Origin of the sequence: Mangrovibacter yixingensis (genome assembly GCF_020523985.1) — a bacterium.
In the GTDB taxonomy this organism is placed as follows: domain Bacteria; phylum Pseudomonadota; class Gammaproteobacteria; order Enterobacterales; family Enterobacteriaceae; genus Mangrovibacter; species Mangrovibacter yixingensis.
In genome coordinates this window covers 57,672-173,014 of sequence record NZ_JAIVKM010000008.1, presented here as the reverse complement: position 1 = coordinate 173,014, position 115,343 = coordinate 57,672, and the positions used below count along the sequence as shown (strand labels likewise).

109 protein-coding genes, 1 tRNA gene and 3 pseudogenes (1 of these 113 only partly in view) are annotated in these 115,343 nt (G+C 50.8%); 68 read left to right on the top strand and 45 right to left on the bottom strand.

The features are described 5' to 3' along the window. The 3 genes from phnO to LC084_RS20290 all read right to left on the bottom strand — a co-directional run. Positions 1–244 carry the 5' portion of an aminoalkylphosphonate N-acetyltransferase gene (gene phnO / locus LC084_RS20300; RefSeq protein WP_226573416.1) on the bottom strand. Its footprint begins 188 nt before the window's first position, so the window shows 244 of its 432 coding nt (coding positions 1–244); its start codon is at positions 242–244; its stop codon lies beyond the left edge, outside the window. A gap of 124 nt (positions 245–368) precedes the next feature. Then, positions 369–1,913 carry a methyl-accepting chemotaxis protein gene (locus LC084_RS20295; protein WP_226573414.1) on the bottom strand — a complete coding sequence of 515 codons (1,545 nt, stop codon included), beginning with the start codon at positions 1,911–1,913 and terminating at the stop codon, positions 369–371. Positions 1,914–2,300: 387 nt separating this feature from the next. Continuing rightward, entirely contained in the window at positions 2,301–2,636 is a 336-nt protein-coding gene (locus LC084_RS20290; protein ID WP_226573412.1) for a zinc ribbon domain-containing protein YjdM, read from the bottom strand. A gap of 788 nt (positions 2,637–3,424) precedes the next feature. Between LC084_RS20290 and LC084_RS20285 the strand changes: the two genes are divergently transcribed. The 4 genes from LC084_RS20285 (at position 3,425) to LC084_RS20270 (ending at position 10,713) form a co-directional block, all read left to right on the top strand. Continuing rightward, complete coding sequence (locus tag LC084_RS20285) at positions 3,425–5,767, top strand: dynamin family protein (protein ID WP_226573410.1); 2,343 nt, start codon at positions 3,425–3,427, stop codon at positions 5,765–5,767. A 2-nt stretch (positions 5,768–5,769) separates the two neighbouring features. Then, complete coding sequence (locus tag LC084_RS20280) at positions 5,770–6,651, top strand: YjcZ-like family protein (protein ID WP_226573407.1); 882 nt, start codon at positions 5,770–5,772, stop codon at positions 6,649–6,651. A 454-nt stretch (positions 6,652–7,105) separates the two neighbouring features. Continuing rightward, positions 7,106–9,310 carry a TonB-dependent receptor gene (locus LC084_RS20275; protein ID WP_404808822.1) on the top strand — a complete coding sequence of 735 codons (2,205 nt, stop codon included), beginning with the start codon at positions 7,106–7,108 and terminating at the stop codon, positions 9,308–9,310. A 560-nt stretch (positions 9,311–9,870) separates the two neighbouring features. Next, positions 9,871–10,713, top strand: a complete 843-nt coding sequence (locus tag LC084_RS20270) for a hypothetical protein (protein ID WP_226573403.1) — start codon at positions 9,871–9,873, stop codon at positions 10,711–10,713. Between the two features lie 147 nt (positions 10,714–10,860). Here the strand turns inward: LC084_RS20270 and LC084_RS20265 are convergent, their stop codons facing one another. Continuing rightward, positions 10,861–11,895, bottom strand: coding sequence for a hemin-degrading factor (locus tag LC084_RS20265; protein ID WP_226573401.1), 1,035 nt, complete (start codon positions 11,893–11,895; stop codon positions 10,861–10,863). 219 nt (positions 11,896–12,114) lie between these two features. On the opposite strand from LC084_RS20265, the gene LC084_RS20260 reads away from it, so the two are divergent. Together LC084_RS20260 and LC084_RS20255 are read left to right on the top strand one after the other, a co-directional pair. Continuing rightward, entirely contained in the window at positions 12,115–12,426 is a 312-nt protein-coding gene (locus LC084_RS20260) for a SelT/SelW/SelH family protein (protein WP_226573399.1), read from the top strand. Positions 12,427–12,606: 180 nt separating this feature from the next. Continuing rightward, on the top strand, positions 12,607–13,338 hold the full coding sequence (locus tag LC084_RS20255) for a 4'-phosphopantetheinyl transferase family protein (protein ID WP_226573398.1): 732 nt from the start codon (positions 12,607–12,609) through the stop codon (positions 13,336–13,338). Positions 13,339–13,472: 134 nt separating this feature from the next. Here the strand turns inward: LC084_RS20255 and LC084_RS20250 are convergent, their stop codons facing one another. Then, complete coding sequence (locus LC084_RS20250) at positions 13,473–14,810, bottom strand: NCS2 family permease (RefSeq protein WP_226573396.1); 1,338 nt, start codon at positions 14,808–14,810, stop codon at positions 13,473–13,475. Between the two features lie 165 nt (positions 14,811–14,975). On the opposite strand from LC084_RS20250, the gene yieH reads away from it, so the two are divergent. The 4 genes from yieH (at position 14,976) to LC084_RS20230 (ending at position 18,928) form a co-directional block, all read left to right on the top strand. Next, on the top strand, positions 14,976–15,641 hold the full coding sequence (gene yieH, locus LC084_RS20245; RefSeq protein WP_226573393.1) for a 6-phosphogluconate phosphatase: 666 nt from the start codon (positions 14,976–14,978) through the stop codon (positions 15,639–15,641). A gap of 347 nt (positions 15,642–15,988) precedes the next feature. Continuing rightward, positions 15,989–16,531, top strand: coding sequence for an OmpH family outer membrane protein (locus LC084_RS20240; protein WP_226573390.1), 543 nt, complete (start codon positions 15,989–15,991; stop codon positions 16,529–16,531). Between the two features lie 72 nt (positions 16,532–16,603). Beyond that, positions 16,604–17,179, top strand: coding sequence for a hypothetical protein (locus LC084_RS20235; protein ID WP_226573387.1), 576 nt, complete (start codon positions 16,604–16,606; stop codon positions 17,177–17,179). 153 nt (positions 17,180–17,332) lie between these two features. Next, the gene (locus tag LC084_RS20230) at positions 17,333–18,928 is read left to right on the top strand and encodes an ABC transporter substrate-binding protein (protein ID WP_226573383.1); all 1,596 of its coding nucleotides are present in this window, start codon (positions 17,333–17,335) and stop codon (positions 18,926–18,928) included. Positions 18,929–19,037: 109 nt separating this feature from the next. On the opposite strand, the gene yghU is transcribed toward LC084_RS20230, so the two are convergent. Continuing rightward, entirely contained in the window at positions 19,038–19,889 is an 852-nt protein-coding gene (gene yghU / locus LC084_RS20225) for a glutathione-dependent disulfide-bond oxidoreductase (RefSeq protein WP_226573380.1), read from the bottom strand. A gap of 92 nt (positions 19,890–19,981) precedes the next feature. Between yghU and LC084_RS20220 the strand changes: the two genes are divergently transcribed. Further along, positions 19,982–20,137, top strand: coding sequence for a hypothetical protein (locus LC084_RS20220; RefSeq protein WP_226573377.1), 156 nt, complete (start codon positions 19,982–19,984; stop codon positions 20,135–20,137). Between the two features lie 63 nt (positions 20,138–20,200). Here LC084_RS20220 and LC084_RS20215 read toward each other — a convergent pair whose 3' ends face one another. Continuing rightward, entirely contained in the window at positions 20,201–20,977 is a 777-nt protein-coding gene (locus LC084_RS20215) for an EAL domain-containing protein (RefSeq protein ID WP_226573374.1), read from the bottom strand. A 1,279-nt stretch (positions 20,978–22,256) separates the two neighbouring features. On the opposite strand from LC084_RS20215, the gene LC084_RS20210 reads away from it, so the two are divergent. Beyond that, on the top strand, positions 22,257–23,105 hold the full coding sequence (locus LC084_RS20210; RefSeq protein WP_226573371.1) for a GGDEF domain-containing protein: 849 nt from the start codon (positions 22,257–22,259) through the stop codon (positions 23,103–23,105). A 112-nt stretch (positions 23,106–23,217) separates the two neighbouring features. Here LC084_RS20210 and LC084_RS20205 read toward each other — a convergent pair whose 3' ends face one another. Further along, entirely contained in the window at positions 23,218–23,694 is a 477-nt protein-coding gene (locus tag LC084_RS20205) for a GNAT family N-acetyltransferase (protein ID WP_226573369.1), read from the bottom strand. Between the two features lie 101 nt (positions 23,695–23,795). Between LC084_RS20205 and LC084_RS20200 the strand changes: the two genes are divergently transcribed. Further along, positions 23,796–24,713 carry a LysR family transcriptional regulator gene (locus LC084_RS20200; RefSeq protein ID WP_226573468.1) on the top strand — a complete coding sequence of 306 codons (918 nt, stop codon included), beginning with the start codon at positions 23,796–23,798 and terminating at the stop codon, positions 24,711–24,713. A gap of 39 nt (positions 24,714–24,752) precedes the next feature. On the opposite strand, the gene LC084_RS20195 is transcribed toward LC084_RS20200, so the two are convergent. Next, complete coding sequence (locus tag LC084_RS20195; RefSeq protein ID WP_036103375.1) at positions 24,753–24,962, bottom strand: YdgH/BhsA/McbA-like domain containing protein; 210 nt, start codon at positions 24,960–24,962, stop codon at positions 24,753–24,755. 326 nt (positions 24,963–25,288) lie between these two features. On the opposite strand from LC084_RS20195, the gene phnF reads away from it, so the two are divergent. The 19 genes from phnF (at position 25,289) to LC084_RS20100 (ending at position 43,576) form a co-directional block, all read left to right on the top strand. Further along, positions 25,289–26,005, top strand: coding sequence for a phosphonate metabolism transcriptional regulator PhnF (phnF, locus tag LC084_RS20190; protein ID WP_226573366.1), 717 nt, complete (start codon positions 25,289–25,291; stop codon positions 26,003–26,005). Then, positions 26,006–26,455: a phosphonate C-P lyase system protein PhnG gene (gene phnG, locus LC084_RS20185; RefSeq protein ID WP_036103369.1), complete on the top strand. Its 450-nt coding sequence runs from the start codon at positions 26,006–26,008 to the stop codon at positions 26,453–26,455. It begins immediately after the preceding gene. After that, entirely contained in the window at positions 26,452–27,030 is a 579-nt protein-coding gene (gene phnH, locus LC084_RS20180; protein WP_226573363.1) for a phosphonate C-P lyase system protein PhnH, read from the top strand. Before phnG ends, phnH begins: the two co-directional genes overlap by 4 nt. Then, entirely contained in the window at positions 27,030–28,103 is a 1,074-nt protein-coding gene (locus LC084_RS20175; protein ID WP_226573360.1) for a carbon-phosphorus lyase complex subunit PhnI, read from the top strand. The genes phnH and LC084_RS20175 overlap by 1 nt, the downstream gene beginning before the upstream one ends. Then, positions 28,096–28,944: an alpha-D-ribose 1-methylphosphonate 5-phosphate C-P-lyase PhnJ gene (locus LC084_RS20170; protein WP_226573356.1), complete on the top strand. Its 849-nt coding sequence runs from the start codon at positions 28,096–28,098 to the stop codon at positions 28,942–28,944. The genes LC084_RS20175 and LC084_RS20170 overlap by 8 nt, the downstream gene beginning before the upstream one ends. Then, complete coding sequence (gene phnK / locus LC084_RS20165) at positions 28,937–29,698, top strand: phosphonate C-P lyase system protein PhnK (RefSeq protein ID WP_226573466.1); 762 nt, start codon at positions 28,937–28,939, stop codon at positions 29,696–29,698. The genes LC084_RS20170 and phnK overlap by 8 nt, the downstream gene beginning before the upstream one ends. Positions 29,699–29,704: 6 nt before the next feature. Further along, positions 29,705–30,406, top strand: coding sequence for a phosphonate C-P lyase system protein PhnL (gene phnL / locus LC084_RS20160; protein WP_226573353.1), 702 nt, complete (start codon positions 29,705–29,707; stop codon positions 30,404–30,406). Further along, the gene (phnM, locus tag LC084_RS20155; protein ID WP_226573351.1) at positions 30,403–31,539 is read left to right on the top strand and encodes an alpha-D-ribose 1-methylphosphonate 5-triphosphate diphosphatase; all 1,137 of its coding nucleotides are present in this window, start codon (positions 30,403–30,405) and stop codon (positions 31,537–31,539) included. Before phnL ends, phnM begins: the two co-directional genes overlap by 4 nt. After that, the gene (gene phnN, locus LC084_RS20150; protein ID WP_226573348.1) at positions 31,539–32,093 is read left to right on the top strand and encodes a ribose 1,5-bisphosphokinase; all 555 of its coding nucleotides are present in this window, start codon (positions 31,539–31,541) and stop codon (positions 32,091–32,093) included. The genes phnM and phnN overlap by 1 nt, the downstream gene beginning before the upstream one ends. Then, a complete protein-coding gene (phnP, locus tag LC084_RS20145) occupies positions 32,075–32,833 on the top strand; it encodes a phosphonate metabolism protein PhnP (RefSeq protein WP_226573345.1) in 759 nt (252 codons plus the stop codon). The genes phnN and phnP overlap by 19 nt, the downstream gene beginning before the upstream one ends. A 103-nt stretch (positions 32,834–32,936) precedes the next feature. Next, entirely contained in the window at positions 32,937–33,779 is an 843-nt protein-coding gene (gene phnC, locus LC084_RS20140; RefSeq protein ID WP_404808820.1) for a phosphonate ABC transporter ATP-binding protein, read from the top strand. Between the two features lie 57 nt (positions 33,780–33,836). Continuing rightward, positions 33,837–34,766, top strand: coding sequence for a phosphonate ABC transporter substrate-binding protein (gene phnD, locus LC084_RS20135; protein ID WP_226573340.1), 930 nt, complete (start codon positions 33,837–33,839; stop codon positions 34,764–34,766). A 60-nt stretch (positions 34,767–34,826) separates the two neighbouring features. Continuing rightward, entirely contained in the window at positions 34,827–35,696 is an 870-nt protein-coding gene (gene phnE / locus LC084_RS20130) for a phosphonate ABC transporter, permease protein PhnE (protein ID WP_226573337.1), read from the top strand. After that, positions 35,693–36,574 (top strand): phosphonate ABC transporter, permease protein PhnE, encoded by an 882-nt coding sequence (gene phnE / locus LC084_RS20125; protein ID WP_226573335.1) that lies wholly within the window; start codon positions 35,693–35,695, stop codon positions 36,572–36,574. Before phnE (LC084_RS20130) ends, phnE (LC084_RS20125) begins: the two co-directional genes overlap by 4 nt. Before the next feature lie 220 nt (positions 36,575–36,794). Further along, positions 36,795–37,220 (top strand): hypothetical protein, encoded by a 426-nt coding sequence (locus LC084_RS20120; protein WP_226573331.1) that lies wholly within the window; start codon positions 36,795–36,797, stop codon positions 37,218–37,220. Positions 37,221–37,286: 66 nt separating this feature from the next. Further along, positions 37,287–37,676: a copper-binding protein gene (locus LC084_RS20115; protein ID WP_226573327.1), complete on the top strand. Its 390-nt coding sequence runs from the start codon at positions 37,287–37,289 to the stop codon at positions 37,674–37,676. 13 nt (positions 37,677–37,689) lie between these two features. Beyond that, the gene (locus tag LC084_RS20110) at positions 37,690–38,937 is read left to right on the top strand and encodes a TolC family protein (protein WP_226573324.1); all 1,248 of its coding nucleotides are present in this window, start codon (positions 37,690–37,692) and stop codon (positions 38,935–38,937) included. Continuing rightward, a complete protein-coding gene (locus LC084_RS20105; RefSeq protein WP_226573322.1) occupies positions 38,934–40,463 on the top strand; it encodes an efflux RND transporter periplasmic adaptor subunit in 1,530 nt (509 codons plus the stop codon). Before LC084_RS20110 ends, LC084_RS20105 begins: the two co-directional genes overlap by 4 nt. Continuing rightward, on the top strand, positions 40,460–43,576 hold the full coding sequence (locus LC084_RS20100) for an efflux RND transporter permease subunit (RefSeq protein ID WP_226573319.1): 3,117 nt from the start codon (positions 40,460–40,462) through the stop codon (positions 43,574–43,576). Before LC084_RS20105 ends, LC084_RS20100 begins: the two co-directional genes overlap by 4 nt. Positions 43,577–43,769: 193 nt before the next feature. On the opposite strand, the gene LC084_RS20095 is transcribed toward LC084_RS20100, so the two are convergent. From LC084_RS20095 to LC084_RS20070, 6 genes are all read right to left on the bottom strand, one after another. Beyond that, positions 43,770–44,498: a proteasome-type protease gene (locus LC084_RS20095; RefSeq protein ID WP_226573316.1), complete on the bottom strand. Its 729-nt coding sequence runs from the start codon at positions 44,496–44,498 to the stop codon at positions 43,770–43,772. A gap of 18 nt (positions 44,499–44,516) precedes the next feature. Then, a complete protein-coding gene (locus LC084_RS20090) occupies positions 44,517–45,338 on the bottom strand; it encodes a transglutaminase family protein (protein WP_226573313.1) in 822 nt (273 codons plus the stop codon). Further along, positions 45,335–46,264, bottom strand: a complete 930-nt coding sequence (locus tag LC084_RS20085) for an alpha-E domain-containing protein (protein ID WP_226573311.1) — start codon at positions 46,262–46,264, stop codon at positions 45,335–45,337. The genes LC084_RS20090 and LC084_RS20085 overlap by 4 nt, the downstream gene beginning before the upstream one ends. Next, on the bottom strand, positions 46,258–47,697 hold the full coding sequence (locus tag LC084_RS20080; RefSeq protein WP_226573307.1) for a circularly permuted type 2 ATP-grasp protein: 1,440 nt from the start codon (positions 47,695–47,697) through the stop codon (positions 46,258–46,260). The genes LC084_RS20085 and LC084_RS20080 overlap by 7 nt, the downstream gene beginning before the upstream one ends. 188 nt (positions 47,698–47,885) lie before the next feature. Next, positions 47,886–48,800: a LysR family transcriptional regulator gene (locus tag LC084_RS20075; protein WP_226573464.1), complete on the bottom strand. Its 915-nt coding sequence runs from the start codon at positions 48,798–48,800 to the stop codon at positions 47,886–47,888. Then, positions 48,790–49,155, bottom strand: coding sequence for a hypothetical protein (locus LC084_RS20070; protein WP_226573305.1), 366 nt, complete (start codon positions 49,153–49,155; stop codon positions 48,790–48,792). The genes LC084_RS20075 and LC084_RS20070 overlap by 11 nt, the downstream gene beginning before the upstream one ends. A gap of 98 nt (positions 49,156–49,253) precedes the next feature. Here LC084_RS20070 and LC084_RS20065 point away from each other — a divergent pair, with 98 nt between their 5' ends. The 18 genes from LC084_RS20065 to LC084_RS19980 all read left to right on the top strand — a co-directional run bounded on the left by LC084_RS20065 (position 49,254) and on the right by LC084_RS19980 (position 70,255). Then, the gene (locus LC084_RS20065; protein ID WP_226573303.1) at positions 49,254–49,934 is read left to right on the top strand and encodes a nucleoside recognition domain-containing protein; all 681 of its coding nucleotides are present in this window, start codon (positions 49,254–49,256) and stop codon (positions 49,932–49,934) included. Beyond that, positions 49,927–50,394, top strand: a complete 468-nt coding sequence (locus LC084_RS20060; RefSeq protein WP_226573301.1) for a YjiG family protein — start codon at positions 49,927–49,929, stop codon at positions 50,392–50,394. Before LC084_RS20065 ends, LC084_RS20060 begins: the two co-directional genes overlap by 8 nt. A gap of 68 nt (positions 50,395–50,462) precedes the next feature. Next, positions 50,463–51,566 (top strand): M20 peptidase aminoacylase family protein, encoded by a 1,104-nt coding sequence (locus LC084_RS20055; protein WP_226573299.1) that lies wholly within the window; start codon positions 50,463–50,465, stop codon positions 51,564–51,566. A gap of 156 nt (positions 51,567–51,722) precedes the next feature. Next, positions 51,723–53,180, top strand: coding sequence for an NAD-dependent succinate-semialdehyde dehydrogenase (locus tag LC084_RS20050; protein WP_226573298.1), 1,458 nt, complete (start codon positions 51,723–51,725; stop codon positions 53,178–53,180). Positions 53,181–53,537: 357 nt separating this feature from the next. Beyond that, positions 53,538–55,010: an aldehyde dehydrogenase family protein gene (locus tag LC084_RS20045; protein WP_226573462.1), complete on the top strand. Its 1,473-nt coding sequence runs from the start codon at positions 53,538–53,540 to the stop codon at positions 55,008–55,010. A 28-nt stretch (positions 55,011–55,038) separates the two neighbouring features. Further along, positions 55,039–55,707 carry a haloacid dehalogenase type II gene (locus LC084_RS20040; RefSeq protein ID WP_226573295.1) on the top strand — a complete coding sequence of 223 codons (669 nt, stop codon included), beginning with the start codon at positions 55,039–55,041 and terminating at the stop codon, positions 55,705–55,707. An 11-nt stretch (positions 55,708–55,718) separates the two neighbouring features. Further along, positions 55,719–56,996, top strand: a complete 1,278-nt coding sequence (locus LC084_RS20035; RefSeq protein ID WP_226573292.1) for an NAD(P)/FAD-dependent oxidoreductase — start codon at positions 55,719–55,721, stop codon at positions 56,994–56,996. Positions 56,997–57,027: 31 nt separating this feature from the next. Continuing rightward, on the top strand, positions 57,028–58,632 hold the full coding sequence (locus tag LC084_RS20030; protein ID WP_226573289.1) for an ABC transporter substrate-binding protein: 1,605 nt from the start codon (positions 57,028–57,030) through the stop codon (positions 58,630–58,632). A 21-nt stretch (positions 58,633–58,653) separates the two neighbouring features. After that, entirely contained in the window at positions 58,654–59,604 is a 951-nt protein-coding gene (locus LC084_RS20025; protein ID WP_226573286.1) for an ABC transporter permease, read from the top strand. Further along, positions 59,604–60,455 (top strand): ABC transporter permease, encoded by an 852-nt coding sequence (locus tag LC084_RS20020; RefSeq protein ID WP_226573460.1) that lies wholly within the window; start codon positions 59,604–59,606, stop codon positions 60,453–60,455. Before LC084_RS20025 ends, LC084_RS20020 begins: the two co-directional genes overlap by 1 nt. After that, a complete protein-coding gene (locus tag LC084_RS20015) occupies positions 60,452–62,116 on the top strand; it encodes an ABC transporter ATP-binding protein (protein ID WP_226573283.1) in 1,665 nt (554 codons plus the stop codon). Before LC084_RS20020 ends, LC084_RS20015 begins: the two co-directional genes overlap by 4 nt. Before the next feature lie 21 nt (positions 62,117–62,137). Then, entirely contained in the window at positions 62,138–63,469 is a 1,332-nt protein-coding gene (locus LC084_RS20010) for an NAD(P)/FAD-dependent oxidoreductase (protein WP_226573281.1), read from the top strand. A 35-nt stretch (positions 63,470–63,504) separates the two neighbouring features. After that, positions 63,505–64,353, top strand: coding sequence for a GNAT family N-acetyltransferase (locus LC084_RS20005; RefSeq protein WP_226573278.1), 849 nt, complete (start codon positions 63,505–63,507; stop codon positions 64,351–64,353). A gap of 1 nt (position 64,354) precedes the next feature. Then, entirely contained in the window at positions 64,355–65,281 is a 927-nt protein-coding gene (locus LC084_RS20000) for a 2-hydroxyacid dehydrogenase (protein ID WP_226573275.1), read from the top strand. Between the two features lie 2 nt (positions 65,282–65,283). Further along, a complete protein-coding gene (locus LC084_RS19995) occupies positions 65,284–66,408 on the top strand; it encodes a M20 aminoacylase family protein (RefSeq protein ID WP_404808803.1) in 1,125 nt (374 codons plus the stop codon). A gap of 127 nt (positions 66,409–66,535) precedes the next feature. Continuing rightward, positions 66,536–67,858 (top strand): 4-aminobutyrate--2-oxoglutarate transaminase, encoded by a 1,323-nt coding sequence (gene gabT / locus LC084_RS19990; protein ID WP_226573273.1) that lies wholly within the window; start codon positions 66,536–66,538, stop codon positions 67,856–67,858. Between the two features lie 194 nt (positions 67,859–68,052). Then, the gene (locus LC084_RS19985) at positions 68,053–68,559 is read left to right on the top strand and encodes an Lrp/AsnC family transcriptional regulator (RefSeq protein WP_036103266.1); all 507 of its coding nucleotides are present in this window, start codon (positions 68,053–68,055) and stop codon (positions 68,557–68,559) included. A 244-nt stretch (positions 68,560–68,803) separates the two neighbouring features. Continuing rightward, positions 68,804–70,255 carry an MFS transporter gene (locus LC084_RS19980; protein WP_404808800.1) on the top strand — a complete coding sequence of 484 codons (1,452 nt, stop codon included), beginning with the start codon at positions 68,804–68,806 and terminating at the stop codon, positions 70,253–70,255. 32 nt (positions 70,256–70,287) lie between these two features. On the opposite strand, the gene LC084_RS19975 is transcribed toward LC084_RS19980, so the two are convergent. Further along, complete coding sequence (locus LC084_RS19975) at positions 70,288–71,259, bottom strand: nickel/cobalt transporter (protein WP_226573271.1); 972 nt, start codon at positions 71,257–71,259, stop codon at positions 70,288–70,290. A 119-nt stretch (positions 71,260–71,378) separates the two neighbouring features. Next, entirely contained in the window at positions 71,379–73,049 is a 1,671-nt protein-coding gene (locus LC084_RS19970; protein ID WP_226573455.1) for an FAD-dependent oxidoreductase, read from the bottom strand. Between the two features lie 238 nt (positions 73,050–73,287). Here LC084_RS19970 and LC084_RS19965 point away from each other — a divergent pair, with 238 nt between their 5' ends. The 3 genes from LC084_RS19965 to LC084_RS19955 are packed head-to-tail and all read left to right on the top strand — an operon-like array spanning position 73,288 to position 74,448. Beyond that, the gene (locus LC084_RS19965) at positions 73,288–73,584 is read left to right on the top strand and encodes an ArsR/SmtB family transcription factor (RefSeq protein WP_226573454.1); all 297 of its coding nucleotides are present in this window, start codon (positions 73,288–73,290) and stop codon (positions 73,582–73,584) included. 10 nt (positions 73,585–73,594) lie between these two features. Next, a complete protein-coding gene (locus LC084_RS19960; protein ID WP_226573270.1) occupies positions 73,595–74,026 on the top strand; it encodes a YeeE/YedE family protein in 432 nt (143 codons plus the stop codon). 5 nt (positions 74,027–74,031) lie between these two features. Beyond that, positions 74,032–74,448 carry a DUF6691 family protein gene (locus LC084_RS19955; protein WP_226573452.1) on the top strand — a complete coding sequence of 139 codons (417 nt, stop codon included), beginning with the start codon at positions 74,032–74,034 and terminating at the stop codon, positions 74,446–74,448. Positions 74,449–74,468: 20 nt separating this feature from the next. Here LC084_RS19955 and LC084_RS19950 read toward each other — a convergent pair whose 3' ends face one another. Further along, positions 74,469–74,861 carry a potassium channel family protein gene (locus tag LC084_RS19950; protein ID WP_226573268.1) on the bottom strand — a complete coding sequence of 131 codons (393 nt, stop codon included), beginning with the start codon at positions 74,859–74,861 and terminating at the stop codon, positions 74,469–74,471. Positions 74,862–75,397: 536 nt separating this feature from the next. Between LC084_RS19950 and LC084_RS19945 the strand changes: the two genes are divergently transcribed. After that, on the top strand, positions 75,398–76,060 hold the full coding sequence (locus LC084_RS19945; RefSeq protein WP_226573266.1) for a helix-turn-helix transcriptional regulator: 663 nt from the start codon (positions 75,398–75,400) through the stop codon (positions 76,058–76,060). A 75-nt stretch (positions 76,061–76,135) separates the two neighbouring features. Next, complete coding sequence (locus LC084_RS19940) at positions 76,136–77,071, top strand: LysR family transcriptional regulator (protein WP_226573264.1); 936 nt, start codon at positions 76,136–76,138, stop codon at positions 77,069–77,071. A 293-nt stretch (positions 77,072–77,364) separates the two neighbouring features. Here LC084_RS19940 and LC084_RS19935 read toward each other — a convergent pair. The 8 genes and pseudogenes from LC084_RS19935 to LC084_RS19900 all read right to left on the bottom strand — a co-directional run bounded on the left by LC084_RS19935 (position 77,365) and on the right by LC084_RS19900 (position 83,576). Next, positions 77,365–77,694 (bottom strand): annotated as a pseudogene (locus LC084_RS19935) (hypothetical protein). Further along, positions 77,687–78,919: an L-sorbose 1-phosphate reductase gene (gene sorE, locus LC084_RS19930; RefSeq protein ID WP_226573450.1), complete on the bottom strand. Its 1,233-nt coding sequence runs from the start codon at positions 78,917–78,919 to the stop codon at positions 77,687–77,689. Before sorE ends, LC084_RS19935 begins: the two are co-directional and overlap by 8 nt. Before the next feature lie 178 nt (positions 78,920–79,097). Further along, entirely contained in the window at positions 79,098–79,922 is an 825-nt protein-coding gene (locus tag LC084_RS19925) for a PTS system mannose/fructose/sorbose family transporter subunit IID (protein WP_226573262.1), read from the bottom strand. 11 nt (positions 79,923–79,933) lie between these two features. Further along, positions 79,934–80,731 (bottom strand): PTS mannose/fructose/sorbose transporter subunit IIC, encoded by a 798-nt coding sequence (locus LC084_RS19920; RefSeq protein WP_226573259.1) that lies wholly within the window; start codon positions 80,729–80,731, stop codon positions 79,934–79,936. A gap of 105 nt (positions 80,732–80,836) precedes the next feature. Further along, the gene (locus LC084_RS19915) at positions 80,837–81,331 is read right to left on the bottom strand and encodes a mannose/fructose/sorbose PTS transporter subunit IIB (RefSeq protein WP_226573257.1); all 495 of its coding nucleotides are present in this window, start codon (positions 81,329–81,331) and stop codon (positions 80,837–80,839) included. After that, on the bottom strand, positions 81,331–81,738 hold the full coding sequence (locus tag LC084_RS19910) for a mannose/fructose/sorbose PTS transporter subunit IIA (protein WP_226573255.1): 408 nt from the start codon (positions 81,736–81,738) through the stop codon (positions 81,331–81,333). The genes LC084_RS19915 and LC084_RS19910 overlap by 1 nt, the downstream gene beginning before the upstream one ends. A gap of 9 nt (positions 81,739–81,747) precedes the next feature. Beyond that, positions 81,748–82,551 carry an SDR family oxidoreductase gene (locus LC084_RS19905; RefSeq protein WP_226573253.1) on the bottom strand — a complete coding sequence of 268 codons (804 nt, stop codon included), beginning with the start codon at positions 82,549–82,551 and terminating at the stop codon, positions 81,748–81,750. Between the two features lie 71 nt (positions 82,552–82,622). Further along, on the bottom strand, positions 82,623–83,576 hold the full coding sequence (locus LC084_RS19900) for a sugar-binding transcriptional regulator (RefSeq protein WP_226573252.1): 954 nt from the start codon (positions 83,574–83,576) through the stop codon (positions 82,623–82,625). A 333-nt stretch (positions 83,577–83,909) separates the two neighbouring features. Between LC084_RS19900 and LC084_RS19895 the strand changes: the two are divergent. The 3 genes and pseudogenes from LC084_RS19895 to LC084_RS19885 form a co-directional block, all read left to right on the top strand. After that, positions 83,910–84,209 (top strand): annotated as a pseudogene (locus LC084_RS19895) (23S rRNA pseudouridine(2604) synthase RluF); the annotation flags it as partial. A gap of 375 nt (positions 84,210–84,584) precedes the next feature. After that, the gene (locus LC084_RS19890; protein WP_226573250.1) at positions 84,585–85,067 is read left to right on the top strand and encodes a hypothetical protein; all 483 of its coding nucleotides are present in this window, start codon (positions 84,585–84,587) and stop codon (positions 85,065–85,067) included. Positions 85,068–85,278: 211 nt separating this feature from the next. Further along, on the top strand, positions 85,279–86,043 hold the full coding sequence (locus LC084_RS19885; RefSeq protein WP_226573248.1) for a DeoR/GlpR family DNA-binding transcription regulator: 765 nt from the start codon (positions 85,279–85,281) through the stop codon (positions 86,041–86,043). Between the two features lie 50 nt (positions 86,044–86,093). Here LC084_RS19885 and LC084_RS19880 read toward each other — a convergent pair whose 3' ends face one another. The 9 genes from LC084_RS19880 to aspA form a co-directional block, all read right to left on the bottom strand. Then, positions 86,094–86,894 (bottom strand): Cof-type HAD-IIB family hydrolase, encoded by an 801-nt coding sequence (locus LC084_RS19880; protein ID WP_226573244.1) that lies wholly within the window; start codon positions 86,892–86,894, stop codon positions 86,094–86,096. 309 nt (positions 86,895–87,203) lie between these two features. Beyond that, on the bottom strand, positions 87,204–88,340 hold the full coding sequence (locus LC084_RS19875) for an MFS transporter (RefSeq protein WP_226573241.1): 1,137 nt from the start codon (positions 88,338–88,340) through the stop codon (positions 87,204–87,206). A 23-nt stretch (positions 88,341–88,363) separates the two neighbouring features. Then, positions 88,364–89,155 (bottom strand): histidinol-phosphatase, encoded by a 792-nt coding sequence (gene hisN, locus LC084_RS19870; protein WP_226573238.1) that lies wholly within the window; start codon positions 89,153–89,155, stop codon positions 88,364–88,366. Positions 89,156–89,658: 503 nt separating this feature from the next. Next, positions 89,659–89,734, bottom strand: a tRNA-Phe gene (locus LC084_RS19865). A gap of 115 nt (positions 89,735–89,849) precedes the next feature. Beyond that, positions 89,850–90,425, bottom strand: coding sequence for a transcriptional regulator (locus LC084_RS19860; protein ID WP_449826309.1), 576 nt, complete (start codon positions 90,423–90,425; stop codon positions 89,850–89,852). A gap of 14 nt (positions 90,426–90,439) precedes the next feature. Continuing rightward, on the bottom strand, positions 90,440–92,197 hold the full coding sequence (locus tag LC084_RS19855; protein WP_226573232.1) for a protein-disulfide reductase DsbD: 1,758 nt from the start codon (positions 92,195–92,197) through the stop codon (positions 90,440–90,442). Further along, positions 92,173–92,496 (bottom strand): divalent cation tolerance protein CutA, encoded by a 324-nt coding sequence (gene cutA, locus LC084_RS19850; protein ID WP_226573230.1) that lies wholly within the window; start codon positions 92,494–92,496, stop codon positions 92,173–92,175. Before cutA ends, LC084_RS19855 begins: the two co-directional genes overlap by 25 nt. Before the next feature lie 94 nt (positions 92,497–92,590). Next, positions 92,591–93,892, bottom strand: a complete 1,302-nt coding sequence (locus LC084_RS19845; protein WP_226573227.1) for an anaerobic C4-dicarboxylate transporter — start codon at positions 93,890–93,892, stop codon at positions 92,591–92,593. A gap of 112 nt (positions 93,893–94,004) precedes the next feature. Beyond that, on the bottom strand, positions 94,005–95,441 hold the full coding sequence (gene aspA, locus LC084_RS19840; RefSeq protein WP_226573224.1) for an aspartate ammonia-lyase: 1,437 nt from the start codon (positions 95,439–95,441) through the stop codon (positions 94,005–94,007). A gap of 345 nt (positions 95,442–95,786) precedes the next feature. On the opposite strand from aspA, the gene LC084_RS19835 reads away from it, so the two are divergent. From LC084_RS19835 to LC084_RS19815, 5 genes are all read left to right on the top strand, one after another. Beyond that, entirely contained in the window at positions 95,787–96,260 is a 474-nt protein-coding gene (locus tag LC084_RS19835) for an FxsA family protein (protein ID WP_226573221.1), read from the top strand. A 134-nt stretch (positions 96,261–96,394) separates the two neighbouring features. Continuing rightward, the gene (locus LC084_RS19830) at positions 96,395–96,688 is read left to right on the top strand and encodes a co-chaperone GroES (RefSeq protein WP_226573220.1); all 294 of its coding nucleotides are present in this window, start codon (positions 96,395–96,397) and stop codon (positions 96,686–96,688) included. Positions 96,689–96,734: 46 nt separating this feature from the next. After that, positions 96,735–98,381 carry a chaperonin GroEL gene (gene groL, locus LC084_RS19825; protein ID WP_226573217.1) on the top strand — a complete coding sequence of 549 codons (1,647 nt, stop codon included), beginning with the start codon at positions 96,735–96,737 and terminating at the stop codon, positions 98,379–98,381. A 127-nt stretch (positions 98,382–98,508) separates the two neighbouring features. Continuing rightward, a complete protein-coding gene (locus LC084_RS19820) occupies positions 98,509–98,862 on the top strand; it encodes a DUF4156 domain-containing protein (protein ID WP_226573215.1) in 354 nt (117 codons plus the stop codon). A 530-nt stretch (positions 98,863–99,392) separates the two neighbouring features. Continuing rightward, positions 99,393–101,033, top strand: coding sequence for a methyl-accepting chemotaxis protein (locus LC084_RS19815; protein WP_226573213.1), 1,641 nt, complete (start codon positions 99,393–99,395; stop codon positions 101,031–101,033). Between the two features lie 132 nt (positions 101,034–101,165). Here the strand turns inward: LC084_RS19815 and epmB are convergent, their stop codons facing one another. After that, positions 101,166–102,194 carry an EF-P beta-lysylation protein EpmB gene (gene epmB / locus LC084_RS19810; RefSeq protein ID WP_226573211.1) on the bottom strand — a complete coding sequence of 343 codons (1,029 nt, stop codon included), beginning with the start codon at positions 102,192–102,194 and terminating at the stop codon, positions 101,166–101,168. Positions 102,195–102,235: 41 nt separating this feature from the next. On the opposite strand from epmB, the gene efp reads away from it, so the two are divergent. The 3 genes from efp to ecnB all read left to right on the top strand — a co-directional run bounded on the left by efp (position 102,236) and on the right by ecnB (position 103,255). Next, positions 102,236–102,802 (top strand): elongation factor P, encoded by a 567-nt coding sequence (efp, locus tag LC084_RS19805; protein WP_226573209.1) that lies wholly within the window; start codon positions 102,236–102,238, stop codon positions 102,800–102,802. Between the two features lie 76 nt (positions 102,803–102,878). Beyond that, positions 102,879–103,007, top strand: a complete 129-nt coding sequence (locus LC084_RS19800; protein WP_226573208.1) for an entericidin A/B family lipoprotein — start codon at positions 102,879–102,881, stop codon at positions 103,005–103,007. 101 nt (positions 103,008–103,108) lie between these two features. Next, positions 103,109–103,255: a lipoprotein toxin entericidin B gene (gene ecnB / locus LC084_RS19795; protein ID WP_226573206.1), complete on the top strand. Its 147-nt coding sequence runs from the start codon at positions 103,109–103,111 to the stop codon at positions 103,253–103,255. Positions 103,256–103,318: 63 nt separating this feature from the next. Here ecnB and LC084_RS19790 read toward each other — a convergent pair whose 3' ends face one another. Beyond that, entirely contained in the window at positions 103,319–103,906 is a 588-nt protein-coding gene (locus tag LC084_RS19790; RefSeq protein WP_226573203.1) for a helix-turn-helix transcriptional regulator, read from the bottom strand. Between the two features lie 315 nt (positions 103,907–104,221). On the opposite strand from LC084_RS19790, the gene sugE reads away from it, so the two are divergent. Beyond that, complete coding sequence (gene sugE, locus LC084_RS19785) at positions 104,222–104,539, top strand: quaternary ammonium compound efflux SMR transporter SugE (RefSeq protein WP_226573201.1); 318 nt, start codon at positions 104,222–104,224, stop codon at positions 104,537–104,539. On the opposite strand, the gene blc is transcribed toward sugE, so the two are convergent. The 5 genes from blc to frdA form a co-directional block, all read right to left on the bottom strand. Next, a complete protein-coding gene (blc, locus tag LC084_RS19780; RefSeq protein WP_226573198.1) occupies positions 104,525–105,067 on the bottom strand; it encodes an outer membrane lipoprotein Blc in 543 nt (180 codons plus the stop codon). The genes sugE and blc overlap by 15 nt on opposite strands. A gap of 112 nt (positions 105,068–105,179) precedes the next feature. Beyond that, a complete protein-coding gene (gene frdD, locus LC084_RS19775; protein ID WP_226573195.1) occupies positions 105,180–105,539 on the bottom strand; it encodes a fumarate reductase subunit FrdD in 360 nt (119 codons plus the stop codon). Positions 105,540–105,548: 9 nt separating this feature from the next. Then, the gene (gene frdC / locus LC084_RS19770; RefSeq protein ID WP_226573192.1) at positions 105,549–105,944 is read right to left on the bottom strand and encodes a fumarate reductase subunit FrdC; all 396 of its coding nucleotides are present in this window, start codon (positions 105,942–105,944) and stop codon (positions 105,549–105,551) included. Positions 105,945–105,954: 10 nt separating this feature from the next. Then, complete coding sequence (locus tag LC084_RS19765) at positions 105,955–106,689, bottom strand: succinate dehydrogenase/fumarate reductase iron-sulfur subunit (protein ID WP_226573189.1); 735 nt, start codon at positions 106,687–106,689, stop codon at positions 105,955–105,957. Then, entirely contained in the window at positions 106,682–108,472 is a 1,791-nt protein-coding gene (gene frdA, locus LC084_RS19760; protein ID WP_226573187.1) for a fumarate reductase (quinol) flavoprotein subunit, read from the bottom strand. The genes LC084_RS19765 and frdA overlap by 8 nt, the downstream gene beginning before the upstream one ends. Positions 108,473–108,793: 321 nt before the next feature. Here frdA and epmA point away from each other — a divergent pair, with 321 nt between their 5' ends. After that, entirely contained in the window at positions 108,794–109,771 is a 978-nt protein-coding gene (gene epmA / locus LC084_RS19755) for an elongation factor P--(R)-beta-lysine ligase (RefSeq protein ID WP_226573183.1), read from the top strand. A gap of 62 nt (positions 109,772–109,833) precedes the next feature. Here the strand turns inward: epmA and mscM are convergent. The 3 genes and pseudogenes from mscM to rsgA all read right to left on the bottom strand — a co-directional run bounded on the left by mscM (position 109,834) and on the right by rsgA (position 115,280). Continuing rightward, positions 109,834–113,172 (bottom strand): annotated as a pseudogene (gene mscM / locus LC084_RS19750) (miniconductance mechanosensitive channel MscM). 20 nt (positions 113,173–113,192) lie between these two features. Then, positions 113,193–114,122 carry an archaetidylserine decarboxylase gene (gene asd, locus LC084_RS19745; RefSeq protein ID WP_226573180.1) on the bottom strand — a complete coding sequence of 310 codons (930 nt, stop codon included), beginning with the start codon at positions 114,120–114,122 and terminating at the stop codon, positions 113,193–113,195. 102 nt (positions 114,123–114,224) lie between these two features. Next, positions 114,225–115,280: a small ribosomal subunit biogenesis GTPase RsgA gene (gene rsgA / locus LC084_RS19740; RefSeq protein WP_226573177.1), complete on the bottom strand. Its 1,056-nt coding sequence runs from the start codon at positions 115,278–115,280 to the stop codon at positions 114,225–114,227. Positions 115,281–115,343: the final 63 nt, after the last annotated feature.

The following is a 115,343-nucleotide window of genomic DNA, read 5'->3' as shown; positions in this document are numbered from 1 at the left end:
CCAGTTCCTGAACCTCGCCAATCCAGCGAACATGGTGCAGGTGAAATTGCATCTGCAGGCTAATCATACCCACCGGGTGGTTATCCAGCAGTGCAAGCTGGTAAAAAAGCTGGGGATCGTCAAGGTTACGTGCCAGCCCACTGAGAAAGGCATCCCGGTCAAACGTGGTTTGTTTCAGTTCACAAATTAGCTTGTATAACGCATCGGCATCGTTAAGCCGGGCAGGGCGTAGCTCAATCGACATGGCGGCTCCCGGAACAGCAGTGGTTTGAGAGATATGCTAATCAACATAGTGGGATTTTCACCATCCCTCAAGTGCCCACTGAATAGTGAATCAACTGGTTTGCCAGCAATGGCTGGCAAACCGGTTAACGAAACACGTTTACGGCATCTTCCAGGCGGGAAGCCTGGTGTTGCATAGAGGCTGAAGCCTGAGCACCCTGATCAACCAGTGTGGCGTTCTGGTGGGTAATATGATCAAGTTGATCAACGGCTTTGGTGATCTCAGAAAGGCTGTGTGCTTGATCCGCGGTTGCATCGCTGATTTGGGCGATAAGCTGAGTCACATTTTTCACCTGGTCCACGATATCGTGCATCGTCTCACCGGCTTTTTGTACTTCTTCTGCCCCGGATTCTACCCGCGAAGAGCTGGATTCAATTAAGTTGCGAATATCGCTGGCTGCTTTGGCACTGCGTTGTGCCAGGCTGCGTACCTCGCCTGCTACCACAGCAAAACCTTTACCCTGCTCACCTGCACGGGCGGCTTCTACAGCGGCGTTCAGTGCCAGGATGTTGGTTTGAAACGCAATGCTGTCAATCAGGGATGTAATGCTGCCGATTTGCTTGGTGCTCTCGGCAATCTGATTCATGGTGGCGATTACCGTTTCCATTACCTGGCCGCCGTGGGTAGCCGCATTGCTTGCCTCCCCGGAAAGCTTATTCGCCTGGGCGGCGGTGTTGGTGTTATCCCGCACGGTATCGGACAACTGTGTCATGGTCGCCAGAGTTTGTTGCACGTTAACTGCGGTTTGCCGGGTACGCTCATTAAGGTCTTCATTCCCCTGGGCCAGCGCATCACTGCCCGTGCGCACACTGCACACCTGGCCGCTAACATCATTGATGAGCCAGCGGAACATCAAACCCAACTGGCTGATGGATCGCAAAGTAATACCGACCTCATCGGAACGTTGCATATGGTCAACATTATGGCTGTTGCCAGTCGCCACCATCAGCGCCTGTTTATGCAGTTTTTCCGCAGGCGTAGCAACCTGGCGTTCCTGCATGAAGCCCACCAAAATAAACAGAACCGTGTTTAGCCCCAGCATAATCAGGTATTCATGCAAGGAGATATTTACAAAGCCCATTATTGCCGAAGAGAGCAGTAGGGTTACCAGCAGTGGCAGGCGAATACGCCAGCGCAATGATAATGTTTTCGTTAATGAAAAGAGTGAAGAGGCGCCTTTCTTGACCACCAGGCCATTGCGTAATGTGAGGTTAGTTGTGCGCCCTTCATTCATAGCCCGGTAGAGCGTTTCCGCCTCACGAACCTCTTCGCGAGTGGGCTTGGTTCGAATAGACATATACCCCATAGCCTGGCCGTTACGCACAATCGGCACGGCGTTCGCCCGCACCCAATAGTAATCCCCATTTTTCCGTCGGTTTTTCACCAGCCCGGTCCAGGGCTCGCCGCGTTTTAATGTCGCCCACATATCGGCAAATGCCTGGCGTGGCATGTCCGGGTGGCGCACCAGGTTATGTGGCTGCCCAATAAGCTCCTCACTGGTGAAGCCACTGGCTTCTATGAAACTGTCATTTGCATAAGTGATATAACTCTGAAGGTCCGTGGTAGACATCAGTGTCGCGTCGTCCGTCAACTCATATTCAGTGTCTGTCACAAAAGGCTGTTGGCGCATTTTGGTTATACCTGGCGTTATTGCGGGATTAACAGAATATCTCGGCATTTCTTAATATATCTTTAGCAATAAAAAGTGATGATGATCTGAAAAAAATGCCGTGGGGAAGTTTATGGGGAAAGTTTTATTATGGCTTAATATTAATTTTACTTAATGTTTTTTAGTGTGTTGATTTATTTTGGTTTTAATTTTTTGCTTTATATTGAATTTGTACTAAGTGCATAATAGTTTAGTATATTGCAGGGTTATTATCGCAAGATAAAAACAAGAATTATATTGTTTTTCGCTCAATTAAATGGTGAGTGAAAAATAAATGAGTGCAGGTGATGTTCCTATTTTATTTCAGGAACAAAAAAGACACCCCCCATTAACGGGAGGTGAAACGAATCAGTTCTTTTTAACAAATTCAGATTTTAGTTTCATTGGACCAAAGCCATCGATTTTGCAGTCGATATTATGGTCGCCTTCCACCAGGCGGATATTCTTTACTTTGGTCCCGATTTTCAAAGTAGAGGAGCTTCCTTTAACTTTGAGATCCTTAATCACAGTGACACTGTCGCCATCACTGAGCGTGTTCCCGTTGGCGTCTTTCACCACCAGGGCATCGTCTTGTTGTGAGGGTTCGTTGTCACGCCATTCGTGAGCACACTCCGGGCAGACATACATCAGATTATCCTGGTATGTATATTCAGACTGGCATTTTGGGCAGTGAGGCAGTTGCATGGCGTATCCTTAAAGCTCTACAGGTAAAGATATTTTCTGCTTGATCCCGAATGAAAACAGGCAGTGCATTAACGTGCCCGCCTGGCAATTTCATTAGGCATAAACCCGGTGATCTGCAGAGAATTATCATTAAATGGTTAAAAGTTGGGTGATTATAACTTATTTCTCATGATAATTGTGTGGTTTTTTGCACGTTTACTTTGGTGTTTTTATTATAAAGTAATTATTAAACAATGAGTTAAATGTTTATTCTGCTGTTTTTTCTATCAGGAAAGAATATTTTGAACTTATGCGTAATTTCTCTGTTTTATGGCCAGGTATTTTAGCCTGTGTTAGATTGAATGGGATTGATTCGCAGTATTAATGGCTACTTAACGGAAATTTATGAGAATAGATGAAAGTTAATGCGTATGATTTTTCGTTTTCACTATCAATAATTTGCTTTAAATATGCGAACAACATATCGTGAAAACTAATAGGATAGTGTTATTCTGCACGGGCGTCTTAGGCAGAAAGCTTTCTTATTGGCTGCCTCCGCAACGTTACACTCACTGGTGTGGGAACACCCTTTATGCTGATTGTTACCCTGGGTTTATTTACCAGGGGAGGGTTGTTGCCAGTGTTGTTTCATGCTTATTGATTGAACAGAAAAGAAGTCTTCTTGTTTCATTGCCTGCGGGTGATGGTTTGTCTTTATATTAAAAATAAATAGAAGTTGGCTATTTCATAACTAAAAAATAAAAGACGTGCTTATGACGTCCAATGATTTGCATTAAGGAACGGTTTCTATGCACACACAGACAATATTTGAATTAAGTCAGGAGGCGGAAAGGCTGTTGCAACTGGCTATTTCGCAGCTTGATTCGATTCAACAGTTCTCTACCTCCAGCCCACCCGTTAAAGCGACAGGCAGCACAGTTGAGGCAAACGCCAACCATTTCAGCCTGAATGGTATCCAGCGGCAGCATGAAATCTTACAAAGTGAGTTGCGTAAGCTCACGCATCAGGAAATGGTTCTGGCTATTGTCGGTACGATGAAAGCCGGTAAATCCACGACGATTAATGCCATTATTGGTACTGAAGTGTTGCCTAACCGCAACCGACCAATGACAGCACTGCCTACACTGATTCGCCATACCCCAGGGCAGAAAGAGCCCCGGCTGTATTTTCCTCATGTGTTGCCCATTGAGGCACTGATGGAAAATTTGCACGCCGTCCTGGTGCACTGTGACCGGGAGTTACTGGCGGAACGCCTGGAAATAGACAACGATATGGAAGCCCTGATTCAACGCATAATTGAAAAGCAGGGATTCGAACGGCACTATCTGGGTGCCCAACCCATTTTTTATTGCCTGAAAAGCCTGAATGACCTGGTACGGTTATCTCAGGTCCTCAATGTTGATTTCCCTTTTGCCGCTTATACTGCGATTGAACATATTCCTGTGATTGAAGTGGAATTTGTTCACCTGGCTGAACAGGAAGTCCCTTACGGTCAGTTGACGTTGTTGGATACGCCTGGGCCCAATGAAGCCGGTCAGCCTTATTTGCAGCAAATGTTAAAAGAACAATTAAGCCGTGCCTCGGCTGTTATGGTTGTGCTTGATTACACCCAGCTTAAATCTGTATCTGATGATGAAATGCGCCGGGTGGTGGCTCAGGTGGGGGATAACGTACCGCTGTATGCCCTGGTGAATAAATTTGACCAGAAAGATCGTAATAGCGATGACGAGCAGCAAATTCGTGCGTTGATAGCCGGTTCTTTAATGCGGGGAGTGATTACACCAGAGCACATCTTCCCTGTTTCTTCCATGTGGGGCTACCTGGCTTACCGGGCAAAACATGAAATTGAGCAACATGGTTGTTTGCCGTGCCCCGACCAGCATCGTTGGGTACAGGATTTTGCCGATGCCGCATTGGGGCGTCGCTGGCAGGCCAGTGATCTCGCGGATATTCCCCATATACAACAGGCTGCACAGTTACTTTGGGAAGATGCGATGCTGCAGAGCCCAATTAGTACCATTCTTGATGCCGCACAAGGTAAAGCTGCGCTTTTTGCGCTGCATTCGGCGGTGCAAAAATTGCACAGCTATTCTCGGTTAGCCAGTGAGTTTCTGAGCCTGCGTTCGCAAGGGCTGAATATGGATAACAACAGCCTTCAGTCTCATATACAGAGCCTTGAACTGGATATCTCGACCCTGTATTCATGCCAGGCAGAGGTTGCCCAGCGTGTTCAGGTGGAAATGGAGGCTGCGATTGGGCAAATAGGCAATCATCTTGACCAGTGCAGGTTGCGGGTTCAGAGCACTTTGAAAACCTACTTTGAGAAAGGGGTTGTTCCGGCAATGGTGACGCAAAAAGTGTGCTCACTGTTGTACCATGAACCGGATTTTCCCCCAGGTGAGCGCCTGTTGGTTTCTGGCAATGAAAACCTGGCAAGGCTCAGCCTGTTCAAAATAAGCCATTCTTGCGAAGTGATTATGACCTGGGCGCAAGGCCATATGGCGACGACGCTGGCAGAGATAGCAGAAGGCCTTAAACAGGCATTGACGGCCATTTTTTTGCAAACACTCAAGCCCATTGAACAACGCCTGAGTGCCAGGCTTGATGACTGTGTCAAGGACCCACTGCCTTTACCTGATTTTCAACACATGCTGCTGGATGCCAGTGTTGCTTCCTGCTTTGCCGATGCGTTAACAGAACAACGTGCAGTTAACTCACCAATGCAGAGCGGGGTCCGTTCCGCTATGCTGCGTTGGTTTAATGGCGCGACGGAGCAACTGGAAGGAAATACGGATTACTCGCGCCAGTTTGCGATTAACCTTAATGAACTCCAGACAAAACTCTTCCAGCATATTTCCCAGTCTTGTGAACACATGCGGGGGGCGGTGTATGCACAATTGGATGTATCAGTCACCCAATGCCTCACCACGTTTTTTGCAGAAGTGACCAGCTCCCTTGAAGCCATTCAGCGTAACCTGAATCACTGCATGCTGGCTCGCCAACAAAGCAATGAACAACAACAAGGGTTACGTAAACGCGTGCAGCACTGCCTCGAAACGGCGTCATTTATTGGTGAAGATACGCGTTTATTACAGGAAGATATTCAGACTCTGCTTAAAGCGGAACAATAATAATGACGTATTCATCAATTGCAGGCCTTGGAGAAAGACTGGAATGTATTAATGGCAAGTTTGTTGTTGACCTTGCCAGTGACCTGAATCTGCGACGAGAACGTTATCGCCACCCGCAGAGTAAGCAGTTCTGGGCACATTTACAGTCAGTATTTCGCCAGAAACTCCCTGCCGGGCAAGTTTTGCATGGCAGCGAAGCCGCGATGGACCATGGTGATGCTAACCTTGCCTGGCTCCAGTGGTTTATTAGCAAAATGGCACTGAGCCAGTTCGCTCTGTCATCGTTAGCTGCGCGGGTACAGGTGTTACGTGCCAGTTGCCCTCCAGACAATGAACGTGAAACACATCTGGTGCAACTTCAATCCCTGATAAGCCAGCGTCAGCAGCGCCTGGCTGTGCAACTGAAAAAGTCAGACAACCTGAGCCAGGCTCAGGTTCATTGTGAACAAGTATTTACACGTTGGCGAACCGGGCATTATCAGCGTTTTTCTCCTGCATCGCGTTGTTATATTGCGCTGGAAGAGTTGCGTTGGGGAATGTTTGGTGATGTTTACCGCGCCCATGAAGCAATACATTCTCGCCAGTTGGTCGACGTCGTTCGGGAACGAGCCATTGCGCAGCTTGCCAGCGATATTGGTGCCTCTGCACAAACCCGGCACTTTTATCATCAGTGGCTTACGTTTCCGCCAGCTACCGGCATGGTGGACCTGAAAGCTTTATTGAGCTGGCTGGGAGACTGGAGCCACGGCGAGTATCAACCTGTCACCTGGTCTGTCACGCAAAGCTGGCAAAACATTGCGCTGGGTATGCCGCGTATTTGCTCTGCATCCCGGCTTGCCGGCAGCATGGTAGATGAAGTCTTTCACCAGGCAGAGGACGATTAACAGCACTGCTGGGTAACGGGGGCGGCGTTGTGTTTCCCCTGTTGCTGCCAGTAAGTGCCATGCCACAGGCCGCTTATTGAGCGTTGCCTTTCCCCCGAGCCCTCGGTTGCCCGGCGATATGAATGGATGCTTATCTTTTTTATCCCGGTATTCACTAACCACAAGGGTTTTGCACACTTTGTATCATTGTTGGCAGCCAACTATACGCTTTTGAGGTGGGTTGCTTTACCCGGTGTTGTTTCTGGAAAAAAGATTTCTTCATTTCTTCTTTACCACTAACACACTGATTCTGCTCTATTGTATGAATTTTCGAATAATTAGCCTGAAAAGAATTACTTGATTTTGATAAGCTAAAAATGATAATCGGTCTCAAAATTATAAATCTTATCATTTAATAATAGAGAGAAAAGCCGTGTCAAACCGCCAGTCAACATGTGTAGGCAAGGGGCCTCGCATATTGGCGTTGCTAATCAGTAGCGCTATTTTCCCGGCACTTGCCGCGGGCACAGCAACGGACAGCCAGTCAACAAACACCTCAAAACAAGATTCAACGCATTCTCAGAAAGTAGACACCATTACGGTGACGGCTACTCCTGACAATACCTTCCAGCCAGGTGGCGATGAGCTGGTGCCTGCTTATCTGGACGGGCAAGTTGCCAATGGCGGCCGTCTGGGTATGTTAGGCGAGCAAAGCGCCATGGATGTGCCTTTTAATGTGGTGGGGTACACCTCTAAATTAGTCCAGGATCAGCAAGCACATACTATTGCCGATGTGGTGGCCAACGATGCGGGCGTTCAGTCCAGCCAGGGCTACGGCAACTTCGCCGAAACTTACCGTATTCGCGGTTTTACCCTTGATGGCGACGATATGACAATGGGTGGGTTGCCGGGTGTTGTCCCTCGCCAGGTGGTTGATACCCAGATGCTGGAGCGTATTGAAATTTTCAAAGGCGCGAATGCACTGTTAAATGGTGCGGCAGGCTCGGGTGTTGGCGGTATGATCAACCTGGAACCTAAACGTGCGCAAGATACACCAATCACCCGTGTTGGTGTGGATTACACCTCAGATTCCCAGTTAGGCGGAACCCTGGATGTGGGCCGCCGGTTTGGTGATAACAACCAGTTCGGCGCTCGTGTTAACCTGGTGCACCGTGAAGGCGAAGGTGCAGTAGATAACGATAAACGCCGTACCACTCTGGCTTCACTGGGGCTGGATTACAAAGGCGACCGTCTGCGCTCTTCACTGGATTTTGGCTACCAGAAGAAAACCTTTCATGGCAGCCGTAATGGCGTGAATATCAGTGGTGTCGATTTCATTCCTGCAGTACCTGGGCACACCACAAATTACAGCCAGAAATGGGGCTACAGCGATATCGAAAATGAATTCGGTATGGTGAAATCAGAATATGATTTGCTCGATGAAGGCCACCTGACAGCCTATGCTGCGCTGGGCGGGCAACATGCGCATGAAACCGGGACATACACAACACCTGCACTGACTGATACCCAGGGTGATGCCACGGTTTCACGTATGGATACCAATAACATTATCAATACATTCAGTGGGATGGCAGGGCTGCGCAGTAAGTTCGATACCGGTTTTGTGTCGCACAATGTTAACGTGGGTTATGCGGCATCTACCAGCCAGACTCGTGCCGCTTACAGAATGGCGCTGTCACCCACCGGCACAACCAATATCTATGACCCGCAATCGGTCTCCATACCGGATAATGACTATTCCGGTGGGAATTATTCCGATCCCTCACCAACGATTCGTAGCCGTACTCAGGGCTGGTTGTTAAGCGATACCCTGGGCGTGCTGGACGATAAACTTCTGTTTACTCTGGGTGCCCGCTACCAGAAAGTGGTGCTGGTAAACTATGACTATAACTCTGGTTCAGAAAGCTCTCACTTCGAAGATAACCGCTGGATGCCGACTTATGGTGTTGTTTATAAGCCATGGAAGCCAGTTTCACTCTATGCTAACCACACTGAAGCTCTGCAACCCGGTGACACCATTGGTTCAGGCGCGCTGAATTTCGGGCAAAGCCTGGGCATTATTCACTCCAAACAAAATGAAGTGGGTGTGAAAATGGATTTCGGCCGTGTGGGCGGTTCACTCTCATTATTTGAAATCAAAAAACCTTCAGCAATTAACGATTATGTCGGTTCAAGTTACTACACTCGCCTGGATGGTGAGCAACGTAACCGTGGCATTGAGCTGAATGTGTTTGGCGAACCTATGCTTGGCCTGCGTTTGAATGCCAGCACCACCTGGATAGATCCGGAACTGTCTAAAACAGAAAATGGTACCAACGATGGTAATGACGCCATTGGTGTGCCGCGTTTTGTTGGTGTGCTGGGTGCAGAATATGACATTCCCCAGGTGGAAGGCCTGACTGCAACCGCTCGTGTCAATCACACAGGCTCTCAGTACGCCGATGCAGCGAACACCAAAAAACTGGATAGCTATACCACGCTGGATTTAGGTGTGCGTTACCGGATGCGTATTAACGAAGATAAGAATGAAATGGTCTGGCGTGTGGGTGTAGAAAACGTCACCAATGAGAAATACTGGTCTTCTGTAGAAAGCTACGGTTATTACATCTTCCAGGGCGATCCGCGGACTCTGAAAGTGTCAATGACCTACGATTTCTAAGATTGACTGAATGTTTCATAACACACCGGTTGCCTGAAAAGGTAGCCGGTTTTTATTTTCCAGGGGAGAACAGGGGATAAAACTACAATTCTGACATTTACTGGCAATATCATTTCAATATAAATGCATGTTGCACCTTTATTAAATAGAAACTCAATACTGTATATAACTTTAATTCTGTCAGCGGAACTATTCTTTAAAAATTGAAAATAATAACCATTATTATTTATTCTGCTTTCTGTTACTGCGATATTAGCTATTCAGAACTACTATATTTGGTAGTTTTTTGCATTTTTTTCCGGAAGCTGAGCATGTTTTTTATGGCTCTGGCTTACCTGACCATAGAATTGTCAGGAAAGAAATGGAATACATCTTTTATTTATTCATATGATAGTAAAAGGTTTTTATGGTAAACGTGTTTTCGTTTCACTCATTTTACTGAATCGAATAAGTCTCACTTAATGCTAAACAGGCTTTTTAGTATTGCTTGAATATCGTGTAAACCTCTGCGCTTTTGTGCCGATAACAGACGCGTATATGTCTATTCTCAGGGTAAAAGGATGAATACTCTTTTCGCAAAGTCATTATCCGGAAGCGTGATTACTGGGACGTCTTTGTCTGACAATTCCAGCCATGCTACTCCCGGACATTCTGTAAAAACGAAAGTTTCTGAGCGCGCACAAGATGGCAGTACCGATTCTGATAAAGCACACCAGCACCAGAGCAGTATGGCTGTTTCGCTGAATTATTCTGTTGAATCCGGCGAAGTCGTTTCCCCTGAACAACTGGATGGCCTGGTGTCTTTGTCGCAACGATTGGCGAAAAGCCCAAACCCAGGTAACCCACTATTTACTGACCCGTCAACCGCAAATGATGCTGTTCATTTCACTGGATTTTATTATTCAGCAGCAGAAGGCGTAACAGCGGATCAACTGGCTGAAAAACTGCACACAGCCCTGAGTGGTGTATCCGGTAGTGGCACTCAATTGACAGATGCAATGGACCTTGCGATGACACAGGCCAAGCTCAACAAGCTGGTGGACGAGAATATTGCACCGAACTGGCAAGCGCCTGCACGGCAAACCGTACAACAGTTTATTCAGTCCCGGGTGGCTGAACAAGATAGCGAATGGCGGGCTTTGGCAGAAGAAGATATTGCGCTGGCAGTTTCACGAGGAGATGGTTCTAACCAATTACAGGCGGAATCAGACCTGGCAGTATTGAACGCAGGTAACAGCCATCACCAACAGTTACGAGCTGGCTTCCTCGCGCTTACCCGCGATACCACCAACAGTGACCTTTGGTTCAGCAGCTTTACGGCAGCAATCAATGGCAAAGGTGCGCTGGAATATGAAGAGCAAATGCATGTTCGTGCTCTGAATGCACAATGGCAGTCGCTTTAGCCGCTACTGCCGTTACCGCCTGTACGTGCTGGTGATAGCGCACATTGATACGCTTATTTCACGGTTGTATTGCCTGCACGGTAAAATATTTCATGCAGCTACGCCTTCCCTGAGTGCCGGATTTTATCCGGCCTGGTTTTTCCTTGATTACGCGGCCACACCGGTGTTCATCACCGAATCGATTTGTTCGCGCCAGGTGTTTTGTTCTGGCGTTCCCTCTGTGCGCTGACCATAGAGTTGTGCAATCTGTGTCCCATCGGCAGCAAACAGTTCCAGACTCGTCACGAACCCTTCGCGTGTGGGTTTGCGTGTGACCCAACTTTCGGCAATTTCGCTGCTGTGTAATTGCCATGAAAATGCCCGGCTCTCCACATATATCCACTCATCCTTAGCGGTTACTTTATCCACTGCACCCGTGAAGATTTGTACACAACCACGGCTCGCAACAAAAATCATTATTTCGTTTTGCGCTTTTTCGGCCTGGGTGAGAATGTGCAGTACGGCATCATTATCGACCTGGCAGGCCAGGTCTGTTCCCACGGAGCGGAATGCCTGTTGGCGGGAAACTCCATGTTTTTTCAGCAGGCCAAAGAATTGGTGAACATCGGTCATCGCGCGCCATTCACTCTCCAGATCTTGCTCATTAATATCATTATCATTGGTGGGTAAAAGAGATAATGGTGTATGCAGATCCAGCTCGCGGTGTTTGCGCACACTGCATTGGCTAATCAGTTCACGCCAGGCGGTGAGATTTGTATGGTCAGTGGTGAAAACGCTGAGTACGGCATCGCCCTGGTTATCAAAAATTTGAATACTGTGGCGTAACCCCTGTGGTGTTTGTTCATCGACAGCAAAGGCGCAATGCCACTGCGCAGGGAACAGGCGTAAATCGAGTTCGCGTGGGTTCAGTACAATGCCATGTTGGCCCAGGCGCAAGTTGTCATAACACCCAATTTGCTTGTGGATGGCATAACGGTTGCGGGTAATATTCTTTATTTCACCCACTTGAGACAAACCGTGGAGTAAAGCGGTGAAATCCGGGCGCAACTGAACGGTATCCTGCCCAAGTCTGCACATCAGCAATTCGGCTTCACTGATTGCCATTTGTGCCGCCAGTTCACAAGTATGTTTGTGCGGATGTGTGGCTTTGAGTGACAAGTAATGTTGATAACGACCATTCATAAAACCATTCTCCTTAATAACCCCGAAGCAGAATAAAAGGTGACAACGGGCAGGGGGACAACACAGGAGGCCAGACACAGTATTAACGTTACAATAGTGTTAGCAATATGAAATAAAACTAATATAAACACGCGATGTAAGCAATGCATTGTCTGATAATGAGAATTGTTCTATGTTTGGCGTGTATATTTAGTATGAATTCGCAGAGGAAAAGTGACTATGGAATCAAAACCTCAGGTGATTATTGAGTACTGCACTCAATGTAATTGGTTGCTTCGTTCCTCGTGGATGGCGCAGGAGTTACTTTTTACCTTTGCGGATGATCTGGCGAGTGTGACACTTAAGCCCGCAACAGGCGGGACATTTGTCATTTGGGTAAATGAACACGTTATTTGGGAACGTAAACGTGATGGCGGGTTTCCCGATGCGCCAACACTCAAGCAGCGAGTTCGGGATGTTTGTTTCCCGGAGCGCAGTCTTGGTCATAGTGACTTACCCCGTCATTCCACCCCAGAACCCAGGGACGGTTGAGCATTTTCTACTGGGGTGATATGTACAATGTAAAGTTCAGTGATTGTTATGATGTGTTGAGCTTTTTACTTCTTAAATGCGTAAAATTCGGTTCCAACGTATTGCATGGCGCCTGGTATTTATCCGGTGTGGCTTGCTGTGAATACACCTTTTAACTGCCCATTAATCAAGGAGTGAACGATGGCTACGCACTTTGCACGGGGGATATTGTCTTACCCACATAATTTATCGCCGCGCCTTTCTGCCCAGGTGCTGAAGTACTCGCAACAACTCCCACCTCATAAACGTAATCGCTTTCTGGCTTCTCGCAGTTTGCTGGCCGAATTGATGTTTATGTTATACGGCATTGCTGTATTGCCTGAGATCACTGTAGAGCAGGGGCGACCGCGTTTCGTCGGTGAGGAATTACCCGACTTCTCAGTTGCTTATGCTGGAAATTGCGCAGGTGTTGTTGTTGCAACCGAAGGGAAGTGTGGTCTGGATATGGAGCTTCAACGGACCATCATGAATTCGCCCACCGAGCGTGAAGGTTTGACCAGTAATGAAATCATCTGGATCAATAATCAGACCGACCCGAAAGAGGCCTGGGTACAAATTTTGGCAGTGCGCCAGAGTTTGGGTAAATTGATTGGTCAGCCCAATGATATTACTCATGAATTGCAATTACTACCTGGGGTTGGGCGGTTACGTTTTGCCCCTATGGCGCTGGTTGAAGCCATTTGTGATGCAGAAGATTTACTGGTCTGGTCTGTTGCAGGCGCGCCAGCGGCAGAACGCCTGAAATTGTGGGAGTTCAATACGGTTTCAGGCTGGCGAGTGCTGAAAGATTTACAGGAAAGGGCACATGGCCCGGATACACGGCTAATGCGTTTCACCAGCATGTCATCGGATAAGGCATTAATCATTAAATAACCGTTGATGGTGGTGCTGGTGTTGCTCGCCAGATTGTGGCTACTACCTTGCCTGGCAAATCGCAGGGTAAAAATAAAAAAACGGCTGCCTGGGGGAACCCTGCTTGCAGCCGTTTTTTAATCAACTACCGGGTATTAATGCGCATCAATAAATACAATTTTCAGCACAAACAACAACGCAACGACTACCACGCATGGGCTCAAGTCCCGCAGGCGGCCGGTGCCGATTTTCATCACGCAATATGAAATGAAACCCAGCGCGATCCCTTCGGTAATCGAGAAACTGAACGGCATCATTACAGCGGTAATAAACGCCGGTACGGCTTCAGTCAAATCGTTCCAGTCAACACGTGTCAGGCTGGCGGTCATCAGAACACCCACATAAATCAGTGCACCGGCAGCCGCATAATCGGGCACCATACCGGCCAGTGGGGACAGGAAAATGACCAGCAGGAACAGAACACCCACCACAACCGCAGTCAGCCCGGTACGCCCACCAACAGAGACCCCGGAAGAAGATTCAATATAGGCAGTGACTGACGATGTGCCAATAAATGCGCCTGTTACAGAAGAAACACTGTCAACAAACAGTGCCTGCTTCATGCGAGGAAACTTCCCTTGCTTGTCGGCGAGCCCAGCTTTATCGGTTACACCAATCAGTGTTCCGGAAGAGTCAAAGAGGTTAACCAACATAAAAGAGAAAATAACGCCAGCCAGGCCAATATTGAAGGAACCCGCCAGGTCAACATGGCCGAAAACAGTGTGGATATCGGGTGGTGCAGAGACAATACCGGTGTAGTGAACATCGCCCATCATCCAGCCCAGCAAGGACGTAACAACAATGGAAATCAACACTGCAGCGTGAATATTACGTGATGCGAGAATCGCAATAATAAAGAACCCGATAATGCCAAACAGCACCGAGTGAGAAGTCAAATTACCAATGGCGACCAGCGTATCTTTATTCGCTACAATAACGCCTGCATTTTTTAGCCCCATCATCGCAATGAACAGACCAATACCACTGGTAATCCCTACACGCAGGCTAACCGGAATATTGGATATCATCCAGTAGCGAATTCGGAAAATAGTCAGTAGTAACAGACCGATGGCGCCCCAGAAAATAGCGCCCATTCCAACCTGCCACGGCAGGCCCATGGCCCCTACAACCACAAAGGCAAAGAAGGCATTCAGCCCCATAGCGGGTGCCAGTGCCACTGGCAAATTAGCAAATACCCCCATCAGGATACTGCCAAATGCTGCAATCAGGCAGGTGGTGACAAATACAGCGCTGGTATCCATCCCTGCAACCCCAAGAATTTGTGGGTTAACAAAAACGATATACACCATGGTTAAAAATGTGGTGAAACCGGCGATCACTTCCGTGCGTACGCTCGTTCCGTGGGCACGTAACTTGAAGACGCGCTCCAGCAATCCCTGACTTTCTGCCGGGGTAGTGTGTTGTTGATTCATGATCAATTTCCGGTAAAGGAAGAAAAAAACGTCGCTATCCTATACCAAAATGCATAAATATAGAGGCAATAGCCGGATTTTTTTCATTGATTAGCGCATACGGGATCGATTGCATTGCGCAAACCACGTAGAGTAAACATTCAACTTACGAATTCAGGAAAACCGATGTCAGCCATTGAAGCCATCTTTTTCGACTGCGACGGGACGCTGGTCGATAGCGAGGTGATTTGTTCCAAAGCGTATGTGCATATGTTCCACGAGTTTGGTATTACCCTGAGCCTGGATACCATGTATCGGCGCTTTAAAGGCATTAAACTCTACGAAATCATCGATACAATCAATCATGAGCACGGTGTTCAACTGGATAAAACCGAACTGGAGCCCGTTTATCGTGCTGAAGTGGCACGCTTGTTTGAGAGCGAACTGGTAGAGATCCCAGGCGCACATGCACTGGTTGAATCTGTGACGGTTCCTATGTGCATTGTCTCAAATGGGCCAGTATCTAAAATGCAGCAGTCGTTGGGCAAAACGGGCATGCTGCATTTTTTCCATGAGCGCCTGTTCAGTGGTTATGATATTCAACGCTGGAAGCCGGACCCGGCATTAATGTTCCATGCTGCCGAAGTCATGCAAGTTAAGCCGGAAAATTGCATTTTAGTTGATGACTCTATGGCAGGGGCCCAGGCAGGTGTCGCAGCGGGAATGCATGTGTTTTATCTCTGTGCCGACGAACATAATCAGCCTATAAGCCACCCACGCGTCACTGTTTTTCATGACCTGGCGCAATTACCTGCATTGTGGCGGGCCCAAGGGTGGGCACTTACGCGCTAACCTACCTGTTCCCGTTTTTCTGGCTTTTTAGCCAGTTTTGCCATGTGTTGTAACAAGAAATGGCAATAAAAACGGGATGGTTTTTGTGCTGTTTATCTTCGCTTTTTTAGGTTAAAAATAGCAATAATTAGAATAATATTCTTATTATATTTAATTTATATTAATTAAGTCTCGTTGTTGTCATTTTAATTGATATTAATCACTACTGAATGTTTGACCCATATCCTCTTGCTACCACAAAAAATTCGCGTAGCAGTTTCAGATTTCATCCTCTTTTGCCGTTTTATCTTGTACCCAGGGGTTAGTTGTTCTATTTGCCTGGTAAATACAACATAAAGGAGTATGAGATGAATACAGGTCGTTTTTTCCGGTTAACAAAAAAAGCGATTGCATTCGTTCTGGCGGCGGGACTTGTCGCAGGCTGTAATGAGAAAACAACAGGAGTTGAACCCGTGAAATTTGTCGATATGGAAAAGTTGTTAGTGGATTCTGGGCTGGCGGAGCAGGAAGCTGCACATTTGCGTCTGGTTAATGAGCGCTTGCAGCAGGGGGCTGAACTGGCCGGGAAACAATATAGCACCATGGATGAAGAAAAAGTGAATTTAGCCCGCCAGGCGGATGGGCAGATTTTGCAATTTCAGTGGCAGGCAGAACAACAAAATGCGCGTAAAGCTGTGCTGGCGGCAGTCACAGAAGCAGCAATGTCCTGGCAGGATGAACACGGTGCCGTAGCCATTCTGCCGCGCCAGGCGGCATTGACTGTTGCTAAAGATGCAGACATCACAGACGAGATCCTGGTTAAACTGAAAAACCATAATGTAAAGTTTAATTCACTGCCAGAAGTGGCTATTAAGTCTGAAGAACAAAACACCCCAGTTACCAGCCATTAATTTTCTTATGGGTATTACGGCAGTAATACCCGCATTTCCCCATTCGCTGGTGGTGTAAAGGGACTCTCCAGTATGATGATTTGTGTCATTTCCGATGACAGATATTTTTCTGTTGGCGTTACTGCTGCTATGGATAAGCTCTGCACAGTACATCACTACAACCCAGAGAAAATATTAAAAATATCTGTCAATGAACTTGATAAATATTTTTATATTGTCATGAATATTCGTAATCGCATGTTGTACCGAAATGTAAGCTTGAAACTCATGCGTTGTAAAGCAGAGAAAATAATATTACTTCCTCACTGGAACCGCCTGGAGCCTAAATTCCGTCGGTTATTTACACCATCGAAAGTGACGCCTGCTGAATTGAGAGGGTTGCTAATGAGTGAAACACTGTGCCGTCAGAGTACAGAAAAAATCGCACTCAAAGCATCATATTTCGATATTTATCAATCCATTATGGAAGGCGATGGCTACGAATTTCTGGCCGAAATTAATGATATTACCTATAAACGTATTTTTTATATGAAAAAAATAATCCTGCAGCAATTAGGGCTCGATAAAGTTAACCCTGGTAATATATTTCTGGCTGAATCGGTATTCCTTGGGCTACAAGGCCGTAATCAAATTGAGTTCACTTTATGAAGCACTTACCAGCCAGTGCATACAGGGAATGTAAAATATGTAGAAAATTTACTCATAATGCCTGAAAAAGTCATAACCTGAGTTCTTTTCATTATTTGCGAAATCAGTTGGCCTGTGCTGTCATTACGTTTTAAAAAATGGCAGGCTTACGATATGTTGACAAGGAAATTTCTTACTGGGTTGTTATTTTCTACCCTGTTTCCCGCCAGTGCGGCACTGGCAGCGGAAAGCACACTGGTTTATTGCTCCGTTGCTTCCCCCGAATCTTTTAACCCGCAATTAGCCAGTTCTGGCCCGACATTTGTTGCCAGCTCGCAGACACTGTATAACCGCCTGGTGACATTCGACCCGAAAGATAACTCGCCAGTCCCTTCGCTGGCAACATCATGGACTATCAGCCCCGATGGCAAAACCTACACTTTTACTTTGCGCAAGGGTGTGAAATTCAACAGCAATAAATACTTTACACCCACGCGGGATTTTAACGCCGATGATGTGATTTTCTCGGTCATGCGCCAGAAAGACCCGAAAAACCCTTACCACAATGTTTCTCATGGTAGTTACGAATACTTTAATGATTTGGAGCTGTCATCGCTTATTAAAGAAGTTAACAAACTGGATGACTACCATGTTCAGTTTGTGCTGACTAAACCCGATGCCGCATTCCTTGCCGACTGGGGTATGGATTTTGCGTCGATTTTATCTGCAGAATATGCCGATGCCATGCTGAAAAAAGGCACGCCGGAATATGTCGATACCTGGCCGATTGGTACCGGGCCATACGCGTTACAACAATATAAAGTCGATTCCCTGATTCGTTATATTGCCAACCCCAATTATTGGGATGGCGCAGTGCCAACCAAACACCTTATTTTCTCTATCACTCCCGATGTGCAAACCCGTTTAGCAAAACTGGAGAAAAACGAGTGCCAGATTATCCCGGCACCAAGCCCGGTACAGTTTGACACCATCAAAAAAGATAAAGACCTTACCCTGCACGCAATTGATGGGTTGAGTGTGGGTTATCTGGCCTTTAATACCGAGAAAAAGCCTTTCGATAATGTACTGGTGCGCCAGGCGCTTAACTATGCAGTGGATAAAAAAGCGATTGTTGACGCTGTATTTATGGGCTCCGGCACGGTGGCAAAATCACCTATTCCCCCAACGATGATGGGCTATAAAAAAGATTTACCGGATTATGATTACAACCCGGAAAAAGCCAAAGCTCTGCTGAAACAGGCGGGATATGCGAATGGCTTTGAAACCAACTTGTGGTCCATGCCGGTTCAGCGCCCATATAACCCTAACTCACGGCGCATTGCTGAAATGATCCAGAGCGACTGGGCAAAAGTAGGCGTGAAAGCCAAAATTGTGACCTGGGAATGGGGCGAATACTTATCCGGCCTGCGTAAAGGGGAGCATGCAACGGCACTGTACGGGTGGATGTCAGATAATGGTGACCCGGATAACTTTGCTGACACACTGCTCAGTTGCGGCAGCATTAAAAGTGGCTCCAACGCAGCTCACTGGTGTAATAAAGACTACGATGCACTGGTAACCAAAGCGAAAGAAACCAGCGACCCGGCAACCCGCGCGAAACTGTACCAACAGGCGCAGACCATTTTCTATGAACAGGCTCCATGGCTGACATTAGCAAATGGGAAAACCTTCTATGCTACCCGCAGTAATGTAACCGGGTACAGCGTCAGCCTGATGGGAAGTGATTTCTCGAAAGCGAAACTGAACTGAGAAAATAAATCAGGGTTTGCTGTTAACTTTGCTGTTAACTTTGCTGTTAACGATGTTGTCACCCCCCTGGAAACAGGGCGGTGACAACTGAAACGTTTATTCTTAATACTTACAACGTCAGCCCATCAAAATCGGCTGCGCTATGGCGTTCAGGCAGGAATGTACCCGGTTCACCATTGGATTTATTCACAATGCGGCCGCGTTTTACTGCCGGGCGTGCATCAATGGCTTTTGCCCAGCGCACCACGTGGGTGTAACTGGCAACATCCAGGAAAGTAGCCGCGTCATACAGGCGGCCCAGCACCAGCCCACCGTACCATGGCCAGATTGCCATATCGGCAATAGAGTAGTCAGCACCCGCGATAAACTCACGTGTCGCCAGCAATTTATCCAGCACATCCAGTTGCCGCTTGGTTTCCATGGCATAGCGGTTCACCGCATATTCGAGTTTGACTGGTGCGTATGCATAGAAATGACCAAACCCACCCCCAGCAAAAGGGGCAGAACCCTGGAGCCAGAACAACCAGTTTAGTGTTTCCGTCCGGGTTGCCAGGTCTTTCGCCAGAAAGTGGCCAAATTTTTCTGCAAGATAGAGCAAAATTGCGCCTGATTCGAACACGCGCACTGAAGGGTCTTCACTGCGGTCCAGCAATGCTGGGATTTTGGAATTAGGGTTCAGGGCGACAAAACCACTGGAAAACTGGTCACCTTCGCCAATACGAATTAAATGTGCATCATACTCTGCATCAGCCACACCGGCGGCCAGTAACTCTTCCAACATGATTGTCACTTTCTGCCCGTTCGGCGTACCCAGCGAATAAAGCTGAATAGGGTTTTTCCCACAAGGAAGCGTTGCTTCGTGAGTGGCACCCGACACCGGCCGGTTAATGGCTGACCATGTGCCGCTGTCTTTCGCCGGTGGTGCCCAGACTTTTGGCGGTTGCCATGTATTTACTGTCATAGGTGATATCCCATTGTTGAATGAAAATCTACAGGGAGTGTAGCAGGTCTGTTTTGCCCGGTTGAACACTATTAGTCATGAAATCATTCACAATGAGAAGTAAGCCAGAGAAAAGAAATCCCGTTACCTGTTCAACAGATAACGGGATAAAAGAGAAGGATAACAAGGATTATCCTTGGGTGAATGTCGTCTTCACTTTGCTGTTGTGGCTGGCGGACCTGGCTGGCCGTTGCCCACGTAATCCGTGAAAATTACACAATTACGATTCCTGCATTACCATACTGGGTAAACAGGTTGAATAACATATTGAATTAATTATAAATAAAATTTTCCCTGGTGCTGAAGTGAGTCAAAAAATCAAAAAATTGCTGTTTTGGCAAGGCTCTTGAAATAAGAAAACCTTGAATGTAATCACACTTAAAATCTATTAAAGTTTTAAAATCTTCAATATTTTCAACACCTTCTGCAGTTACCTGCATGCCCATATCGTGGCTTAATTTAATCAGATGTTTAAGAATGCTGTATTTGCAGCTATTGCGGGAAACGTTTTGCACCAACTGTTTATCCACTTTTATCTTATCGAACGGGTAGTTAAGTAATTGCACAAAGTTGGCCAGACCATCACCAAAATCATCCATACTGACAGTGATACCGATATTTTTAAAATAATCGAGGTGATGTTTGCCATATTTCAAATGTTCAATTGTCAGATTTTCAGTGATTTCCACTTCAATCCTCGCTGCTGGAATGGCATGCGATTTTAATGTGTTAATAAAATCATTAAAAAAACCATCAGTTTTAAATAATGATGGTGAAATATTGATTGATGCTTTTATATCAGGATGTTGTTTAAGCATTTCACATGTTTCTTTCAGAACAAAGAGTGACAGCTCGTAAATCGAACCATCTTTTTCTGACTGAGGAATAAACAACTCCGGCGAGATATAACCATGTGTCTGGTGATTCCAGCGCACCAGCGATTCCAGTGAATGTATCTCACTGTTTTTCACACAGTAAATCGGTTGGTAATGTACAGATAAATGCTCCTGTTTTTCCAACGCGACTTTTAACTCGTTAGTTATGTCCATGCTTTCTCATTGTTATTAATGCAGCATTATGTGTGGGTACCGCATTACTGAACAGCAGCAAACAAAGCAACAAAAAACAAATGTAAGCTGCCCAAAACGGCACCAACTTTGGTTTCAGGTACACATTTCAGTCTTCAGCCCTTTGTTCAGGGCTAACCCGAAGGTCAGAAAAGTATGATAGTGCTAACACTACTTTGACGGAGTTGGCTGGGTGCCGAAGACATTGATGCTTGAAAATTCTTATGTCATAACGCCAACACACAAGTGACATTCAGGACGGAAATGATCACCTGTTTTATGGAACGATTTTTCCATTAGTAATACTTAATGGATTGTTAAGGGATTATAAATGTCATAATCTTATTTTAAAATCGTTTAAACCGATCATTCATTATTATTTGATAGTTAACAGCTATTGTATATTTTGTAATGATCGCTAAAATCAATTGCGCATCAGGATAACTAATTGAAAAATATTATATAAATTAGTAAGTTCCGTGCTGTTTTTTCTTGGTGGGTGATGATTTTGTTACGGGTAAATTTGCTTTATCTTATTGAAAATGCATTAAAGTTTTTCTTATTAAACAGAGGAATTTAAGATAAACCTTACAAGGCGCGAAAATCAGCAGTTGTCAACCACCATAATTAGTATGATCACACAAAAAGGTGGTGATAATAGCAGCGGAAAATACGGCAAGGTGAATTGCCCTGCTTAGCTGCAAAAGGTAGTGCTAACTGTTCACTGGGTTAAGCGGTAGCGTCTCCTTACTGGCGGTGCTAATCTTATGCCAAACAAACAGCATACAATCTGCTTTACAACGCTTTTTATTTGTTGCCTGGCCCCGGGCAAAGTTTGCCACTTAATTTCAGCTATACACTTGCTTTGAGGATTACTCGTGTGAAACAGGCTTAACCTTTATGCCTGCCGGGCTGGCCCTTGAATCTGAATGTTTAACACCAGGAACTTCATGTGACTGCTTTTGATGCGGTAACTTTAGCCAGTATTTTTAACAATATTATATGCAGCCTGATTGGTTGCTTCTTTCTTTTCCAGGTGAGCCGAAACCAGTCGGGACATAAAAAAAAGGCCGCGACATACTTTTTCCTGTGCTTCTTTTTTCTGGGTAGTGCATTCACGCTGATGATGATCCGTGTCTGGTTACCCATAGTTTTCTCGATTATTTTGGCTAATGGGCTTTACGTTACAACAGCTTATATGATGCTGTTTGGGTTCTTAAGTTGGTTTCGTATTCCTGTGCGAAGAAAACATCTGCTAATAATGTCCTGTAATATTATTCTATTTATTACAGTATTATTATTTTTCTATCTTCATACCCAGTCTTTTATTACCCGGGTTTATCTTGGCGGAATAAATAATGCCACATTGTTTTTCCTGTGCTTTGTGGTGTGTTGGCATCATCGGGCCCAGTGTGGCAAGGGGGAGAAACTGGCTGGCGCAGGGGCGCTGGTGTGTGTGCTGGCATCCTTAATTCCTTCCCTGCTAATGTCTGTGCGCCCTGAGCCTGCCTTATTTCAGGTATCCATGACCATTACCCAAAACCTGGGGTGTTATTTTGTACTGGGTGCACTGTTGTCACTGTTTTTATTTGACCAGATAGAGTGGCACTACCGGCGCTCTGTTCGTGATGAATTAACCGGGTTATACAACCGCCGCTATTTTAATGAACAACTGGACAGATTACTGGTGCGGGGAAGTGGCAAAGGTTGCCTCGCGCTGTTTGATATCGACCATTTTAAGAAAGTGAATGATACATTCGGGCATGATGCTGGTGATTTGGCAGTACAACGTGTGGCCCGTGAGATACAAGAGTCTCTGCCGTCTGGTGCCCTGGTAGCTCGTTATGGTGGTGAAGAGTTTGTTTGCTTCCTGCCCGAAAGCGATGAGCCTCTGGCGCGCCATTTCCTTGAGCACATTCGCCAAAAAGTAAGCGATCTTGCCGTTGAAACACCGCGTGGCAGCGTATCTGTTACCACCAGTATTGGCCTGTGCCAGGTATTGCCAGGCACGCCGGTTGCCCAGGCATTCAAATGTGCCGATGATGCGCTCTACCAGGCGAAACGAGCCGGGCGTAATACGCTGGTAAGCTCGGTAACCGTTTCCGGGTAACCCCCTATGGCTGGCTCAGAAACGGTGAACTTAACTGCCGTGGTGGTAACCCTTTAACAGACTCTGGTGTTAACCTGTTCTGGTGCTGTTAAAGGGGGCTGGATGAACAGTATTATTCAGCAAAGCTTATAAGCGCGTCACCAGACAAGCGGTAGCGTACCCATTCATCTTGTGGCTGTGCGCCAATACTCAGGTAAAAATCGATAGCAGGCTGGTTCCAGTCCAGCACGCTCCACTCAAGGCGCCCGCATTGCCGGGTCACTGCATATTGCGCGATGGTTTTCAGCAATGCTTTTCCGGCACCCATACCACGAAAATCAGGTGAGACATACAGGTCTTCCATATAAATACCATTACGGCCGAGCCAGGTTGAATAACTGGTAAAAAACACCGCGTAACCCGCTATTTTCCCCGCAACTTCGCAGATTAACGCTTCGATTTTGCTGTCCGTGCCAAACAGCGATGCTCTGATTTCTTCGGGTGTCGTCACGACTTCTTCAGGGGCTTTTTCGTAAACCGCCAGTTCATAAATCATGTCGTAGATAGCGTTTGCGTCTTTCGGGGTTGCCTGGCGAATCGTTATGCTCATTGGTTTTCCTGTTTTGTTGGCATCATGCCGTCGTTGAGATTGCTGGCTGCAAGCATAATCAGTATTGTTGGAAGAATTAAGTGCAATGAAATCACCTGTTGTTGAATATTATGCATCCGGCCTTAAGACGTATTGACCTGAACCTGTTACCTGTATTCGATGCTGTTTACCGCCATCGCTCTGTGCGTATGGCTGCCGAAGAGTTGATCATGAGCACTTCTGCACTGAGCCATGCGTTATCGCGTTTGCGTACTGCGTTAAATGACCCGCTCTTTTTCCGCGAAGGCCACCGTATGTGCCCGAGTGTGTACGCAACCCAGCTCGCCCCCTCGATTGCCTCTGCCTTAACCTTTTTAAACCAGCAACTCATCCCTCAACCTGATTTTTCCCCTGCAGTTGCAACAGACTGCCTGCAAATTGCCATTACAGACTTCACGGCTTTTCGCGTTTTCCCTGCACTGATGCATAAAGTGCAGCCTCTTGCGCCAGGGATCCGTTTCGAACTGCGCTATTTGCCCCACAGCCCGGCATTGACGGAACTGCTGGCGGGCGAGGTGGATTTGGCTCTGGGGTTTAATGCGTTGAATGAAACAGAACACCCGGACCTGGACGAGATAACCTGGCAAAGAGATGAGTATGTGGTAATCAGCAATGTAAACAGAGCGCGTTTAACGCTGGAAGATTACCTTGCTGCCAGCCATGTCGTGGTAACGCCCTGGAATGAAACACAAGGCGTGCTGGATATTGAGCTGGAACGAATGGGCCACACACGGCAGGTGGCGATTAAAACACCGTCTATGCTAAGTGCCCCTTTTATTATTGAACACTCTGATATGCTGATGGCCATTCCCCGCAGCGCCGCCGAACGCCTGGCCCGCTCCGCCAACCTGAAAATTTTTGCTCTGCCTTTTGATGCCCCGCCATTTGACGTGAAGATTTATTCGCATAAGCGCAGTGGCCAGCGCGGGGTAACGCACTGGCTTAAACAACAACTGCAGGCGATTGCGGGTAAGAAGTGAAGTGGGTGAGTGCTTCAACAGTACACCACTGCAACCCACTTATTTGGTCAGTTCAGCGGTCATATGCACGCCGTTATGCACGTTGGCTTCTGTGATGTGGTAAGACGCGCCAGCCTGTTTTGCCTGAGCCGCGATTTGTGCTTCAGCGCCATCCAGAGTAGAGGCAGTAGCAGTCACACTCTGTGCGAAAGCACCGAAAGACATAACAGAAAGAGCAGCAACTGCAACGAAAGTTTTGATGGATTTCATGGTCGTATTCCTTAAATGATTTTGTTCGGTAGGGGCTGTATTGCCCTGATGTGAACAATGGTATGCCTGCCTTGTGGTGATTAAAATCAAAACAATTTGCGGATCTCTTTCAAAAAATATGAACCATATATTTGCGGTACAGAACCGCAGTAACAAGCCACATCTCCTGGCGTAACCCCCCCCCCCCGGCTGTTCCAAATTCACCCGCCCGCCATGAATTGTTCACACCGCTGTCATCTTCAGGCTTCAGGGTATTCCTGTCGTCAGAACCAGGTGGGCAGTTTGTTTCACCTGATGAATCACTCATACCCAATGAGGTGTTGCTTATGCTGGAGTTATCCAGACATCCGACCACGGTCTACCAGGCCATAGCGGCACAACTGGAGCAGGAACTTAACCACCAGTACCGTACTGGTGATTACCTGCCATCTGAGCAGCAACTGGCGGCACGTTTTTCGGTACACCGCCATACCCTGCGCCGGGCTGTGGATGAACTGGTCAATAAAGGGCTGGTTCAGCGCCGCCAGGGCGTGGGCATTCTGGTACTGAAACGCCCTTACGATTACCCCCTTCATGCTCAGTCCCGCTTTACCCAGAACTTACTTGAGCAGGGCAGTGACCCCACCAGTGAACGCTTACTGGCGGTGTTGCGCCCGGCAAGCTTTGACGTGTCGGCTGCGCTGGGTATTGAAGAAGGCGTCCAGGTGATTCACCTGCGCACCTTGCGGCGTGTGAACGATGTCCCGCTGTGTGTGATTAACCACTACCTGCGCGACCTGAGTTGGTGGCCGGTACTGCAGCAATTTACTCAGGGCTCTTTACACCGCTTTTTGCATGAGCGCCTGGGGCAGTCACTGGTGCGCCACCAAACCCGTATTGGAACCCGCCGTGCTCAGGCCAAAGAGTGCAAACTCCTGCAACTCCCGCTACAGGCACCGCTGCTTTACGTACGCACCCTGAACAAAAACACGGCGGGCGACAACGTGGAGTACTCCATCAGCCTGACCCGTGGCGACATGATTGAACTGACTCTGGAGCACTGAATGGAGAAGCAAACCGAACGCCAGCACTGGATGTCGGTGCTGGCGCACAGCCAGGACGATGAACTGGCGCGCTACTGGAAACCCCTGAATTTATCCCCTGAATGGACCGCGCTGCGGGAACCTGAGTGCGGCATGGCTCGTGTCCAGGCCCGAGCAGGTGATACCGGGCAGCGATTTGTGGTGGGCGATGTCACCATCACCCGCGCCGCCATACGCCTTGCCGAAGGCCTGTGCGGGTTCAGCTATGTCATGGGCCGCCGTAAAGCCCATGCAGAACGCTGTGCGGTACTGGATGCATTACTGCAACACCCGGCATTTTACAAACTGATTCTGGAACAGGTCATCACCCCGCTGGCCGCGAACCGGGCAGAGCGCCAGCAACAGCGTGCCCGGGAAATCGCAGGCAGCAAAGTCGACTTTTTCACCCTGGTTCGCGGAGAGAACCCATGACATTAATGGCAAGTTTCAACCGGCCTGTGGCCGATGCGCAATATGCATTTCGCCGTTTACTGAAAGCAATGAGTGAGCCAGGCGTGATTGTCACCCTGCCCCTGGAACAGGGCTGGAGTGGGCTTTCCCCGGCGGCAACAGCCGTGCTGTTAACGCTGGTTGACGGCGATACGCCCGTCTGGATTGACCCGGCATTGCATAACGACACCGTGGCAGAAAACCTGCGTTTTCATACCGGAGCACCGCAAACAGCAGACCCGGCCAGTGCATTATTTGCCCTGGTGGATGCCCGGCAAGACCCGGCTTTGCACCGTTTTTCACCCGGCCAGGCAGATGCCCCCGAAACCAGCACAACAGTGATTCTGGAAGTGCCGGGCTTAAATGGTGGCCTGAATATGCGCCTGTGGGGGCCCGGTATTAGCGAAATGCGCGCCATTGCACCGCAACTTCCCCAGGCAGCAACAGACTTCCTGCGCCACCACGCGGATACCTTCCCGGAAGGTTGCGACCTGATCCTCACTTGCGGCAACCAACTACTGGCCCTGCCGCGCACCACCCATGTGGAGGTGTGCTGATGTATGTGGCAGTGAAAGGTGGCGAAAAGGCCATTGAGCACGCACACCGCCTGCAGGCGGCATTACGGCGTGGTAAGCCGGAAGTGGCAGAACTGCACTGTGAGCAAATCAACCAACAACTGGGCCTGGCGGTAGACCGGGTGATGACGGAAGGCGGGTTGTACGACCCGGAACTGGCGGCACTGGCAATCAAACAGGCCAGTGGCGACCTGGTCGAAGCCATTTTCTTACTGCGCGCTTACCGCACCACGTTGCCTCGCCTGGCCGACAGCCAGCCGCTCAGCATGCAGTCTATGCGCTGTGAACGGCGCATTTCAGCTATTTACAAGGATATTCCCGGCGGCCAGGTGCTGGGGCCAACCTATGACTACACCCACCGGCTGCTTGATTTTATGTTACTGGCCGATGGCGAAGTTCCGGATGTACCTCCCGGCGACCAGCCTTTACCGGAAGCTGTCCCCACAGTATTCAGCCTGCTTGAGCAGGAGCAGCTCGCAGTACCGGAACCGGAAAACGAGACACCGGCGCAGGATATTACCCGCGAACCCCCGGAATACCCGGCTTCCCGCAGTGCACGGTTGCAACAACTGGCACGTGGCGATGAAGGTTTCTTGCTGGCACTCGGTTATTCCACCCAGCGCGGTTACGGGCGCAACCACCCCTTTGTTGGTGAGATCCGCAGTGGTTATGTGGATGTGGAAATTGTGCCGGAAGAACTGGGGTTTGCTGTCAGTATCGGCGAAATGGTGCTGACAGCCTGCGAAATGGTCAATGGCTTTACCGACCAGGTGGAACCCCCTGCGTTTACCCGTGGGTTTGGCCTGGTTTTCGGCCGCGGAGAACGCAAAGCCATGGCGATGGCGCTTATGGACCGTGCGCTACAGGCTCCCGAATGGCAGGAAACCATTGATGGCCCGGCACAGGACGAAGAGTTTGTGCTGGCCCATGCAGATAACGTGGAAGCCGCAGGGTTTGTCTCGCACCTGAAATTACCCCATTACGTTGATTTCCAGGCAGAGCTTGCCCTGTTACACCAGGTTCGCGCCACCCGGGAGGCAAAGAAAAATGCATGATTTAACCGGCTATAACCCTGGCTACCTGGATGAACAAACCAAGCGCACCATCCGCCGTGCCATCCTCAAAGCGGTGGCTATCCCCGGCTACCAGGTGCCTTTTGCTGGGCGGGAAATGCCGATGCCCTATGGCTGGGGAACCGGTGGTATCCAGATAACCGCCAGTATTATTGGCGATGCCGATACCCTGAAAGTGATTGACCAGGGGGCCGATGACACCACCAATGCGGTTTCTATTCGGCACTTTTTCCAGAAAGTGAGTGGGGCGGGCATTACTGAACGTACTGTTGATGCCAGTCTGATTCAGACACGCCACCGCATTCCGGAAACCCCGCTGCGTGAAGACCAGATCCTGGTCTACCAGGTACCCGTTCCGGAACCCCTGCGTTTTATTGAGCCCAGAGAAACGGAAACCCGGCAGATGCATGCACTGGAAGAATACGGTGTGATGCAGGTGAAACTGTACGAAGACATTGCCCGCTACGGGCATATCGCCACTGCCTATGCCTACCCGGTTAAGGTTAACCAGCGCTACCTGATGGACCCGTCGCCCATTCCCAAATTCGATAACCCCAAAATGCACATGATGCCCGCGTTGCAACTGTTTGGCGCAGGCCGGGAAAAGCGCATTTACGCACTGCCACCTTATTGCCAGGTGGAAAGCCTTGATTTTGACGACCACCCCTTTGATGTCCAGCACTGGGACCAACCCTGTGCGTTGTGTGGTTCGCGTGACAGTTACCTTGATGAAGTGGTGATGGACGACAGCGGCACCCGTTTATTTGTTTGCTCCGATACCGACTATTGCCGCCAGCAGCAGGAAAAACAACATGATGCCTGAAGAACAGCCACTGCTTAGTGTCAGCAATCTGACCCACCTGTATGCCCCCGGAAAGGGGTTTGAACATGTCTCGTTCGACCTCTTTCCCGGCGAAGTTCTGGGAATTGTTGGGGAATCCGGCTCCGGCAAAACCACCTTACTGAAATCGCTCTCGGCCCGCCTGGTGCCGCAACAGGGCGTAATTCATTACCGCGAGCAGGATTTGTATCAGCTCAGCGAAGCCACGCGCCGGCGCTTATTACGCACCGAGTGGGGCGTGGTGCACCAGCACCCGCTTGACGGGCTGCGCCCGCGTATTTCCGCAGGCGGCAATATCGGCGAACGCCTGATGGCCGCAGGCGCACGCCACTATGGTGATATTCGCGCAGAAGCCAGCCACTGGTTGCAGGATGTGGAAATTGCCCCGTCCCGGCTCGATGACCTGCCCGTGACGTTCTCCGGCGGCATGCAACAACGCCTGCAAATTGCCTGCAACCTGGTTACCCGCCCGGCCCTGGTGTTTATGGATGAGCCAACCGGCGGGCTGGATGTTTCGGTACAGGCCCGGTTGCTGGATCTGCTGCGTAACCTGGTGCGGGACCTCAACCTGGCGGTGGTGATTGTCACCCATGATTTGGGTGTGGCGCGTTTGCTGGCCCACCGACTGTTAGTGATGAAGCAAGGCCAGGTGGTGGAAAGCGGCCTGACCGACCGGGTACTGGACGACCCCCATCACCCGTATACCCAACTGCTGGTCTCCTCCATTCTCGGGTAACTCAACATGACAATGCTAAATGTAGAAGGGCTGTGCAAAACCTTTGTGCTGCACAACCAGCAAGGGGCGCGGTTGCCGGTCCTTAACCAGGTGTCACTACAAGTAAACGCCGGGGAGTGTGTGGTCTTACACGGCCACTCAGGCAGCGGTAAATCCACGCTACTGCGCACGCTTTACGGCAACTATTTGCCGGATTCGGGCAGCATCAACGTTAGCCACAAGGGCGAACAGGTTGATTTGGTGACAGCCAGCGCCCGGCAAATTTTGGCGTTGCGGCGCGATACGCTGGGCTGGGTGAGCCAGTTTTTGCGCGTGATCCCGCGCATCAGTGCGCTGGAAGTGGTGATGCAGCCTTTGCTGGAGCGGGGCGAAGCGCGCGATGTGTGCGAAGACAAAGCCCGTGAATTACTCGCCCGCCTCAACGTACCGCAACGTTTATGGTCACTGGCACCTGCCACGTTTTCCGGCGGCGAGCAGCAGCGGGTGAATATCGCCCGCGGGTTTATCGCCCAGTCGCCAGTATTGCTGCTGGATGAACCCACCGCGTCGCTGGATAACAAAAATTGCACAGCAGTGGTGGCACTGATTGAAGAAGCCCGCAACCGTGGTGCGGCAATTGTCGGCATTTTTCATGACCGCGAAGTCAGAGAACGGGTGGCAAACCGCCTGCATATCATGAACCCCCAGGTGGCGGAGACAGAAGCATGATTATCAACAATGTACGTATGGTGCTGGATCAGGAAGTGGTTTCCGGCTCACTGGAAGTGCGTGATGGGGTGATTAGCAGTTACAGTGAAACCGCCAGCCAACTGCCACAGGCGCTGGATGGTGAGCAGGACTGGTTACTGCCGGGGCTGGTTGAGCTGCATACCGACAACCTGGATAAATTTTTCACCCCGCGCCCAGGTGTGGACTGGCCAGCCCATTCTGCCATGAGTAGCCACGATGCGCTGATGGTCGCCAGTGGTATTACTACGGTACTGGATGCCATTGGTGTGGGTGATGTGCGTGACGGCGGCCACCGCCTGGATAACCTGGAAAAAATGATAGGCGCGATTCAGGAAAGCCGCGGCCGGAATGCCAACCGGGCCGATCACCTTTTGCATTTGCGCTGCGAGCTACCTTACCACGCCACGCTGCCGTTGTTTGAACAATTGATGAACACCGATATCCTGCGTGTGGTATCACTGATGGACCATTCACCAGGCCAGCGCCAGTATGCTTCGCTGGAGAAATTCCGTGAATATTACCAGGGCAAATACCAACTGACAGATAGCGAAATGGCAGCGTTTGAAAGCGAGCAGGTTGCTCTGGCGGCCCGCTGGTCACGCCCCAACCGTGAAGCGATCGCTGCATTATGCCGTGAGCGCGGCCTGGCACTGGCCAGCCACGATGATGCCACGGCGGCGCATGTGGATGAATCCTGTGAAATGGGCAGCGTAATAGCAGAGTTCCCTACCACATATGAGGCTGCACAGCATTCACGGGACAAAGGCCTGCGCATCCTGATGGGCGCGCCGAACATTGTGCGCGGTGGTTCGCACTCAGGGAATGTGGCAGCGCACTGCCTGGCAACCAGTGGCCTGCTGGATATTCTGTCATCGGATTACTACCCGGCAAGCCTGCTGGATGCTGCGTTTCGCCTGGCGAAAGATGAGCGTAACGCACTGAAACTCCCGGCAACTATCGCCATGGTGACGGCAAACCCGGCGCGGGCGATTGGCCTTGCCGACCGTGGGCGTATTGCCGAAGGATTGCGGGCAGACCTGGTCCTGGCGCATACCCACCACGGGCATGCACAGGTGCGCCATGTCTGGTCGCAAGGGAGACAGGTTTACTGATGGCGCGGTTAATCTGGCTGACAGGGCCTTCGGGTTCAGGGAAAGACAGCCTGCTGGATGCCTTGCGGGCGCAAGCGCCTGCCGGGCTGGTTATCGCCCACCGGTACATTACCCGCCCGGCCTCTGCGGGCGGGGAAAACCATGTGGCACTGACTACCACAGAGTTCCATCGCCGCATACAGGCAGGGTTGTTTGCATTGCACTGGCAGGCCCATGGCTGTGAGTATGGGCTGGGTGTGGAAATTGACTTGTGGTTACAGCGGGGGCTGAATGTTCTGGTAAACGGCTCCCGCCAGCATTTGCCTGCTGCCCGGAAACGTTATGGCGATAAGCTGTTTCCCGTGGTGCTGCAAGTCTCTTCAGATGTGTTAGCCCGGCGGCTACGCCTGCGGGGGCGAGAAGACGAAGCGGCTATCGCTCTGCGTTTGCAACGCAACGTTTGCGTTCCTGAACCCGATGCCATCTGCCTGAAAAACGATGGCGCGCTGGAGGAAACCCTGGCGGCGTTTAACCAGTTGCTGGAGGGCAACGCATTATGCAACTCACCTTTTTAGGCACCGGTGGCGCGCAACAAGTGCCGGTCTTTGGTTGTGGCTGCCTTGCCTGCCAGCGTGCCCGGCACGATAACCGCTATGCCCGTGGCCCGTGCAGCGCCTTGCTCCAGGCCGGTGAAGAAAAGATACTCATTGATGCCGGGCAGTGCCACCTTGAGCAGCGCTTTGCGCCAGGCGAACTGAGCCGGATAGTGCTCACCCACTACCATATGGACCATGTCCAGGGGCTATTCCCGTTGCGTTGGGGCATGGGGGAACCGATCCCGGTGTTTGGCCCGCCAGACTCACAAGGTTGTGATGATTTATTCAAACACCCCGGAATCCTGGATTTTCAGGCACCTTTCACGCCTTTTGAGCCTGTTCAGTGGCCGGGCATGACCGTCACGCCAGTACCTTTACAGCACTCAAAAATCACCTTTGGCTATGTTTTCAGGAAAAACGGTGACCCCGGTAATACCCTGGCCTGGCTGTGCGACACCTGCGGGCTACCACCTGAAACGCTGGCATTTTTGCAAAACGCACCGCTGGGTCACCTGGTGCTGGATTGCAGCCACCCGCCTGGCGGCACCCCGCCGCGTAACCATAACGACATCACTCAGGCGTTGGCGATTCACCATGCGCTACAACCGCAGCACACCTGGCTTAGCCATATCAGCCACGGGCTGGATAACTGGTTGCAGGAAAACCGCCTGCCAGCATCTGTTTCCCCCGCATGGGATGGCATGACACTGGCCCTGTAACCGCTAACTGCGGGTTGTTCACCGTTTAATCATTTTACTGTCATTAAACGTTCATCTGCGCTCGCCTTAATAGGGGCACCTTAACCGACAGATGGCAATGACAATGAACATGGCGCAGGCACTCTTAAAATCCACCTTAGCAGCCCCACAACCCCAGCTTCAGACGGTTGCACAGCATACGGTGTTGAGCGTGCAGGATTTGTGTAAATCCTGGAATGGTCAGCACAATGTTCTGGATGGCATCAGTTTTGATCTCCATGCCGGTGAGCTGGTGGGCGTGATTGGCCGCTCGGGGGCAGGGAAATCCACACTGTTACATGTGCTCAATGGCACGCATACCGCCACATCCGGGCATATCCTGAGCCAGGAAGACGACGATGACGAGCGGGATATTACTGAACTGCATGGCCGGGCGTTACGCCAGTGGCGCAGTGAGTGCGGCATGATCTTCCAGGACTTTTGCCTGGTACCGCGCCTGGATGTGTTAACCAACGTGCTGTTGGGCCGCCTGAGCCAGACCAGCACATTAAAATCCCTGTTTAAAATTTTCCCGGACAGCGACCGTGCACGGGCTATTGAATTACTGGAGTGGATGGGCCTGCTGCCCCATGCTCTGCAGCGTGCCGAAAACCTGTCCGGTGGCCAGATGCAGCGCGTGGCAATCTGCCGCGCCTTAATGCAAAACCCACGAATTTTGCTGGCAGATGAACCCGTTGCCTCTCTCGACCCGAAAAATACCCAGCGCATTATGGATGCCCTGAAACAGGTGAGCCAGCGCGGGATCAGTGTGATGGTCAACCTGCATTCAGTGGAACTGGTGCAAAGCTATTGCTCACGCGTGATTGGCATTGCCAGCGGGCGAGTGGTGTATGACGGGCACCCGGCAAGTTTAACGGAAGACATCCTGCAACAACTCTATGGCGATGAAATCAGCCAACTCCACTAACGCACTCTTACCAACAAGACTCACAGGCAAATGATAATGAAAAGGCAGAAAAACCTTATGAAACACTCCTTTCGTTCACTGGCACTGATGGCTGGCGTATTCATGGCCGGGAACGCAATGGCGGCGGATGCGCCAAAAGAACTGAATCTGGGGATTTTGGGTGGGCAAAATGCCACACAGCAAATTGGCGATAACCAGTGTGTCAAAACGTTCTTTGATAAAGAACTGCATGTAGATACCAAACTGCGTAATTCGTCTGACTACTCTGGTGTTATTCAAGGGTTACTGGGCGGCAAAGTAGATATGGTGCTGAGTATGTCACCCTCGTCTTACGCATCGGTATATATCAACAACCCAAAAGCGGTGGATATTGTGGGGATTCTGGTGGATGACAAAGATCAGTCACGGGGTTACCACTCTGTCGTGATCGTTAAAGCCGACAGCCCGTATAAAAAACTGGCAGATCTGAAAGGGAAAGCGTTTGGTTTTGCCGATCCGGATTCCACTTCGGGCTACCTGATCCCGAACCATGCCTTCAAACAGCAGTTTGGCGGCAATACCGATAACAAATACAACAACTTTTTCTCCAGCGTAACCTTCTCTGGCGGCCATGAGCAGGACATCCTGGGTGTACTGAACGGCCAGTTTGCCGGTGCCGTTACCTGGACCTCACTGGTGGGCGACTATAACACCGGTTATACCTCTGGTGCCTTTGGCCGCCTGATTCGTATGGATCACCCAGATCTGATGAAGCAGATCCGCATTATCTGGAAATCGCCGTTGATCCCTAATGGCCCGATCCTGGTAAGCAACAGCCTGCCTGCCGATTTCAAAGAAAAGGTCATTGAAACCATTAAGAAACTGGATAAAGAAGACCATGCCTGCTTCGCTAAAGCAGTGGGTGGCGAACAGCATGTTGGCCCGGCAAGCGTTGCCGATTACCAGCAAATCATTGATATGAAACGTGAGCTGGTCACAGCCCGTTAAGTTATTCGGTACAGACGCCCGGTAATTTCACCGGGCGTTGTTTTACCGCAGGTAGCGCACATGACGTCGAACACCGAGTTTGAACAGTATTACCAGCAAGTTAAGCGCCAGCAAAAGCGCGATACCTTGCTTTGGTCCCTGGTTTTACTGGGGTTGTACCTGGCCGCGGGCAATGTGGCGGAATTCAGCCTCACTACACTGTGGCAGTCTTTACCACACTTCTTTGATTACCTGTTTGAAACCCTGCCAATACTGCACTGGAACCAGTTGTTTGCCGACGGGCACACGAAAGGCTCGTTACTGTACTGGGGCTACCGGTTACATATTCAGCTACCGCTGATTTGGGAAACGCTGCAACTGGCACTGGCGTCTACCCTGGTCGCCGTTGCACTGGCGGTGGTGCTGGCTTTTATGGCGGCAGGCAATACCTGGACACACCCGGCATTGCGTTATGGCGTGCGTTCACTGGTGGCATTTTTGCGCACTATGCCAGAACTGGCCTGGGCGGTGATGTTTGTGATGGCATTCGGCATTGGGGCGATTCCCGGCTTTTTGGCACTGGCGCTGCATACCGTGGGCAGCCTGACCAAACTGTTCTATGAAGCCATAGAAAACAGCTCATCGCGCCCGGTGCGCGGCCTTGCTGCCTGTGGTGCCAGCCGCTTGCAACGTATGCGCTTCGCACTGTGGCCACAGGTGAAGCCACTGTTTTTATCTTACAGCTTTATGCGTATGGAAATTAACTTCCGCTCTTCCACCATTCTGGGGTTGGTTGGCGCGGGCGGCATCGGCCAGGAGCTGATGACCAACATCAAGCTCGACCGTTACGACCAGGTGAGCATTACGCTGCTGCTGATTATCCTGGTGGTGTCGTTACTGGATTTGTGCTCAGGCCGGTTGCGCCGCTGGGTGCTGGAGGGAAAAGCATGAGTGTGTGGCAAACGGAACCGAATATCGCCCAATGCCGGCGTTCTCACCCGGAATTATTTCGGGCACAACGGCGCTATTTGCGCGGTGTCGCTCTTCTGGCGTTGGCAGTTGTGGCTTATTACGTCTGGTTTTTCCTGCAGTTTGGCATTACTGCGGAACAGTTCACTCGTGGTATGGGGCAACTGGGGCGTTACTTTGCCCGCATGTTTGTCTGGCATGATTTTGCCTCCTGGCCCTTTGGGTATTACCTGGGGCAAATTGGTATCACGCTGGCGATTGTGTTTGCCGGAACCCTGACGGCAACATTCATTGCACTGCCTCTGTCTTTCCTTGCTGCCCGTAACGTAATGCAGGGCCGGGTCAATGGCGTTGTTGCTCTGCTGATGCGCCGCCTGTTTGATGTGCTGCGCGGTGTGGACATGGCGATTTGGGGGCTGATTTTTGTGCGGGCCGTGGGGCTGGGGCCACTGGCGGGTGTACTGGCAATCGTGATGCAGGACACGGGCTTGTTAGGGCGTTTATACGCAGAAGGCCATGAGGCGGTGGAACGTTCGCCGGGTCGGGGCCTGAGTGCTGTCGGTGCCGGGAATGTGCAAAAGCACCGTTTCGGTATTTTCACACAATCTTTCCCGGCGTTTTTGGCGCTGAGCCTGTACCAGATAGAATCCAACACGCGTTCAGCGGCGGTTCTGGGGTTTGTCGGGGCCGGTGGGGTGGGCCTGGTGTATGCCGAAAATATGCGCCTGTGGAACTGGGATGTGGTGATGTTTATCACCCTGATTCTGGTTGCCGTGGTGATGGCGATGGATGTGGCATCTACCTGGTTACGCCAGCGTTATATCACCGGCAAAACGGTGCCCCTGTTTGAAACCCGGTAATGAGTTTCACGCCTTGTAATGTTTTAAAACCGGGCAATTTTTGCCACAACGTTTCCGTGCCTGTGCCGCTGTCCCGGTGCAGGCACAAGCGTGGAACCCGGTTGTTAGCACTGTGTTGATTTTGTTCGCTTTTCGTTAAATCAACAAGTTGCGCACAGATTGCGCTTTGAGCCATGAAAAAAGTGTGTGTAGAATACCCCACTCACTTAAGGAATTACTCATGCCTCAACGTTTGTTCCTCTTTCTGGCGCGCTACCTGAAACACGGGGTTATCACCCCGGTGCTGTTTCTGGCTGCCTGCTGGCTGGTGGGCAATTCACCGTTGGCTCAGGCGAGCGAATCCACCCCTGGCACGCACCTCTCTGCACCTGTTACCACGCATTACAGCCATGTCAGCCACAATATGGCCATGCTGCACACGATGGCGATGCGTACCGCGGTAGACCGTATTCTGTGTGAGAAAAATTGCCACCCGGATTATGGCAAGCTGCAGCACCACAAGCTGCAACCTGAACCTGTTGCCATGGAATCCGGGCTGTTACTGGTAGAACGCTGGGAGCGTGACTGCGTTCAACCTGTGTCCTGGCATGTCCCGCCCAGCACTGGCCCTCCTGCCGAAATTCGTTTTTGCCGTTTCAGAGAATAGATCTACCCGTTTTTCACCTGTTTGGTGGCCTTTTGGCCGTTTGTGAAAATTTGGGAGACTTCTCTAATGAAACTGTTATCTGTCCGTTCTGCTGCCCTGCGCGGCACTCTGTTAGTTACCGCTTTATCTGCTGCAACACTGTTATTAACCGCACCCACTTCCGCTTTGGCTGAATCCATGCACGATATGCAAGGCATGCAGGATATGCCAGGTATGAACGCGCCTGCTGCACAGCCTGCGGATGTCATTACCACCACCGGAGTTGTGAAAAATTGGGGGGCGGAAAAAGTCTCGATTGCTCACCAGGCTATTCCACAACTTAACTGGCCCCCTATGACCATGCAGTTTTCCTTGCAGGGTTACCAGGGGCAGGCTTTTGCCCCCGGCCAGCACATCACCTTTGCGTTTAAACAGGTGACAACGGGTTATCAACTGGTTTCCGCCAGCAAGAAATAACACCGGAGTCACAATGAAAAGACCATTGAAAATGGCGGCCTGCGGGCTGCCTGTCCTGCTGTGGCTGTCTGCCGCGCAGGCAACCACTCTGGAAGCATCGTTGCAGGCGGCTCAGGCCTGGTCGGCGGGCCTGTCGGCCAATGCTCACCAGGTGAATGCCCTGGAAAATATGGCTGTTTCGGCAGGCCAGTTACCTGACCCTAAATTGTTGGTAGGGGTAGACAACGTGCCGGTGCAGGGCAATAACAGCCACCGTCTTACCCGTGAAGGTATGACGATGGAGAAAATAGGCATTAGCCAAACCTGGGTGAGCGGCACCAAACGCCAGCGCAAAGTGGACACCCTGCAGGCACAGGCGCGTGAAGTTGAAGCAGGTAAAGACGTGATACTCGCACAGTTACAACGCGATACCGCCCAGGCCTGGCTCACACTGGCGATTGCCCGGAAAACCCTGACTGCCATTGATGCGCAACTGGCAGAAACTCAACGCCAGGTGGCGGTACAAAAAGCCTCGGTTGCCAGCGGCAGCGCCCAACCAGACAGTACCGTGGATATTAGCCTGGCGGTGAATGACATGCTGAATTTGCAGGACAATGCCCGCCGGGATATTCAGGTTGCACAGGCGCGTCTGATGCAACTGACTGGCGAGGAAATAACGCAAACCAGTGGCCCTTTCCCGCGCATAGAACGTTTGCCCGCTTCGGCCGCAGTGTTGCTGGAAGGTGTGCAACAGCACCCGGAAATTATCCAGGCGGCACGGGCGGCCGATGTGGCGAAAGCGCGTTCACAGCAATCTGCAGTAGCCGGGCAGCCGGATGTCGGTGTGCAGGTCTATTACGGTCACCGTGGCGATGGCATGGATGACCTGGCAGGTATTCAACTGTCGGTGGATTTGCCGCTGTTTCAGGGCAAGCGGCAAGATAAAGACTATTCAGCGGATCTCTCCCGTGCCATGGAGGCAAAAGACCAGTTGACGTTACTGGTGCGTGAACATAAGGCGCAACTCAATGCGCTGATTGCGCAGTACCAGTCTGCACAGGCGATTTACCAACGCCAGCGCGACACGGTATTGCCATTATTGCAGGCCAAATACCGGCTGACAGAAGCGCAGTATCGTGCCGGAAACAGCACACTGACCGCATTGCTGGCCGCAAGGCGCGCACAACTTAACGGCAACGTCGCCCTCAGTAATAACCAACAAGCCATGGCAACAGCCTGGGCCGCCATCCGCTACCTCACCGTGCAGGACTCACCACAATGAAACCGCAATTACGTCGTATTAGCCTGATGGCGCTTTGTGCCGTTGTTTTAATCTCTGCCGGCTGGTTTGCCGGTAAACACAGTAGCGGGGACACTGCTAACACAAGCGATCAAGCCGCAGCACCTGGTGCTGGCGGTGAGCGTAAAGTGTTGTACTGGTATGACCCAATGACGCCGGGTACCCGGTTTGATAAACCCGGTAAATCGCCCTTTATGGATATGGACCTGGTGCCACGCTACGCCGATGAAGAAGGGCAACCGGACGGCGTGCAGGTCAGTGCCCGGCAGCAACAGAACCTTGGTGTGCGTACTGCCGACGTCACAAAGCGGGTTATGGAAGCCCGCCTGGATGGCTATGGCACGGTGGCTGTGAACGAACGCACCCGGGTAACGGTGCCTGCACTTGCCAGCGGCCTGGTGGAAAAACTGTATGTGAATGCACCACAGCAATTTGTGCACAAAGGTGAAGCCCTGGCACAGTTGTGGATCCCGCAATGGGCAGCGGCTCAGCAGGAGTACCTGGCTGTCAGAGCATTGGGCGACGCAGCATTAAACCACGCGGCGCGTGAACGTCTTGCTCTGCTATTTATGCCAGAAGAGATAATTCGCCAGGTGGAACGTACCCATAAGCCACAAACCAGGGTAACCGTGCGCGCTTCCCAGGCCGGTTATATTAACCAGTTAGATGTGCGTGAAGGCGCGCAAGTGTCAGCTACCCAGGCATTGTTTGATGTCGCGGCACTTAACACCGTCTGGGCTGTGCTGGATTACCCGCAAAACCAGGCAGCACTGGTTCATACCGGTAGCGAGGTCACCGCCACCACTCAAGCCTGGCCGGGCAAAGTTTTTCAGGGCAAGGTCACCGAAGTATTACCAAACCTGGATGCCGATACCCGCACCCTGAAAGCGCGGGTCACACTTGATAACCCCGACCAGCAACTGCGCCCCGGCATGTACCTGCATATGGCGCTAACCCCAGCTACACAACCGGCTCCTGTACTGGCGATTCCGGAAGAAGCGCTGATTACCACTGGCAGCCAAAACCGGGTCTTGCTGGCTGAAAAAGACGGCTATTTCTCACCGCAGGCTGTCACGCTCGGTGAGCATGCTCAGGGCTTTGTCGAAGTGAAATCAGGGCTTAAGGAAGGCCAGCGTATTGTGGTTTCCGGGCAATTCCTGATTGATTCAGAAGCGAGCCTGCGTAGCGCGTTACCGGAAATGGCCGACAACACACCGGGCAATACAGCCACAGAAACCTCTACACACACAAAGGCAAATGCACCAGCGGCTGTTTCCGCGAATGGTGTGGTAGTCGCGCTGGTTGATGGCGCTGTCACCATTTCTCACGAAGCGATTCCTGCCCTGAAATGGCCACCTATGACCATGGATTTTGCGGCAACCCCGCAACAACAGCAGGGGCTGAAAATTGGCGACCATGTGATGTTCTCATTCACCATGACCGAAGATGGCGCACGCCTTGAATCCATCATGAACATGCCCACCGACGGGCATAAGGCTCAACGATGATTGCAGCAATAATTCGCTGGTCTTTACGTAACCGCCTGTTGGTTTTGCTGGCGGCGGTAATGATGGCGGCATGGGGCGTTTGGGCAGTAAAAAATGCCCCGCTTGATGCACTGCCTGATTTGTCAGACACCCAGGTGATTGTGCGGGTCAGTTACCCCGGCAAAGCGCCACAAATTGTTGAAGACCAGGTCACTTACCCACTGACCACCACCATGTTATCCGTACCCGGTGCTAAAACCGTGCGGGGGTATTCCATGTTTGGCGATGCCTACGTGTATATCCTGTTTGATGATGGCACAGACCCGTACTGGGCGCGTTCCCGTGTGCTGGAGTATTTAAGCCAGGTGCAGTCGAGCCTGCCGCCGGAAGCCCGTGCTTCGCTGGGGCCGGATGCAACGGGTGTGGGTTGGGTATATGAATACGTACTGGCCGACAAAACTGGCAAACACAGCCTGGGGGATTTACGCGCCATTCAGGACTGGATCCTGAAATATGAACTGAAAACAGTCCCCAATGTTTCGGAAGTGGCCAGTGTGGGTGGCATGGTGAAGCAGTACCAAATTGTACTGAACCCAGACCGCATGCGGGCACTGAATGTTACCCATCAGCAAGTTGCCGATGCGGTGAAAAGTGCCAACCAGGAAGGGAGTGGTGCGGTGGTTGAAATGGGTGAGGCCGAATATATGGTGCGCACCTCCGGCTACCTGAAAAACCTGCAAGACTTTGCGAATGTCGTGATTACCAGCCGCAACGGTGTGCCAGTCATGCTGTCTGATGTGGCAACGATTCGACGCGGGCCGGAATTACGGCGCAGTGTGGCAGAGCTTAATGGCGAAGGCGAGGTAACCGGCGGCATTATCATTATGCGCTCGGGTAAAAACGCCCTTGCTACCATCGATGCTGTGAAAACCCGGCTCGCTGAAGTCAAACGCAGTTTGCCAGCGGGGGTTGAAATCATCCCGGTTTATGACCGTTCGTTACTGATTAAGCACTCCGTTGAAACCCTGACCCACAAACTGATTGAAGAGTTTATTGTGGTGGCGCTGGTCTGCGCGCTGTTCCTGTTTCACTTCCGTTCGGCGCTGGTGGCAATGATTAGTTTGCCACTGGGTATCCTGGGGGCGTTTATCGTCATGCATTACCAGGGTGTCAGCGCCAATATTATGTCACTGGGCGGGATAGCCATTGCCATTGGTGCCATGGTGGATGCGGCTATCGTCATGATAGAGAACATGCACAAAGGGCTGGAACGATGGCGACATGAGCATCCGGGGCAAACACCACAAGGTAATGACTACTGGCATGTTGCCGGGCAGAGCGCGGCAGAAGTTGGCCCGGCACTGTTTTGCAGCCTGCTGATTATTACGTTGTCTTTTATTCCGGTGTTCACGCTGGAAGCCCAGGAAGGGAAAATGTTTTCGCCGCTGGCCTTCACCAAAACCTGGTCTATGGCGGTGGCTGCCGGGTTGGGGATCACCCTGGTTCCGGTACTGATGGGCTATTTTATTCGCGGAAAAATCCCTGATGAGCAGGCCAACCCGGTTAACCGTATGTTGATTCGGGGTTATGAACCACTGCTGGCCTGGGTACTGGCGCGGCCAAAAACCACGCTGGCACTGGCGGGGGTATTGTTGGTAGCGACACTGTGGCCGTTATCACGCCTGGGCAGTGAATTTATGCCCGCGCTGGACGAAGGCGATTTGCTGTATATGCCCTCTACGCTGCCGGGTATTTCGGCTCAGGAAGCCGGGCGTCTGCTGCAACTGACGGACCGGATGATTAAAACCGTGCCTGAAGTGGAGACGGTATTCGGTAAAGTGGGGCGGGCAGATACCGCAACCGACCCGGCACCGTTAACCATGCTGGAAACCACTATTCACTTTAAACCCAAAGATCAGTGGCGCCCTGGCATGACCATGAAAAAGCTGATTAATGAGTTGGATAAGACGGTGCAGGTTCCGGGTATTGCGAACGTGTGGGTACCGCCAATCCGCAACCGGCTGGATATGCTCTCTACCGGGATTAAGAGCCCGGTCGGCATCAAGGTGAATGGCGATAACCTGGCGCAACTGGAACAGGTCGCGGAACAGATTGAGCGTGTGGTGAAAACTGTACCCGGCGTCACATCGGCACTGGCAGAACGCCTGGATGGCGGGCGTTATATCAATATTGATATCGACCGTGCCGCCGCTGCCCGCTATGGCGTTTCCGTGCGGGAGTTACAGTCTGTGGTATCGAGCCTGGTGGGCGGGGAAAATATTGGGCAAACCCTGGAAGGGCGTGAGCGTTACCCTATCAGCATTCGCTACCCACGGGAGATGCGTGATTCGGTACAGAAAATACGGGATTTGCCGGTGGTCACTGCATCAGGCGCACAAGTTGCGCTGTCTCAACTGGCCTCAGTGTCAGTGAGTGAAGGCCCGGCCATGCTGAAAAGTGAAAACGCTCGCTTATCTGACTGGGTGTATGTGGATATTCGTGGCCGGGATTTGCGCTCAGCTGTGTTGGCGATGCAGCAGGCGGTTAACCAGCAAGTTCAGTTGCCGCAAGGTGTGTCGTTAACCTGGTCCGGGCAGTTTGAGTATATGTCCCGTGCAGCGGCAAAACTGAAAGTGGTATTGCCAGTGACTCTGGTGATTATTTTTGTCCTGCTGTACCTGACTTTCCAGCAAGTTAAAGATGCACTGTTAATTATGGGCACACTGCCATTTTCCCTGATTGGCGGGGTATGGCTGCTCTATTTACTGGGGTACAACTTGTCGGTGGCTACAGCGGTGGGCTTTATAGCACTGGCTGGGGTGGCGGCAGAGTTCGGGGTGATTATGGTGCTCTACCTGAACCATGCCATACAGCACCAGCGCAAAGAAGGGCTGCTGACACGCCACCAGTTGCTGGCGGGGATCCACGAAGGGGCGGTATTGCGTGTAAGGCCCAAAGTGATGACTGTCGCCACGATAATGGCAGGCTTACTGCCCATTATGTGGGGTGGCGGTACAGGCTCTGAAGTGATGCAGCGCATTGCCGCGCCTATGATTGGCGGCATGATCACCGCACCGTTATTGTCGATGTTGGTGATCCCGGCGGTGTATTTGCTCTCACACCGTAAAGGTTGAGGTTTCAGCGTGCCAGGGAAGGCGCGGCAGATTGATGAAAAAGAAGGAAAAAACGTGGTTTTTCCTTCTTTTTAGTTAGCGGGCAAAAATCAACGAGTTGATTTTCCCGGTTTTTTATTGGGTCACATCCTCTGGCACTGTGCAGGCATGAGGTTTGTCATCAGCCTCGCGCGCCTTTGAAGGCGCGGCTTACTTAAAGCGAAAATGGAGGTAACTGGCGGAAGGTGTTTTGCAACCCTTCCGACCAGGCTTTACGTATGGTGGAAAACCAGGGGTCATCTTCGGTAATACGCCGTTGCCCACTGGCATCAAAACTATTGGCGCGGTAAAGCATGACATCCAGCGGCATGCCCACCGAAAGATTACTGCGCAGTGTGGAATCTATCGACACCAGCGCACAGCACATTGCCTGTTCCAGCGGCGTATCCTGGCGCAACACCCGGTCAATAATCGGCTTGCCATACTTGCTTTCGCCAATTTGGAAATAAGGCGTGTCCTGGGTCGCTTCAATAAAGTTGCCTTCCGGGTAAATATGAAACAGGCGGTGGGGTTCGCCATGGATTTGCCCGCCTAATAGCAGGTTACAGCCAAAATTAACGGTGCTGCCATTTTGCTGTGCACGGCTGTCGCGCTGGACCACTTCCTGCAATGTTTGCCCAACTAATGTGGCGGCATCATACATGGAGTGCGCCTGCATCAGGTTGGGCTCCTGCTCTGCCTGAATCCGCGCAGACAACAGGTTGATAACGCTCTGTGTGGTTGCCAGGTTACCGGCAGACTGCAACACCAGCACCCGGTCAGCATTCCGGCTGAATACATGTAATTTTTTAAACGTTGCAATATGGTCTACTCCCGCATTGGTGCGGGAGTCAGAAGCGAATACCAGCCCGTCAGACAGGCACATGGCCACACAGTAGGTCATGGAACACTCTCGTACTATTTATTGCTGTTGTTGCGCCTGCTGGGAAAACTGGCGCACTTCAGCCTCAGAAAACATAACCTCTGCGCCACCGCCCAGACGGCTGCCGCGCACCGGGCAGGCATCCAGGTAGTCCAGACCGACAGCCAGCTTCAGGTGTTGCGCCAGGCTGCGGGTATTATTGGTGATATCAAAGGCCAACCATCGGTTATCCAGCCACACTTCCACCCAGGCATGCATCGCCACGTGGTGGGTATCCTTACTGTACACATAACCGCTGACATAGCGTGCCGGGATTTGCAGGCTACGGCAACAGGCAAGAAACACATGGCTGTGATCCTGACACACACCCATCCCTCTGTCGAAGGCTTCTGCCGCACTGTCCTGTACCTGCGTCGCCCCCGGTGAATAGGGCATTCTCTCCCGCAGCGCTGCCATCAGCGAGGTCAAACTCTCCACTGGCGCATCGGGCTGAAAATAGTGGCTGGCAAAGGTGCGAATAGCATCATTCGCCTGAGTCAGCGGCGTACTGCGCAGGAAAACCAGTGGGGAAACCTGCGCGGGTTCGTCATCGGTTTCATTGCTTTCTTCGTTATCGGCAATATCGACTATCCCCTGAGCATGAATCACTATTTCTTTGTGGGGATTATCCAACGTGAGTACATGCAGCACATTGCCCCAGGTATCGGTAGTGGCCACGCTGGCACATTCAGGGAAGGTGAGCGTCCAGGCGCGAATATGCTGGTGGCCGGAGTCTTGCGGTGTCAGGCGCAAATACTGGGTACTGAATTTCACTTCTTCATCGTAGCTGTAACGGGTCAGGTGATTAATGGTGAGCTTCATACCGTCTCCAGATAAGTTTTGTGAATACTGTCTGCAAGGGCGTTGATTCGCGTTAACAGGCCGGTCAGGTAACTTTGCATATCTGCTTTGACTAAATCCTCCAGCGTGCTGAACCGTAAATCGACATTTAACTGGTGTGCTATGCGCAGGGGTTGTTGAGAGTGCTGGTTAGCCACCAGTTCAAGCTGGCCGACAATATCTTCAATGCAGGCGCGTAATGAGCGCGGTACGTCGTTGCGCAAAATTAGCAACTCCGCCACGGTTTCACGGGTAACAGGCTGGCGATACAAGCTGTTATAAGCTTCCCTGGCACTCACGGCGCGTAACAGGGTATCGAGCCGGTAATATTCGCGAACGGAATCCGGGTCGTTACTGATTTGCTGGTCTTTAACTAACAGAAGCTGTGTGGTTGCCTGAGCGCGTTCGATAAGTGTACCAATGCGAATAAAACACAGAGCATCGTTACGCAGCAACGTACCAAAAATCGCACCACGAAACAGGTGAGCACGGTCTTTTACCCAGTCAAAAAAGGCATCGGCACCAATGTTCACCACACCTTGCTTGCGCAATTTTTTCAACTGAATGCGCGTGGTGTTAATACATTCCCACACTTCTGCCGACAGGCTGCCTCTTACCGCGTGAGCATTGTTCCATGCCAGTTCAACACAACTGCAAATACTGCTGGGGTTGTTACTGTCCATCGCAAAGAAATTCAGCAAGTTATCCATCGAAAAACGGGCATAACGCGCCTGAAACAAGTCGTGGGTCCACGACAGGTTCAGGGGTAACGCCAAATCCCGTTGTTGCTGGCTGTGGCGCGGCATCATGGAGAGTTTGTAAGTAACATCCAGTATCCGGGCGAAACTTTCTGCTCGTTCCAGATAGCGGGCCATCCAGAACAATTCACTGGCTGTGCGGCTTAGCATGATTCATCGTCCTCCATTACCCAGGTGTCTTTGGTTCCCCCGCCCTGAGACGAGTTCACCACCAGTGAACCTTCCGTTAGTGCTACGCGGGTTAACCCACCCGGCACCAGGCGGGTTTCCTGCCCGGACAGCACAAAGGGGCGCAAGTCGATATGGCGTGGGGCCAGCCCGTCATCCACAAACGTGGGGCAGGTGGACAACGCAAGGGTTTCCTGGCCGATATAATTCGCCGGGTTTGCCTGCAGGCGCTCACGGAAGGCTTCCACTTCACTGCGTGTCGCCCTGGGGCCAACTAACATGCCGTAGCCGCCAGCACCATGCACCTCTTTCACCACCATCTGGTCGAGGTTGTTGAGCACGAATTTCAGGTCTTCGGGTTTGCGGCATTGCCAGGTGGGAATATTGTTGAGAATGGGTTGTTCGCCGAGGTAAAAGCGGATCATTTCCGGCACATAAGGGTAGATGGATTTATCATCCGCCACACCAGTGCCAATGGCATTGGCCAGCACCACGCCGCCTGCCCGGTACACCGAAAGCAGGCCGGGCACACCGAGCATGGAATCTGCGCGGAAGGCCAGCGGGTCAAGCCAGGCATCATCAATACGGCGGTAAATCACATCAACCCTGCGCGGCCCTTCCGTGGTGCGCATATACACTGCGCCAGATTTAATAAACAGGTCGGCACTTTCAACCAGCTCCACCCCCATTTGCTGGGCCAGAAAACTGTGTTCAAAGTAGGCGCTGTTAAACCGCCCAGGCGTCATCACCACCACGCAGGGGTCATCTACCGGTGAGCTTTCGCGCAGTGTTTGTAACAAGTAGCCAGGGTAACGTTCCACCGGGGCGATATGCTGGTTGGCAAACATCTCCGGGTATAACCGCATCATCATTTTGCGGTTTTCCAGCATGTAAGACACACCAGAAGGTGTGCGCAGGTTATCTTCCAGGACGTAATAATTACCGTCACTGTTGCGAACCATGTCCACGCCCGTAATGTGGGCGTAAATGTGGTTATGCAGGTCAATACCAATCATACAGGGCTGGAACTGTTCATTGGCCAGCACTTGTTCAGCGGGGATTAACCCGGCTTTAAGAATGGTTTGGTCGTGGTAAATATCATGGAGAAAAGCATTGAGCGCTTTAACGCGCTGGCGAATGCCCTGGTCGAGCTTTTTCCATTCATCGGCGGGAATAATGCGCGGTACGCTGTCAAAAGGGATTAACCGTTCCGTTCCTTCATCTTCACCATAGACATTAAAGGTAATGCCGATACGGTGAAACAGCAGTTCTGCCTGCTCTTTTTTCTGGCGAATGGCAGTTTGGTCCGTATTTTGAAACCATTGCCACCAGCCATCATAGTGTTGGCGTTGTTTTCCTTCTGCCGTCAACATTTCATCGTAATACACGCCATCCGGTACGGTTATTTTTATCATTACGCGCTCCAGTTATTACGTAATCAGGAATAACTGAAAGGGAACACGCACAAACCGTGCCATAGTAATTATCTGTTTGATTATTATAATTTTATCGGTGGTGTTGCCCTCTGTGCAGTGATTTTAGTTAAGACGGCTATCTCGGCTTTTGCTTTATTATGGTGCAAAAAAATAACAATTCTGGCAGTTCAGGCGGGAAGTGTGCTTTCTGCGTCGTTAAATGCATTGAGTAATAAACGCCACATATGATGCGCGGCCGGGGTGAAGCGGCGGTCAGAGTTGCGCAACAAATGGCACTGGGCACTACTGGCGATGGGGTGATCTACCGGGATGGCAACCAGTTTTCCTTGCTCAATCAGCGAACTGGCGGCGAAGCGGCTCATAAATGAAATGCCTAAACCGGCCTGGCTCATCCCTTTGGCGGTAGAGAACAAGTTGCAGCGATAAGCGGGGGAAAATACCAGCCCTTTGCTTTGGAACATCGCGTTCATATGGCGCTGCAGGCCAAAGCTTTCAGTCAGTGCGATTAACCGCTGCTCCGCCAGTTGTTCAATGGTTACCCGTTCCAGCTGAGCCAGCTCATGGCCTGGCGACATCACGGCACAAATTGGCCCCCAGCGGAAACTGTGGCGCTTCAGCTCCGGGCTGCCAATAGGCCCAAACGCGACCGCCATATCCGCTTCACCCATCACAATATCGTTAAGCATTTCCTGCATGCTGGCTACACTGATTTCCACAAACACTTGCGGCCAGGACTCGGCAAACTGGGTCATCACCTCGTGAATAAACACATTGATAAGCCCGCCACCAATACGCACAGAAACAGAGCCACCGCGCATATGGCGCAAATCCCGTAAGTGGCTTTCCAGCTTTTCCCGGCGCTGGCGGCTTTCAAAGTAGTCTTCTGCCAACAGTTTCCCGGCTTCGGTGAGAATAACTGTGCGGCCACGGCGTTCCAGAAGCGGGAGTTGCAGACGGCGTTCGAGCTGACTAATTTGCCGGCTGATAACAGAAGGATTCACGCCAAGAATATCCGCAGCACGGCGGATTCCACCCTGAATACCAACTTCATACAGATAACTCACCTGCTTTTCATGGAACATATCCGGGCCTTTCATGATTGACTGTTGCTCTCAGGGCAACAATATCATCCATTAACTGGCATTCATATTCCTGTCTGGCTTCGTAATAATCGAATTTATGGTCTTGTGATGTTTTTTTGTTCAAACGGTAGATGCCATGAAACAGTAAAACAGAATTGCACCAAACCAGGGCAGTTATCCGGAATTCGGTTATTCTGTTCAGCGGCGCTTGCCGGAAAATAATAAATTTACGCGCTACAACACCAGGGAACTCTTTATAAAAAAAGAGTGGAGATCCTGCATGCAAAATAAACACTATTGCATGGGGTTCTGTATAAAAAATAAAAACAATAGTTAAAAAACACCAAACAGGCACACATCCTGCTTATATCAGGGTAATGTCAAATAAAAAGCCTGCAAACACAACTTACACAACATCCAATACGTTCCGGAGCTTTGAGAAGAGAAATTAATATGAGCGAAAATAAAACCCTGGAAAATCCATCAGGAGAAGCACACAGCGAATGGAAAGTCGGCCCCGGTGCCTGGCTGTCGCTGATTATTGTACTGCTGGTTTTCTCCGGCTTTTTTTATAAAGTGGAAGGGATGAACTGGCTGGGGGCTTTTGATTTTACTACCCTGGGTGGTAAGTTCGGCACCATGAAATCGGAAGCGAATACCTTTCTTGGTAGCGGTGGCATAAGTGCCAAAGCGGGCTTCCTGTTTGCGTTGTCACTGGTGCCAACAGTTATGCTGGCGCTGGGGTTGCTGGAGATTTTCACTCACTATGGCGCCATTCGTGCCGCGCATAAATTACTGACGCCTTTACTCAAACCTCTGCTGGGTTTACCTGGCTATACTGGCCTGGCATTAATTACTGATTTACAAAGTACCGATGCCGGTGCGGCATTAAGTAAGGAACTCTACGATAGCGAAAAAATTACCCGTAAAGATGTGGTGATTATGGGCGCATGGCAATATTCCGGAGCCGGGTTGATTAATAACTATTTTTCTATTGGTTCAGCCATGTTTGCCTCATTAACCACACCCATAATTATTCCGCTGTTATTAATGTTCGTAATGAAATTCGTTGGCGCGGCGGTAGTGCGTCTGGCTTTGAATACCGTTTATAAGAAGGACTTCGCCAATGAGTAATCCAGTAAAAGTTTCCAATAACCCATTTGATATTTTCGTTATTGGCGCACGCAAAGGCTTCAATATTGCCATTAACAACCTGATGCCAAATGTGCTGATGGCCTATGTGATTGCTGAAATGCTCAACTTACTGGGTGTGATGCAGATGATAGGTCACGTGTGTGCACCACTGATGGGGCTGTTTGGGCTGCCTGGCGAGGCGATTACCGTCCTGCTAACCGCCTGGTTATCCTCTTCGGCAGGAACCGGGGTGGCTGTCAGCCTGTTAACCAAAGGCACACTGGACGCCGGGCAAATCACCATTCTTGCCCCCGCTATCTTCCTGATGGGTTCTCAGCTTCAGTATATGGGGCGCCTGTTGGGTGTTGCTGACGTGCCGAAAAAATACTGGCCGTTGTTGATGGTGGTGAGTATTGCCAACGCATTGATAGCCATGCTGTTTATGCGCGCATTTTCCTGATTCTGTGTTGTTAAGGGTTGCCAGGAGAAACCGCAACCCGCACCTGCAATAATCAAAAGGAGTAAGACGTGTCCCGTACAATTGAACACTTCAGGGTATTGCATGAAATTCCTGAACTGGGTTTTGAAGAGCACCAAACTTCCGCGTACATTGCGGAAAAGCTGGAAGCGGCTGGCTACCAGGTTACCCGCCATGTAAATGGCACTACGGGGATTGTCGCGGAACTGGACAGCGGCGAGCCAGGGCCGGTACTGGCATTGCGCGCAGATATGGACGCACTGGGCCATATTATTGATGGCCAGCATGTTGCCCGCCATACCTGTGGGCATGATGGCCACTCATCGGTAGTGCTCACCACAGCCCAGGAAGTGATTCAGCAAGGTCTGGTCAAAAAGGGCCGGTTAAAATTTTTGTTTCAGCCAGCGGAAGAGCTGGGTACCGGAGCGCTGGCGCTGGTTGATGCAGGTGTGTTGGATGACGTAGATATGCTGCTGGGCTTCCATTTACGTCCAATTGAAGAGTGCCCGATGGGCAAGGCTGTTCCGGCAATGTACTACTCGGCATCTTCTACTATTGAAGCGGTGTTTACCGGTAAAGCCGCCCATGCCGCGCGCCCGCATTTAGGGGTTAACGCGCTGGATGCTGCCGCACATGCAGTGCAGGCGGTTAATGGTATTCATCTGTCTCCTTCACTGACCTTTAGCGTGAAAGCCACACGTTTTCTCAGCGATGCCGGTGTAACCAACTCGATTCCTGCCGAAGCACGGGTTTGCTGGGATTTGCGTTCCGCAGACAACGAAGGCATGACCGAGCTGAAAGCGCAGGTAGAACGGGCTATTGCTCACAGTGCACAAGCTTATGGCGCAACAGTCGCAACCACGATTCTCAAAGAGATGCCTGCAGCAGTTATTAACGATGACGCCACCGCGCTGGTTAGCGAAGCCATCCGTGAAGTGTTGGGTGATGAAGGCCTCACTGAACCGAAAACCACGCCAGGCAGCGAAGACTTTTTCCATTATCTGGTACAGCGCCCGGCCATTAAAGGTGGGTTCTGGGGGCTGGGTGCCAACCTGAAACCCGGCTTGCATCACCCGGATATGCACTTTGACCGCAGTGCACTGGATATTGGTGTGGATGTATTTAAAGCCTGTGTGCGCCGGGTTCTCGGTTAAGCGCATCTGTTTACCTGCCGCACAGTGAAACCGTGCGGCAGCAGAAAATTTTTTTTCACGGGTAAATAGCGCAAGAGATGTTATCTGCCTGGCACATAAAGCAGCATGCGCTTTCCGCTCTCCCGTAGAGTGGAAAGACCAACACCAGGAGGCTTTATGTGGTTCGATAAATTACAACAACCCACGCTGGTCCGTCAGCAGGCATTTTTTGCCGGAGCCTGGCGTGATGCCGATACGCAGCAAACCCTTGATGTGATTAACCCGGCTACCGGCGAGTGCCTGGCAACTATTCCTGCCCTGGCAGCGGCGGAAACGAGCCGGGCAATTGCCTGTGCTGAACAGGTGCGCCATGAATGGGCGAAAACCCCTAACGCTACGCGTGCGGCTTTACTGGAAAAATGGCACCAGTTGATCATGGCAAATGCCGATGATCTGGCGCAGATAATGACTGCCGAACAAGGCAAACCACTGGCAGAAGCCAAAGGGGAAGTGGCATACGGTGCCAGTTTCGTGAAATGGTTTGCTGAAGAAGCGCGCCGTATTGGCGGCGAAACTATTCCCGCCCCCAGCGCTGACCGCCGAATTCTGGTTCTGAAACAACCTGTAGGGGTTGCTGCCGCTATCACCCCGTGGAACTTCCCCATTGCCATGATTACCCGCAAAGTTGCGCCAGCACTGGCCGCAGGTTGCCCGGTAATTGTTAAACCCTCTGAACTGACACCGCTGTGTGCGCTGGCTTTAATGGTGCTGGCAGAGCAAGCCGGTATTCCTGCGGGTGTGATGCAGGTTTTAACCGGGCTCCCCACGGAAATTGGTAAAACCCTGACAGCCAGCACCGATGTGCGGAAAATTTCCTTTACCGGCTCAACCCGTGTCGGGCAGTTGCTGATGGCGCAAAGTGCAGACAGCGTAAAACGCCTGAGCCTTGAACTGGGTGGGAATGCACCCTTTATTGTGTTTGATGATGCGGATCTCGATCTGGCGATTACCGGCATAATGAGCAGTAAATTCCGTAATGCCGGGCAAACCTGCGTGTGCGCCAACCGGATATTTGTTCAGCGCGGCATCTATGAACGCTTCAGCCAACGCCTGCAAGAAGCGGTTGCACAACTTCAGGTGGGCGATGGCACACATCCCGGCGTTACCCTGGGGCCATTGATTAACCGGGCAGCAGTAGAAAAAGTTAACCGCCACATTGATGATGCATTAAGCCAGGGAGCAACATTAATTGCCGGTGGCATAGCGACAGGAACCAGCCAGTTTGTTGAGCCGACCATTCTTGGCAATGTCACAGAAAAAATGTTGATTGCCCAGGAAGAAACATTTGGCCCGGTAGCTCCGCTATTTCTGTTTGATGATGAGCAACAAGTCACGGCCATGGCAAATAATACGCCTTATGGATTGGGTGCTTATTTCTTTACCGAGAATATGCGCCGTGCATGGCGCATGGCGGAGTCACTTGAATTTGGCATGGTGGGTTATAATACTGGAGTTATTTCAATGGAAGTTGCTCCCTTTGGGGGAATTAAACTTTCAGGAGTTGGCCGGGAAGGTGCTCGTTGTGGTATTGATGAATATTTAGAAACTAAATCTTTTCATATCGGTGGCTTATAGCTACCTCCCTTTATATAAGTTTCCCCGGAGGCTGCCAGAGATGGCAGCCTTTTTGTTTTGTAATTTACTGATATGTAATATTTTAATTCTAAATCTCACCAGGTATTTCTTGGTGCATTTTTAACATGCTTTGCACTATGTTAAACCAATTAATTAACATAAAAATGGCGGTTAAAGTAGCGAAAAAAACAACAGGAAATTTTACCTTCCTATTCGGCATAAAATTTTTTTTGGCGCCTTTATCAGGCATTTAATTTTTTCTTTAATTTGGCACGTATCATGCATTTATAAAAATATGCAGAGGCAGTTAATTTATAAATCCCGGCCTGAATAAAATCAGTAAATAAGGATTTCATGATGCTGAGTTTCGACCCTGATAAAGTGATTTTGCCTACAGGTAATTATATTGATGGCCAGTTTTACCCAAGTCAGGGTGAAACTCTGGTAGTCAAACGCCCATCCGATGGCCGGATTTATGCCGAACTTAATGAAGCACAGGCCACGGATGTGGATACCGCGGTTCAGGTGGCCCACCGGGCTGCTAAAGCGAGTGGCTGGGCCAGTTGTTCCCCCAGAGAACGTGGCCGTGTGTTGCGCCGTTGGGCGGAACTGATAGAGCAGGATGCGCCGCTTCTGGGAAAACTGGAAGCGATGGGGTCAACCCGGCCAATTTCTGATGTGATTAACCACGAAATCCCCTTCACAGCAGAAGCCATTCGTTTTTATGCCGAGTGTGCAGATAAATACAGTAGTGACTTATTCCCCACTCAGGACAACAGCCTGGGAATGTTACTGACCGAGCCCTTTGGTGTGATTGGTGCCATTACCCCGTGGAACTTCCCTTTATCCATGGCATCGTGGAAGTGTGGCCCCGCGTTAGCGGCAGGCAATGCTGTGGTGCTGAAACCCTCTGAACTAACCCCTTTTTCTACTGTGCGTATGGCTGAACTGGCAGTTCAGGCCGGGTTGCCAGCAGGTGTGCTCAATATAGTACAAGGGCGAGGTGCGGTGACCGGTAGTGCGCTGGTCCGCCATCCCCTCATTCGCAAAGTGTCGTTTACCGGCTCTACCCAGACTGGCGCGCAAATAATGAGTGATGCTGCCCAATTTGGTATGAAGCCTGTCACGCTGGAGTTGGGCGGCAAAAGCCCGCAAGTCGTGTTCGATGATGCGGGCGATATCGACGAACTGGCTGGGCGAATTTTGCGTGGGTTTACCGGCAATGGCGGCCAGGCTTGTGTGGCGGGAACCCGCTTAATTGTTCAGCGTGGTATTGCCGGGGCACTGACTGAAAAACTCATTTCTCTGTGCAAGACCTTCCGCCCGGGCCTGACCTGGGACGAAAACACGCGTTATGCCCCCATGATTGATGCCCGGCAGGGTAACAAAGTGGCCTCAGTTGTTGCAGCGGCAAAAGCGGCAGGAGCCGAAGTGCTGGTGGGAGGGAAGCGTTTTGCAGATACCGGCGAAGGCTGGTTCTGGCAACCCACACTGTTATCCGGCATGGCGGCGGATAACCCGGCGATTCAGACCGAGATCTTCGGCCCTGTGCTCACCATTCAACAGTTTGACGACGAAGATGAAGCGCTGGCGATGGCGGCCCATGACACCTATGGCCTGTGTGCCGGTGTTCATACCCTGAGTTTGCCGCGGGCTTTGCGTGCGGTACGCCAGTTGGCGGCAGGCACTGTATGGGTCAACCGCTATGGCCGTTCCGGCGACTTTATTATTCCGACTGGTGGATTTTTGGGGTCTGGCATTGGCAAAGACCTTGGCCGGCAGGCGTTTCAGGCCTGCCAGCAGCAAAAGAGTGTATTGATTGATTTTTAACAGAAAAACCTGACCTGGAGAGTGCGTCATGGCTGTGTTTAAACCGAAATTTGTCACCTTTGATTGCTACGGCACATTAATCAAATTCGATATGGCCCCTTCGGCTGCCCGGCATTTCAGCGACCGGGTCAGCGAAGCCGATATGCCAGCTTTTACAGCGGATTTTTCACGTTACCGCTTCGATGAAGTGTTGGGAGCCTGGAAGCCATATTTTGATGTGGTCAGTAATGCTCTGCAGCGGACTTGTAAAAAATGGGGAGTGGCATGGAGCCCGGCTGATAGTGATGCAATCTACACAGATTGCGCTTCATGGGGACCACATCCTGATGTTCCGGCAGGCCTGGCCAAAGTCGCGCAACATGTTCCTTTGGTGTTGCTGAGCAATTCAATGGATGACCTGATTACCCATCATATTCCACGCCTGGGTGCACCTATCCATATGGCGATTACAGCTGAAGAGACCGGCGCTTATAAACCACAAATGCGTGGCTTCGAATACATGCTCAACAAACTGGGATGTGGCCCGGATGAAATCCTTCACGTTTCTTCCAGCCTGCGTTATGACCTGATGACCTGCTACGACATGGGCATCACGAACAAAGTCTTTGTTAACCGTGGTCATGATGCGCCGAACCCATTCTATGGTTATACCGAAATCAGCGGTATCGACCAGCTTCCTTCGGTTCTTGGACTGTAAAAGGAGCCTGTATGAAACTGGAATCGTTCTGGCAGGCAACCGCTCCGGAATTTACCGGAGCCGCCAGTACCCCGTTGCCAGCCCATGCTGATGTGGTGGTAATTGGTGGTGGATTTACCGGAGTATCGGCCGCACTCAACCTGGCAAAATCCGGGGTGGATGTGGTGCTTCTGGAACGAGACCAGGTAATGAGCCAGGCCTCGGGGCGTAATGGTGGTCACTGTAATACGGGAGTTGCACAAAATTTTGCAGCGCTGGTTGCCAGCCGTGGGTTGGAAGAAGCCAGTCGTTTTTATCGTGCCTACGATGATGCTGTGAGCTACGTAAATCAAGTCATTGATGAAGAACAAATATCTTGTGATTTTCGTTTATGTGGCAAGTTGAAACTGGCCAGCAAGCCTGGCCATTTTGCAGCATTACGTGAAGCCTGGGCGCAGATGCGTGAGAGCGTGGATCCCAATATTCAGTTACTGAGTAAAGAGGATGTGCGTGCTGAGATTGGTAGTGACGACTTCCATGGCGGTTTATTGCAGCTACGTGGTGGTCAAATGCACATGGGGAAATTTGGTGTCGGCCTGGCGGAAGCGGCTGCGCGTTATGGCGCCAAAATTTACCCGGGTCACAGTGTTACTGGCATGAAGCAATTAAAGGAACACCGTTACCTGATCACGACTTCTCAAGGAGAGATCATTGCTGAAAAAGTACTGATGGCGACCGGGTGCTCCAATGAAGGCCCGTTCCCCTGGTTTCAGCGTCGTATTGTGCCAGTTGGCAGTTTTATTGTAGCAACGACACCGCTACCAGAATCATTACTCAGCACGTTGTTACCGCACGATCGCACCTATGTGACGTCTCTCAACATTGGTAATTACTTCCGAACCACTGCAGACCGACGCCTGATATTTGGTGGGCGGGCGCGTTTTGCCATGAGTAACCCAACGTCCGACAGCCGTAGTGGCGCGGTATTGAAAGCCAGTATGGTGAAGATGTTTCCGGCTCTGGCGGAAGTACCTGTTGAGTACTGTTGGGGGGGTATGGTCGATATGACTGCAGACCGTCTGCCGAGAGCAGGGGAACACAACGGCGTTTTCTATGCGTTAGGTTACAGCGGACATGGTACGCAGATGTCGGTGTGGATGGGGCGGGTGATGGCAGAAGTAATAGCAGAAAAACAACCGGATAACCCATGGCAACGTGAGGCCTGGCCTGCTTTGCCTGGCTATTTTGGTAAGCCCTGGTTTTTACCTGTTGCGGGCTTGTACTACAAAACCATGGATCGGTTTTCCTGAAACTAAACTGTGTTTTCTTGAGGGGTTACAGATGCGTAAATTTGATAAAAAACAGCCCGGCACCGACAACAATATTGTCCAGGCGATTAACGATGCGTCATTATCGCGCCGGAGTTTGATCAAGTTGTTATCGGCTGGCGCAGTGATGAGCACAGGGATATTGGGCTTCCCATCTTTGAGCCTTGCGGCAGAAAAGCCGGTGCAAGGGGGGAAAATACGGGCTGCGATTTCGAATGCCTCTGCGACCGATACGCTTGATCCGGCCAAAGGCAATAACAGCGGTGATTATGTCCGCCAGTTTATGTTTTACAGTGGCCTGACTGAGCTGGATAAAACGATGGCAGTGAAACCCGCACTGGCGGAATCGATTGAATCCAGTGACGGTATTACATGGCAGATTAAACTGCGTAATGGCGTGCTGTTCCATGATGGCAAACCGCTGACGGCGGATGATGTAGTCTGGTCCCTGAACCGCCACAAGGATCCGGCCGTTGCTTCCAATGCGTTCAAGCTGGCTGAACAGTTCAGCACAATTAAGGCTGTAAACCCACAGGAAGTTCAACTGGTGCTAAGTGCGGCGAACTTCGATTTGCCAGCTATGTTGGCAACCAGTCCGTTCTTAATTTTGCAGCAAAATACCACCAATTTTTCAAAAGGCATCGGTACCGGTCCATTCATATGCAAGTCTTTTACCCCAGGTGTCAGTGCTGTGGGCATTCGCAACCCGCATTACTGGAAACCAGGGCTGCCGCACCTGGATGAAGTGGAACTGTTGGGTGTGACTGACCAGGCTGCTCGGGTTAATGCTCTGATGTCTGGTGATTTGGATATTGTCTCTACCTTGTCAGCAAATGATGCAAAACGCCTTGGTGGCAGCAGTAAATTTGGTGTTCTGGAGAGTAAATCTGGCGAATACACCAACCTGATTATTCGTACTGACAAACATCCTGGTAACAATCCGGACTTTGTTTTGGCAATGAAATACTTGCAACCTCGCGAAATGATGGTGAAAACCGTGCTTCAGGGGTATGGAACCGTAGGTAATGACACACCCGTTCCACCCTGGCACCCACTGTATAACAGCAGTCTGCCGCCTCGTCCCGTCGATCTTGATAAAGCGAAATTTCATCTGAAAAAGGCGGGAATGGTAGGTAGTAGCATCGAAATTATCACAACGCCCAATATTGAAGGCGCGGTGGAAGGCGGCCAGTTGATTCAACAAATTGCGGCAGGTGCCGGTTTGAAAGTCAATGTGCGTCGTGTCCCTTACGATGGTTACTGGGCCAGCCACTGGATGAAAGACCCGATTGGCTATGGTTCCATCAACCCGCGGCCAACACTGGATATGTTGCTTTCACAATTCTACCTCTCGTCTGCCAGTAACAATGAGTCCGGGTGGAAAAATCCCCAGTTCGACCAGTTGGTTGTGGCCGCTCGTGGCGAGCAGGACCAGGCTAAGCGCAAACAGATGTATGGCGACATGCAACATCTGATTTACGACCATTGCGGCACGCTGGTCCCCATTTTTGTCAGCTCAATGGACGGCTATAACAAGAAAGTAAAAGGCGTGGAGCCATGGCCATCAGGAATGATGATGGGATATCGCTTTCACGAGTTCGCCTGGCTTTCCGCCTAATCCCTTTTCAGGAGGTTGCCCATGAATCGCTTTATGCTGCAACTCATCGCCCGGCGCACAGGTGCCGGGTTACTAACGTTGCTGATTGTCTCGGCGGTGGTGTTTTTTATCACCAGTCTGCTCCCAGGAGATGCGGCGCAATTGATGCTCGGGCAAAACGCCACACCCGAAACAGTTGCGGCGCTACGTATACAACTCGGTTTGGACAGACCCCTGGTGGTCCGTTATTTCCTGTGGTTGTGGGGCATGTTGCATGGCGATTTTGGCACCTCATTTGCCAACCATTTACCGGTGGCCCAACTGGTGGCGCAACGTATTCCTGCCACATTTGAGCTGGCTGCAACAACGACTGTGGTTTCAGTCCCGTTCGCTCTGGTGACGGGGATACTTGCTGCGATGTACCGGGATACCTGGATTGACCGGGCCCTGGTGATGAGTGCGATGGCGTGTGTGGCAGTGCCGGAATTTCTGGTCGCCACCATTGCAGTGTTGATTTTTGCCGTGAAACTGCATTGGGTTTCTGCCATGTCGTTAGGTGGTGGTGAAGGGTTCCTGAATTACCTGAAAACCTATGCTCTGCCAGTGCTGACACTCTGTTTTGTGCTGGTGGCGCAAATGGCGCGAATGACCCGTGCCGCCATCGTTGAACAGTTAGAAAGCCCGTGGCTGGAGATGGCATTGCTGAAAGGTGTTTCGCCACTCCGTGCAGTGCTTCGCCATGCGTTACCTAATGCTGTTGGCCCTATTGCTAATGCGGTGTCATTAAGTCTGGCTTACCTGTTTGGCGGAGTCATCATTATTGAAACGATTTTCAGCTATCCCGGACTCGCCAGCCAGTTAGTTGATGCGGTGAGTAACCGTGATCTTCCGTTGGTACAACTGTGTGTCATGTTATTTGCTGCCTGTTATCTGGTGTTATTGCTGGTTGCCGACGTGGTGACTATCGCGTTTAACCCGAAATGGAGGGGATGATGAGCCGCATACTGTTACCCTGGCGTTTCTTTATGGCGCTGTCGTTGTCTGGCCGGGTGGGGCTGGTAATGTCCCTGTTCTGGATTGTGATGGCAGTGTTTGGGGGCTATATCGCACCACATAGTGGTTTAGATATTGGCGCGGGGCCAATTTTGGGTGGGATGACGGCGCAAAACTGGCTGGGTACGGATTACCTGGGGCGGGATATGTTAAGCCGGATTTTGGTCGGCGCCCGCTTCTCCATTGGCCTTGCTCTGACCGCCGCTGTGCTGGCAAGCCTGGTCGGTACTCTGCTGGCGTTGCTGGCGGCGGTTACAGGACGCTGGCTGGAAGAAATAATTGGCCGCGTTAACGATGCATTACTGGTGCTGCCTGGTAAAGTGTTATCGCTGATGATTGTTGCCGTCTTCGGTTCATCGTTACCCATGCTGGTAGTGACTGCAGTATTCACCTACTGGCCAGGTGCTTACCGTATCGCGTTTTCGATGGCAGGCAGCCTGCGCAATATGGATTACGTGCGTGCTTCACGGCTACGTGGTGAAGGGCGCTGGTATATCGCTTTGCATGACATTCTGCCCGGCATGGTGCACGCCATGCTGACGGATTTTGGCCTGCGTTTTGTCTACATCGTACTGTTACTTAGCGGTTTGAGTTTCCTGGGGTTGGGTGTTCAGCCACCAGACGCCGACTGGGGAACACTGGTGCGGGAAAACCTGCAAGGGTTATTCGACGGCTCGCCTGCGGTGCTGATGCCTGCTTTGGCCATTGCCAGCCTGACCATTGGCGCGAACTTGTTTATCGACAACTTACGTAATGTCGGGCCACTGCAACTGGTGGAGGAAGGCGCATGAGCATCATGTTACACGATAATTTGCCAGCAATTGCTGTTGAAAACCTGCGGGTAACCGCCAAAAACGACCGTGGTGAAGATATCGACCTGGTCAGCGATATTCAGTTTACCGTGCAGCGTGGTGAAGTGCTGGCGCTGATTGGTGAATCAGGATCGGGTAAAACCACCATTGCCATGGCCTTAATGGGCTATGCCCGCCACGGTTGTCGTATAGCTGATGGGCGTATTCACGTTGTGGATGAAGATGTGATGCGCCTGTCTACCCGCGAGTTACAGCGCTTTCGGGGCAAAAAAGTGGCCTATATTGCCCAGAGCGCGGCAGCATCGTTTAACCCGTGCATGAAAATTATCGACCAGGTGATCGAAAGCGTAGTGATCCACGGGATCCTCTCCCGGCGTGAAGCTATTACCAAAGCGGTGGCGCTGTTTCGTGAACTGGCGTTGCCCTCGCCAGAAACCATTGGCGAACGCTACCCGCACCAGGTGTCTGGTGGGCAGTTGCAGCGCCTGATGACTGCCATGGCATTAATAGGCGACCCGGAAGTGGTTATCCTCGATGAACCCACTACCGCACTGGATGTGACGACACAGGTGGAAGTGCTGAAAGCATTTCGCCGTGTGGTAGCCGAGCGTGGCATGACGGCAATTTATGTCAGCCATGACCTGGCGGTGGTGGCTCAAATGGCCGACAAAATCCTGGTGCTGCTGAAAGGGCAAATCGCCGAATATGGCACCACACAGCAATTGCTCAGCGCCCCGGTTTCACCTTATACCCATTCGCTAATGGCCGCGGCCCGCCAGGCTGAACGGCCCAGTAGCTGGAACCCGGCTGAAGCTACCATCCACCCGTTACTGGAAGTGCGTAATCTGGCGGTTGGGTATGGTTCTCGGGATAGCGAAGGCGTGCCAGCTATTCGGATCCTTGATGATATTAACCTGCAAGTCTGGCGCGGCCAGGCCATTGGCATTATTGGCGAATCCGGTTCAGGAAAAACTACGCTGGCCCATGCGATTGCCGGGTTGAATCCCGCCTGGCAAGGGCACCTGCTATTTGGCGACCACTACATTGATAACGCGATGCAGCAACGTACACCCGATGAGTTGCGTCGTATTCAGTATGTATTCCAAATGGCGGATACCGCGCTGAACCCTAACCATACTATTGGGCAAATCCTGGCACGCCCACTGGTGTTATTTCACCAATTACAGGGAGCCGAGTTGCAGCAACGAGTGAAAGCGTTGCTCGACCTGGTGCGCCTGCCTCATTCCGTTATGCACCGTAAGCCAGGCGGGCTTTCTGGCGGTCAGAAACAACGCGTCAACCTGGCGCGGGCACTGGCTGCGGAGCCGGAAGTCATTATTTGCGATGAAGTGACTTCTGCGCTGGATACCGTCGTGGCGGCAGCCGTGCTGGATTTGATTTGCGAGCTGCGCCGCAAATTGGGGCTGACTGTGTTGTTTATCAGCCATGATATGCATGCGGTGCGGGCGGTGTGCGATGACATTGTCGTAATGAAACAAGGGCAGATTGTGACCCAACTGTCCCGTGATGACTACGACAAACCCTCCTCTGTTCTCTACTTTGAGCGCCTGAAACGGGCAGTACCAGAGCTGCGGCAGGGGTGGCTGGATGAACATGAAGACGTGCTTAAAGCGGAATAACTCTTAAGGGGATACACATTTATGCCTGCACCGTTACGTTATGTACAGGACAGTACCGATTTTCCAGATTCTGCGGATGTGGTGATTATTGGCGCAGGTATTGCCGGTAGTGCTGCCACCTGGGAACTGACTAAACAAGGGTTGCGCGTCGTTTTACTGGAAAAAGGGTTGGTGGGCGCAGAGCAATCCAGCCGTAACTGGGGCTGGTGCCGCCAGCAGAACCGTGATGAACGTGAACTCCCATTATCGATTTATGCCATACGGCGTTGGGCAGAGTTGGAGCGAGAAACCGGTGAAGACCTGGGGTTTCGCCGCTCCGGTCTGGTGTATGCCACCCTGGATCAGAGTGAAATTGACGCCTGGGAAAAGTGGGGGCACATTGCCAAACAATACGGTGTGGAAAGCCACATCTTAACCGCCAGTGCAGCGAAAGCGATGACGCCCGGCAGTTCCACGGCCTGGTTAGGCGGTGTTTCTTCGCCGACGGATGGCTACGCTGAGCCCGCCTGGGCATCTTCCGGCCTGGCTCGCGCTGCTGTTGCGCGTGGGGCAATGCTATTTCAGCAATGTGCTGTGCGTGGCCTGGATATCAGTGGTGGCGCAGTCAGTGGCGTGTGGACCGAGCGTGGGCTAATCAAAACATCAAGGGTGATTGTTGCTGCGGGAGCCTGGACTTCACTGTTCTGCCGCCGCCATGGTATCGATTTACCCATGGGGAATGTGATAGGCACTGCCTTTCGAACTAAGCCCATTGAACAGGCCATTACGGTACCTTTTTATACCGGGCGTTTTGCCTGCCGCCCGCAACTGGATGGCAGTTACACCGTGGCGGTATCTGGCCGTGGGCGGCTGGAGCCTGGCGCACAGGGCATCCGTTATGCGCGCCAGTTCTGGCCAACATTCAAATCACGCCGCAAAAACCTGACCATTTCTCCGGGGATAACGCCATTTTTCCGGGGGCCTGAGTCTTTTCGTTCCTGGTCCTTAGACAGTGTTTCGCCGTTTGAAAAAGTACGTATTCTGGACCCACAACCTGACCACGATATGGTGCAGTCCGGGCTGGCTGCAATGCGCAGTGAATACCCCGCGCTGGCGAATCTCCAGGTCGCTCAGGCCTGGGGCGGTATGATAGACAGCACACCAGATGCCATTCCGGTGATTTCACGAATTGATAAATTGCCAGGCCTGGTGGTTTCTGCCGGTTACAGTGGGCATGGTTTCGGAATAGGTCCGGGAGCCGGGCGTCTGGCTGCCGATTTGGCAACGGATATCACTCCCATTGTTGACCCGACACCATTCCGTTACTCCCGCCTGGTGGACGGCAGCAACCTGAACAGCCCCGGAATGATGTAATTAACGTGCAGACTGCCCGCAAGGAGACAGAACACATGAGCGTGACGTTACGCCCAATGCAGGAACAAGATATTGCTGAGGGCTTTGCCCTCAGCCAGCAAATGAAATGGCCACACCGGCGTGAAGACTGGTTGCAGGCCTGGCAGCATGGCAAAGGCATGGTGGCACTGGAGGGTGACACCGTGATTGGTACAGTCCTGTGTTGGCCCTGGGGTGGGCAACTGGCTATGGTCGGTCTGGTGATTGTGGATGAACGCCTGCAAGGGCGGGGGATTGGCAAAGCATTAATGTCAGGCATTTTGTCCCAGCTTGAAGGGTGTAATGTGCGCCTCCATGCCACGGAAATGGGCAAGGGCCTGTATGAGAAATACGGTTTTATCGCTACAGGTGTGGTTCATCAACACCAAACACCTTTTCTGCCTGTACTACAGGCACGGACATTACCGCCTGGCTGGCACATTCGCCCGGCGACAGAAAGCGACCTGCCTGCGATTACGGCGCTGGACCAGGCAGCAAATGGTATGTCCCGGCCACAGCTTTTTGCTGATTTACTGGTGTCTGGCAGCTCTGAAGTTTTGACTGATGACACCGGAACAATTCAGGCGGTGGCAGTGAAACGCCGCTTTGGGCGTGGGTATGCAATTGGCCCCATTCTGGGTTACCAGGAAGAACGGGTTCGTGACCTGGTGGCGCATCACCTTTCCCAGTTGACCGGCGAGTTTGTGCGGGTGGATTGCAATGCTTCGCTACCTTTCAGTAAGTGGCTTACCGGGTGTGGCCTGGCGGTTGTGGATGCCCCCGTGTTAATGGTGCGGGGTACGCCATGGCAACCTGAGCCCGCCAGCCCGCAAGCATTTGGGTTAATGACACAGGCAATGGGCTGATATGAAAGTTGTTTATAAATCTGAGGCGGAGCGGGGCAGACAGTGGGCCGCCTGGCTTGGGCAGCACGCACCGGATATCCAGTTCCATCTGTGGCCGGATACAGGCGATGACGAACCGGTTGATTTTCTCATCGCCTGGCAGCCGCCGGAGAACATCGCCCACCATTTTCCTCACCTAAAAGCCCTGTTTTCTGTTGGCGCGGGTGCCGACCAGTTTGATTACGCCGCGTTGCCCGCAGACCTGCCAGTGGTGCGCATGATAGAGCCCGGCCTGACGCAGGGGATGGTGGAATACATCACATTTGCTGTGCTGGCACTGCATCGCGGTATGCCACGTTATTTACATCAACAGCAGCAACGCGAGTGGCTGGCACATACCTGCCCGCTCGCCAGCACCCGTCGACTTGGTGTGATGGGGTTGGGCGAATTGGGCCAGGCCGCACTGCGGCAATTGCGCTCGCTGGGGTTTGAATGTGGTGGCTGGAGTCGTACTGCTCATGAAATTGATGGCGTAACCTGCTGGCATGGGCAGGCACAGTTGGCGGATTTTTTGGCGCGCACCGACATTCTGGTGTGCCTGCTGCCTTTAACCGAAACGACCCGGGGCCTGCTCAATTCTGAACTGTTCAACCAGCTACCTGCCGGGGCTGCACTGGTGCAGGCCGGGCGCGGGCCACAACTGAATCACACTGATTTACTGGCTGCTCTGGAAAACGGCCAGTTGCAGGCGGCAATACTGGATGTTACCGACCCTGAGCCATTACCTGCTACTCACCCGTTATGGCAGCATCCTGGCGTCTGGATAACACCGCATATTGCCAGCCAGACCCAGGCCGAAAGCGCTGTCAGCGCATTGCTGGAGAATATCCGGCGCTGGCAACGTGGCGCGCCAATGCACGGGGTTATTGAACGTAATCGAGGATATTAACCATGGATTTTACACACCTGACGGCGTTGCGCAGAGAACTGCACAGCAACCCGGAATTGGGGTTTAAGGAGCACCAGACCGCAGAACGCGTGGCCCAGTATTTAACGCAACTGGGCCTTGAAGTGCACCGGGAAGTGGGAAAAACCGGCGTTGTCGGGGTGTTACGCCGGGGAACCGGTGGGCGCAGTATCGGGTTGCGTGCCGATATGGACGCCCTGCCAATGGCAGACCAGGGAGAACAGGCCTGGCGCAGCTGTACGGATAATGTGTGCCATGCTTGTGGGCATGACGGCCATACAGTGATGCTGCTGGGAGCGGCAGAGCAACTGGTGCAAGATACCCGCTTGCAGGGAACGCTTTATTTTATTTTTCAGCCCGCAGAAGAAGGGCTGGCCGGGGCGCAGGCGATGATTGATGACGGCCTGTTTACCCGCTTTCCTTGCGATGAAGTGTATGCCTTGCATAACTGGCCAGAATTACCGGTTGGGGCAGCCCGCACCCGTCCTGGCCCAATTATGGCAGCGGCAGACCGTTTCGATATTACGGTATCTGGGCCGGGCGGCCATGCGGCTCAGCCCCATCTCACCCACGATACATTGCTGGCAACCAGTGAGCTGGTGGTGCAACTCAATACTGTGGTGGCACGTGTTACCGACCCTTGTGAGCCGGGGTTGTTGAGTGTAACCCGCATTCAGGGCGGCAGCTCGCACAACATGATCCCTTCACAAGCGACGATTACCGGCACAGTGCGTACTTTCAGCCCCCAGGCGCAGGATGCCATTGAACGCCAACTCCGCCTGCTGGCACACCATATTACTGCTGCTCACGGCCTGGATGTGGCGGTGGATTACCGCCGTTATTATCCTGCGACAATTAACGCCCCTGAGCAGGCCGAAGTAGCACTTGCCGCGGCCCGTGAGGCAGGTCTTGTTGCTGAAGAAGCGCCAACGCCCGCGCTGACATCCGAAGATTTCGCCTTTATGCTGCGCGCCCGCCCAGGTGCTTACTTGTGGCTGGGTTCCGGGCCTGGTCGCCCATTGCACCATTCAGCGTACGATTTTAACGATGATGTGATTCCGTTAGGTGTGCGCTGGTTCTGTGAACTGGCGCGTGCACGCCTGAGCTAAAAATTTCCTGACACTTACGCCGTGGAATTTAACAGCAAATGCTGCCGGGGCGGGAATTACAGCAGCCTGTGGAGCGGGCCTGTTGCGATACTGAATGCAGGGATTGTCATGTGGATGAGGTAACCAAATGCAAAACGTAATGGCTGAACAACAGCAGGACGCCTGGCAGGATAACGCAAACTATCTTGATACCCGTGCGGCTTATGTGCCCCGTGGTGTGGTCACGGCTCACCAGCCTGTTATTGAACGTGCGAAAGGCAGTGAAGTCTGGGATGTGGAAGGTAACCGCTATCTTGATTTCGTTGGGGGAATTGGTGTGCTGAATGTGGGCCATAATCACCCGGCGGTCGTGAGCGCAGTCTCACAGCAACTGGGTATGGTTTCCCATGCCTGTTTTCAGGTGGTTGGGTACCCTGGTTATATTGAACTGGCAAAACGCCTGAGCAAGTTAGTCGGCGGCGATATTCCTTTTAAAAGCGTCTTTTTTACCAGTGGCGCGGAAGCGGTAGAAAATGCTGTCAAAATTGCCCGGGCAGCGACAGGGCGTAGCGGCATTATTGCCTTTGATGGTGCGTTTCATGGCCGGACTTTGCTGGGTTGTACACTGACAGGGATGAGCCAGCCGTATCGCCAGAATTTCGGCCCGTTCCCGTCAGATATTTACCGCATGCCTTTCCCCAACCCCTATCACGGTGTAACAGAGGCGGATTGCCTAAAGGCACTGGAAACGCTGTTTGCTGTGCAGACTCTGCCTGAGCGGGTGGCGGCAATTATCATCGAGCCAGTTCAGGGGGATGGCGGCTTCTTGTCTGCTGGGGCAAGTTTCATGCAGGCACTGCGTGAGATAACCGAAAAGCATGGCATTTTGCTGATTTGTGATGAAGTGCAGACCGGGTTCGGGCGCACAGGTTCACTGTTCGCTTTCCAGCAAATGGGCATTGTGCCGGATCTGGTGACTGTGGCGAAAAGCTTAGGCGGCGGACTGCCTATTTCCGGTGTTGTTGGCAAAGCAGAGTTGATGGAGGCACCGTTACCGGGTGGCCTGGGCGGAACGTATGGTGGTAACGCACTGGCCTGCGCGGCAGCACTGGCGGTACTGGATTTAATGGAGCAAGGGCACTTGCTTGCCCGGGCGGTGGAACTGGGTGAACGCTTGCACAGCCGCCTACGGCAACTGGCGGAGAAATATATCTGCATTGGTGAAGTACGTGGTTTGGGCTTTATGCAGGCTGCGGAAATCATTGATGTAGAAACAGGTAAACCGGATGCTGAATTAACTCAGAAAATTCTGGATTGTGCCTGCCAGGAAGGGCTGTTGCTGATTAAATGTGGGCTGCACCGCAACACCATTCGCTTCCTGGCCCCACTGGTGACCAGCGATTCCCAGCTTGAAGAAGCGCTGCATATCTTTGATATCGCGCTGGCGCGAGCAACAGGCCGCTTAGGTTAATGTGTATTCCTCATTGATATTGTTAGTTTTCTTACGGAAATGCGTTGCAGCCATCCCTAATATTGAGGCTGGTGCAACGCCCCGAAAGCGTGGTATATCAAGAGAAAACCTGCGCAATCTATACCCAAAATAATCTGCGTTTCAGGGCAGCCTGAAACTTGAAATATTAAGGGAATAACAACAATGAGGGTGCTATGAACGGCTTATTAAAACTCGACCGCATCGACATTAATATTCTGGTGCAACTGCAAAAAGATGGCCGTATCAGCAATGTTAATCTTGCCGATGCAGTAGGGCTCTCACCCAGCCCCTGTTTACAGAGAGTTAAACGCCTGGAGTCCGCCGGGTTTATTACCGGCTATGAAGCACATATCAATCTTCCCAAGATAACCGATTCCGTGACCGTGTTTACTGAAGTCACGCTGGCGGGCCATCGGCGGGAAGATTTTGTGAAGTTTGAAAATGCTATTCGTGACGTTGATGAATTAATGGAGTGCCACTTAATTACCGGTGGCTATGATTACCTGCTTCGCTTTATTACCCGCAGCATTGAGCACTATCAGGATGTTATTGAGAAGATGCTGGATGCACGTATCGGGATTGATAAATACTTCAGTTACATTGTGATTAAATCACCCATCTTAAAAAGCAGTGTACCGCTGCGCACACTGCTTTCCCGCCACACGCAAATTGAGTTCTGACCACTACCCCGCCGTTTTCATGGCGGGTTAGTCACTTTTGTCTGGAAACCTGCTTTTGCTGCTGACCAGGGTTTACTACTGATCAGGGTTTACTAGGGACCAAAGTTTGCAGAGCTGATTATTTCCATTTTTTTAATACTGTGTATCCCTGTTGGAACAGCGTTTTGAACCGCTGTTCTGGTATAACATGTAATTAATTTATCATACCAATGGCCGGATGGGGCCCGGCAAAGGGGAAGCCACAATGGCAATTTCTGATTCTTCGGCCGACGGCAGCATGCAACCGGAAAAAAAACGTCGGGCGATTTCTGGCCTCGCATTATTAGTGGCCAGCGCATTTTTCATGGAGTTTCTCGACGGAACTGTTATCGCCACCGCATTACCCGATATGGCAAAAGCCTTTGGGGTGACCGCAGTGGATTTAAATATTGGTATCAGCGCCTATCTGCTTACCCTGGCCGTGTTGATCCCAGCCAGTGGTTGGGTGGCCGAGCGGTTTGGCGCCCGCACTGTGTTCAGTACCGCGCTGCTGATTTTTACCGTCTCTTCCTTGATTTGTGGGTTAACGCAAAACGTCACTGAGTTTGTGGTGATGCGCATTATTCAGGGAATTGGCGGAGCCATGATGGTGCCGGTTGGCAGGCTGGTGGTATTACGCACCACACCCAAAGATCAACTGATTACCGCCATTGCCACTCTTACCTGGCCGGCATTAGTTGCGCCTATTTTGGGGCCACCCATTGGCGGGTTTATTACCACTTATGCCAGTTGGCACTGGATTTTCTTTCTGAATGTTCCATTTGGGCTGGCAGCGATTGCCTGTTCATTAAAGATGATGAGCAACCAGAAACCGATGGAGAAACAGCCATTCGATACCCAGGGTTTTTTCTCTGTGGGCCTGTCAATGCTGTGCCTGGTTGCCGGGCTGGAAGTGTTCAGCCAGCAAAATGAAAACCCCTGGTATGGGGCCGGGTTACTGGTTATAGGGCTGGTGTTTCTCGCCTGGGCCGTACGCCATTTATTGCGTAGCCCCGCGCCTCTGGTACAACTGCGCACGCTACGTGTACCGTCGTTTCGTGTCACCATGCGTGGCGGTTTTGTGCTGCGGGCAACTATCAGCTCCGCGCCTTTTATGTTGCCGTTGATGTTCCAGGTTGGGTTTGGCATGGATGCCTTTCACGCCGGTTCACTGGTGCTGGCCGTGTTTGCCGGTAACCTGGCAATGAAACCCGCTACTACACCACTGATACGTTATTTTGGGTTCAGGAAGCTGCTGTTAGGCAATGGGGTATTGTGTGTTCTGTCGCTGCTGGTCTGTGCGTTGCTGACACCTGATTCCCCGCGCATTCTCACTCTGGTCATGCTGTTTTGGGGCGGGCTCAGCCGCTCAATGCAATTCACCGGCATCAGTTCGCTGGCATTTGCTGAAGTACCGGCCCAGGAAATGAGTGGGGCAAACACCCTGTTCAGTACCTCTTTGCAACTGGCGAGTGGCCTGGGGGTCACGCTGGGTGCGTTGAGTATCCGTGCGGGTAGTCTGCTGACATCCTGGCTGCCAGAGGGTGTTGCGCATGAGCCGGGGATGGCATTTCGCCTGGGGTTTGTGGTGATTGGCGTGCTTACAGCCATTGGCTTATGGGATATTACCCGCCTGGCACCGGACGCCGGGATTAATGTGTCACAAAAGAAAAAATAACCTGTGGCGGGCTATTCAGGCCCGCCAGAATATTAACACCCGGCTGCAATATAATCGCCATTAGCACTAACAGGAATGACGGTTAAAAACAGCACAGTGGCGAACAGCACCAGTATTACCCCACCCAGCACTCGAATACAGGGTAACAGCCACTGGCGGTTAGCGGTGTTACCGCCAAACAACGCCAGTGTTTTCTCCCGGGCGTAACGCACCGCCAGGGAAAGCCCCATAATCGATAAACCGGTACCCAGCGCCATGGTCATGACTGCGGCAATTCCCCAGGTCACAATGCCCAGAGCATTAGCAAACATCAGAATCATAATAGCGCCACTGCAAGGGCGTGCGCCAATAGTGAACATGACACCCAACCGGGTTTTCCAGCTTGCCTGAGCCAGTGGCACAACAGGAATATGGTGGTGTGAGCAGCCACAGTGTTCATGGTGTGTGTGGGCTGTAGCAAGAGCAGGCTGGATACGCCGAATAGTTAGCTTGCGGGGTTGCAGGCTTTTCAGTGCCTGGAAAATTACCCACAGGCCAAACAGACCAATAAATACCGCGCTGATTTTCTCAATATACCAGCGGCTTTCGCTCAGCGAGCCAGAGGCCAGGTTAAACCCTACCGCCAGAATAAACACAAACAGAATCGCGCTGACGCCCTGTAACAGGCTGCCAATAAACGGGATAACTCGCGTGATTGTGGTGTTTTCCTGGTGGGTGGTAATCCAGGTGGTGACAATAAATTTGCCATGCCCTGGGCCAATGGCGTGCAGCACGCCGTACATAAATGAACCCACTAAAAGCCACATCCCACCTGAATATTGGTGGTTATTCAGTTGCAGCAAGTACATCACCAGGTAGCGGTGTAGTGAGATTTGCACAGCCAGGCACCATTGCAAAAATGCGCCCCAGTGAGCATGCAGTAAAATCGCCGCAGTAAGTACTACCAGCACCAGCAAGGGCAGCGCGGTATAGCGGGTAGTACGGGAAAGAGAGTGTGTCACCATAACTGTTCTCCGGTAAGTGGGGAAAGTATGGCGTAATTAGCGCCCATAAGGCAGTTTTTTCTGGCCGGTTACCGGTCAAATAGGCAGCCAGAAAAGACGCTGGCTGCCTATTTAGTGACTTATGCGGGATTAACTTTGCTGGCCTGCATAACGGCTTGCCAGGTTTTAAAACCGCCACTCAGGTTACGGGCGCGAAAACCCTGTGCGGTGAGAATACGATACGCAACATGGCCACGTAGCCCGCTTTGGCAGCCAATCAGGATCTCTTTGTCTTTTGGTAGCCTGCCCAGATTTTCCCGAAGTGTATCCAGCGGGATTGATAACGCGTTGGGGTATTCACCAAATTGCGTCAGTTCGCCGGGGTTACGGATATCTAGCAGGCACTGGGTTGCCGGGTCAAGCTGCTGAATGTCGCTGGCGTGGCAAATCGCTGTGTCACCGAACAGCACGTTGGTTGCTACCATACCGGCCTGGTTTACCACGTCGCGCGCACTGTTAAAGGGGGGCGCATAGGTCAGTTCCAGGTGTTCAAGGTCTGCTACTTTCATGCCTGCCCGCTGGGCGACAGCCAGCACATCAATGCGTTTATCTACCCCGTTTTGCCCACTGGCCTGCGCACCGAGGATCGTACCATTTTGCGGATCAAACAGCAGTTTAAGGCTGATCATTGCAGCACCTGGGTAGTAACTGGCGTGATCGGCACTGTGGACGTACACCTTTTCATAGCGGCGGCCGCGTGCAGCCAGTTGTTTCTCATTCGCGCCACAACTGCCAATACTGAGTGAGAAAACTTTGCAGATGGCGGTTCCCTGGCTGCCGCGATAAGTGCTTCCCCGGCTCATGAGCATATTGTCGGCAGCGATTCGCCCCTGACGGTTTGCCGGGCCTGCCAGAGGAATTAATGTGGGAGACTGGAATACCAGATCCTGGGTTTCGACGGCATCGCCTACGGCATAGATACCTGGCACCGAAGTTTGCATTTGTGGGTTAACCCGGATACCGCCGCGTTCACCTGTGGCAATCCCTGCTTCTGTTGCCAGGCGGTTTTCCGGCTTCACGCCAATCGCCAGCAACACCATACCAGTACGTAATTTTTCCCCGGTGGAAAGCTCAACGCTTAACCCGGCAATATCACGCGTAACTTGTTGCAGCGCGGTTTTCAGGCGCAGGTCAACGCCATGGTTGCGAATTTCCTGGTGAAGTGCCGAGGCCATCTCCGGGTCTACGGGGGCCATCACCTGGTCGCCCATTTCCAGCAGTGTTACGCTCATGCCACGTTCTGCCAGTGCTTCCATCACTTCGAGCCCAATAAAACCACCGCCCACCAATGTGGCATGTGAAACATCGTGTTGTTTTATCCAGGCGAGAATGGCGTCCATATCATTGATACTGCGCAGGGAAAAAACACCGGGTTCGTTCAGGCCGGGTAACGGCGGCACAATGGGGGCCGCACCGGTGCTGAGCAACAAACGATCCCAGGTTTCGGTGTAGCTTTCGCCGGTTGTGAGATTTTTGACGGTGACGGATTTCTGTTCTGGATCAACGGCGAGCACTTCATGGCGCACGCGAACATCAATGTTGAACCGGGCTTTAAAATCCTGGGGTGTTTTCAGGATTAGCGACTGGCGTTCAGGAATGACGCCGCCAATATGGTAGGGCAGGCCGCAGTTGGCGAATGAGACATACTCGCCGCGCTCCAGCACAATAATTTCTGCTTCTTCACTCAGGCGTCTTGCCCTTGCCGCAGCAGAAGCGCCACCGGCAACACCACCAACGATTACAATTTTCATCATATCCTCTCTTAAAGCCTGTTCGGGCAGGCCGACATTTGCCCGCAACTGGGTGGGCAATGCGCTGATCCTTCATCGATCATCCGAATAATCGGTGAGATTAAGCCTGGTTCGTGTAACCAGAAAAAAGCGTGACAGCGCCTGAAAGACTACACTATACTTAATAATATTATATAAAATCATATATTGTTGGATGTCAATGATGCCAGAGCACGATCAGCAAGATTTTTATGCAGTGATGAAACTCGCGGCCGAGGGCGCTGCAGATGTGCTTCGCGGCCTGTCAAACAGTGATCGGCTGCTGCTGATGTGCCAGTTAAGCCAGGGCGAAGCCAGTGTGGCGCAACTGGAAGAGGCTGTGGGGATTCACCAGCCTACGCTTTCTCAGCAACTGGGCGTAATGCGCCGCCTGAAACTGGTGGAAACGCGCCGGGAAGGTAAGCAAATTTTTTATCGTATTGAAGATAAACGTATTTTATCACTACTCACTACGTTGTATGACCTGTACTGCCCTGTCCAGAAAGGCGGGGAATAAGGAGTACCAAATGACGATTAATTTTGCACAGTTCACGCCGGTTACCAGTTTCAGTGGTGGGTTGCTGATTGGCCTGGCGGCGGTTGTGTTGATCCTGTTTTGTGGGCGTATAGCCGGAATCAGCGGCATTCTTGGCGGCATGTTGCAGCGGGAGACACGTACTGAAGGTTGGCGTATTGCATTTCTACTGGGCCTGATTGGCGCGCCCGTGTTGTATGTGTGTTTCTTACCCTTGCCGGACATCAGCCTTGCGGCCTCCACGCCTCTTATTCTTATTGCCGGGTTATTGGTTGGTGTGGGGACGCGTTTAGGTTCCGGCTGCACGAGTGGGCACGGGGTGTGTGGGTTATCGCGTTTTTCACCACGTTCACTGGCTGCAACGCTCACGTTTATGGCGGTGGGTTTTGCAACGGCAACATTATTGGGTTTGCTTCGGGGGTAAAGATGATGCGGATTCTCGTTTCGTTTATTGCGGGCCTGGTATTTGGCCTGGGGCTTTTGGTTAGTGGTATGGCTAACCCGGCGAAAGTGAAGGGATTTCTGGACCTGGCTCACCCATGGGACCCTTCGCTGGCGCTGGTAATGGCTGGGGCTATCGCGGTTGGGGTTGTGGGTTTTAGCCTGGCAAAACGGCGTAAAACTGCGATTTGTGGCGGGCCGGTTTCGCTACCTACCCGCCGCACGCTGGATAAAAACTTGTTCATTGGCGCGGTTATTTTTGGCCTGGGCTGGGGCCTGGCCGGTATTTGCCCAGGGCCTGCTCTGGTGCTGGTTGGGGCCGGTTATCTGAAAGGCGTATTGTTTACCCTCGCGATGCTGGTGGGGATGTGGCTGGCAGGCACCCTACGCCCGGTCTCGCATTAACGCGGATGAGTTGGCGATGCTTATTCGGTTTTCTGAAATAGCCGGATAAGCACCGCTACTGTCCAACTGACCATCAGTGTTCCTATCAGGCCCTCAGCGGCACCTGTCAGGCGGAATTCCATTGGTAACAGCACATCACCGTAACCGACGGTGGCATAACTGGTCAGAGAAAAGTACATGGCGGTTTCAAAATTAGGCAGCGCGTGTTCAACGGTATAAAAAATGGCAAATATCCCGGCTTCAAGGCTGTGGATTAATAATACGGAAACCAGTACCAGAAACAGCCGGAACAGTTCTCGGGGAGTATGTTTTTTATCGCCGGGCTTGATGCGTAGCATCAGTAACGTCCAGATTGAATGCATTAGCATTAAAATCGCGATAAGAAAGACCAGGTAATAGAATTGTTTAATCATACCCAAACCTGAATAGAGGTTAATGTGAGGTGTTTCCATTGCGGTAAGCACCCGGTTATTTTTCGTATAAGCACCTGCTACAGGCCACTCAATAAAAAGGTATAGCACCAGGCTGGTGAGTTATCACCGTTTTGTAATTTATTTCTTGTATTTCATCGTAGTGCGGGGGTTTTGTTACCTGAGATGTATTCAGAATCAGTAGACATTCACCTGCTAACCCCAGAGTACACACTCCAGGGGAATGCATCGCCTATGGTAGGTAAGTTAACACACTAATTTAACCAGAGATTTATTATATTCTCAGTATGCTCATTTATTGGGAATAATTAATTCCCTGCATTATTTACTAATTGTACTTCGGTGATTTCCATTATTTAAATGAAAAGAAATAACAGGCCTTATTATTGCCATTCATTTGAATCCTTTGGGTTATTAATTCGGTTAATAATGCTTATTAATATTTATTGTTTTTAGACTAAAAAGTGTGCGTGATAAATTTCACAATAATCTTCTTGAGAAAGGTCTTAATACATTCTATGTTGCTTAATCTATTTGATGATGGTTCACTGGCAGCGCATGGGGTGACCACGCTGTTACAGGAACTAACCCAAAATATTCAGCTGTGTACCACTCCGGTATTTGTTTGCAGTATGGGGATGTCTTACTCCGATAAAACCCACCAAACAATTAGCTATATTAATGATAACCCATCTATGGTGGTTATTATGGTAAGCGCTACAGATATGGGCGTGTTTCGCTGTAAAGAATACCTGGAATTACTGGGCAGCCGCTTGATTTGTATCGATAGTACCTGGTCGGTAGAGGCTATTCGCAGCAAGCTGACTGGTGTGGTTAACTCATTGCCTTCTTTGGCAATTTCAGGAAGCCTGGCGATTCAAAGCGAAAGTGGTCGCGTATCGGAACATGGGTCGGCCCTGGGGTTGTTGAGCCCAACAGAAAATACGGTACTTAAACTGATGCTGAAAGGGTATGACCACCGGTTGATTGGTCGTGTGCTCGGCATATGTAATAAAGCGGTTAGTCGCCATAAACGCAGCCTGATGAATAAATTGGGTGTTGATACACTGGCTGGCTTACATGTCTATTTTTGTATGGAAAGTATTTTAACCGGGAATGTTGCCAAAACGACTGTACCCGTTACAACGGATATTCAGCAGTATGAGGCGTTTCTTATGTAAGTCTGCGCAGTGGTGCATTTCGGGCCTAAAATGATGTTGGATGCGTGACGAACTGATGCCAGCGGGAGAACCAGGATGTTGCAAAGTAACCTTGCGAAAGTCATTAAATATGACGTCAATTTATTAGTCACATTGTATTTTTTGCTGAAAACCCGCCAGGTCAGTAAAGCGGCCACTCAGTTGTTTATTGGGCAGTCTGCTGTTAGCCACCAGTTGGCCCGTTTGCGTGAAGTGTTTGATGACCCGCTTTTGGTGCGTTCTGCTCATGGCATGATGATGACGCCTTTTGCCCAGCGCTTGTATCCAACACTGGAAATTATGGTGGCCGATCTGGAAGGGATTTTTGATAAAAACCAACCGGACACCGAACCCCTGCCCATGAAAGAGACTTACCGGATTTGTGTGCCGGATGATGTCTATATCGATGAAGTCTCGTTACTGTTTTATGATTTTGCCCATAAAGAAGGGCTGGAAGGGAAAGTAACCTTTGAAGTGTTCACTCGCTATGATCAGTGTATTCAGGATCTTAACGATGGAAAAATTGATTTCTTTTTTGGGCACTGTAATAGCTTATCGAATAATGTTTGTGTAAGTGAATTGGTTGAGTTGGAACACTTTTTCACTGTGCGCAGAGGCCACCCTTTGGCCGGGCGGCGCGTGACGTTGCGTGATATTTCCCGTTACCCCTGGATTGAGCTGATGTTCCGTGAACAGCTGGACCTGGTTATTCGCCAGTGCTGGGGGGAAACCATCAAACATATGCGTTGCACCCTGAAAACCTCTTCGGCCAGTGCCGCGCTGGCACTGATAAACCATTCTGATTCTGTGTGCGTATTTTCTGGCGATGTCATTGAACGCCGTGGGCTGGAAAAACTACGCCTGTCGGAGCCTGCCCTGAAAACAAAGGCTTACTTGTACTGGCACAAAGTGGTGGATAACGACGGTTTTCACCGCCATATTCGCGAAGGTTTGCTGCGCCGCTATGTGCGGGAAAGTGTGTTTGTGCAGTGAGTGAATGCGCGATGCGGGTTGGGCTGTGTGGCGAGCGTGCTGTAATTATTTTAAGCGTGGTTGTTTACACCGTTTTCTTAAAAATATTCTTCCTTCGTGATGCGCTGAGGTACTGCCAGAATTTTTCTTTCACCAACTATTGATGGTGTTTCGCGTATCTGTTCTCCTCTTTTCACCCCGTTGGCGTTATTACATGCCTAAGTTTTGCGTACTGGGTTCCAAATAAAAACAGTGTGTTAGCCTGCCGGGAAAAATCCCCGGGTGATGGCTGACGCCTTACCCGGGGGCTATGCTTACGCTCTGGCAAATGCGGCCGCTTCAGCAACCAGCGTATCATCTGGGCGTATGCCGGGGAGTACCAACAGCGCTACCTCCTGTAGGGCAATCACTTCCGCGCAGCCAGACATGCCGAGCGAGGTGATGTTGACCAGAATATTCACCGCATTTCCTTCCGGCAGCGGCTGCAACTGGAGGCTGTACTGGTTCGCCAGCACCAGGCCATTATCGCGGCTGCGGGCGGCGATAATGTAGTTCAGTCCCAGCTTCTCATATAACTAGTTATGAAAGTGAGTGCCGGGACGACCGGCCAGAGACATGCACAGTAGTGCATCGCGATTAATCATGGGTAATATCCTCTGCATGGGCCAGAAGATACTCTTCCGCCTCTTTTGACCAGATACCGTGATGGCGTTCCATAATCACCGCCAGTTCCGGGTCGGTAATTTCCCCCAGCGCTGTTAACGGTATGTTTTTCGCGGTATACACCAATTTTTTACCGCCGCCAACCTGCGGTAAATCCAGCGTCGTCTCACCCGCCGCGTTCAGCCCCAGAATATGGGTCACCACTTTCGCGGTCTGAACTTTTTTCGCCTGCATTAATTCTACGGCGGCACGCATGTCGTCGGTATTGCCGCCGGAGGTACCCACATAGTGGGTGAAGGCGTAATGTATATCGTAAAAATTTATTGGCGCGCTGAACTGTTTATCTTGCGGACCGGCAAAGAAGTTCAGACAGCCGTCTGCGGCCAGCAGCGATGAAGCCATAGTGATCAGCTGTTCGTTAGGGACGAAGACGAAAATATCATCAAAGCCGTGGCCGCCGCTGAGCGCCAGCAGCGTTTCGCGGTTGGCGTCATTGCCATCAAGATAGTGAATCAGCGTTTGCGGTTCGGATGGATAGTGCCGACGCGCATAGCTGAGTTTCGGTTTATTGGTATCGGTGACCACCAGCAGCGCCGGGTTGATCGGGCCATGCAGCGCGTAGTCGATAGCCAGCAGCCCCATTGGGCCGGTGCCGCCAAGGATCAGCGTGCGCCCCTGCGGACGAATCCCCATTACGTGGTTATAACTGCCTTCCTGCAGATGATAGTTGGCGTTGAAGGCACCGATCACGCAGGAGAGGGGTTCTACCAACGATCCTTCAAACCATGTATCGCCTTCCCAGCAGAGCAGACAATCCTGTTCCATGACCTCATTGGGGATCACCACGTGAGTCGCTTCCCCGCCGATCCAGGGGAAGGAATAGCCGGGGCAGTCCGGACGATCCGGCAGTTGCAGGTTGGCCTGAATCACATAGCGCTGACCGGTGTGAAATTTGTGCTGCCACTTTTTGCCGACGGCGATAATTTCACCGCAGAATTCATGGCCGATAATGATCGGGTTGGTCGCCACATCGTCCGGTACTTTTTTATGTGCCTCGCCCTGATTAGCCTCTTTCCAGGAGGAGAGGCACAGACTGTCGGTGACCACGCGGGCCAGGATTTCATCATCCTGCATTGCCGGGAGTTCGAAGGTTTCCAGGCGCAGATCGCGTTTACCGTAAAGACGCAGGGCCGTTGTTGTTTGCATGTTTTCCACCTCTATCCCCTTCATCTTTCGAATGACAGCAATGCTGGCTTCCTTCACGCATCCCGACCACGCAGTAAATCTACGCTCTGGGGAGAGATCCAGTCGCCGCCTTTCCGTACGCCGAAATTTTCTGGGGTTAACTTGTTGAAATAGCCCCGGCATCGCCGGGGAGGAATAATCAGGACAGGAAGCCCAGCGCGTTACCGATAATCCCCAAACCGAACAGGGCGAAAATCAGCCATACGGGATTCACTTTTTTATTGAGCAGACGCACCATCAGCAGCGTCAGCCCCAGAGCCAGAAGACCAGGGCAGAGTTGATCAAGGATGTTCTGCACGGTCATGGTGACAGTGGCGCCGTCGGCGCCAGGCGTCTGAGAGACCACCAACGGCACGTTGATGGTGGTCCATTTGGTCACCAGTACGCCCATCACAAACAGGCCGAGAATGGACGCGCCTTCGGTAAGTTTTTGCAGCAGATTGCCACCCATATCGCTGACGATGCTGACTCCCTTACGAAAGCCCAACTGTAGCCCGTACCATTTCATGGCCAGACGTACTGCATTAAAAAGAAAGAAGAACAGCAGTGGGCCAACAATATTGCCGGAGAGCGCCAGCGATGCGCCGAGTGCGGCGGTAATCGGCCGCAATGTACCCCATACCAGCGGATCGCCAACGCCTGCCAGCGGCCCCATCAAACCAACTTTGATGCCGTTGATTGCACCATCGTCAATGGCGGCTCCGTTAGCTCGCGCTTCTTCCATCGCCACCGTCACGCCAATCACCGGGCCGCAGACCGCCGGGGTGGTGTTAAAGAACACCAGATGGCGTTTTAACGCGGCGACCTGATCCGCTTTCAGCGGATAGAGGCGCTTAATAGCCGGGATCATGTCGTAGCAAAAGCCCAGACCGTGAATACGTTCAAAGTTGAATGACGCCTGCTGCAGATTGGAGCGCAGAAACATGCTCACCAGGTCGCCTTGGGTAATTTTTTTCTGTTCCATGTTGGGCTCCATCAATCATCAAGCTGGTCAAGGGCGGTGGACGTGGTGGCTGCGGCCTGCGGTTCAGATTTGCGCCACTGTGGATTCAATTGGATATAAATCAGCGCCATGATTATCCCCACCCCGCCGAAGGCCAGCAGGCTGAAGTCGAGATAACCGCCAGCGAGGAAGCCAAGGAAGAAGAAGGGCATCAGATACTTCACGCCCATCATGCGCAGCACCATCGCGTAGCCGACCACCACGATAAAACCGCCGGCGATTTGCAGACCGCGGGTGACGAATTCCGGGATGGCATTGAGCATATTGCTGACCATATCGGCGCTGACGAACAGCGATACCACCAGCGCGGGGATAGCAACGCGCAGCGCCTGGACGCCCAGCGCGGAGATGTGCAGCAAATCGATTGTCCCAAAGCGCGCCTCTTCCGCCGCTTTATCCGCTGCGTGCTGGAATACCACGGTAATGGTGCGGGCGAACACGGTAAGCACCTGTCCCGCAGCGGCGACTGGTAGGGCGATGGCTATTCCGGTGGCGATGCTTTGATGGCCGACAATCACCAGGATTGCCGAGATAATGCTGGCCAGAGCCGAGTCCGGAGACTGTGCCGCGCCGACGTTCATCCAGCCCAGCGCGATCAGCTCCAGAGTGCCACCGAGCATAATGCCGGTTTTTAAATCACCGAGAATCAAACCAACCACGGTGCAGGCGATGAGTGGGCGGTGTGTCTGAAATTCATCCAACACGCTGCCCATTCCGGCAATACAGGAAAAAATAAATATGGCTATTATTTGTAGGGTATTCATTTCCATAATTTGTTACCTCAAGGGTATAAGGTTCCCTGCCTGTTACGGCATTGACACGATGTCTTTCAGACTGCCTCCGGAATGACTGTGTAATAAATACAGGCGTTTTATTTATTCCGCGAATGACTGCTCTTTAATTTTTTCCATAATATTAATGGATGGATCAGATGCGACGACACGTAAATCCAATTTTACGCCAAGACTATCCAGTTCGCGGAAAGATAAAATATCATTGTCATCTAAAGATACGGCTTTAGTTAATTGTTTCTTACCTGGCCGCCAGGCCATTCCGCCAATATTTAATGTGGCAATTTTTACTCCGTGTTTTACCATCGCTAAAGCATCTTGCGGATTGGTAAATAAGTAAAAAACAGTTTCGTCTTTATATTGAGGGTTATGGTATACCGCCACCGCCTTTTCAATATTGACCACATTAACCTTCATACCCGGAGGCGCAGCCTGGCGGAGTAACGTGCGGCGAACGTCATCGTTATAAACATCATCATTGCAGATAATAATCCGCTGTGCGTTGGCTACTTTTGACCACACGGTAGTGACCTGACCATGAATTAAACGGTCATCAATACGCGCAAGTGTAATGTTCATCAAAAATCCTCCTCAATGGTTTCCGGCTGTTGCCAGGTGACGCAGCACTGGCTGGCGATGGTCTCCAGGTGTTGGCAGAGTTCATCCGCATGCAGCGTTTGCTGGTTATCCACCAACTCCAGAGCCAACGGTAACGACAGGCCGCTAATAACCCGTAGCTGCGGGTTATTCATCGCCAGCCCTGCGGCGGCATTCCACGGGCTGCCGCACTGTAAATCTACTGCGATAACCCACTCTTCATCATTGTGAACGCTCACTAACTTTTTCAGTTTACAGGCGATATCTCCGGCGTTCTCGCCGGGGATAAATTCCACGGCGCTGACGTTGACATCGCCGTAGACCATGCGTACCGAATCGAGCATGGCGCTGGCCAGTTGGCCGTGGGCGCAGAAGATAACGTTAACCATATTTCCCCCTTAGCCGCGCGTTTTGCCGCCAGCGATGTTAGTGGTTACTCCGGTGATATAGCTGGCGCGTTCTGAGAGTAAATAGCAAACAAAATCAGCAACTTCAGAAAGACGACCCGAGCGGCCAATTGGAATCGCGTTTCGGGTATAGCCATCGCGCAGTTGCTCAACGGTGATGTTGCGGGTCCAGGCCAGCGCCTCTTCATACTCCGGCGTACGCAGTCCGGTTTTTTCCAAAATCCCCGGCGCAACGCCGACCACGCGGATACCGTGTTTGCCCAGCTCTTTCGACCAGGAGCGGGTAAAGCTATTTAGCGCCGCTTTGGTTGCCGCATAGCAGCTCTGGCCTTCGGACCCTTCCAGTCCGCTTTCAGAAGAGACGTTAACTATTACCCCGTCGCGTTGTTTGACCATCTGGCGAGCCACCGCCTGGGAGAGTAAAAAAACGCCTTTCTGGTTGATATTGACCATTTTTTCAAAAGCGGCTTCATTTAATTCATAGCGACCAGCTGGCGATTTTTCATCGACTAATAAACGTGGAAAGTTCACCCCAGCGTTATTAACCAGACCATCAATCCGACCAACTCGTTGAATAATACTTGCGACGGTTTTATTAACCTCACTGGCACTGGAAATATCCGTTGGCCAGAAAGTATAACTTTCGCTGTTGTGATATTTATCACCGCCATGAATATCTATCATTTGCACGTTAGCACCCTGGGCTAATAACTCATCGACGATAGCTAAACCAATTCCCGAAGCGCCACCGGTTACAATAATTACTTTATGTCCTAAATTTAACCATGTTTCCATTATCGACTCCTGTTTTCTTCAGATAAAGGGATCCCCCGCAGGCATACTGCGTGAAATGATATTTTTGATTTTTAACTCAGTAATGACTCTGCGGTTTCTCTATTTGTCACCAGACAGTTAATATAATTGCCGTTTAATGCACCAAGAATACCGGAGTATTTTTCTTCGCCCATCGCAATACCCACGGAATAGCGAGCATTTTTCAGTTTCGCCATCTCAATAGAGAGCGTTTTCTCGCTCATGGCGGTTTCTACCGTCGCACCATCAATATTGAAGAACCGTGAACAGATATCGCCAGCAACACGACGGGCATTGAGGTCATCGCTCTCTTCGCTGCCATAAAATGCGTGCCAGTTAGCGCCATTGCGAATCGCCGGAGAGCCAATGCCCACCAACGCGACATCCAGGTTTTCCCAGTAAGCGGCGATGGTTTTAAAATGCTGAGACTGCATAATACCGTTACGAATTAATGTGTTATCAAGAAGCGCCGGAAAATCGGCGAGATGCGATTCGGCTTTCAGCTTCGCTGCCGCACTGTAGGTCAGCGTATTAACGTGGTAGCGGCTCTCCAGTTTGCCGGATGGGCCGCCGATAATCGGCACGCAGATAACCTGGCGGGACTGGCTGGCCTGCGGCAAATTTTCCACCAATGCCCGCACCGCGCGCCCCCAGGAGAAACCGATGATATCACCCGGCTCCAACAATCGGTCAACCAACTGTGCGCCGTGCTGGCCGATAACGTTGAGTTGATCCTCTTCCAGAAGAGAATCACAGGCCGCCACAACTGCCTCTTTGAGACCAAATTTTTGTTTGAGTTGCTGCTCAAGCCACAGGTTTTCGTTGTAGTCATAATTGATGGCGATGGTGACGATGCCCTGCTCGCGGCCGCGCTTCAGCAGGCGGCTGATGGTGGTGCGATAGATCCCCAACTCGCGGGCGATCTGCGCCTGGGTCATATCCTGCTCATAATAGAGTTGGGCGATTTTCACAATCAGGCGGATATCGTCACTATTTTCTATCGTCATCTTTCGACTCCTGCACATTTGTGCAAATCACATATTTGCTGCTCTGATCTGATATAACCCGATCAAGAGCGGACTTTAAAGAAAGTTTTATCTATTTCATGCTGATATGACGACGGTTTCTGTTGCACATTTGTATTATGGAGAGGTGGTTTATGGCACTTTTGTGCTTATGACGCTAACGACCTGATTCTTCTTTATTTCACTGGGTAAAGTTGCATCCGTTTTAATGGCACACTTTTGTGTTGAAAGGCGCGATAGATCACATTTAGCGTGAAGTGGCGAGAACGCGATTATTTTTTATTGTTCGCAAGGTAGGGTATATTTCGCGTTTTATACATAAACGCATTCGAGTTTTATCAGGGCGGCAAGCGCGCCACTATTGGCGATCAGGTTAAGTCGGGCGATGTGGTTAAGGTCAATGGCCGATTGATGGAGCCACGTGAATCGAACGATTTCGTGCTGATTGCGCTGAATAAACCCGTCGATATTGTCAGCACCACCGAAGGTGGCGAACGCGACAAAACTGTTTATTTCGTTCACCACAGCAAACATGTTTTTCCGATCGGTCGTCAGGATAAAGATTCCCAGGGGTTGGTTTTTCTTTCACCAACTATTGATGGTGTTTCGCGTATCTGTTTTCCTCTTTTCCCCCGTTGGCGATATTACATGCCTAAGTTTTGCGTACTGGGTTCCAAATAAAAACAGTGTGTTAGCCTGCCGGGTAAAATCCCTTGCGGTGCTCTGTGCTCAACGGTATCTTTGCCCGGCACCTGCAAAATCAGGTGCCGGGATTAGCCTCCTGAAAATTGTTACAGGCGACACATGACGCGCGTTGCGTCTTTTGTGTGTCGTGCGCACGGCTACACCTCAATGGCAGGCCGGGCGGGGGCATCGTAAGATGCGCCGGTTTCCTGTAACACCGGTAAGGCTAACCCTGCCCGGTTCTGCCACCAGTGAGATTAGCCTCTCCTGTGGCAGAAAAATGAAACGTTACAGGAGGATGCCTTTATGGCTACGACCACTACCCAGACTCACCCGTTATTTGCCATTCCCCTCAGTTCCATCACTGATTTTACCGAGCTGGCGAGCTACTGTGAAAGCATTGCGGATGCTCTGCCAGAAGCCCACGACACCACGTTAAAAATGGCACTGTGTGGGCGTCTTAATACTTGCCTTACGGTGTTACAGCCCACGCTGCTGGATCCGGTACCGGAACATCTTGTGGAAAGCCTGACAGTAGATACGCTCCCGGCGGACTCCCCACAATTAGCACCAGACTGTACTGCGCTCTGCAGCTACGGTATGGCGCTGGCACAAACGCTGATGCAGCAAGGGCTTCCCCCGGAAACGGAGCAGCAACTGACGGGGTTGCTGTCGGAGTTAATTAATTACTTTGCCGCAGAAATGAAAGCGCCGCGCTGGCTGCGTACTGAGCAGGGAGTAGTGAATATTGAACCGGCTGTTTACTGGCAGAGTTGTGTGCTGCCGTAACAGCAAAAAATAACAACCCGCCTCTTGGGCGGGTTTATTCATTTCAGTAGTTAGTTACGTTAAAAAGGTTCTGTAATCAGCATGGGTACGGCAGGTTGCGAGTGCTCAGGTTCAAAAGACTGCAATGGGTTAATGCGATACCATGGCAATAATTATAGTGTGATATATTTTGTTGAGTTATGCAGCACTAAGCCCATTTTGAGGAGTTGGCGTGACAGATTATGATGCTTTCCCTGAGCAAAGGCAGGCCCGGATTCAGGAAATACTGGCAAAAACAGGCCGGGTAATTGGAACAGACCTGGCCCGCGACATGGGGGTATCAGAGCATACTATTCGCAGAGACTTGCAGCAGATGGCCAGAAAGGGCCTGTGCAAAAAGGTTTATGGCGGAGCGATAAGTGAATTTAAGCAATCGGCTATCTTTGATGTTCGGGCGGCTGATAACGTTGAAGAAAAATCGTGTCTGGCCCGTAAATGCGCGCAACTCATTAGAGAAAATACCTGCATCTTCCTCGATGCCGGCTCCACATATTTGGCTATGGTGGAATACATTCCAGAAGATATGGAAATCACTATCGTAACGAATTCCCCTCAAATAGCTGCAGCATTAAGCAGCCGCGCCAAAGGTGAATTGATATTACTCGGGGGGAAGGTTAATCACCTGACTGGCAGTACACTGGGTTCTGATACGGTAAATCAGGTTCGGGAAATGCTCTTTGACCAAACGTTTATTGGGGTTTGTGGCCTGGATTCTCAAGTCGGACTGAGCGCGGTCTACTACGAAGATGCTTGTTTCAAAAAGGAAATACTGAGCCAAAGTAATGAAGTTATCGCTGCGGTAACACAAGATAAAATGTCAAAAGTCGCCCGCTACAAGGTTGCACAGTGCGATGATATCGACATCATCATTGTGAGCCAGGATACGAATGTCAGTGGTTTTGAAAACCTGAATATGCACATTGAGCGAGCGTCTTAACGGGTAAAATCACAGGGAAACGGAGCAACCGCCATTTCCCTGAATTGTGTTCAGGATTGCAGTCTCAGGATCCGTATGATCGTTTCCTGAACGGCATTTTCGTCATTTGTCCCGGTAACAAATTGTGCAGCGGCTTTGGTCTCTTCGAACGCGTTTTGCATTGCAAAGCTATATTCAGCTTCAGCTAAAAGCTCCCGGTCGTTGTAACCATCGCCAAATGCCATAGTTTCAGCACGAGTGGCATTAAGGATCTCTTGCAGCCTTTTCACTGTAGTGCCTTTATGTACGCCGTAATCAGCAATATCAATCCAGGACGCCTCTGAAACAACAATGTAGACATCTTTCTCAAAGGGAGTTAAAAAAGGGCGAGTTTGCGCACATGTTCCTGCTTCATCGTAAACAGTGATTTTAACAAAATCGCTGGTCACTGAGCTTAAGTTATCCGTCTGGATCATTGTGGTATAAGACTTACGTACTTTTTCTTTCAGGTGTTGTGGGGTATCAGACCGGATCACCGCCCCCTCATTGGTGCAGGCAATAATGACATGGTGGGGGTTCGCCGCTTCAAGCGTTTTGATAATACTCAGCCCTGTCTCATTACGGATGAGGGACTGATAAAGATATTCACCGTTAAACTTAATACGTGTTGCGCTATCCCCGACAATCCATAAATCTTTACTGTACTCGCCAAACAGTTCTTCCACTCTTTCACACTGTTTGCCAGTACAGACAGCAAAGTGTACTTTTTTCTCTGCCATCAGAGTCCGGACACTGGCAAATCGTTCTCTGTCATAATCCCCCTTGCTGTTCAGGAATGTTCCATCCAAATCTGTGATGATCAGTTTAATCATTTCTCCACCTGAATCGTAAAGTTTGCACCCACTCCTGATCGCTCCACACATGGTTTACCCTCTCGATTTCTCATTCGGAAGCGTCCATCACTGGCAACCAGGTATCTGCTGTACGCTAACAGCTTATGCTCGTTTATGCAATATTGTGATTGTTTGTGTTAGTTTTGTGCGGAGGATTTGTGGTTACCTTCTCTGACATCGGGCATGGGTTGCCAGCATTTCTCATAGCAGTAAATGAATATACCCTGCATAAGTGATGACTTATGCAGGGTATATAAGATTATTTATTTAATAGCCATGAAAGCGAGTTTATACCTGGGGAGTTGCTCGCAGAATGTTTTTTATCGCATACGACAATATTGCTGCGCAGAGGATTAATGTAGTGATAAAAACAAAGCCATAGGTAATTGAGCTATGATGTGAAATATAGCCAATTATGGCAGGCCCAGCCAGAACACCAATATACCCGAGCGTTGTTACGGCAGGGACTGCAACCATTTGTGGCATGGTGGATTGTTTACCGATTTGGGAGAACATAACCGGCACAATATTCGAACACCCAGCACCAATTAAGGAATAACCAATTAAAATGAGGGTAAATTCAATGCTGTGGATCACTAAGATAAACCCCAGGATTGCAATAGCAGTACCTGAAAGTACCACTTTGAATGCCCCCAGCTTTTCAATGACATAATCACCACTTAATCTTCCCGCTGTCATTGCTGCCGCGAATGCCGCAAACCCCAGACCACCCAGCGACTCAGAAATATTTATTTTTTCAACCAGATAAACTGCACTCCAGTCCAGTACGGTGCCTTCGGCCATAAAAATAATAAAGCAAATCAGGCCCAGGACCAGAACGATTCCTTTCGGGACAGCAAAAGCAGGCCCTTCCGCGGGGTTGGCATAGGGTAGTAGCTTGTGAACACTTATCATCAGCAAGAGAAAAACGGCCACGCACATGATAATTGTCGAGGTGATGGCAGTTAAACCTAAATGTAACAAGCCTGTCATTGCGCCAGCTCCTGCAATACCACCAACACTGTACATGCCATGAAACCCTGACATTAATGATTTATCTGCTGATTTCTCAACCAGAATGGCCTGGACATTCATTGCGCAGTCAGTGATTCCAATGCTGACGCCAAAAATCAGTAACCCTGCTCCCAGTAGTAAAGGGGAGGAAAGAAAAGACAAAAAGGGGACAGAGATAATAATAACCAGCACTGCAGCAGTAATTACTTTTCTGCAACCATATCTGGATGTCAGCGCACCTGTAACAGGCATCGCGATCATCGCACCTAACCCGAGGCATAATAATAATGTCCCCAGTGAAGCATCGTTAATATTAGTGTTACTTTTTGCATAGGGCACAAGAACAGCCCAGGTTGCAGTAACCAAACCAGCAATAAAGAATATAATTCGTGTAGATATTTTTTCGTTCATCTTCTCTATTCCAGACGGTGTTATCATGAATTAAGAATATTCAATACCTGCTCATGGAGTTGCTCATTTGCACTCACTACAATCGCACCACCATTTTCAGCCCGTCTGCCATCAATAGTTGTAATGACACCTCCGGCGTTTTCTATAATTGGTATAAATGCAACAATGTCGTATGGCTGCAGAGAGTATTCTACGCAGATATCAATATGGCCGGCAGCCAGCATTGCCATTGCGTAGCACTCACCACCATAACGGGTCATGAGTACCTGATTCTGTAATAAGTCGAATTTATTATTATGATAAAGTTTGACCGATTCGGGTGAGGTGGTATGCAGAATGGCCTGGTGAAGCTCTGCGTCATGTCTTGTTTTCATTATTGAAGTGCCGAACCGCCCTGAAAACCATGAGAATTTGCCATCAGACCAGAAACGGTCTCCGGTATAGGGCTGGCTCATCATTCCCATTACTGCTTCACCATTTTCCAGCAACCCAACCAGACATCCCCATACTGGCAGGCCACACAGGAATGGGCGGGTACCATCAATCGGGTCTATGACCCACTTATACATACTGCTCCCTGTGTCGCCGAATTCCTCACCCATAATGGCATGCTCAGGAAAACGTTCGGAAATCATTCTCCTGATGATTATTTCAGTTTCCCGGTCAATGTTTGTCACCGGATCGAACCTGAAACCTTCTTTAGGTTTGGTACTGATATTAATACAGTGAGACTTAAGATAACTGCTTAAGATTCGCTGTTCAGCTATGTTCGCCAGTTCATGGAGAAAGTCTGATTCAGGTTTCTTTAGTGGCATTTCTCGCTCCTGTTGGGTAATTCTAAAGCTAGATTGTGTTAGTTTTGGCTGTATATGGCAATGTTTTAGTGCTCGTTTTGTATTTTTTGTGCTCGATGTGGGCGGTTTTTCACTGGCAGTTTGTTTATGTTGTATTCGGATACGACAGGAATGGGCAGGCTTACCAGATTGTTCAGTAGTAATCTTGGCCAGCAGGCAGGCTGAAAGAGAGGTGGCGTTTGTGGTCAGCGCTGGCAATTGCTGGGTGAGCCGTTTACGGCGAATAATCGAACGGAGTTCGATGAAGAGTCCGGTTTCAGAAAAGCAAAAACCCGCCTTTTGGGCGGGTTCTTTAAATAGTGGTGCCCGGACCCGGACTAACGCCTTAAGGCGTTGAACAGCGCGCCTGCCGCGCTGGCCCCGAAGGGGTGAGCCGTTTACGGCGAATAATCGAACGGAGTTCGATGGAGAGTCCGGTTTCAGAAAAGCAAAAACCCAGCCATAGGCTGGGTTCTCTGAATAAGTGGTGCCCGGACTCGGAATCGAACCAAGGACACGGGGATTTTCAATCCCCTGCTCTACCGACTGAGCTATCCGGGCAACGGGGCGCATTAAACCGTAAAGGCTGCAAGGCGTCAACGCCTTTATCACAAAAACACGGCAAATCTCATCTGATTGCCTGCTTTTTGTGCATGGTTTGACAAAAAGTGTTCGGTCAGGTGAGAGCACCAGCCTTGCGGCACTGTGCAAAGCGCAGAATATCTTGCGCCAGCCGGGCTGCTGTGTCCACATCTTCCTGGTGGCGTTTAACTAACAGCTTGCTCAGGCAGCCTTCCAGAACCAGCTCCATCTGGTCTGCCACCATTGCCGGGTCGTCCACATCCAGCCGGTTGAGCAGCGTATGGGTATATTCCCAGGCGGCTCGTTTTTGTTCTGTTGCCAGTTGGTGGATAGGGTCTTCTGCATCTGGCCAGAAACTACAGGCCGCAATAAACAGGCAGCCGGGGTAACGTTGTTGAGCTACACACTCGGTCAGCGTTTTATAGCGGGCCAGCAGTTTTTGCTCATCAGACAGCGTGTCATCCAGCAGCAACTGGCGGCGGTGCGTTTCAATTTGCTGGCTGTGGTAACGCAGCGCATCATAGATAATGGCTTCTTTGTTTGGCCAAAAAAGTTGCAGTGACTCCACGGTCATGCCTGTTTCCTCGGCTACATGAGCCAGCGTGATAGTCGCCAACCCTTTACGCTCCATTGCCAGCAGCGCCGATTCCAGTACAGCTTCACGTTGCACGCAATAACCCTCCATCACTGTTCATTATTGTCAATTGTTGTTGAACTGGGCAGTTTCTGCAAATGGCGGAGAAACGCCTGGGCGTCCATAAAACCGGTGACCCGTAACTTATCCAGTGGCTGACCTTGCCCGTCAAAAAATAGGATGGTCGGTAGCCCAAGCACCTGGTGTGCAGCAAGCAATGCTTTGTTTTTAGGTGAGTTCTCTGTGACGTCGACCTGGAGAAGATGAACCTGTTTCAGTGCTTGTTGCACGCCAGGATCACTGAACGTGTATTTATCGAACTCTTTGCAGGCCACGCACCAGTCGGCGTACAGATCAACCATGACTGGCTGCCTTGGGTGCTGCTTAAGGTAGTGCTGCAGTTCGTTATTATCTTTTATTGGCTGAAATACCAGATGGCTTGCGGATGCAGACTGCGGTGCACCAAATACCCAATCCTGCAATGGCCTGGCGCAAATTAATGCGGCACTTAATAACAGAATTTGCACTGCCCGTACCGCCGGGTGCTTAACTGCCAGCAGGGTAATAAAGCTCCAGGAGAAAAATGCCACACCCAAGAGCCCCCACAGGCGAGGTTCCCAGATTCCGGGCAAAATACGGGACACCAAAAAGACCGGTAAGGCCAGGATAACAAAGCCGAATGCGACTTTTACCTGTTCCATCCAGGGGCCGCTTTTCGGTAACAGGCGACGCCCAAAGAGTGCGACAGCCACCAGAGGTAACCCCATCCCGGTGGCATAGCACCACAGAGTGAGACCGCCGAGGGGCAAGTTTCCGCTCTGGGCGATGTACAGCAAAATGGCACTCAGTGGTGCGGTGGTGCAGGGGGAGCAAATCAGCCCGGCGATAGCTCCCATAGCCAGTACGCCGGGGGCTGAACCGCCTTGTTGGCGGTTACTTAACAGCGCCAGGCGGGTTTGCAATGAACCAGGCAGTTGCAGGCTGAATACCCCGAACATGGATAATGCAAGCAGGATAAACACGGCGGAAATAATGCTTAACACCCACGGGCTTTGCAGCGCGGCCTGGAAAGGCAAACCCACGGCTGCCACAACCAGCCCCAACAGTGTGTAGGTAATAGCCATACCCTGTACATATAACAGTGCCAGCCACAGTGTGCGGCGCTGTGATAATTGCCCGTTACCCAAAATAATGCCGGAAACCAGGGGGTACATGGGCAGTACACAAGGCGTGAAGGCAATTCCCACGCCAATCAACAATGCCCAGAGTGGGGAGAAAGGGCTGTTCGATGGCGGGGCGCTCAGTGTCTGCCCCTCGCCTGGTGGTATGGCTGTTTTTTCGCCAGTTTCAGAACCTTGGGTTATGGAAGATGACGCGGCCGGCACTACCTCACTGAGCGGAATATCCTGGCTTTCAGGTGGGTAGCAAACGCCACGGTCAGAACACCCTTGCCAGGTCACGGTAATATGCGCGGTCTGGCTGGCCTGCTTCAATACCACAGGCAGTGTGAGTTGCTGGCGGTAGACTTCGCTGTCACCAAAAAATTCATCGTGGTGGGATTCACCCTGCGGGAAAGTTACTTCGCCCAGAGTAGCCGCTGTGGGCGTCAGTTTTATCTGTTTCTTATACAGATAAAATCCTGGTTTTATCTGCCAGCGCAACATCAAATGCTGTTGCTGTTGCTGAAAATCGAACTGGAATGCCTTACTGGCAGGCACGAAATTATTAGTGTTCTGGTTATCAAACAGCCCGGCAAACACCGGGGTGCTGAACAGGCAGAGGATCAGGACAAGGATTCGTTGAGCCATGAAAGGTATGCTTTATCGCCATCAGTTACCGGCAAAACGAGTAACTCGGGGGTTTGGTAAGGGTGGTGTTTTTTTAGGCAGGCCAGTAAAGCTGGCTGGTGCTGGGTATTGGTTTTCAGGATCAGTTGCACTTCATATTCCTGCTCCAGTTTACCTTCCCAGTAATACATGGACGATGCGCCTGGCAAAATGGTGACGCATGCCGCAAGCTTTTCAGCTAAAACTTTCGCAGCCAGCTCCTGGGCTGTGGCTTCATCGGGTGCGGTACACAGCACGACTACAGCATCTGTTGTTGCCATGGATGAACCTCTGGTTAACCAAAACCACGACTATAACACGATGCAGAGATAAGCGAGTGACCGGGCCTGGTACAGGCCCGGAATTTGAGTTGTTTTACAGGATGAGCCCACCAAAAATAAAGCCGAGGATAACGCACAGAACAATGGCGACCACGCCAGGGACCAGGAAAGGGTGGTTAAAGACATATTTCCCGATACGAGTGGAGCCTGTGTCGTCCATTTCTACAGCGGCCAGCAAAGTTGGGTAGGTGGGCAGTACAAACAGGGCCGATACCGCGGCAAAAGAGGCGACGGCTGCCAGTGGGCTGACGCCCAGCATCAATGCAGCAGGCATCAGTGCTTTTGTGGTTGCGGCTTGCGAATAGAGCAGGGTTGCGGCAAAGAACAGAACAACAGCCAGTAACCAGGGGTAGTTGTGCAGTAACCCTCCTGCCAGGTGCTGAATGTCTTCAATGTGGCCTTTAACAAAGGTATCGCCCAGCCAGGCAACACCCAGCACGCAAATACAGGCACTCATGCCGGATTTAAACGTGCTGGCATTGAGGATTTCGCTACTGTTGGCTTTACAAGTCAGGCAAATCAGAGTGGCGACAGTCAGCATGAACACGACGATAGCTTCATTACGTGGCAGCACTGGGTTGTCAATTAACCCTACGGTTGGGCTGATAGCGGTAGCATAAAGGACAACCGCAACGATCCCGGCAAGAAACAGCATGACGGCACGTTTGGCATGAGGTTTCAGGACAATCTTGCTGGCTCCCCGCAGTTCGATTTCCCCTTTCGCCAGTTTTTCCTGGTATACCGGGTCATCTTTCAACTCCCCGCCCAGGAAGTTACACAATACTGCTGTCAGCATTACGGCGACAAAGGTGACGGGGATACACACGGCCAGCAGTTGCAGGTAGCTGATTCCCAGTGGTTCCAGGATGCCCGCGAAGAAAACCACTGCCGCCGAAATGGGAGAGGCGGTAATGGCGATTTGTGATGCGACAACCGCAATAGAAAGGGGGCGAGAAGGACGAATACCTTGTTCTTTCGCCACTTCAGTAATCACCGGCATGGTTGAAAACGCGGTGTGTCCGGTACCGGCCAGAATAGTCATCAACCAGGTTACCATGGGGGCAATGAAGGTGATGTATTTTGGGTGACGGCGCAATAATTTCTCGGCCAGGCTGACGAGGTAATCCATACCCCCGGCTACCTGCATGGCGGCGATGGCAGCAATAACCGCCATAATAATTTCAATTACATCAAAAGGTATGGCACCAGGAGGAACCTGGAAAAACAAGGTTAACACCAGTACACCCAGACCACCGGCAAAGCCGATACCGATTCCTCCTAGCCTCGCACCCAGATAAATTGCCGCCAGGACAATAACAAGTTGTGCTCCAAACATATGATCTTCCTTGGTTAGTTAGGTTTACGATAAGAAAATGTTATGACATTGTTCACTCCAAAATAAAAAGGCACGCCAGAGACGTGCCTTTTTGTTGGGTTATAGCTGGTATCTATTGTTCGCTTTCATCGGTGTACCTTTTGGCTTTATACGCCGGGTGCATCAGATTGTTGACGGAGAAAATGTCATCCAGTTCTGCTTCTGTCAGCAAACCACGTTCCAGAACCACTTCCCGGACGCTTTTGCCGGTTTCGGCGCAGATTTTGCCGACAATATCGCCGTTATGGTGGCCGATAAACGGGTTAAGGTAGGTAACAATCCCAATAGAGTTATAGACGTAGCTCTCACACACCTCTTTGTTGGCAGTGATGCCATTGACGCATTTTTCCAGCAGGTTGTAGCAGGCGTTGGTCAGGATGTGAATGGATTCAAACATGGCCTGGCCAATTACGGGTTCCATTACATTGAGCTGCAATTGCCCGGCTTCTGAAGCCATGGTGACGCAGGTATCGTTACCAATCACTTTAAAGCACACTTGGTTAACGACTTCCGGCACCACCGGGTTGACCTTGGCGGGCATAATTGACGACCCGGCCTGGAGTTCTGGCAGATTGATTTCGTTCAGCCCGGCGCGTGGCCCGGAAGAGAGCAGGCGCAGGTCGTTACAGATTTTGGACAGTTTTACCGCTAGGCGTTTCAGTGAGCTGTGTACCATAACGTAAGCCCCGCAGTCTGACGTAGCCTCAATCAGGTCTTCGGCTGGTACACAAGGCAGGTTACTCACTTCCGCCAGCTTTTGTACCGCCAGTTGCTGGTAGCCGTCTGGCGTGTTCAAACGTGTGCCAATTGCGGTGGCACCGAGGTTGACTTCCAACAGTAATTCGCCGGTACGTAACAAGTTTTTTGTTTCTTCATTGAGCAGCACATTGAAAGCGTGGAATTCCTGGCCCAGAGTCATTGGCACAGCATCCTGCAATTGGGTGCGGCCCATTTTCAGGACAGTTTCGAATTCGACAGCTTTATTCTGGAAGCCTTCTCCCAGTTGGTGGATGGCATCGACTAATTTGATAAGTGATGCATAAACCGCAATCCGAAAACCTGTGGGGTAGGCATCATTGGTAGACTGGCAACGGTTAAGGTGATCATTTGGATTCAGGTACTGGTATTCCCCTTTCTGGTGGCCCATCAGTTCAAGCCCAATGTTGGCAAGCACTTCATTGGTATTCATGTTAACGGATGTGCCCGCGCCACCCTGAAACACATCGACCGGGAACTGGTCCATGCATTTGCCGTTATTCAGCACTTCATCACAAGCTGCAATAATGGTGTTGGCAATGCTACGGGGAATGGTCTGCAGCTCTTTGTTTGCCAGTGCAGCGGCTTTTTTTACCATGACCATACCGCGAACAAATTCGGGTATATCGCTGATTTTACTGTTGCTGATGTAGAAGTTCTCAATCGCTCTGAGCGTGTGTATACCGTAGTAGGCCTCTGCCGGCACTTCCCTGGTACCCAACAAATCTTCTTCAATACGAATGTTGTTTAGCATGTGAATCAACCTTTTTTCGTGTTCAGGCAAACATGGATAAAAAATACACACAAACGATATGTGGTTATTCCATCACGTAACCGACGATTATGTCCATTTTGGCTACGTGGTTAACATGATATGCTGATCATAGCCGATTGCCGTAATCTCGATCACTTATTATCTGTGAATTTTCATAACAGTTACTAATATGTGAAATGGCTCACCGCTTATATCCTTTTCATAAAAATAATGGGCTGATGATTGATTTTTGCGCTCAGGCCCCCACTTCTGATTACAGGGTTAACGTGTCCCACTTCATTCTATGCAGGTAGCGTTGCTGCCTGATTTATTACAGGAGCCATTGTGCGCTGGATACCGTTTCTTGCTTTCTTTCTCTATGTGTATGTAGAGATCTCTATTTTTATTCAGGTTGCCCATGTTCTGGGTGTATTGCTGACACTCCTTCTGGTGATTTTCACTTCAGTCGTTGGGATGTCGTTGGTGCGTAACCAGGGCTTTAAAAACCTGATGCTAATGCAGCAGCGTATGTCGGTGGGTGAAAGCCCGGCCGCTGAAATGATCAAAAGTGTTTCTCTGATTATCTCTGGCCTGCTGTTGATCCTGCCTGGGTTCTTTACCGATTTCCTCGGTTTATTACTCCTGTTACCCCCAGTTCAGAAACACCTGACCATGAAGTTAATGCCGCATTTACGGTTTAGCTGGATGGGCGGGAATTTTTATGGCGAAGGTCAGGGTGGGCAGACATTTGATGGCGAGTTTCAGCGTAAAGATAATTCGTCTGACCGCCTTTCAGACCACGAGCGTGATGATCGATAAAAAAATCTGAAAATTTTTTGTTTCTCCCCTTGAAGGGGAGAAACTGCATCCCCATCTCTCTGGTCACCAGCCGGGAAATATGAACCGGCATAACCCCTATAACTGATACGGACTTTCTCAAAGGAGAGCTATCAATGAAAATTCGTCCATTGCATGATCGTGTGATCGTCAAGCGTAAAGAAGTTGAATCTAAATCAGCTGGCGGCATCGTTCTGACTGGCTCTGCCGCGGGTAAATCAACTCGTGGTGAAGTTTTGGCTGTGGGCAATGGCCGCATCCTGGAAAACGGTGAAATGAAACCTCTGGATGTGAAAGTGGGTGACATCGTAATTTTCAACGATGGTTACGGCGTTAAAGCTGAGAAGATCGACAATGACGAAGTGTTGATCATGTCTGAATCCGACATCCTGGCAATTGTTGAAGCGTAATTACCACGCGCGATAACACTGAACGAACGAATTTAAGGGAAAGAAAATGGCAGCTAAAGACGTAAAATTCGGTAATGACGCCCGTGTAAAAATGTTGCGTGGCGTTAATGTCCTGGCAGACGCGGTAAAAGTTACCCTGGGCCCGAAAGGCCGTAACGTAGTTCTGGACAAATCCTTCGGTGCACCGACCATCACTAAAGACGGTGTATCTGTAGCGCGTGAAATCGAACTGGAAGACAAGTTCGAAAACATGGGCGCGCAAATGGTGAAAGAAGTTGCCTCTAAAGCGAACGACGCTGCAGGTGACGGTACCACTACTGCAACTGTTCTGGCGCAGTCTATCGTTAACGAAGGCCTGAAAGCTGTTGCTGCTGGCATGAACCCGATGGACCTGAAACGCGGTATCGACAAAGCAGTTGCTGCTGCTGTTGAAGAACTGAAAGCCCTGTCTGTGCCTTGCTCTGATTCCAAAGCAATCGCTCAGGTAGGTACCATCTCTGCAAACTCCGACGAAACCGTGGGTAAACTGATTGCAGAAGCGATGGAAAAAGTAGGTAAAGAAGGCGTTATCACCGTTGAAGAAGGCACTGGCCTGCAAGACGAACTGGATGTTGTTGAAGGTATGCAGTTCGACCGCGGTTACTTGTCTCCTTACTTCATCAACAAACCAGAAACGGGTGCTGTTGAACTGGAAAACCCGTTCATCCTGCTGGCTGACAAAAAAATCTCCAACATCCGTGAACTGCTGCCAGTTCTGGAAGCGGTAGCAAAAGCAGGCAAACCGCTGCTGATCATTGCTGAAGACGTTGAAGGTGAAGCACTGGCAACTCTGGTTGTTAACACCATGCGTGGTATCGTTAAAGTTGCTGCGGTTAAAGCACCGGGCTTCGGCGACCGCCGTAAAGCAATGCTGCAGGATATCGCTGTACTGACTGGTGGTGCGGTGATTTCTGAAGAAATCGGCATGGAACTGGAAAAAGCGACCCTGGAAGATATGGGCCAGGCCAAACGTGTGGTTATCAACAAAGATACCACCACCATCATTGATGGCGTGGGCGATGAAGCTGCTATCCAGGGCCGTGTTGGTCAGATTCGTCAGCAAATCGAAGAAGCGACTTCTGATTATGACCGTGAAAAACTGCAGGAACGTGTTGCCAAACTGGCTGGCGGCGTAGCCGTTATTAAAGTTGGCGCAGCTACTGAAGTTGAAATGAAAGAGAAGAAAGCACGCGTAGAAGATGCACTGCACGCAACTCGTGCGGCTGTGGAAGAAGGCGTGGTTGCTGGTGGTGGCGTTGCACTGGTGCGCGTTGCTGCGAAAATCGCTGGCCTGACTGCTGCAAACGAAGACCAAAACGTTGGTATCAAAGTTGCGCTGCGTGCCATGGAATCTCCACTGCGTCAGATCGTGTCTAACGCCGGTGAAGAACCGTCAGTTGTTGCCAACAATGTGAAAGCAGGCGAAGGTAACTACGGTTACAACGCTGCAACTGAAGAATACGGCAACATGATCGATATGGGTATTCTGGATCCGACCAAAGTAACCCGTTCTGCACTGCAGTATGCTTCTTCCGTTGCTGGCCTGATGATCACCACTGAATGTATGGTGACTGACCTGCCGAAAGAAGAAAAAGCTGATTTAGGTGCTGCTGGTGGTATGGGCGGCATGGGTGGCATGGGCGGCATGATGTAATTGCCCTGCACCTTAAGTTAGCAGAAAAAGCCCCTGGTGAATTTCACCGGGGGTTTTCTTTTTCTGGGTGTGGTATAAGGTTTATCTGGTTAAATTGGCGCGATTTTTTTTACTAATGGGGAATCATATGCAGATAAAACTATCGGCCGGGCTAATTGCCATGGCTGCGTTATTGGCAGGGTGTAGCGCCAGTAATCAATTGACTTCAGCCGGGCAGTCTGTTCGTTTTGTTGAAGAGAAGCCTTCAAGTGAGTGCCAGTATTTGGGTACCGCAACGGGTGAGCAAAGTAACTGGTTGTCTGGCCAGGCTGGTAACGAAGGCGGTTCACTGCGCGGCGCAGCGAATGACCTGCGTAACAAAGCAGCAGCTATGGGCGGTAATGTACTTTATGGTGTCAGCAGCCCAACCCAGGGCCTTATCTCCAGTTTTGTACCTACGGCCAGCGAAATGACTGGTCAGGTTTATAAATGCGCACAGTAATTGTTTATTGGCACCGGGCGGCAAGTGCATAAGCTCACGCTGCCCGTGTGTTGCTCTTTTTGTAGTAACGTCATTTTTGTACTGGCAACATAGCCTGGTGTTATCTTTATACCTACCTCCAGCGTTAACATTTTAGGGTTGGTTAATTCTCTCCTTAATCCCCGATTATTTTTACATCTTTATATTTCTTACTGTTCTGTTTTTGTATGTATCAAACTCAAATTATTTTTTTCATAATTAAGCGTTAATTAAATATATACAAATATGAACTCAGGTTATATTTAGCCTGCTATATTAAATTTGGCTTTATTTATCAATGTATTAAGGTTTCTTAAGCTTTATTTATTGTGATATTTTTCACAGCATTCAGAACTTTTTGCGATTAATAATGAATAAGACTCAAGGGGGGGGGGAACCTGCCGATAACAGAAAATAGATAAAAGTGAATGCCTGTGTTTTACATTTTTTATTATTGATTTTGAAAACCAGTTTTACACCAAAAAATAAATTCATGGTTACCGGGAGGATGTATGAACATCACCAAGCGCTTGTTACTTGCTTTTTCTCTACTGATACTGAGTTTGATTGTGACGAATGTTATTTCAATGATTTCATTATCTAAGATAAGTGATGATGCAACCTATTTTCAGGCGAATACGTTGCCCAGCATTACTGTAATCAATAATGAAATGATGAAGGTTACCGATATCCGTTCTCAGCTTTACCAGCATGGCCTAACAGAAGACCTGGCTGGAATGGGGGCAATTAAAAGTAATGCGATTGCACTTTATGATGAACTGTATAAAGCACACCAGCATTATCTGAATGACTTGATCTCTGATGAACATGATGCAGAACTGACGAAAAAAACCATGGCCGACCTGGAAAGCTTTCGTAGTGTGATGGATCAGTTCTTTAAAATTTCAGAATCCAATGACCGCGCCGAAGTCACCAAAGCAATGCGTACCGGTGGTTTGGTAGCAGACCAGGTCAGCCTGCTGGCTAAAGACTTTAAAGCACAAGTTGAGTACAACAACCAACTGGTGAATGAAGCCAACCAGAAAAGCAGCAGTTTGATCAACCGCTCTATGACACTTTCTGTTGCTGCAACATTACTGGCAACTGTGATTCTCGGTGCGTTTGGGCTGGTTACCGTGCTCGGTATTCGTCGTCGCCTGAATGAAATGAAAAGCGGCATGGTCTCCATTAGTGAAAACCTGGATTTGAGCCACCGTATGTCTGCTGGCCGCCAGGATGAAATCGGTATGGCTATCACTGCATTTAATAACCTGGTTGCTCGGGTGGCAGAAGCGATGGGACAGGTACGTGGTGCTTCACGTTCAGTCAGCTCTGCGGCCAATGAAATCTCACTGGGCAATAACGAGTTGTCTGCCCGTACTGAACAGCAGTCTGCAGCGGTCGTTGAAACAGCAGCCAGCATGGAAGAACTCAGCTCCACCGTTAAACAGAATGCTCAGAACGCGCATCAGGCGAGCCAGTTGGCAATTGCCGCGTCAGATACTGCAACTCATGGTGGCCAGGTAGTCAGCTCCGCAGTAGCACGTATGAAGGACATTAGCGAAAGTTCGCGCCGTATTGCTGAAATTACATCAGTGATTAATGGGATTGCGTTCCAGACCAATATTCTGGCGCTGAACGCTGCAGTTGAAGCAGCTCGTGCTGGCGACCAGGGGCGTGGGTTTGCGGTAGTGGCGGGAGAAGTGCGCTCACTGGCACAACGCAGTGCTCAGGCAGCCAAAGAGATTGAAACCCTGATTCAGGAATCAGTTAAACATGTAGATGAAGGTGCTCGCCAGGTTGACCTGGCTGGTGAAAGTATGAGCGGTATCGTGAGTTCGGTAACCCAGGTGAAAGACCTGATGCAGGAAATCGCAGCCGCGTCAGATGAACAAAACCGTGGGATAAGCCAGATTGCTCAGGCAATGACAGAAATGGATACCACTACACAGCAAAACGCTGCCTTGGTACAGGAATCGTCTGCGGCGGCGAATAGCCTTGAAGACCAGGCTGGGAAGTTGCAGCAAATGGTCAATGTGTTCCGCTTACCAGGTGGGCATCATGAAACCGCTGCACCATCCCGTTCTCGTGCGCCACAACTGGCCGCTCCAGCGGGTGCCAGTGGGAACGATACTGGTTGGGAAACGTTTTAACAGATAACAAGCCCGAAAGCCTGTCACGCCATCTTTCCCGGTAGGCTGACAGGCACCTTTCACTGCCGAGGCAGGAGCCCGGCAGTGCTTTTTTTTGCGTTTTTTCAAACACGGGTGGGCACCAACCGAACGTTATTGTTGGCGCAATTGCAGATCCAGTGGCGTCTTGCTGGGTTCCCCGCCAATTTCCCGGGCGAGTTTAGGCACCAGGTAACCCGACACCATGGTGAGTAGTTCGCGCATAATGGCCCGAGCTTCGTCATCAGAAACCAGAAAGTGGGCTGCACCCTGCACTTTGTCCAGAATATGCAGGTAGTAGGGCAGGATTCCTGCATCAAACAATGCATTACTGAGCTGTGCCAGGGTTTGCGCGTCGTTGTTCACGTTTTTGAGTAACACACTTTGGTTGAGTAATGTTACGCCCGCCGCGCGCAACCGGGCCATTGCATCCCGCACTGCGTCATCTATTTCCTGAGCGTGGTTAATATGATTCACCAGCAGTACTTGCAGCCGGGATGCCTTAATACGTTCGCATAAAGCGGAGGTTACCCGGGCAGGGATCACCACAGGCAGGCGGCTGTGTATGCGTAACCGCTTGATATGTGGAATTGCTTCCAGTGAGGTTATCAGCCAGTCCAACTCACTGTCTTTCGCCATCAGTGGGTCACCACCAGAGAAAATGATTTCATCCAGTTCTGGGTGAGCTTGAATGTAGTCCAGTGCACTTTGCCAGTTGCGTTTGTTGCCCTGATTTTCGGCATACGGGAAGTGGCGGCGGAAACAATAACGGCAATTTACTGCACAACCGCCTTTTACCAGCAACAAAGCGCGGTTACGGTATTTGTGTAACAAACCTGGCACGACACTGTGCTGTTCTTCTAGTGGGTCTTCGCTAAAACCAGCTACATTGGTGAATTCTTGCTGGCTGGTAAGTACCTGAATTAATAGTGGATCGCTGGGGTTTCCCGGTTCCATTCGTGCCACAAATGCGCGTGGAACTCGCAGAGCAAATAGCCGCCTGGCATCGCGCCCAGCTAACAGTGTCTCATTAGTGTCTACATTTAAAATATTCAGAAGTTCATCAGGATCGGTTATAACATCGGCAAGTTGCGATAACCAATCTTCTCTGGAAGGGGTTTTTAGGGTTACAATGTGTGCCATTTTTTTGGCTAAGCTACCAGTTAATAATTTCAGAGGGCCTTATGGCGACTTACTATAGCAACGATTTTCGTTCTGGTCTTAAAATCATGTTAGATGGCGAACCTTATGCGGTTGAAGCCAGCGAATTCGTTAAACCAGGGAAAGGTCAGGCTTTTGCGCGTGTTAAGCTGCGTCGTCTGTTGACCGGTACCCGTGTAGAAAAAACCTTCAAATCTACTGATTCCGCTGAAGGTGCTGATGTTATCGATATGAACCTGACTTACCTGTACAACGATGGTGAGTTCTGGCACTTCATGAACAACGAAACCTTCGAACAGTTGGCGGCAGACGCGAAAGCGATTGGCGAAAACGAAAAATGGCTGCTGGATCAGGCTGAATGTATCGTGACCTTGTGGAATGGGCAGCCTATCTCTGTAACTCCGCCAAACTTCGTTGAACTGGAAGTGGTTGACACCGATCCGGGTCTGAAAGGTGATACCGCGGGTACTGGTGGCAAACCTGCTACTCTGTCCACTGGCGCAGTGGTAAAAGTGCCGCTGTTTGTTCAGATTGGCGAAGTTATCCGTGTTGATACACGTTCTGGTGAATACGTATCTCGCGTGAAATAAGTGTATTTTGGTTTACAGCGTGGGCTTCTCTGCCTGCGCTGTAGCTTGTTAGGTTCTGTTTTGCCGGGGTAATGCGATGGTAAGAGCGGTTCAATCACTGGTCATCATTTTGGTTGTTGCGTTATTGTCTGGTTGTAATACTGCCCGGGGTTTTGGCGAAGATGTCCAGCACCTTGGTGGGGCTATTCAGCGCGCCTCCGACTAATCTTTTCTCAGCCTGGTCTTAATTTTTCGTTGCACTCTTTATGGTGCACTATCCTTGTTATTGTCCCTAACCAATAAATGATGACAGATAAGGATACGATTATGATTAAGAAAACGATTGCGGCGTTTTTTGCTGCGCTGATTTGTACTACTGCACTGACTGCATGTAATACAACTCGTGGTGTTGGGCAAGATATTCAGGAAGGCGGTAGTGCTATTTCTAACGCGGCAACAAATGCCCAGCAATAATCACAGTAAAACTTTATGTTATGACAAAATGATGGTGTCTGCGGGTACCATCATTTTATATTCTTAGGTTAAAAATAACGCAAGGCGGTTATTCACCCCAAGCTTCATACGGATATTCCGCTTGTAGGTATAAACGGTTTTCACCGATATCCCCATTTTACTGGCAATATTTTCATTGCTGGCCTCCTGCTCCCATAACGCAAGAATTTTTTCTTCTCTCAGTGTCAGTAATGGTGTGAGTTCCCGCTGCAACCCAAAAGGTGGACGGGAGAAAAGAGACTCTTGTAATATTTCTTTAATATTACTGAGTGTGTTGTTTTTATCGAGTATTTTCCAGGCACCCATAACTTCATGCAAAGCCATTAACTCAGGTGGAGTATGGTTACTTTGCTGAATAATTAGCCGGGTTGATGTGCCACAGGCAAGAGAAATCGATGCCAGTTGTTGAACATGATGTATTTCTTTCAGAAAACCATGAAAGTCAGCCATCACAATATTTGGCTGGTACCGTAGTATGTACTCTCGGGCAAATAATAAGTTATCTGTGTCAACAATATTAAAATTAACCGATAAATCTCCTGATGTCATGACCAGAGATTTCAACCCGAAGCGGCTATAGTAACAACGATCCACAAGTAATACGCTAAACATACATATTCTGCATCCGGTAACAAAATAGCCTAAGCCACTTTTTTGGGTAATGTGCCATCATAGAAAGAAACGCGGCTAACTGAATTATGGAACTGGCAGTATAAGCAGTGCTATTTCTCACGTTAGTCAAACAAGAAAGTGGTGGTTGCATTCCCAGAACGGGTTTGCCAGGATAAATTTCTGTTTGGTGTATAGCCCGTTGCTCTCTCGGTCCGTTTTTGTGGTGAGTTGGCTGGGTTAACGATGTTTTCTCCCGCACAGGACGGCCTGTATCGGGTTATTAATACATTGGGGACGGCCCCTTATGGAGCCCCTATGTCTTGGTTATTACTCATTTTTGCCGGTTTGCTGGAAGTCATTTGGGCTGCCGGGTTAAAGCATACCTACGGTTTCAGCCGTTTTTATCCTTCTGTTATTGTTCTTGGCGCGATGGCGCTCAGTTTGTTATTGCTCTCACATGTTATTAAAAGCCTTCCCGCTGGCACTGCGTATGCCGTGTGGAGCGGTATTGGTGCGGTGGGGGTAGTAATTATTGGTATTGTCTGGGAAGGTGAACCCGCCACACCAGCCAGACTTTTCAGCCTGGCAATGATTGTTGCGGGTATCCTGGGGGTGAAGCTATTTAGCCAATGACGGTACTTGTTTTACCCATATCAGCTTGCTGGTATCAAAGCCTTGCTGTTGAGCTAACTGGATATACTGGTTTTTTACTTCTGTGCTGAGTGTTGGGGTTCGGGACAATATCCACAAATAGTTTTTGTCCGGCCCACACAGCAAGGCATGTTGGTAATATTTATCAACAGCCATCACATTATAACCGCCATAAAATGGCCCAAAGAACGAGACCTTCAGCGCGCCTTTAGAGGGGTCGCCAGTGAACCAGGCTTCCCCTTGTGCCGACTGCCACATGTCACGCGCCGGGTTGTAACCGCGGTTAATCACACTAACACCGCCATTTACCTGTAAACCGTAAGTTGCTGTGACTTGTTCCAGCCCACTTTCAAAAGGGTGGTCAAGGCGGGCAATTTCATACCAGGTGCCAAGATAGCGGTTGATGTTGAAATTCTCGACAACGGTTACGCCGGGCGGGGGAACGGGATTGCTGCAGCCTGTTAACGTGGCAACGCCAAGCAGGATGGCAAGACAGAAACTTTTACGCATAGTTTGCTTCCTTTTTTCTTTTAAGTGTAGGAAGCAGCGGGAAAAATGTAGGGGAAAGTGGATAATTTTTTTAGCCTGACGGTTTGTTATCCCGCCAGGCTGGTTATGGTTGTTAAATAGAGACTACACCAATCAGTGTGACAACCGTGAGGATGGCTGCCAGCCCGTAAAATACCCATTTCCCGGCAGGGATATGGAACTTCATATCGTGCATGCCGTGGTGGATACGGTGCAGGCCACACCACAAGGGCAGGACTATCATCAGGAAAATAAACACTCTGCCAATAAAGCTTTGTGCAAAGGCCAGGACGCGTTCATATCCAAGTGTTTCACCGGGGTAAAAACCCAGCGGCAACATAATCCCGACTATCAGGACGATAACCGGTGCGATTATCGCTCCCCACATACCGCCGCCGCCAAACAGCCCCCAGAATACCGGTTCGTCGGAACGCTTAGGTTGTTGATTTGTCATAATGCCTCCTTACCAGAACAGCGCCACGCCAAGAATCACGACAGTGACAATGGCAGTGACTGCCCACAGTGCGCGAATCAGGGGTTGTGGGGGTAATTTCTCACCTTTAACGATCAGAATGGCAGCCTTCGGTGCCAGTTCGAACCAGGTTTTGGTATGCAGCAAGGCGGCCGCCAGGGTAATCAGGTTTAAAATGATAACCACGGGGTTTTGCAGGAAACCAACAAAGCCCGCCCAGGATTCTGCCCCGCCTTTTAATGCATACAACCCATAAATCAGGATGACGCTGAACCAGACTGTCGGAACAGATGTACCTTCACGAAGCATATAGAAACGGTAAAACGGCAGTTTTTGCCACCAGTCCGGGGCAACTGCGCGCACATAAGGTTTACGTTTTGTGGTCATGCTGCACTCCTTAGCGTGGTTTCAGGGTGGCGATTAAAAAGTCCTTTGCACTTTCCACTTTTGTTTGCTGAATTGCGGCTGCCGGGTCGACATGTTTAGGGCAGACTTCAGAACAAAAGCCGACAAATGTGCAGGGCCACACACCATTTTCACCGTTAATCACGGGCATACGCATTTTCTTGCCATGATCACGGCTGTCCAGATTGTAGCGATGGGCCAGCGTCAGGGCTGCCGGGCCGATAAACTCCGGATTGAGGCCAAACTGCGGGCAGGCGGCATAACACAAGCCACAGTTGATACACCCGGAAAACTGGTGATAACGTGCCATTTGCGCAGGAGTTTGGGTATTTGGCCCTTGTTCTGGCGAGCGATTATTGCCAATGATGTAGGGCTTAATCGCCTCAAGGCTTTCAATAAAATGAGTCATATCTACGACAAGATCCCGCTCAATGGGGAAGTTTGCCAATGCTTCGATTTTGATACCCTGAGTGTAATCGCGCAGGAAGGTTTTACAGGCCAGCTTGGGAATTTGGTTAACCATCATGCCGCATGAACCGCAAATAGCCATACGGCAGGACCAGCGGTAACTGAGGTCTGGTGCCAGGTTATCTTTGATATAACCCAGTGCATCCAGTAATGAGGTTTGTTCATCCCAGGGAACATCGTAAAACGCACTGTGTGGCTCGTTGTCCGTTTCCGGGTTATAACGCACCACTTCCAGTTTCATGGTTTTCATCTCAGCCATTCGCCGTCTCCTTTTTGTCGGCTGCTTCCGCTTCGGCGCCATAAACGCGTTTCGCTGGTGGCAGAGTGGTGATTTTCACATCGCTATATTCCAGATGCGTGTGCCCCTCTGCATCCCTGAACGCCAGGGTATGTTTGAGGAAGTTCACATCGTCACGCTCAGTGCAACCTTCATCAAGGCGTTGATGTGCCCCACGAGACTCTTTACGTGCTAGGGCTGAGTGCGCCATACATTCCGCAACATTCAACCCGTGGCCCAGTTCCATGGTGTAGAGCAAGTCAGTATTGAATACACTGGAGGTGTCGGTAATGCGCACGCGCTTAAATCGTTCCTGCAGCTCAGCCAGTTTATCGATAGTTTTCTGCATAAGCTCTGGGGTACGGTAAATCCCGCAGCCTTCTTCCATCGACAGGCCCATTTCGTCACGGATTTTAGCCCAGTTTTCGCTTCCTTCCTGGTTAACCAGGTTTGTCAGGCGGCGTTCAATATCGGCTACCTGAGCATTCAAAGCATTGTCATTACCCGCACTTGCCTGTGCTGCGTGAGCCATTGCTTTTTCACCCGCCAGACGGCCAAACACTACCAGTTCAGCCAAAGAGTTGGACCCCAGGCGGTTGGCACCATGCAGCCCCACAGAAGAGCACTCGCCCACAGCGAACAAACCACCAATGCGGGTTTCACATTCGGTGTTGGTTTCAATTCCGCCCATGGTGTAGTGCGCAGTTGGGCGAACGGGAATCGGCTCTTTGATGGGATCTACACCAACATAGGCTTTCGCCAGTTCACAAATAAACGGCAGGCGTTCGAGTAGTTTCTTCTCACCCAAGTGGCGCAAATCCAGATACACCACATCGCCCCTTGGGGTTTCAATGGTGCGGCCCGCTCGCCACTCATGCCAGAACGCTTGTGAGACTTTGTCTCGTGGGCCCAGCTCCATATATTTGTTTTTTGGCTCACCCAATGGTGTTTCAGGCCCCATACCGTAATCCTGCAGGTAACGGTAGCCATCTTTGTTAACCAGAATACCGCCTTCACCACGGCAGCCTTCTGTCATCAGGATGCCGGAACCCGGCAACCCGGTTGGGTGGTACTGCACAAATTCCATATCACGCAGCGGTACACCATGAGCCAGTGCCATGCCCATACCATCGCCGGTGACAATCCCACCGTTGGTGTTATAGCGATAAACACGGCCAGCCCCACCGGTTGCCATGACCACGGCATTGGCACGGATTTGCACCAGTGTCCCTTCCATCATATTCATGGCGACCAGGCCACGCACATGGCCTTCATCGACCAGAATGTCGAGGACGAAGTGTTCATCAAAGCGGTGAATTTGCGGGAATTGCAAAGAAGTCTGGAACAGGGTGTGGAGCATATGAAAGCCGGTTTTATCTGCGGCAAACCAGGTCCTTTCTATTTTCATCCCCCCAAAACGACGCACGTTAACCGACCCGTCCGGGCGGCGGCTCCATGGGCACCCCCATTGTTCGAGTTGCGTCATTTCTGTTGGGCAGTGATGAACAAAATAATCAACAACGTCCTGTTCACATAGCCAGTCACCACCTGCAACGGTATCGTGAAAATGATACTCGAAACTATCATGATCTTGTGCGACCGCGGCAGATCCACCTTCAGCAGCAACAGTGTGGCTGCGCATGGGGTAGACTTTGGATATCAGCGCGATGGTGGCTTGTGGATTCGCCTGCGCTGCCGCAATTGCAGTGCGAAGACCTGCACCGCCGGCACCAATTATAGCGATATCAGCTTGAATGGTTTGCACGACATTCCTCCAGATTATGGTTATTTCGCAACGCATCTGTTCCAAAGGTAGCTCACACAATGGCCGATAGCGAAAGCGAACGTTTTCCCCTGCTCCTTTGTGGGGAGGCCAGTATAACCTTGTTAAATCCAGGGAAAATTGACGTGTTCGATTTTTTTGTTGATATCCGCAACAATCAACTAATGTCACTGACTGATTTATAAAAAATCGCGTCAAACCAGGAATGACGGGCTGATTCAGCAAATTTTGCTGTGCAAAATTTGTCTCTTTATAGAGATGCGAGTAGACTGCGTGCCCTTGTGTCAAACCGGAGAAAGTACCATGAGCGATACGGCAATCTGGCAGCCGGGCGCATCAGTCCCCAATTTACTCAAACGTGCTGAAATGATGGCCGGAATACGGCGCTTTTTTTCGGACAGGGGTGTCCTTGAAGTTGAAACTCCCTGTATGAGCCAGGCAACAGTTACTGACGTCCATTTAGTGCCTTTTGAAACCCGCTTTGTGGGGCCGGGTCATTCACAAGGGATGAACCTGTATTTAATGACCAGCCCGGAATACCACATGAAGCGCTTGCTTGCGGCAGGTTGTGGGCCGATTTATCAGTTGTGTCGTAGTTTTCGTAATGAAGAAATGGGGCGTTACCATAACCCTGAGTTTACGATGCTTGAATGGTACCGGCCTTGCTATGACATGTATCGCCTGATGAACGAGGTGGATGACTTGTTACAACAAGTGCTGGAATGCAGCCCGGCAGAATCGCTCTCGTATCAGCAAGCGTTTCAGCGGTATCTTGAAATCGACCCGCTGTCTGCAGATAAGCAGCAGTTACGTGAAGTCGCTGCCCGCCTTGATTTAAGTAATATCGCTGATACCGAAGAAGACCGGGATACGCTGTTGCAATTGTTGTTTGCCATGGGTGTGGAACCACATATTGGTAAAGATAAGCCGACTTTTGTGTACCATTTCCCGGCAAGCCAGGCCGCACTTGCGCAAATCAGTACGGAAGACCACCGTGTGGCAGAGCGCTTTGAAGTCTATTTCCGGGGCGTGGAACTGGCGAATGGTTTCCATGAGCTGACCGATGCAGGTGAACAACAACAGCGCTTTGAGCAGGATAACCGTAAACGTGCCGCAAAAGGGCTTCCTCAACAGCCCGTGGACGTTAACCTGCTGGAAGCACTGAAAGCTGGTATGCCGGATTGTTCCGGTGTTGCATTGGGTGTTGATCGCCTGATGATGCTGGCACTGAATGCAGAAAGTTTATCTGAGGTGATTGCTTTTACTGTGGACAGGGCCTGATAAACCACTGCGAAAACCAACTGATTAAAACCCCAGCCAGAGTATGGCGGGGGTTTTTGTTTTTACAAACTACCTGGCGTTCGCACGCCTTTGCCCGAAGAGGTGAGGGTGGTCGCGCTACGCTTACCATCCAGAGATTCCAGCCGCATTTGGAACGGTGGGAACGGCAGGTCAATACTCTGTTCCCGGAAGCCCAGCAGAATTAATTGGTGGAGTTCATGACGTAACGGCATGCGGTGCCCCATCTCTGCAGCATAAATACGCAGTTCAAAAAGTTGAATGCCCTGTTGTATATCGACCAGGTAAGCCTCTGGCGGTGGGTTATCAATGACCAGTGAACAACGCTGTGCTGCTGTAAGTAAAATACCCGTAACGGTTTCGGTATCGGCTTCGACTGGTGCTGGGACACTGAGCACTACACGGGTAACGGAATCAGACAGCGACCAGTTAATGAACTGTTCAGTAATAAAGGCTTTGTTGGGGACGATTATCTCTTTGCGATCCCAGTCGCTAATGGTGGTGGCGCGGGTGTTGATTTTGGTGATACTGCCTGTCAGGTCACGAATCGTTACGGTATCGCCAATACGAATGGGTTTCTCAAACAAGATAATCAGCCCGGAAATGAAGTTGGCGAAAATCTCCTGTAAACCAAACCCCAGCCCCACACCTAATGCAGCAACCAGCCACTGTAATTTGGCCCACTCAATACCAATCATGGAAAACCCGACCAGGCCACCTAACAGCATCAGCAAATATTTGGTCACAGTGGTAATGGCATAGCCTGTGCCGGGGGTGAGATCCAGGTGCTGTAGTATTGCCAGTTCCAGCAGGGCTGGCAGGTTACGTACCAGTTGCATAGTGATGATGAACACCAGAATGGCGATAAGCACCGCGCCAACGGTAATGGGTTCGATACTTTCCACACCCTGTATAGTGGTGGTGACATCCCACAATGAGATGTTTTCCAGGAAGCTGAATGCCGAATGGATCTCTGACCATAATGCGATCACAGAGATCAATGCGACCAGTGTCAGCAGGGATCGCACCAGGCGGAGAGACTGAACGCTGATCGTATCCAGATCTATCTCGGCATCTTCAGGAAACTCCGGGCTGCCTTCTGCGCTGTGGCCCTGTACCGATTCATCTTCCCCTTTTGCCCGTTGGGCAAGGATCTCCGCCCGTCTATGCCTGGCCCGGTCAAATGCCAGACGGCGGCGCTGAATCAGCATCCAGCGGCGAACGATATGGTAGATAACCAGCAGTAAAAACCAGATAGCGACAGACGTTTCCAGGCGTGCCAGCAAGGCCTGGGCTGTTGCGAGATAACCCACCAGTGATGCCAGTGCTGCCAGCGCTGGTGCGCAGATCAGTAAGTTCCAAAACAGCCTGTTGGGGACATTGTCGCCATTACCTTGTTTATCCAGCCACAAAGGGATCCCGGCGCGTTTTAAACTGAGTGTGACAATAGCCAACGCACCACAAATCAGAACAAAGCACAGCCGGCCCAACGAAGCAGAGAACTCCCTGTCATTGAGGTTATCGAACATGATAAGCGCCATAATCAGCGGCACAATTAAACCAATGCTCATCAGGTAATAACGCATAGCCCGGGCTACCCGGTGGCGCGGCCAGCCAAAGTGGGCAACAAACAGGCCATTGCTGCGTGCAAAAGTGGCGCAAATCATCACCACCCAAAGTAAAGGCACGGTGGCTGTCACGCCGTCCCCAACTGCGACTGCAATTGGCCAGGGCCAGGCTTGTTGTAATCCGTGTCCGAGGATTCCCCATAAGACGGGTAAAGGGGAAGCAACCAGAATCGACCAGAAAACAGTGCGAATGGTGAGATAGAAATGATCTTGAGTGACTTTGCCCACCCGGCTGCTTGACCGTTGCAGGAAAGCTGAAAAGCGGCGGCGGGAACTGATACTGAAGCCAACCAATACCAGCGCTGCAAACAAAGGAATCAGTGTTTCCCGGCTGGTAAGCATCATGCCCGCTGCTTTCCCCAACTGCCCCAGGGTATCAAGCGAGAGCAGACGGCGCAGATCCTGCATAATATCCAGTGGCCAACTCAAAGAGATAGCACTGACATCTGCAGTCCAGAACAGGTAACGGTGGGTGGCTTCGTTGACCTCTTTCAGTGCATCTTCTAACTGGCTGTTGGCGACTCGCAGTTTCGTCAGTTCAAGAATAAGCGCATCGCCCCCTTGCAGTAACGAACTCAGCAATTCACGTTGGGTGCGTAACTGGGCGTTAAGAATACGTTCTTGTTCCTGAGTCAGTGGCTGGCCACTGGCCTGGCGAACTTGGCGCAATTGCGGTTGTTTGTTCAACTGGTCTTCATAGCGCAACCGTTGAACACGAATTTGCGCCATTTCGGTATCAACTTGCTGCGGCTTGGGCATTTCAGGCAAACGGGCAACCTGAGCACGCAGTGTTTCACCCAGCACGTTAGATACCCCCAACCATTGCGATTGCTCACGCAGTGTGTTGAGCGCCTGGCGTACTTGCAGAATTTGGTTTGCAGCCTGGCGCTGCTGGGATGCAACCAGATCCATGCGGTTAGCCTGCAGATTCAAAGCCTGAGAAAGTTCACGGTTAACCGTAAATTGTGCTTCAATTTCTGGTGGCAGGTTTTCGCTGTTTTCCGCCAATAACTCAGTGCTTTCCAGCGCTTTCTCTGCTTCGCGTTGGCGCTGATTATTAAGTTGATTTCGTAGTGCCTGTAGCCGCTCGTCTAACAGCTCACTTTGTTTTTCAGCAAGGTTTGCTCGTAGCCTTGCCAGTTCCTGGCGATTATTTGCAGAAAGCTGTGCCAGTTCCAGTTCAGTAAGCCTGGCCCGCAAACGGCTGATATCCGCCTGAAGCGCCCATTGTTGTGCCTGTGCCAGAGGCGTATTGGACACACTGATACCAGAACGGCGCTCCAGTTCACCCAGCTGCCGGCGAATATCGGTCTGCTGTTGCGGCAACTGGTTCAGTGAATCGGTAATATCGCGGCTTTTCTCTTGCTCCTGCTGAGCTTCCCGTGTTTTATCCAGCAACTTGCTGCTGAGCTGGAGAATTTCCTGGTTCAGCACGTCTGTGGGTAATCAGGCAGGGATTTTTTCCGTTTGCGTGGGCGAGGTAGCCAGTTGCTGGCGTAACGATTGAGAGAGTTTGGGAAAATTATCGATAACTTGCTGGTATTCATCGGCCTGTTGCTGGGCGTGTGCGCGCTCATCAAGGGCGTTCAATGCTGCCTGAAGGGTTTCAATTAGCTCCGCCTGGCCTGGCTGATTTTTATTAGTTTTCGCTTGCTCCAGTGCCTGAGCAATTGCGTCGTTATCTGTTGTAGAAGGGGCGGCGTGCGCCCCCAGGCTGAGACTCAGAGTCACCAGAAACAGGATTAGCAGGCGCACGTTGCGTACTCGTCGGTTAGTTAGCTGTCTTCAGTTGAAGGCTCAACCTGTTCAGTTGCCAGGTTGTCGCCGCTTTCTGCATGAGGCTCGCTACCCCAGGCCAGCGTATTGCCAAGGCGTGTAGTGAGTAATGGCTTAATTTGTTCATCCAGTGTCACTTTACCGGCCGCAAACAGGTTAATCACGGTTGAGCCCAGTTTAAAGCGGCCCATCTCCTGCCCTTTCAGCAACGCAATAGCATCTTCCTGGCTGCCATCAGGCCAGGTCCAGCGTTTGATTATCCCTTCGCGTGGTGGGGTGACGGTACCTGCCCAAACTGTTTCAATACTGCCAACGATGGTCGCGCCAACCATAATTTGTGCCATGGGGCCAAACTCGGTATCAAACAGGCAAATGACCCGTTCGTTACGGGCAAACAGATTAGGCACATTTTGCGCGGTTAACGGATTAACGGAGAACAGGTCGCCCGGTACATAGATCATTTCCCGCAGGATTCCGTTACAGGGCATATGCACCCGGTGGTAATCACGTGGGGAAAGGTATGTGGTGACAAAGCTGCCATTGCGGAACAGGGCGGCCATGTTGTAGTTACCCGCCAGCAGTGCTTCCAGGGTGTAGTCATGGCCTTTAGCCTGCAGCAGTTTATCGTCTTCGATAGCACCACACTGGCTGACGGCGCCATCGGCAGGCATAACCAGCGCATTCGGTTCAGTATTCAGGCGGCGCGCATCTTCACGTAATGGACGCACGAAGAAGTCATTGAAGGTACGGTAACTGGCGGTATCCGGCTTTTGTGCTTCTTTCATGTCAACTTTGTAGCATTTAACGAACGCATCAATCACCAGTTTGGTCAGCCAGCCAGCACGTTTGTTTGCGCCCCAGCCAGCCAGACGAGTCAGCCACAATTTGGGCAGAATGTATTGAAGTGAAAGTTTAATGTTATTTAGCAAATTAGCCTCCAGGCCGTTGTATTGCTTTTCCATGCCCGGCAATAGCACGTTGCCCGGGCCTGTATACAGGGCGACGAATTTTAACGGCAGCCTGCCTGGTTGTCAGTTATCGGTTTCTGAAAAGTTCTTACGGGTTTTGACTTGCGCCATGCTTTCCAGAATACGGTGATAGTTTTCAAAACGCGTTTCAGCTATTTCACCACGCTCAACGGCAGCACGCAGGGCGCAACCGGGATCATTGTTATGGCTACAGTCGCGGTATTTACAGGTGCCTAAATAATCATGGAATTCGACAAAACCCTGGGTGATTTGTTCCGCTTCCAGGTGCCACAGGCCAAATTCACGCACCCCTGGGGAGTCAATAACATCGCCACCATGAGGGAAATGATACAAACGCGCAGCGGTGGTGGTGTGTTGCCCAAGGCCAGAAACATCGGAAACGTCGTTAGTCAGAATTTTTTCTTCATCCAGCCCTAACAACGCATTCAACAAGCTGGATTTCCCCACACCAGACTGACCTGCAAAGATGCTGATGCGCCCTGTCAGTAGGGTTTCCAGTTCTTCGAGGCCCCGGTGGGCATGGCTGGAAACCATGAGTACGCGGTAACCAATTTTGCGGTAAATATCCATTTGCCCGTTCACGAAGTTCAGTGCGTCTTCATCAAGCAAATCGGTTTTATTGAGCACCAGCAGCGGCTCAACATCCAGGGTTTCGCAGGCAACCAGATAACGGTCAATAATATTCAGTGAGAGTTCCGGCAAAATGGCCGAGACAATCACAATTTGATCAATATTGGCGGCAATGGGTTTTATCCCATCATAATAATCAGGCCGGGTCAGTACCGAGACGCGTTCGTGCACTGCCTCAACTATACCGTTGACCATCACACCTTCAGCAGCTGGCTTGCCTGGACGCCAGACAACACGGTCGCCAGTTACCAGAGATTTGATAGTACGGCGAATGTTGCAGCGGTGGACTTCGCCGTCAGAAGATTCAACGTCAGCGTGCATACCGAAACGGCTGATAACGATACCCTCTTGTGGCTCGCCAAACAGCGTATCGTCGTAATCTGTTTTCTCCGTAGGGTTCTTCAACCTGCGCTGGTGGTTCGCTTTCACGCGGCGTTGTTGGCCTTTGGAGAGTTTATTTTTACTCAATCGTGGTGGCTCCTGGTCGCCCACAATGGGCAAAACCTCTATGATACACGCTATTTTATACGA

Excerpts from the sequence above, each read along its gene's own strand:
- LC084_RS20295 (WP_226573414.1), bottom strand. The coding sequence starts at position 1,913 with ATGCGCCAACAGCCTTTTGTGACAGACACTGAATATGAGTTGACGGAC.
- LC084_RS20290 (WP_226573412.1), bottom strand. The coding sequence starts at position 2,636 with ATGCAACTGCCTCACTGCCCAAAATGCCAGTCTGAATATACATACCAG.
- LC084_RS20285 (WP_226573410.1), top strand. The coding sequence starts at position 3,425 with ATGCACACACAGACAATATTTGAATTAAGTCAGGAGGCGGAAAGGCTG.
- LC084_RS20280 (WP_226573407.1), top strand. The coding sequence starts at position 5,770 with ATGACGTATTCATCAATTGCAGGCCTTGGAGAAAGACTGGAATGTATT.
- LC084_RS20270 (WP_226573403.1), top strand. The coding sequence starts at position 9,871 with ATGAATACTCTTTTCGCAAAGTCATTATCCGGAAGCGTGATTACTGGG.
- LC084_RS20265 (WP_226573401.1), bottom strand. The coding sequence starts at position 11,895 with ATGAATGGTCGTTATCAACATTACTTGTCACTCAAAGCCACACATCCG.
- LC084_RS20260 (WP_226573399.1), top strand. The coding sequence starts at position 12,115 with ATGGAATCAAAACCTCAGGTGATTATTGAGTACTGCACTCAATGTAAT.
- LC084_RS20255 (WP_226573398.1), top strand. The coding sequence starts at position 12,607 with ATGGCTACGCACTTTGCACGGGGGATATTGTCTTACCCACATAATTTA.
- LC084_RS20250 (WP_226573396.1), bottom strand. The coding sequence starts at position 14,810 with ATGAATCAACAACACACTACCCCGGCAGAAAGTCAGGGATTGCTGGAG.
- yieH (WP_226573393.1), top strand. The coding sequence starts at position 14,976 with ATGTCAGCCATTGAAGCCATCTTTTTCGACTGCGACGGGACGCTGGTC.
- LC084_RS20240 (WP_226573390.1), top strand. The coding sequence starts at position 15,989 with ATGAATACAGGTCGTTTTTTCCGGTTAACAAAAAAAGCGATTGCATTC.
- LC084_RS20235 (WP_226573387.1), top strand. The coding sequence starts at position 16,604 with ATGATGATTTGTGTCATTTCCGATGACAGATATTTTTCTGTTGGCGTT.
- LC084_RS20230 (WP_226573383.1), top strand. The coding sequence starts at position 17,333 with ATGTTGACAAGGAAATTTCTTACTGGGTTGTTATTTTCTACCCTGTTT.
- yghU (WP_226573380.1), bottom strand. The coding sequence starts at position 19,889 with ATGACAGTAAATACATGGCAACCGCCAAAAGTCTGGGCACCACCGGCG.
- LC084_RS20220 (WP_226573377.1), top strand. The coding sequence starts at position 19,982 with ATGAGAAGTAAGCCAGAGAAAAGAAATCCCGTTACCTGTTCAACAGAT.
- LC084_RS20215 (WP_226573374.1), bottom strand. The coding sequence starts at position 20,977 with ATGGACATAACTAACGAGTTAAAAGTCGCGTTGGAAAAACAGGAGCAT.
- LC084_RS20210 (WP_226573371.1), top strand. The coding sequence starts at position 22,257 with ATGTCCTGTAATATTATTCTATTTATTACAGTATTATTATTTTTCTAT.
- LC084_RS20205 (WP_226573369.1), bottom strand. The coding sequence starts at position 23,694 with ATGAGCATAACGATTCGCCAGGCAACCCCGAAAGACGCAAACGCTATC.
- LC084_RS20195 (WP_036103375.1), bottom strand. The coding sequence starts at position 24,962 with ATGAAATCCATCAAAACTTTCGTTGCAGTTGCTGCTCTTTCTGTTATG.
- phnF (WP_226573366.1), top strand. The coding sequence starts at position 25,289 with ATGCTGGAGTTATCCAGACATCCGACCACGGTCTACCAGGCCATAGCG.
- phnG (WP_036103369.1), top strand. The coding sequence starts at position 26,006 with ATGGAGAAGCAAACCGAACGCCAGCACTGGATGTCGGTGCTGGCGCAC.
- phnH (WP_226573363.1), top strand. The coding sequence starts at position 26,452 with ATGACATTAATGGCAAGTTTCAACCGGCCTGTGGCCGATGCGCAATAT.
- LC084_RS20175 (WP_226573360.1), top strand. The coding sequence starts at position 27,030 with ATGTATGTGGCAGTGAAAGGTGGCGAAAAGGCCATTGAGCACGCACAC.
- LC084_RS20170 (WP_226573356.1), top strand. The coding sequence starts at position 28,096 with ATGCATGATTTAACCGGCTATAACCCTGGCTACCTGGATGAACAAACC.
- phnK (WP_226573466.1), top strand. The coding sequence starts at position 28,937 with ATGCCTGAAGAACAGCCACTGCTTAGTGTCAGCAATCTGACCCACCTG.
- phnL (WP_226573353.1), top strand. The coding sequence starts at position 29,705 with ATGACAATGCTAAATGTAGAAGGGCTGTGCAAAACCTTTGTGCTGCAC.
- phnM (WP_226573351.1), top strand. The coding sequence starts at position 30,403 with ATGATTATCAACAATGTACGTATGGTGCTGGATCAGGAAGTGGTTTCC.
- phnN (WP_226573348.1), top strand. The coding sequence starts at position 31,539 with ATGGCGCGGTTAATCTGGCTGACAGGGCCTTCGGGTTCAGGGAAAGAC.
- phnP (WP_226573345.1), top strand. The coding sequence starts at position 32,075 with ATGCAACTCACCTTTTTAGGCACCGGTGGCGCGCAACAAGTGCCGGTC.
- phnC (WP_404808820.1), top strand. The coding sequence starts at position 32,937 with ATGAACATGGCGCAGGCACTCTTAAAATCCACCTTAGCAGCCCCACAA.
- phnD (WP_226573340.1), top strand. The coding sequence starts at position 33,837 with ATGAAACACTCCTTTCGTTCACTGGCACTGATGGCTGGCGTATTCATG.
- phnE (WP_226573337.1), top strand. The coding sequence starts at position 34,827 with ATGACGTCGAACACCGAGTTTGAACAGTATTACCAGCAAGTTAAGCGC.
- phnE (WP_226573335.1), top strand. The coding sequence starts at position 35,693 with ATGAGTGTGTGGCAAACGGAACCGAATATCGCCCAATGCCGGCGTTCT.
- LC084_RS20120 (WP_226573331.1), top strand. The coding sequence starts at position 36,795 with ATGCCTCAACGTTTGTTCCTCTTTCTGGCGCGCTACCTGAAACACGGG.
- LC084_RS20115 (WP_226573327.1), top strand. The coding sequence starts at position 37,287 with ATGAAACTGTTATCTGTCCGTTCTGCTGCCCTGCGCGGCACTCTGTTA.
- LC084_RS20110 (WP_226573324.1), top strand. The coding sequence starts at position 37,690 with ATGAAAAGACCATTGAAAATGGCGGCCTGCGGGCTGCCTGTCCTGCTG.
- LC084_RS20105 (WP_226573322.1), top strand. The coding sequence starts at position 38,934 with ATGAAACCGCAATTACGTCGTATTAGCCTGATGGCGCTTTGTGCCGTT.
- LC084_RS20100 (WP_226573319.1), top strand. The coding sequence starts at position 40,460 with ATGATTGCAGCAATAATTCGCTGGTCTTTACGTAACCGCCTGTTGGTT.
- LC084_RS20095 (WP_226573316.1), bottom strand. The coding sequence starts at position 44,498 with ATGACCTACTGTGTGGCCATGTGCCTGTCTGACGGGCTGGTATTCGCT.
- LC084_RS20090 (WP_226573313.1), bottom strand. The coding sequence starts at position 45,338 with ATGAAGCTCACCATTAATCACCTGACCCGTTACAGCTACGATGAAGAA.
- LC084_RS20085 (WP_226573311.1), bottom strand. The coding sequence starts at position 46,264 with ATGCTAAGCCGCACAGCCAGTGAATTGTTCTGGATGGCCCGCTATCTG.
- LC084_RS20080 (WP_226573307.1), bottom strand. The coding sequence starts at position 47,697 with ATGATAAAAATAACCGTACCGGATGGCGTGTATTACGATGAAATGTTG.
- LC084_RS20075 (WP_226573464.1), bottom strand. The coding sequence starts at position 48,800 with ATGTTCCATGAAAAGCAGGTGAGTTATCTGTATGAAGTTGGTATTCAG.
- LC084_RS20065 (WP_226573303.1), top strand. The coding sequence starts at position 49,254 with ATGAGCGAAAATAAAACCCTGGAAAATCCATCAGGAGAAGCACACAGC.
- LC084_RS20060 (WP_226573301.1), top strand. The coding sequence starts at position 49,927 with ATGAGTAATCCAGTAAAAGTTTCCAATAACCCATTTGATATTTTCGTT.
- LC084_RS20050 (WP_226573298.1), top strand. The coding sequence starts at position 51,723 with ATGTGGTTCGATAAATTACAACAACCCACGCTGGTCCGTCAGCAGGCA.
- LC084_RS20045 (WP_226573462.1), top strand. The coding sequence starts at position 53,538 with ATGCTGAGTTTCGACCCTGATAAAGTGATTTTGCCTACAGGTAATTAT.
- LC084_RS20040 (WP_226573295.1), top strand. The coding sequence starts at position 55,039 with ATGGCTGTGTTTAAACCGAAATTTGTCACCTTTGATTGCTACGGCACA.
- LC084_RS20035 (WP_226573292.1), top strand. The coding sequence starts at position 55,719 with ATGAAACTGGAATCGTTCTGGCAGGCAACCGCTCCGGAATTTACCGGA.
- LC084_RS20030 (WP_226573289.1), top strand. The coding sequence starts at position 57,028 with ATGCGTAAATTTGATAAAAAACAGCCCGGCACCGACAACAATATTGTC.
- LC084_RS20025 (WP_226573286.1), top strand. The coding sequence starts at position 58,654 with ATGAATCGCTTTATGCTGCAACTCATCGCCCGGCGCACAGGTGCCGGG.
- LC084_RS20020 (WP_226573460.1), top strand. The coding sequence starts at position 59,604 with ATGAGCCGCATACTGTTACCCTGGCGTTTCTTTATGGCGCTGTCGTTG.
- LC084_RS20015 (WP_226573283.1), top strand. The coding sequence starts at position 60,452 with ATGAGCATCATGTTACACGATAATTTGCCAGCAATTGCTGTTGAAAAC.
- LC084_RS20010 (WP_226573281.1), top strand. The coding sequence starts at position 62,138 with ATGCCTGCACCGTTACGTTATGTACAGGACAGTACCGATTTTCCAGAT.
- LC084_RS20005 (WP_226573278.1), top strand. The coding sequence starts at position 63,505 with ATGAGCGTGACGTTACGCCCAATGCAGGAACAAGATATTGCTGAGGGC.
- LC084_RS20000 (WP_226573275.1), top strand. The coding sequence starts at position 64,355 with ATGAAAGTTGTTTATAAATCTGAGGCGGAGCGGGGCAGACAGTGGGCC.
- LC084_RS19995 (WP_404808803.1), top strand. The coding sequence starts at position 65,284 with ATGGATTTTACACACCTGACGGCGTTGCGCAGAGAACTGCACAGCAAC.
- gabT (WP_226573273.1), top strand. The coding sequence starts at position 66,536 with ATGCAAAACGTAATGGCTGAACAACAGCAGGACGCCTGGCAGGATAAC.
- LC084_RS19985 (WP_036103266.1), top strand. The coding sequence starts at position 68,053 with ATGAACGGCTTATTAAAACTCGACCGCATCGACATTAATATTCTGGTG.
- LC084_RS19980 (WP_404808800.1), top strand. The coding sequence starts at position 68,804 with ATGGCAATTTCTGATTCTTCGGCCGACGGCAGCATGCAACCGGAAAAA.
- LC084_RS19975 (WP_226573271.1), bottom strand. The coding sequence starts at position 71,259 with ATGGTGACACACTCTCTTTCCCGTACTACCCGCTATACCGCGCTGCCC.
- LC084_RS19970 (WP_226573455.1), bottom strand. The coding sequence starts at position 73,049 with ATGAAAATTGTAATCGTTGGTGGTGTTGCCGGTGGCGCTTCTGCTGCG.
- LC084_RS19965 (WP_226573454.1), top strand. The coding sequence starts at position 73,288 with ATGAAACTCGCGGCCGAGGGCGCTGCAGATGTGCTTCGCGGCCTGTCA.
- LC084_RS19960 (WP_226573270.1), top strand. The coding sequence starts at position 73,595 with ATGACGATTAATTTTGCACAGTTCACGCCGGTTACCAGTTTCAGTGGT.
- LC084_RS19955 (WP_226573452.1), top strand. The coding sequence starts at position 74,032 with ATGCGGATTCTCGTTTCGTTTATTGCGGGCCTGGTATTTGGCCTGGGG.
- LC084_RS19950 (WP_226573268.1), bottom strand. The coding sequence starts at position 74,861 with ATGATTAAACAATTCTATTACCTGGTCTTTCTTATCGCGATTTTAATG.
- LC084_RS19945 (WP_226573266.1), top strand. The coding sequence starts at position 75,398 with ATGTTGCTTAATCTATTTGATGATGGTTCACTGGCAGCGCATGGGGTG.
- LC084_RS19940 (WP_226573264.1), top strand. The coding sequence starts at position 76,136 with ATGTTGCAAAGTAACCTTGCGAAAGTCATTAAATATGACGTCAATTTA.
- sorE (WP_226573450.1), bottom strand. The coding sequence starts at position 78,919 with ATGCAAACAACAACGGCCCTGCGTCTTTACGGTAAACGCGATCTGCGC.
- LC084_RS19925 (WP_226573262.1), bottom strand. The coding sequence starts at position 79,922 with ATGGAACAGAAAAAAATTACCCAAGGCGACCTGGTGAGCATGTTTCTG.
- LC084_RS19920 (WP_226573259.1), bottom strand. The coding sequence starts at position 80,731 with ATGGAAATGAATACCCTACAAATAATAGCCATATTTATTTTTTCCTGT.
- LC084_RS19915 (WP_226573257.1), bottom strand. The coding sequence starts at position 81,331 with ATGAACATTACACTTGCGCGTATTGATGACCGTTTAATTCATGGTCAG.
- LC084_RS19910 (WP_226573255.1), bottom strand. The coding sequence starts at position 81,738 with ATGGTTAACGTTATCTTCTGCGCCCACGGCCAACTGGCCAGCGCCATG.
- LC084_RS19905 (WP_226573253.1), bottom strand. The coding sequence starts at position 82,551 with ATGGAAACATGGTTAAATTTAGGACATAAAGTAATTATTGTAACCGGT.
- LC084_RS19900 (WP_226573252.1), bottom strand. The coding sequence starts at position 83,576 with ATGACGATAGAAAATAGTGACGATATCCGCCTGATTGTGAAAATCGCC.
- LC084_RS19890 (WP_226573250.1), top strand. The coding sequence starts at position 84,585 with ATGGCTACGACCACTACCCAGACTCACCCGTTATTTGCCATTCCCCTC.
- LC084_RS19880 (WP_226573244.1), bottom strand. The coding sequence starts at position 86,894 with ATGATTAAACTGATCATCACAGATTTGGATGGAACATTCCTGAACAGC.
- LC084_RS19875 (WP_226573241.1), bottom strand. The coding sequence starts at position 88,340 with ATGAACGAAAAAATATCTACACGAATTATATTCTTTATTGCTGGTTTG.
- hisN (WP_226573238.1), bottom strand. The coding sequence starts at position 89,155 with ATGCCACTAAAGAAACCTGAATCAGACTTTCTCCATGAACTGGCGAAC.
- LC084_RS19855 (WP_226573232.1), bottom strand. The coding sequence starts at position 92,197 with ATGGCTCAACGAATCCTTGTCCTGATCCTCTGCCTGTTCAGCACCCCG.
- cutA (WP_226573230.1), bottom strand. The coding sequence starts at position 92,496 with ATGGCAACAACAGATGCTGTAGTCGTGCTGTGTACCGCACCCGATGAA.
- LC084_RS19845 (WP_226573227.1), bottom strand. The coding sequence starts at position 93,892 with ATGTTTGGAGCACAACTTGTTATTGTCCTGGCGGCAATTTATCTGGGT.
- aspA (WP_226573224.1), bottom strand. The coding sequence starts at position 95,441 with ATGCTAAACAACATTCGTATTGAAGAAGATTTGTTGGGTACCAGGGAA.
- LC084_RS19830 (WP_226573220.1), top strand. The coding sequence starts at position 96,395 with ATGAAAATTCGTCCATTGCATGATCGTGTGATCGTCAAGCGTAAAGAA.
- groL (WP_226573217.1), top strand. The coding sequence starts at position 96,735 with ATGGCAGCTAAAGACGTAAAATTCGGTAATGACGCCCGTGTAAAAATG.
- LC084_RS19820 (WP_226573215.1), top strand. The coding sequence starts at position 98,509 with ATGCAGATAAAACTATCGGCCGGGCTAATTGCCATGGCTGCGTTATTG.
- LC084_RS19815 (WP_226573213.1), top strand. The coding sequence starts at position 99,393 with ATGAACATCACCAAGCGCTTGTTACTTGCTTTTTCTCTACTGATACTG.
- epmB (WP_226573211.1), bottom strand. The coding sequence starts at position 102,194 with ATGGCACACATTGTAACCCTAAAAACCCCTTCCAGAGAAGATTGGTTA.
- efp (WP_226573209.1), top strand. The coding sequence starts at position 102,236 with ATGGCGACTTACTATAGCAACGATTTTCGTTCTGGTCTTAAAATCATG.
- LC084_RS19800 (WP_226573208.1), top strand. The coding sequence starts at position 102,879 with ATGGTAAGAGCGGTTCAATCACTGGTCATCATTTTGGTTGTTGCGTTA.
- ecnB (WP_226573206.1), top strand. The coding sequence starts at position 103,109 with ATGATTAAGAAAACGATTGCGGCGTTTTTTGCTGCGCTGATTTGTACT.
- LC084_RS19790 (WP_226573203.1), bottom strand. The coding sequence starts at position 103,906 with ATGTTTAGCGTATTACTTGTGGATCGTTGTTACTATAGCCGCTTCGGG.
- sugE (WP_226573201.1), top strand. The coding sequence starts at position 104,222 with ATGTCTTGGTTATTACTCATTTTTGCCGGTTTGCTGGAAGTCATTTGG.
- blc (WP_226573198.1), bottom strand. The coding sequence starts at position 105,067 with ATGCGTAAAAGTTTCTGTCTTGCCATCCTGCTTGGCGTTGCCACGTTA.
- frdD (WP_226573195.1), bottom strand. The coding sequence starts at position 105,539 with ATGACAAATCAACAACCTAAGCGTTCCGACGAACCGGTATTCTGGGGG.
- frdC (WP_226573192.1), bottom strand. The coding sequence starts at position 105,944 with ATGACCACAAAACGTAAACCTTATGTGCGCGCAGTTGCCCCGGACTGG.
- LC084_RS19765 (WP_226573189.1), bottom strand. The coding sequence starts at position 106,689 with ATGGCTGAGATGAAAACCATGAAACTGGAAGTGGTGCGTTATAACCCG.
- epmA (WP_226573183.1), top strand. The coding sequence starts at position 108,794 with ATGAGCGATACGGCAATCTGGCAGCCGGGCGCATCAGTCCCCAATTTA.